Here is a 115,343-nt window from a genome sequence, read left to right as displayed (position 1 = left end):
GCCGCACTGGCCGGTCGCGAACTGCTGGCGCGTCTTGGCTTTGTCGTCGTTGGACAGGCCGCTCGTCATCGGACCGGCCGGCACGAAGATGGTCGGCAGATGGCCGAATTGCAGCGCGCCGATCAGCAGGCCCGGCACGATCTTGTCGCAAATGCCGAGGCACAGCGCGGCGTCGAACATGTTGTGGGTGAGCGCGACGGCCGTGCTCATCGCGATCACTTCGCGCGAGAACAGCGACAGCTCCATGCCCGCGTTGCCCTGCGTGATGCCGTCGCACATCGCCGGCACGCCGCCCGCGAATTGCGCGACGCCGCCGTTTTCGCGCGCGGCCTGTTTGATGATGTCCGGGTAGTTTTTGTACGGCGCGTGCGCCGACAGCATCTCGTTGTACGACGACACGATGCCGATGTTCGGCTCGCGGATCTGCTTGATCACGAGCTTGTCGTTGCCTTCGAGACCGGCGAAACCGTGGGCGAGGTTCGCGCACGACAACGCGCCGCGTGCCGGAAAGCGCCCCTGCGCATGCTGGATGCGGGCCAGATACGCTTCACGCGTGGGCTTGCTGCGCTCGATCACGCGTTGCGTGACCTTCAACAATTGCGAATGCGGGGAAACCATCGGAGCTCCTTCGTCGCTGGCGGCAGGCGCACGCATGACACCAGGCGGTATCGCGGGGTTGTGATATCGAACCACGCCATATTAGTAGAAAAACTACATGATCGCAAATACGACCGCTGTTGCGGTGCCGCATCGCGAGAATCGCCGAGTCGCCCAATTGGCGGCGTCTCGGCGCTTTGCAGCCGAAACCCAGGGAATACACTTACGCGCCGATATGTAGTTTTTGTACATAGCTTTTGTGCGCCAACGACCAATCGGATATAGTCCACACGTTCTTCAGCATAGTGCGAGTTTTCCGATGATGCTGTCCCAGGTGGAAGAGATGCGTGATCAGCTGCGCCCGTCCGAGCGCAAGCTGGCCGATTATGTGATCGAGGCACCGCGCGAGGTGCTCGATCTGTCGATGACCGAGGTCGCCGCGCGCGCCGGCGTGAGTCAGCCGACGATCGCGCGCTTCTGTCACGCGCTCGGTTTTTCCGGCTTTCGCGAATTCAAGATCCGGCTTGCGCAAGGCATCGCCAGCGAAGTGCCCGCCGTCTATCGCGACGTGCGGCCCGACGAGCCGACGCCGGGCGTCGCCGCGAAAGTGCTCGACCGGACCATCGGCGCGCTGATTCAGGTGCGCAACAATCTGTCGTCGGATAGCGTCGCGGCGGCGATCGACATGCTCGCGCAGGCGAAGCGCATCGAGTTCTATGGCGCGGGCGGCTCGGGCATCGCCGCGCTCGACGTGCAGCACAAGTTCTTCCGGCTCGGCATGCCGAGCGTCGCGTATTCGGACCCGCATACGTTTCTAATGTCGGCCGCGCTGCTCGGGCCGGGGGACGTGGTCGTCGCGATTTCCAACACGGGCCGCACGCGCGACATCATCGATGCCGCGAGGGCCGCGCTGAACACGGGCGCGAAGGTGATCGCGATCACGCACGGCAACTCGCCGCTCGCCCGGCTCGCGACCGTGGGACTCTTCGCGAACGTCGACGAAGACACCGACATCTTTTCGCCGATGACCTCGCGCGTGTCGCATCTGGCGATCGGCGACATTCTGGCGGTCGGCGTCGCGCTGAGCCGCGGGCCCGAACTGGTGGAGAAGCTCGCGCAGACGAAGGAAGTGATACACCGGCGGCGGGTGAACTCACAGGGGTAATCCGCTCCGATAAGAGTGGAACGACGGGCATAACGAAAAAGGGCGGTGTGCCATTCAACCGGCACACCGCCCTTTTGTCTTTTCCAGCGCCCAGCTTAACGCCGTCAGCCGCTCAGAACGGCTTGATCACCACCAGCGCGACCGCCGCGAGCATACCGAGCACCGGCAGCTCGTTGAACATCCGATACCACTTGTCCGAGCGGCGATTTTCGCCGCGCTCGAACCTGCGCAGCAGCACGCCGCAATACGCGTGATAGATGACGAGCAGCACGACCACGCCGACCTTCGCGTGAATCCAGCCCTGCCCGCTGCCGATGCCGATCACGAGCCACAACCACAAGCCGCACGCGATCGCGGGCACCGCGATGAAGCTCATGAAGCGGAACAGCTTGCGCGCCATCAGCAGAAGACGCGCCGTCGCGGCGGGTTCCGTTTCCATCGCCAGATTGACGAAGATGCGCGGCAGATAGAACAGGCCGGCAAACCAGGAGGCAATCAACACGATGTGAAACGTCTTTACCCAAAGCATCGGCGGGGGTCCTTGTGGTTCTTGTTGTTGTGTTCGTTGTGGCGGTGCTTCGCTGCGCGCTTATTGACGACCTTCGCCGTGCCCGAGCACGATGTACTTCAGCGAAGTCAGCCCTTCCAGTCCGACCGGGCCGCGCGCGTGCAGCTTGTCGTTCGAGATGCCGATCTCGGCGCCGAGACCGAACTCGAAGCCGTCCGCGAAACGCGTCGACGCGTTGACCATCACGCTCGCCGAATCGACTTCGCGCAGGAAGCGCATCGCGCGGTCGTGGTCTTCGGTAACGATCGCATCGGTGTGCTGCGAGCTATAAGTGTTGATGTGCTCGATCGCCGCGTCGATGCCGTCGACCACCTTGATCGCGAGCACCGGCGCCAGATATTCGGTGCGCCAGTCTTCCTCGGTCGCGTCGACCAGCGGGCCGACGCCCGCATCGGCCAGCACCGCGCGCGCCGCCGCATCGACGCGCAGCTCGACGTCCTTGCCTCGATACAATTGCCCAAGCGGCGGCAGCACTTCGGCCGCGACGCCGCGCGCGACCAGCAGCGTTTCCATCGTGTTGCAGGTGCCGTAGCGGTGCGTCTTCGCGTTGTCGCAGACGTTGAGCGCCTTCGCCAGGTCCGCGCGATCGTCGACATAGACGTGGCAGATGCCGTCGAGGTGCTTGATCATCGGCACGCGCGCTTCGTTCATCAGACGCTCGATCAAACTCTTGCCGCCGCGCGGCACGATCACGTCGACGTATTCGGTCATCGTGATCAGCTTGCCGACCGCCGCGCGGTCCGGCGTCGCGACCACCTGCACCGCGTCCTGCGGCAGACCGGCTGCTTCGAGCCCTTCGCCGATCAGCCTGGCGAGCGCGGTATTGCATTCGAGCGCTTCCGAGCCGCCGCGCAGAATGGTCGCGTTGCCCGACTTCAGGCACAGAGCGGCCGCGTCGATCGTCACGTTCGGGCGCGATTCGTAGATGATGCCGATCACGCCGAGCGGCACACGCATCTGGCCGACCTGGATGCCGCTCGGTCGATACTTCAGATTGCTGATTTCGCCGATCGGATCGGCCAGCGCCGCGACCTGGCGCAGGCCTTCGACCATCGTCTTCAGCGCCTTGTCGGACAGCGTCAGACGGTCGATGAATGCGGCGTCGTGGCCCTTGCCGCGGGCGCGTTCGAGGTCGCGCGCGTTGGCGGCCTTCAGCAGATCGGCATCACGTTCGATCGCCTCGGCAACGGCTGCAAGCGCGGCATTCTTCGCGGCGGTCGACGCCCGCGCCATCGCGCGCGAAGCCTGGCGAGCGCGTTGGCCGAGGTCGGTCATGTACTGGTCGATATCCATGGTCATTCTCGTGATGCCCCGCACGTTGGCGTACGGTGGTCGGGCAAGATTAGCGAAAGATCAAACGATTGTAAGTCGGGTACCGGGGCTTTGCTCGCGAGGGGGCAGCGGGTGCGCTGTGCTGTCGCGGGGTTTGCCGTTGCGTTGTGTTGAGCCCGTGGCATGGGAAACACGGCGGTCTGCATGTGACGCGATTGACGGTTGCTGTGCGATTGCAATCGCCGCTGGAACTCTCCCGCGCCTGGCTGTTTAGATTGGCCGCCGCGCTGGCGCCGCAGTCGGCGCCCGAGCTCGCGGCGGCACTGGCGACGCCGCCGACGGTTTTGGCGCGGCCACCGTCATTGCGAGTTCGAACAGGCCGTCCCACGGATCGGGCGGCGGATCGTTGCGATGATTGCCCGGCGTGCCGCCCGACAAGCCCTTGACCTGCCGGTCGAGCCGCGCCGCCAGCGCGAGCGCCTTCTCGAGCGCCGCTTCGCTGACACGCGACAGCGCCGGTCCGATCAGCCGTTCGCGCGGACCCCACACGCGGTTCTCGCGGGTGAGCATCGCGAGCGGCTTGCCGGCCGCGACGCCGCGCTTGATCCGCAACAGCGTGCGCACTTCCTCGACGACGGCCCACAGCACGAGCACCGCAGCCTCGCCTTCACCGCGCAGGCCGTCGAGCATGCGCGCGAGACGGCCGACGTCGCCCGCGAGCATCGCCTCATTGAGCTTGAACACGTCGTAACGCGCGACGTTGAGCACCGCGTCCTGCACCTGATCGAAGCTCAGCGAGCCGCTCGGATACAGCAGCCCGAGCTTCTGGATTTCCTGATGCGCAGCAAGCAGATTGCCCTCGACGCGCTCGGCGATGAACGCGAGCGCGCGCCGCCCTTCCTCGCCGGCTGCAACGCGCTGACCCTGGGCCGCGAGCCGCTGTCCGACCCAGTTCGGCAGCTGCGCGCGCTCGACCGGATCGATCTTCAGCGCGACGCCCGCATCGGCGAGCGCGGTGAACCATGCCGACTTCTGCGTGGCCGCATCGAGACGCGGCAGCGTGATCATCGTTAGCACGTCGTCGTTGACGGTGGATGCCAGGGCCTTCAGCGCGTCGGCGCCTTCCTTGCCCGGCTTGCCCGATGGAATGCGCAATTCGACCAGTTGACGGTCGCCGAACAGCGACATCGACTGGCTCGCGCCGAGCAGCGAGCTCCAGTCGAAATAGCGCTCGGCCGTGAACACCGAGCGGTCGGTGAAGCCTGCCGCGCGCGCCGCCGCGCGGATGCGGTCGCACGCTTCCTGCGCGAGCAGATGCTCGTCGCCGTACACGACGTACAGTCCGGCGAGGCCTTTGGCGAGATGCGCTTCGAGCGCGTCAGGTCGCAGTTGCATGGCTGGCGGTTGACGGGATGGATGAGATTCGACGACTCACGAACGGCGCGATGCTCACAGCGGCGGCGGCGGCAGCGGCGCGCGCGGCACGATGCCCGGCACGGCCTCGGCCGGCGTCGGATGCAGCGAGCGCACCACGCCGAGACGGCGGATCAGCTGATCGACCGCGTCGTTTTCCATGTCGGCGAACAGGATGTCGGACTCGGCGGCCTTCGCTTGCGAGAACTGGTCGCTATAGGTCATCGCGCGGTTCAGCGCGATAACGCTGCCCGGAATCAGCACGGTGCCGTCCTTGCCGGTCAGCGTGTAGGTCATCTGCAGATTCAGCTGATACTCGGCGACGACGCCCAGCGAATTCAGCGTCAGCGTGCTGAGGTTGCGGTTCTGCGTGATTTGCAGGATCGCGTCGGCATTGGCGACCGAGTTGACCACCACGGTGTCGCTGCCGCCCTGCACGATGCGCGTGAAGCGCGCGATGGCCGCGGGCGAGCCGCCCGACACATAGAGGCGCTTGAACGCGTAGTCCTGCTGGCCGCGCAACTGGAAGCCGCAGGCCGACAACATCATTACGCTGCAAGCGAGCGTCAAAAACGATCTGCGAGTCACATTCGCTCCCGGTTCGCAGTGGATTCGCAATGCCGAGGAACGCCGCCGGACGGGCGGCGCTCCATCTGCCGGATGAGGGCTCGGAACGTCAAACGACCACGTTCACGAGACGGCCCGGCACCACGATGATCTTCTTCGGCGCCTTGCCTTCGCTGAACTTCGCGACCATTTCGTGCGCGGCCGCTTGCTGCTCGATCGCGTCGCGCGATGCGTCCTTCCCTACCGTGATCGCGCCGCGTACCTTGCCGTTCACCTGCAGCACGAGTTCGATCTCGGCCTGTTCGAGCGCCTTCTCGTCGACCTTCGGCCACGGCGCGTCGAGCAGCGGGCCGAATTCCTCGGCATAGCCGAGCTCCTGCCACAGCTGGAACGTCAGGTGCGGCACGACCGGATACAGTACACGCAGCATCACGCCGTAAGTTTCACGCAGCACTGCCGTCTGCGCGCCCTTCGCGCCATCGAGCGCGTTGAGCATCTTCATCGCGGCCGATACCACCGTGTTGTACTGCAGACGCTGATAGTCGAAATCGGCCTGCTTCAGCACGCTATAGATCTCACGACGCAGCGCCTTGTCGGCGTCGTTGAATTGTGCGGCGTCCAACTGGCCGCCCGTGCGCAGCGCGGCTTCGTTCGTGTAGCCGAAGTTCCACACGCGACGCAGAAAGCGGCTCGCGCCTTCGACGCCCGAACCCGACCACTCGAGCTGCTGCTCGGGCGGAGCCGCGAACATCACGAACAGACGCGCGGTGTCCGCGCCGTGCTGATCGATCAGCATCTGCGGGGCGACGCCGTTGTTCTTCGACTTCGACATTTTCTCGACGCCGCCAAGCACGACCGGCTCACCGTCGGCGTTCAGCACCGCGCCGACCGGGCGGCCCTTGTCGTCGAACGAGACGGTGACGTCCGCCGGGTTGTACCAGGTCTTCTTGCCCGCTTCGTTTTCGCGGTAGTAGGTTTCGTTGAGCACCATGCCCTGCGTGAGCAGGTTCTTGGCCGGTTCGCCGAACTTCACGAGGCCGAGGTCGCGCATCACCTTCGCCCAGAAACGCGAGTACAACAGGTGCAGGATCGCGTGTTCGATACCGCCGATGTACTGATCCATCGGCGCCCAGTAATCGGTGCGCTCGTCGACCATCGTCTTCGCATCCGGCGACGCGTAGCGATAGAAGTACCACGACGAATCGACGAAGGTGTCCATTGTGTCGGTTTCGCGCTTCGCCGCGCCGCCGCAGCTCGGGCACGTGCAGTTCAGGAACGCTTCGGACTTCGCGAGCGGATTGCCTGTGCCGTCCGGCACGAGGTCTTCCGGCAGCACGACCGGCAGGTCTTTTTCCGGCACCGGCACGTCGCCGCATTTCGGGCAGTGGATGATCGGAATCGGCGTGCCCCAGTAACGCTGGCGCGACACGCCCCAGTCACGCAGACGCCACGTGATCTGCTTGTCGCCGAGGCCGAGTTCCTTAAGATCGGCGGCGATGCGGTCCACCGCTTCGTCGTACGCGAGGCCGTCGTACTTGCCGCTGTTGACCAGCGTGCCGGCCTTCTCGCCGTACCACTCCGCCCAGGCTTCAGTCGAAAACTCCTTGCCCTCGACCGCGACCACCTGCTTCACCGGCAGACCGTACTTCTTCACGAAAGCGAAGTCGCGCTCGTCGTGCGCCGGCACGCCCATCACCGCACCTTCGCCGTAAGTCATCAGCACGTAGTTGCCGATCCACACCTCGACCTGCTCGTGCGTCAGCGGATGCGTGACGTAGAAGCCGGTGGCCATGCCCTTCTTTTCCATCGTCGCGACGTCGGCTTCGGCGACGCCGCCGCGCTTGCATTCGTCGATGAACGCCTGCAGTTCCGGCTTGTCCTGCGCGAGACGCGTGGCGAGCGGATGCTCGGCGGCGATCGCGCAGAACGTGACGCCCATGATCGTGTCGGCGCGCGTCGTGAACACGCGCAGCAGCTTCTGCTCACCGTCGATTTCATAAGGGAAGCCGAAGTTCACGCCGAAGCTCTTGCCGATCCAGTTCTGCTGCATGATCTTCACGCGCTCGGGCCAGCCGAGGCCGTCGAGATCGTTCAGCAGTTCATCGGCGTACTGCGTGATGCGCATGTAGTACATCGGGATTTCGCGCTTTTCGACGAGCGCACCCGAGCGCCAGCCGCGCCCGTCGATCACCTGCTCGTTCGCGAGCACGGTCTGGTCGACCGGGTCCCAGTTCACGGTGCCGGTTTTCTTGTACGCGATGCCCTTTTCGAGCATCTTCAGGAACAGCCACTGGTTCCACTTGTAGTAGTCGGGGCTGCAGGTCGCGACTTCGCGCGACCAGTCGATCGCGAGACCCATCGACTGCATCTGCTTCTTCATGTAAGCGATGTTGTCGTAGGTCCACTGCGCGGGCGGCACGTTGTTGGCCATCGCGGCGTTTTCCGCCGGCATGCCGAACGCGTCCCAACCCATCGGCATCAGCACGTTGTAGCCGTTCATCCGCAGATAGCGGTACATCACGTCGTTGATCGTGTAGTTGCGCACGTGCCCCATGTGCAGCTTGCCCGACGGATACGGCAGCATCGAGACGCAGTAGAACTTGGGCTTGTCGGTGGTTTCCGTCGTCTTGTAGGCGTCGATGGCGCGCCATTGCCCTTGCGCGGCGGCTTCGACGTCGGAGGGAACGTATTTTTCGTGCATGGTGTGATGGGATCGCTAGGTTCGGTGCTTTCGCACCGGCCCGGTGCTCTGCAGAATGTCGTTGCGTCGTTTCCCCTTCGGCGGGGAAAGGGCTGATTATACCGTTCGCGGACGGGTGCGCCGCTACGCGCGGCATGGTGCGGGGCGGGGTGTGCCGGATTCGTCAACGCGCTGCGCGCCCGCCAGCGCCCGGTGATGCTCAGTGCTGCGCGGCGGGCGGCGGCGGGTCCGTCACGAAGCCGATCCGCTCGAGCCCCGCCTGCTGCGCGGCGCCCATCACCTGCGCGATTACTTCGTAGCGCGTCGAACGCTCCGCGCGCAGTTGGATGTCCGGCTGGTCCGCCTGCTTGCCGGCCTCGGCGAACTGCACGCGCATCTGCGCGAGCGTGATCGGCTTGCCGTTCCAGTAGAGCTTGCCGGCGCCGTCGATCGACAGGGAGATGGTTTGGGGGGTCTGGCGCGCGGGCGCCGCCGCGACCTTCGGCAGATCGAGCCGGATCGCGTGCGAGAACAGCGGCGCGGTAATGATGAAAATCACCAGCAGCACCAGCATCACGTCGATCAGCGGCGTCATGTTGATCTCGGCCATCGGCGCGGCCGTCTGCTTCTTCTCGAGTCCGCCGAATGCCATGTCGCCTCCTTGCGTCTGAGCTTGGCCCTGCCCGCCGCACGCCAAGCGTCAGCGGTGCGCCTCGTGCGCCGCCTGCTGCGCGCGGGGCGGCGTCGGCGCATGCTCGGGGGAGCACACGTACGCGTGCAAATCGTGCGCGAAACCGTCCAGCTCCTCGGTTAATTGCCGCACGAGGCGGCCCAGCACGTTGTACCCGAGCACCGCCGGAATCGCGACCACCAGACCGAACGCGGTCATGATCAGCGCCTCGCCGACCGGTCCCGCGACGTTCTCGATCTGCGCCTGCCCGCTCGCCGCGATGCTGCCGAGCGCGTGATAGATGCCCCATACGGTGCCGAGCAGACCGACGAACGGCGCGGTGCTGCCCACCGACGCCAGCAGCACCTGACCGAACTCGAGCCGCCGCTGCGACGCGGCGAGCGCCTGGCGCAGCGCGCGCAGCACCCGTTCGCTGCGCTCGACGCGCGCGAGCAGCGCGCCCGGAATGTCGACCTCGGCCGCATGGAGCGCCGCTTCGGCGAGCGGCGCGAACACGCGCTCACGGTCGGTGCGGCGCAGGATGGCGACGCCTTCGGCGAGCGTCGGCGCTTGCCAGAAGCGCGCGATCGCCCGCGAGGACTGGCGTTTCGCGCGCGCCAGAATCCAGCTCTTGACGATCAGAAAACACCAGCTCGCAATCGACATGGCCAGCAGCACGTAGGCGACGGCATGCGTGATCGCGTCGCTCGTTTGCAGGTAATGGATGATGCCGCTGCTGCCTGCCATCTGACCTCGCGTTAGGAAAGTGACTTCGGGAGGGCGCGCTCGGGATGCGCTGCCCCGCCTATGCGCAACGAACTTCGCTCAACGCAGGCCGAGCACGTCCTGCATGTCGAAGAAGCCGTTGTCGCGGCCTTCGAGGAAGCGTACAGCACGAAGCGCGCCTTGTGCATATGACAGGCGGCTCGCCGATTTGTGCGTGATCTCGATGCGCTCGCCGATGCCTGCGAACAGCACCGTATGATCGCCGACGATATCGCCGCCGCGAATCGCCGAGAAGCCGATCGTCGACGGATCGCGTTCGCCGGTCACGCCTTCGCGGCCGTAGACCGCGCAGTCGTCGAGATTGCGGCCGAGCGCGCCCGCGATCACTTCGCCCATCGTCAGCGCGGTGCCGGACGGCGCATCGACCTTGTGGCGATGATGCGCCTCGATGATCTCGATGTCGTAGCCGGTCGAGAAGTGCCGCGCCGCGTATTCGAGCAGTTTCAGCGTAACGTTCACGCCGACGCTCATGTTCGACGCGAACACCACGCCGATCTTCTGCGCCGCCGCTCGCAGCTGCGCTTTTTGCGCGTTGTCGAAGCCGGTCGTGCCGATCACCATTTTCACGCCATGGCGCTGCGCGGCTTCGAGATGCGCGAGCGTCGCGTCCGGGCGCGTGAAGTCGATCAGGTAGTCGGATTCGGCAAACACGCGCTCGATATCGTCGGACAGCAGCACGCCCGTCTCTTTGCCGAGGAACGCGCCGGCGTCCTGGCCAACCTGCGCCGCGCCCGTGCGGCAGAGCGCGCCGGACAGCGTCGTGTCGGCGTCGTTGAGGACGGTTTCGATCAGCATGCGGCCCATACGGCCCGATGCGCCTGCAATGGCAATTTTCATGACGATGAGGATTCGAAAAGAGTCAACCGGGATGGAGCCCGGCAAACGCGGCCCGGCGAATGCACCGACCAGTGTGCCGGGGAATGCGCCCGGTCGATATAGGGACAAGCGGCGACAGGCGACACGATCTTGCGACAAGGCCGGGCGGCTCGCTGCTGAAGCCAACGCCCGGGGCCAACCGGGACGGCTCGCTCCGGTGACTGACTGATACCGCCCGCTGCGGCGAGCCACTGCCGCGGCGCACTGCGGCAACAGGTTCATGCGGCCCAAGCGGCGCATTTCCGGCCTCGCCTGACACCGGACGAACACACATCTGGCGGGCGCCGCACATGCTGCGCGCAGCCCGCCTCACAACACCGACAAGCGGATCAGTTGCTCGTTCCGGACGTTGACGGCGAAGCGCTCGGCGTCGAGCTGTCGCCGCTTTGCGAGCCCGTCGGGCCGACCGGGTTGCTCTCGTTTTCCGGCGCCGGCGGCGGCGGGCGTTTGAACTGGAACTGCGGCTGACCACCGGCCGTCGGGCCTTGCGTCGGGATCCCGCCAGCGCCCGCTCTCGGCACGGCCGGACGCACGGACGGCGCGCCGCTCGGCGTAGACACCGCGCTGGTCGCGCGATTGGCCGCCTGGGCAGCTTCCGCGTTGGCGTCCATGGACGGCGTGGCGGCTTCCTGGGCGCCTTCGACCGACGGCGAGCGCGTCGTGTCCACCGTGACCGGCGCCGCGGCGGCAGCCCCGCTTGCGGCGGCTGCGGCGCTGGCGGCCTCGGCCGCGCTCGCCGGCGTAGCGTTCGAGCGACGGCCACTGCGGTCGCCGTCGATTTCGGCCAGCAATTCGAGATTGGTCGGCAGATCCTCGCCACCCGTCCAGTGGGTCACGGTGTCGCCCGAGAAGAACACGACGAAGTCGCGTTGCTGAACGATCGAGGTGTTGCCACGCTTGAAATAGAACGTGTAGTCCCAGCGATCCGCGTGGAACATGTCGGTCAACAGCGGCGTGCCGAGCACCTGACGCACCTGTGCGCGCGTCATGCCGACCTTCATCTGGCCGGCCATTTCCTGCGACACGAAGTTACCTTGCACGACCGTAATCCGATACGGCGTAATGCTTTGGGCAACGCGCTGGGTCAGGCTGTCGTACGTGGAACATCCGGCAAGAACCGCGACAGTCGCAACCGCGATCAAGGTACCCCGCATGCGGCTCCCCCGGTAGATCAATTGAGATTTAGAAATCATTTCACTCACCGTGCGGGCCCGCTTGCGGGCCGCGCTCATTCCATCGAAAATGACCAGAACGGCAAAACACATTACTATGAGAGCCCAGCATTGTACTCTAGGGATCCCTTGTCATGACCAATCCAACCGATCTCAAGAATATCGGGCTCAAGGCGACCCTTCCGCGCCTCAAAATCCTTGAGATTTTCCAACACAGCCCGGTACGTCATCTAACCGCCGAAGACGTATATCGCAACCTCCTGCACGAGGAACTCGATATCGGTCTCGCCACCGTGTATCGCGTGCTGACGCAATTCGAGCAGGCCGGCCTGCTCTCGCGCAGCAATTTCGAGTCGGGCAAGGCGGTGTTCGAACTGAACGAGGGGACGCACCACGATCACCTCGTGTGCCTCGATTGCGGGCTCGTGGAAGAGTTTTTCGACCCCGAAATCGAAAGTCGTCAGCAGTCCATCGCCAAGGCACGCGGCTTCAAGCTGCAGGAGCATGCGCTGGCACTGTATGGGGCGTGCACGAAGGAAAATTGCCCGCATCGTAAGCACTGATGCATCGCTGGCCGCGTGCGAATACGCGGCCTGGCAAGTCAGAAGAAAGACCCGGCCGATGAGAATCGGTCGGGTTTTTTTGTTCAGGCGACGGACGGCGAATACGGCTATCCGACCGGTTCCACGCTCGGCTCGAAGGCGAGCCGCCACGGCTCGGCCAACTGCAATTCGTCGCAATTCGGCGCGTCGCCGCCACGATCGACGACGATGAAGTCGCTGACCTGATCCAGCGCGAGCAGCGGATGGTGCCAGACCCCTTTCGCGTAATTGACACCCTGCCACGCGTCGGTCCAGAACGCGCGCATCCGCGTGGCGTCGAACTCGCCGGCCGGCGCGACCACCACCAGATAGCGGCCCGCGCGTAAGGGAATGAAAGCCTGGCTCCCGAGCGGATGCCGCTCCATCATCGTGATCTCGACGGGGAGCGCGCGCGGCTGCGCGCGAAACAGATTGACGAGCGGCCGGCCGCCCTGCTCCGCCACGTCGACGCGCGCTAGGTCGTGATAGCGCTCGGTGGTGCCGCCATTGATCGGAAAATGACGCGCGCCGTCGAGTTCGATCACGTCGCCGAACGGCGCGAAGGCCGTGCGCGTCAGGCGTTCCATCTGCAGGATCTTCATGCGTGCCGCTCCCTGATGTTGCGTGCGTTAAGCGATCTCGCCCCACAGACGCAGGCGCGACACACCGCCGTCCGGGAAGATGTTGAAGCGCACGTGCGTGACCGGCCCGAGCGCGGCGAGGTCGTCCGTGAACGTGTGCACGTGGTCCATCTGCAGCTGCTGTTCGCCGAGCAGCACCGGCCAGAACATCGCCTGCGTGACGAGGGAATCGTCGGTGCCGCCCGTCACCGATGCCGCCTGCAGCGAGCAGCGGTCCGGGAAGTTGCCCTTGAAGTGCGCCGTATCCACTTCGATCTTGCGGATCACGCCGGGCCGCGCGAGCGCGACGATCGCCCAGTCGTTGCCCGGCTCGCGACGCCGCCGGGTTTCCCAGCCGTCGCCCATGTTCACGCCGCGGCCTGGCATCAGCATCTGCGAGGCCGGCCCGAAATGCTGGTTGTTCGCGGCGACGAGGTACGCGCCGTTTTCGATCGCGGCGAGATCGAGCAGCGTGCCGCGCTCGACGCGGCTCCAGTCCCGCTGCGGCTGGCCGTACACGCGCAGTCGGGCGAGCCCGCCGTCCGGATAGAGATTCACCCGCAGATGGGTGACCGGGCGCGCGTCTTTCACTTCAACATAGTGATGCTGGTTGCCCTGTAGCGTCGTCGCCGGCACCAGCGGCTGCCAGTCGGCGTGCTCGGGCGGCACGTCAGCGTCGCTGTGACAGGCATCGATCGACGCCGCCGGCGGGAAATTGCCGGTGAAGTGGCTAGTATCGAGATCGACGCCATGCACGACGCCCGGCCGCGCGAGACGGATCACGCAATGGTCGTGGCCGGTCGTACGCTTGCGACGCGTCTCCCAGCCGTCCATCCACTTGCCGTGGTCGTCGTATTTGCCGGGGATGAACACCGCCGGCTGCGGCTCGAGCATGCGCTCTTTCGGCGCGAAGAATTCGTCGCTCGCGAACAGCGCCTTTGCGCCGAGGCGCGGATCGGCGAGGTTCATGTAGCGGCGCGTGAAGACGGGGGCGTTCGGGTCGAGGATCGGGTTGGCCATGATGTCGGTCAGTGTGGAAGAGGTCAGAAACGGCCGGCGGCGCCACGGCAGCCGCCGGTTTGCGAAAAAACTCCGTCTGAAGACGATGCCGGTTAGTCTGGTCAGACCAGAGCCGGCGCGCCGCCGTCAGACTGCCGGCGCGTGTTCGCCCGCACCCGGCTCGGCGAGCGTGTCGTCGACAGCGGGCACATAGCGCAGCGCCGCGTCGCGATTCAGCACGCGGTGCGCGCGCGCCTTGTCGATATCGTTTTCCCACACGGCGACCACCACCGTCGCGACGCAGTTGCCGATCAGGTTGGTCAGCGCGCGGGCGATGCCGACGAACCAGTCGACCGGCAGAATCAGCACGAGACCGAGCACCGGAATCGCGGGAATCGCGGAGAGCGTCGCAGCCAGAATCACGATCGCCGAGCCGGGTATGCCGTGCGCGCCCTTCGACGTCACCAGCGACACCAGCACGACGACGATCAGGTCATGAATAGACAGCGGGGTGTTGGTCGCCTGCGCGATGAACAGCACCGCAAGCGTCAGATAGATCGAGAAGCCGTCGAGGTTGAACGAGTAGCCGGTCGGAATCACGAGACCGACCGTCGAATCCTTGACGCCCATCCATTCGAGCTTGCGCATGATCTGCGGCAGCACGGCGTCGGACGACGCGGTGCCGAGCACGATCGACAGTTCTTCGCGCAGATAGCGGATCAGCTTGAAGATGCTGAAGCCGGCGAGCCGCATCACGGCGCCGAGCACGAGCACGACGAACACCACGCAGCTCGCGTAGAACACCAGCACGAGCATGCCGAGTTGCTTCAGCGACTCGACGCCGTAGGTGCCGGTCGTAAACGCGATCGCGCCGAGCACGCCGAGCGGCGCGAGCTTGATGATGAAGCCCATCACGCGGAAGAACACCTGTGACAGCTCATCGATCAACCCGCTCACGCGTTGCGCGCGCTTGCCGAGCAGCGACAGCGCCGAGCCGAACAGTACCGAGAACACGAGGATCTGCAGGATGTCGCCGGTCGCGAACGCGTTGATCGCCGTGTCGGGGATGATCTTCAGCAGAAAGCCGGCGGTGTCCTTCAGGCTCTTCGCGTGCTCGGTATAGGTCGTGAGCGACGCCGCATCGAGCGAACTCAGGTTCACGTTCATGCCGGCGCCCGGACGCGTCGCGTAAGCGAGCACCGCGCCGATCACGAGCGCGATCGTCGTCATCGCCTCGAAGTAGATCACCGACTTCAAACCGACGCGGCCGACCTTGCGCAGATCGCCCGCATGCGCCATACCGCTCACCACCACGCAGAACACGATCGGCCCGATCACCATCTTGATCAGCTTCAGAAAACCGTCGCCAAGCGGCCGCAAGGACTGCGCGAAATGCGGAAACACGGCACCGAGCACGATGCCGACCACGAGCGCGATCACGACCCGGCCAAATAGCGAATTGAAGAATTTCAACACGGCTTCCTCCTGCGGATGGTTGTCTCGGTCACTTCTGTTCAGACTGGTCCGACCAGAACTGTTATGGCGAATAGTAGGAAGCCGATATAGTCCCGTCAAGGATTGATCGAACAGTGTTTACCCGTTGTTTTTTCGGCGTTTTCGAGTCGGATTCGGGATTTCAGACGGCCGGAAGCGCGCCTTCTTTCTCGTAAGGATTAGAATTGCGGTCAGACCACGCCACCAAGTGAGCTTTTATGAAAAGCGTCCCGCACACCGTCACCGACGCGGCCATCGCGACCATCCGCGAACGCATCGAAGCGGGCGTCTATCCGGTGGGCAGCCTGCTGCCGGCGCAGCGCCAGCTATCCGATGAACTGTCGATCAGCCGCGCGTCACTGCGCGAAGCGCTCTCCACGCTTGAAGCGCTCGGCCTGCTGGTAATCCGGCCGGGCAAGGGCGTGTACGTGGAAAGCGCGCAGGCGAAAGCCGCTCAGGCGTGGCGTTTCGCCGAGCAGTCGTCGCTGCCCGACACGTATCAGATGCGCTACGCGCTCGAAGGCTTCGTTGCGCGCATGGCGGTGCTCGCGGTCACCAACGACGACCTCGCGTGGCTCGAGGAAAACGTCACCGCGATGCAAAGCGCGCTCGCCTGCGAGGAACTCGACGAAGCGGCGCGGCTCGACTACGCGTTCCATATGCGCATCGTAAGCATCGCAGGCAATGCCGCGATCGAGTCGATCCTGCGCAGCAGCGCCGAGATCATGAAGGAAAGCCAGCGCATGCCGTTCTACCGGCGCGAGCGGGTGCTGTCCACCTACACCGAGCATCGCGCGATTCTCGACGCGCTGAAGGCCCGCGATTCGCTCGCGGCCGGCAAGGCGATCGAGACGCACATCGCGAACGCCGCGCAGCGCGCGGGCGTCTATTTCCCGACGCCGTAGCCGTCGCGCCGATACCGCAGACGAAAAAAAGCCGCTCCGAGGAGCGGCTTTCATGCAGCGTGAAACCCGAAACTTACTTCGCGTTCGCGAGCGCCACAGCCGTGTCCAGCATGCGGTTCGAGAAGCCCCACTCGTTGTCGTACCAGCTCGACACCTTCACGAGACGGCCCGACACCTTGGTCAGCGTCGAGTCGAACGTCGACGAAGCCGGGTTGTGGTTGTAGTCGATCGACACGAGCGGTGCGTCGTTGTAACCGAGAACGCCCTTCAGTGCGCCTTCCGACGCTTCCTTCATGATCGCGTTGACTTCCTCGACCGTCGTGTCGCGCGCGGCGATGAACGACAGGTCGACGACCGACACGTTGATGGTCGGGACGCGGATTGCGTAGCCGTCCAGCTTGCCGTTCAGTTCCGGCAGCACGAGGCCGACCGCCGATGCCGCACCGGTCTTGGTCGGGATCTGGCTATGCGTGGCCGAACGCGCGCGGCGCAGGTCTTCGTGGTACACGTCGGTCAGAACCTGGTCGTTCGTGTACGCGTGGATCGTCGTCATCAGGCCGTTCACGAGGCCGATCTTGTCGTTCAGCGGCTTGACCAGCGGCGCGAGGCAGTTGGTCGTGCACGATGCGTTCGAGATGACCGTGTCCGATGCCTTCAGCACGTTGTGGTTCACGCCGTAGACGACGGTCGCGTCGACATCCTTGCCGCCCGGCGCCGAGATGATGACCTTCTTCGCTCCGCCCTTGATGTGCGCGCTGGCCTTTTCCTTGGTCGTGAAAAAGCCCGTGCACTCCATCACGACGTCGACGCCCAGCTCGCCCCACGGCAGTTCGGCCGGGTTGCGGTTCGCCAGCACGCGGATCTTGTCGCCGTTCACGACGAGGTAGTCGCCGTCCACCGACACCTGGCCCGGGAACTTGCCGTGCGCGGTGTCGTACTGCGTCAGGTGGGCGTTGGTCTTCGCATCGCCCAGATCGTTGATGGCGACGATTTCGATATCGTGCTTATTGCCGTTTTCATAGAAGGCGCGCAGGGTATTGCGGCCGATCCGGCCGTAGCCGTTGATTGCGACGCGAATCGTCATGATGTATCTCCTGATGGCTAAAAAATCCGTTTATGTTCGCCTGGTCGGACATCCGGTTCGGTGCGTTGCCCCGCGCAACCACGAGGGGCGCGACGGCAACGCGACGCAACCATCAGCCGAGAGCGGCCTTGACCGTCGCCACCACGTGCTCGACGGTGAAACCGAAATGCTTGAACAGCACACCTGCCGGGGCCGATTCGCCGAACGTGTCAATGCCGACCACGCCGCCTTCCAGACCCACGTACTTGCGCCAGAAATCCGACACGCCCGCTTCGATCGCGACGCGGCGCACGCCGTGCGGCAGCACGCGTTCGCGGTACTCGGCGTCCTGCTTGTCGAACACGGTCGTCGACGGAATCGACACGACGCGTGCGGCGATGCCTTCGCGCGCGAGCGGCTCGACGGCCTTCATCGCCAGTTCGACTTCGGAGCCCGTCGCGATCAGGATGATCTTACGCGCGACGATCTCTTCGTCCCAGTCGCGCAGCACGTAGCCGCCCTTCTCGATGTTGGCGATCTGCGCGTCGGTGCGCTCGTTGAACTGCAGGTTCTGACGGCTGAAGATCAGGCACGACGGACCTTCATGTTCGATCGCATGGGTCCAGGCCACCGCGGTTTCGACCGTATCAGCCGGACGCCATGTTTGTAGATTCGGGATCAGGCGCAGGCTCGCGACGTGTTCGATCGACTGGTGGGTCGGGCCGTCTTCGCCGAGACCGATCGAGTCGTGCGTGAACACGAAGATCGACTGCGACTTCATCAGCGCGGCGACGCGCAGCGCGTTGCGGCTGTAGTCCGAGAACGTCAGGAACGTGCCGCCGAATGCCTTATAGCCGCCATGCAGCGCGACGCCGTTGATCGCGGCGCTCATGCCGAATTCGCGCACACCGTAGTTCACGTAGTTGCCGGCGGCACGGCCTTCGGCGTTCACGCGCACCGGCTTCGCGGCCTTCCAGTTGGTCAGGTTCGAGCCGGTCAGGTCGGCGGAACCGCCGAGCAGTTCGGGCAGCACGGCCGACAGGCCTTCGATGGCCTGCTGCGACGCCTTACGCGTCGCGACGGTCTCGGCGCGTTCGTTCGCGCCGGCGATGATCGCCTTTGCCTTGTCCTTCCAGTCGGCCGGCAGCTGCTTCGCGCTGCGGCGCTTGAACTCCGCCGCTTCCTGCGGATACTTGGCCGCGTAGGCGGCGAACGCCTTGTCCCATTCGGATTCGAGGCGCCCGCCCGCATCCTTCGCATCCCATGCCGCGTAGACTTCCTGCGGAATCACGAACGGCTCCCACTTCCAGCCGATCGCTTCGCGCGTTGCCGCGATTTCCTTGTCGCCGAGCGGCGCGCCGTGCGAGTCGTGCGAGCCCGCCTTGGTCGGCGCGCCTTCACCGATCACGGTCTTGCAGCAGATCAGCGTCGGCTTGTCCGACAGCTTCGCTTGCTTGATCGCCGCGTCGACCGCGTCGACGTCATGGCCGACCACGTTCGGGATCACGTTCCAGCCGTACGCGTCGAAGCGCTTCGGCGTGTCGTCGTGGAACCAGTGCACCACTTCGCCGTCGATCGAGATGCCGTTGTCGTCGTAGAACGCGATCAGCTTGTTCAGCTTCAGCACGCCTGCGAGCGAGCACGCTTCGTGCGAGATACCTTCCATCAGGCAGCCGTCGCCGACGAACACGTACGTGTGGTGGTCGACGATCTTCGCGTCGGGCTTGTTGAATTCGGTGGCGAGCAGCGACTCGGCGAGCGCCATGCCGACCGCATTCGCGAGGCCCTGGCCGAGCGGACCGGTGGTCGTCTCGACGCCCGGCGTGATGCCGTATTCCGGGTGACCCGGCGTCTTCGAATGGAGCTGGCGGAAGTTTTTCAGCTCTTCCATCGGCAGGTCGTAGCCGGTCAGATGCAGCAGCGAGTACAGCAGCATCGAGCCGTGACCGTTCGACAGCACGAAGCGGTCGCGATCGGCCCATTGCGGGTTCTTCGGGTTATGGCGCAGATGACGCGACCACAGGGCAACGCCGATTTCGGCCATGCCCATCGGCATGCCGGGGTGGCCGGAGTTCGCCTTTTGAACGGCGTCCATGGACAACGCGCGGATCGCGTTGGCCATCAGGGAAGTGGGTGCGGGAGACGGGGTCGTCATGTCGAGTCCGGAGACAGAGTCAGAAAGCGGGGCGCGCTTGAGGCCCGGAAGCTCGGCGGCCAGTTCGCTACGGCGCACGATGCGGCGCCAGGAGACGCGAAACGGGCAGAGCAAGCGGACAAGGCTGAAAGCGTCACATTCTAGCAGAAGGTTAACCCCTAGCCGGCCGGAAAGCCGCCCGGCCGCGCGGTTCAACGCACTACGCCCGGCGGCGGCATTCACGATTCGAGCAGCTGATTTGCCCACGCTGCCGATCGAGCCCGCCCGCCGTGAACGCCCCGCTATTGTTCCAGCCTTGTGCCGACGCCGTCTACGGATTTCCTCATGCACGCCTCGATCCGCTCGATGCCCGGATGCCTATCGAGTTCCGCGACGACTCGCCCGATTCACCCGCTCGTCGAACGTCTCGCCGCGCGCGGCATCGATTCGCTGCGTCATGACGAACCGGCCCTGCACGCGGGGCTACTCTCGGCAGCGCGAACGGCGCGCGATAAACTGAGTCCGACGACGAAACCATCCATTTGAAGCGTGGGCACCTGGAGCGAACCAGTTCGAGCGAAGCCGGCATGCCGCGCCCGAGCGAAACCCGCAACAGTCGCACGCTGCCCGACGAAATCCGGAGAACTCCATGACCGCCCCCCGCCCCGCCGGTGTGCCCTGGCTGACCCCCTATCTGACGGTGCGCGATGCGCGCGCGTCCACGGCGTTTTTTTCGGCGGCGTTCGGCTTCGACGTGCGCGACAGCGTGCAAGACGACGGCGTCGTCATGCACGTCGAGATGACCTACCAAGGCCAGTTGATCGTGATGTTCGCACCCGAAGGCGCGTTCGGCTCGACCGCGAAGACGCCGAAAAGCGCGGGCACGATTGCGCCGCAATCGTTCTATGTCTATGTCGAGGACGTCGATGCCGTGTATGCTCGCGCGCTCGCGGCTGGCGCGAAGTCGCTGAGCGAACCGCAGGACCAGTTCTGGGGCGACCGCTTCGCGCAGGTCGAAGATATCGACGGCTATCGCTGGGCGCTCGCCCGCCACCTTTCCTGAATCCGAGAGTCATTCGTCGATGCCCCGTTTTTTTATTGACGCGCTGCTTTACCCCGACGACGTGATCGCATTGCCCGACGACGTCGTCCGCCACGTGGCCGTGCTTCGTCTGCAGCCTGGCGATTCGCTCGTGCTGTTCAACGGCCAGGGCGGCGAATACGGCGCCGAACTCGTCGAGGTCGAGCGCCGTTCGGCTCGCGTGAAAATTGGCGAATTTCGCGCGGTCGAGGTCGAGCCGCCGTATCGGCTGACGCTCGCCCAAGGCATCGCCGGCGGCGACAAGATGGACTGGCTGATCGAGAAGGCGGTCGAACTCGGCGCCTCTGGCTTCGTGCCGCTCGCGACCGCACGCAGCGTCGTGCGGCTGACCGGCGAGCGCGCGCAACGGCGGCAGCAGCACTGGCAAGGTGTGGTGCGGGCGTCGTGCGAACAGTGCGGGCGTAATCGGCTGCCGGACGTCATGCCGGTGTGTGAGATTGGCGCTTGGCTCGATACCCTGTCGCGCGAACCGGCACCCGACGAGTTGCGCCTGCTGCTGTCGCCACGCGCGAGCATCGGTTTCACGGCGCTGCCGGACGCGCCGCCGCCTGGCGGCGTGACGCTGCTGATCGGCCCCGAAGGCGGCCTTTCCGCCGACGAGGAAGCCGCCGCCGTTGAACAGGGCTTTGCCGCGGTGGGCTTGGGACCGCGTGTGCTGCGCACCGAGACCGCAGGGATCGCGGTGCTTGCTGCGCTTGCGGCGCGCTGGGGCGGTTGGTAAGCGGGAGCTATGCGCCAAACACCGCCACGAAAGCAAAGGCCCGCCAATTAGCGGGCCTTTAGCGTCTGTAGCGCGACGTTCGCCGTCACAGCCAATCAACTACGCCTGAACAGGTGAAACATCCTACGAGCCTCAGGCGAACGAGTAAAACACCCGGAACGCGACCTTGCGCTCGGCCCAGAATTCGGCCGCTTCGCGGAACACGTCGAGCAGCGTCTCGCGCCCTTCCTTGTCGAATTTCTGCGCGATCGGCAGGTGTTCGAGCACGATCACGAAGCCGGGCTGCGCGCCGGCCTTGTGCACGAGGTCGGTCAGGCAGTCGTAGAGCGCGTCGTAGTTCTTGCCGAAATGCTTGGGAAACAGGAACGACGTCGCGATCGTCTCGAGCACTTCCTGCTTCGACGCGGCGTTCGCGCAGTATGCATACAGAAAGTGCTGGCCAAGGTGGTTGGCCTCGTCGGCTAGATCCTGCACGCGGAACGCGCGGATCGACTGCACGATGTTCGGCCGCACCGTCCTGAAAAGGCTCATGGGCTCTTCGTTCGATGAAACCACCGTGCCAGCCTCGCTTTGGTTGTCGCGACCCTGCTCGTCGGCGCGCATCTTCATGACGCGTTGGAACAAATTGCCGTCGCCGGCCGCGAAAAGATCCGTCGCGACTCCGGAATCGTGCGCGTAGATGTTGTCGCTCATGCCGTTCATCCCAATGTCATTCAACAATACGGTTAAAACTGGTGTAATGGTCGTCCGAGTAATAACAATTGTCGGTTCGCTGTAGCGGACCTCCGCAGACGATGCGGCGCGCCCCGCGATTGCGCGCGTGAGGCGTGGGGACGGTGTATTCGTGGTAATAGCCGCGCCGATGAGCGGGCAGCACCCGTTCGTAGTTGCCGAATACGATGCCATCCTTCTGATACGGGTAAGGCCCGCCGGTAGCAATGAGGTTCAACGTATCGACCGCTTCGCGCGGCAATTGCGCCAGCGCGATGGTGCCTACCTGCGCTTCCGCCGCAGCTGGCGCCGAGTTGTCTCGCGCCAGCGCCTCGGGCGCCGAACTTGACAACGCGCAGAGCGCGGCAGCACCGATCAGCACGCCTTTCATGCGCAACCAGTTGCGTGCCATGTATCAGGTTTCCCCGCTGTCAGACCACGAGTTTGACGACCATGAAAGTCGTAAGGGTATCGCTAATAGCCTTTGGAATCAACGTTCGACGGCCGGACGACACCCCGCCTCACGGCGCGCAAAGCCGGCCAATCGGGGCTTTGACGACTTTTGACAGAATATTTAGCTCGATCAGGCTAAACTGAGCTCAACCGCGATCGAGCGCAGCGCAAGCGATGCAAGCGGCCGGTGGCCGAGGCGCTCGCTCGCGGTTGTCAAAGCCTGGAACCATTCAGCCGAAAGGCTGTGTCATTGCCATTTTTCGGGGTGGCGATCCCCAGCTTGCCCCGAGGGCGTGCCCATTGCGGGCACGCCTTTTTTTTCAGGGCGCGCCGGTCGGAGAACCGGCGCCGGGCCTGTCGCGGCCCGGTCACGATGCGCGCTTAGCGGGTTGCGCTGACGTCCGCAACCAGCAGCGCCGCCATGTTGACGATCCGGCGTACGGTCGCCGACGGCGTCAGCACGTGCACCGGCTTGGCCGCGCCGAGCAGGATGGGGCCAATCGCGATGTTGTTGCCGGCCGCCGTCTTCAGCAGGTTGTACGCGATATTGGCCGCATCGATGTTCGGCAGCACCAGCAGGTTCGCGTCGCCTTCGAGCGTCGAATCGGGCAGCACTTCGCGGCGCAGATTGGAGTCGAGCGCGACATCGCCGTGCATTTCGCCGTCAATTTGCAGCTCCGGCGCGCGTTCACGCAGGATCTCGAGCGTATCGCGCATCTTCTGTGCGCTCGGCGCGTTGCTCGAACCGAAGTTCGAATGCGACACCAGCGCGACTTTCGGCTCGATACCGAAACGACGCACTTCCTCGGCCGCCATGATCGTGATCTCGGCCAGCTCCTCCGGCGTCGGATCGACATTCACGTGCGTATCGACGAGGAAAATCTGCCGATTCGGCAACACCAGCCCATTCATCGCCGCATACACCTTCGCGCCCGGCTTCTTGCCAATCACCTGGTCGATGAAATGGATATGGCGGTGGGTCGTGCTGACCGTGCCGCAGATCATGCCGTCCGCCTCGCCCTTCCTGACCATCATCGAGCCGATCAGCGTGGTGCGGCGGCGCATCTCGAGCTTGGCCATCTGCGTGGTGATGCCCTTGCGCGACATCATCTTCGCGTATTCCTGCCAGAACTCACGGTAACGTTCGTCATGATCCGTGTTGACGACCGTGTAATCCTGCCCGGCGACGAGCCGCAGGCCATAACGCGCGATCCGCTGTTCGATCACGGCAGGCCGGCCGATCAGGATGGGTTTGGCGAGCTTTTCGTCGACGACGATCTGGATCGCGCGAAGCACACGTTCCTCTTCGCCTTCCGCGAACACGATGCGCTTCTTCTCCGGCTCGACGCTGCGGGCGAGCTGGAAGATCGGCTTCATCGTCGTGCCGCTGTGGTAGACGAATTGCTGCAGATGCTGCGCGTACGCGTCCATATCCTCGATCGGACGCTCGGCGACGCCGCAGTCCATCGCGGCCTTCGCCACCGCGGGCGCGACCTTCACGATCAGACGCGGATCGAACGGCTTCGGAATCAGATACTCCGGTCCGAACGACAGATCCTGGATGCCATACGCGGTCGCGACGATGTCGCTCTGCTCCTGGCGCGCCAGTTCGGCGATCGCGTTGACGGCGGCGATTTCCATTTCGCGCGTGACCGTCGTCGCGCCGGCGTCCAGCGCGCCGCGGAACAGGAACGGGAACACCAGCACGTTGTTGACCTGGTTCGGGTAGTCGGTGCGGCCCGTGCACAGCACCGCGTCCGGACGCACTTCGAGCGCGAGTTCCGGCAGGATTTCCGGCGTCGGGTTCGCGAGCGCGAGGATCAGCGGCTTGGCGGCCATCTTCTTGACCATGTCCTGCTTGAGCACGCCGCCAGCCGACAGCCCGAGGAACACGTCCGCGCCGTCGATCACCTCGGCGAGCGCGCGCGCGCTGGTTTCACGCGCGAAACGCTCCTTGTCCGGGTCCATCAGTTCGGTACGGCCCTTGTAGACGACCCCCGCGAGGTCGGTCACGGTGATGTTTTCGAGCGGCAGGCCGAGGTCGACCAGCAGGTCCAGACAGGCGAGCGCCGCCGCGCCCGCGCCCGAGGAAACCAGCTTGACTTCCTTGATGTCCTTGCCAACGACCTTCAGACCGTTGGTGACTGCCGCCGCGACGACGATCGCGGTGCCGTGCTGGTCGTCATGGAAGACCGGAATCTTCATGCGCTTGCGGCATTCGCGTTCGACGATGAAGCAGTCCGGCGCCTTGATGTCTTCGAGGTTGATGCCGCCGAAGGTCGGTTCGAGCGCGGCGATCACGTCGACCAGCTTGTGCGGATCGGTCTCGTTGATCTCGATATCGAACACGTCGATGCCGGCGAACTTCTTGAACAGGACGGCCTTGCCTTCCATGACCGGCTTGGACGCGAGCGGGCCGATGTTGCCGAGACCCAGCACCGCGGTACCGTTCGTGACGACGCCGACGAGGTTGCTGCGCGCGGTGAAGCGCGCGGCGTTCAGCGGGCTCTCGACGATTTCCTCGCACGCAAATGCGACGCCAGGCGAATACGCCAGCGCGAGGTCGCGCTGGTTGATCATCTGCTTGGTCGGGGCGATCGCGATTTTGCCGGGAGTCGGAAACTCGTGGTAATCGAGGGCTGCTTCGCGGAGTTTGGTATTGACGGGATTCGACATAAGGCGGGCTTCGGAGTGCAGATTAGAATAGACGTTCGACGGCATTGTAGCCCCAATTGCCTACGCAATTCCTTCAATACGGGTACAACTGCCGCGACTGAAACAGCGTGAAAGCGCGTTGCCCGTCGCACGGGGTGGTCCGGTGCTTGCGAAGGGGGCATTACGCTCGAACCTGGTCACCTACGCTATTTCTACGATCCTTCTCCGCTCATCGTCCGCCATCATGCTTTCCGAGTTTTCGCTGATCGACCGCTTCTTCGCCCGCCGCGCCGCCCACGCGCGGCCCTCTGCTACCGAAGACGGCACGCTCGGCATCGGCGACGACTGCGCGTTGCTGGCCCCGCCTGCCGGCGAAATGCTCGCGATATCGACGGACATGCTGGTCGAAGGCCGTCACTTCTTCGCCGATATCGATCCCGAAGCGCTCGGTCACAAGGCGCTCGCGGTCAACCTGTCGGACCTCGCCGCGATGGGCGCGCAGCCGCAGGCGTTCACGCTCGCCTTCTCGCTGCCGCAAGCCGACGAAGCCTGGCTATCGGGGTTCAGCGAAGGCCTGTTCGCGCTGGCCGAGCGCTACGGTTGCGAGCTGATCGGCGGCGATACGACGGGCGGACCGCTCAATCTGTGCATCACGGTGTTCGGCAGCGTGCCGCCGCAAACGGCATTGCGCCGCGATGCCGCGCAACCCGGCGACGACATCTGGATTTCCGGCACGCTCGGCGACGCGCGCGCCGGCCTCGGCGTGCAGCGCGGCGAATGGGCCGCCGATCCGAACGACGCCGCGGCGTTCCGCCAGGCACTCGAACGCCCCGAGCCGCGCATCGCGCTCGGCCTCGCGCTGCGCGGCGTCGCACACGCGGCGCTCGACCTGTCGGACGGACTCGCCGGCGATCTGCTGCATATCCTCGAGCGCTCGTCGGTAAGTGCGAGCGTCGACGTCGACGCGGTGCCGCGCTCGGCCGCGCTGCGCCGCCTGCCGCCCGAGGTCCAGCAGCGCTGCACGCTCGCCGGCGGCGACGATTACGAGCTGTGCTTCACCGCGCCCGGCGCCGCGCGCGCCGCGGTCGAGGCCGCCGCGCACAAGGCCACTGTGCCGGTCACTCGCATCGGTACAATAAGCGCACTGGAGGCGGCCACCGACCGCCCGGCCATCGCGTGGCGCAACGCCACCGGCGTGCCGCTCACTTTGACCTTGCAAGGTTTCGATCACTTTCATGCAGAATGACCCCCCGCTCGGCCCCGCCGACGACTTCCTCGGCAGCGAGCCGCCGCAAGTACCAGGACCGCGCGCGCCGAAGCCCGCTAAGCCACGCCGCGCGACCGCGCGCTTCATGCTGTCGCACCCAGTCCACATCCTGTCGCTCGGCTTCGGCAGCGGGCTGTCGCCCGTCGCGCCGGGCACGATCGGCACCCTGTTCGGTTGGGCGTCCTTCGTGGTACTGAGCCGCTATCTGACCGTTATCGAATGGGGCGTGCTGATCGGCGTCGGCTTTCTCGCCGGCATCGCGCTGTGTGGCTTTACGGCGAAGCGGCTTGGCGTCGAGGATCCGTCGGCGGTCGTGTGGGACGAAATCGTCGCGTTCTGGCTCGTGCTGCTGATGGTCACGCCTGCCACGCTCGCCGCTCAGATGTGGGCGTTCGTGATCTTCCGCTTCTTCGACATGGTGAAGCCGCCACCGATCGGCTACTTCGACCGCCGGCTGAAAGGCGGCTTTGGCATCATGTTCGATGACCTGATCGCCGCGTTCTTCACGTTACTCGTGATTGCGCTGTGGCGAATGTCGGTTTGAGCGCTGCCCGACCGCGATCTGAGTACCGTTCGACTCTTTCGGTCGCCACCCGGCCCCTGCCGTTCGCCGCGCCTCACGGCCGGCTTCGTTTTCCGGATTGACTGACGCCATGCCTACCGATTCCGTCGTTCACCAGCTTGCGATCCGCGTGAGCAACCGTCTGCGCGACGAGCGCCTGATGCTCGTGACCGCCGAGTCTTGCACAGGCGGCATGGTCGCGACCGCGATCACCGACATCTCCGGCAGCAGTGGCTGGTTCGAACGCGGCTTCGTCACGTATTCGAACCAGGCGAAGAGTGAAATGATCGGCGTGCCGGCCGACCTGATCGAAAAGCACGGCGCGGTCAGCGAACCGGTCGCGCGAGCGATGGCCGAAGGCGCGCTGCGCAACAGCCGCGCGCAAGTGTCGCTGTCGATAACCGGCGTCGCTGGGCCCGGTGGCGGCACCGAAACCAAGCCGGTCGGCATGGTGTCGTTCGGCTGGACCAACCGGCTGCATACGTCGGTGGAAACGAAGATTTTCAAGGGCGATCGCGAGCAGATCCGCGTGCAGGCGGCAGCGCACGCGCTGCGCGGTCTGCTGGCGCTACTCGACGAACGCGAGCATTGAGCGGCGCCTGACTATTACTGGAGAGGCGGACAATGCCGGATTCGCGCACCATCGCTGATGACCTGATCCGTCGCTTCGACCTGAAGCCACATCCTGAAGGCGGCTTTTTCGCGGAGACTTATCGCTCGGCCGCGCGCGTGCTGCGCGCCGGCGAAGCGAGCGAGACTGAGAACACCCGTGCGGCGTCGACCGCGATCTATTACATGCTGTGCGATCGCGCGCATTCGGCGTGGCATCGGATCCGATCCGACGAGGTCTGGCATTTCTACGCCGGCGAGCCGCTGCTGGTTCACGTGCTCGATGAAAGCGATGCCGGCGGTGCGCTCGTTACGCACCGGCTCGGCAATCCGCTCACGCATCCCGACACGGTGTATCAGGCCGTCGTGCCGGCCGGCATGTGGTTCGCGGCTGAGTGCGCCGATCCGGCGTCGTTCGCGCTGGTCGGCTGCACGGTCGCGCCGGGTTTCGAATTCAGCGAGTTCGAACTCGCGGAGGTCGATGCGCTGAAGGCGCGGCATCCGCGCCATGCGGAGTTGATCGGGCGGCTCGGACCGGCGCGCTGACGCGCCGCACGGCCCGGCGCGGGACCGTCCGCCGAATCAACGAAACGCGTTGATCCGGTCGCGGGTGTCCTTCGCGGCCTGCGCGGCCGCTTGCGCGAAGTCGTCGCCCTTGCCCGCGTAGATGATCGCGCGCGAAGAGTTGATCAGCATGCCGGTGCCGTTCGCGGTGCGTCCGGCGCTCACGGTGGCCTGCACGTCGCCGCCTTGCGCGCCGATGCCCGGAATCAGCAGCGGCATGTCGCCGACGATCCCGCGCACCACTTCGATTTCCTTCGGAAACGTCGCGCCGACCACGAGCCCCAGCTGGCCGCTCGCATTCCACTTCTGCGCGGCCAGTTGAGCGACGACCTGGTACAGCGGCCGGCCGCCCGTCTCGAGAAACTGCAAGTCCGAGCCGCCCGCGTTCGACGTGCGGCACAACACGATCACGCCCTTGCCCGCGTGCTCGAGATACGGTTCGATCGAATCGAAACCCATGTACGGATTGACCGTCACCGCGTCCGCCTGGTAGCGCTCGAACGCCTCGCGCGCGTACTGCTCGGCGGTGCTGCCAATATCGCCGCGCTTGGCGTCGAGAATCACCGGCAGGCCCGGATGGTTCGCGTGAATGTGGGCGATCAGCTGCTCGAGCTGGTCTTCCGCGCGATGCGCGGCGAAGTAGGCGATCTGCGGCTTGAACGACGACGCGTACGGCGCGGTTGCATCGACGATCGTGCGGCAGAACTCGAAGATCGCATCGGCGCGGCCCGCGAGCGCGCCCGGAAATTTGCTGGGCTCGGGATCGAGCCCAACGCACAGCAGCGAGTTCGTGCGCTGCCAGGCGTCGTTGAGTGTCTGGATGAAGTTGGACATGGTGAGTCTCGCGGCGAGCCTGTATTCGGGGGAGGCGCGTATTTTACCCGTCCCACGATCGCCATCCGTCGATGGCGGTCACCGCGCGGCCCGCACCTCATTGGCGGTAGCAGCGCCAGCCGCCCTTCCGGCGGCCCGGCGGCTGCGGCGACAACTACTGCCTGCGCCGCGCGCCACGCCCGCCCGGCATCGAGCGCAGCCCAGTCCGCTCGACGGTGAAGCGGAAAGTGCGCGTCAACCGCTCGCCGCGCTTGAGCAGCGTCATGCCGTTTTCGCTCGCGCCGCCGGCCAGGTTCATCGCATTGATCGGATGATCGACCGGCTCGAAGCAGAAGAAGTCTTCGCCGGGCGGCGTGTACAGCACGTAGTAGTCGGTATCGGCGGCGATGTTCAGCGACAGCCGGCGCTTCGGCCACACCACCGCCGCCTGGCCGCTCCAGCCGGTGAACGCGTGATTGACGATCGTCTCCGGCAGCGGATACGCGACGCCGAACTGCCACGCGGGCGGCGCCGGCACGTGGCGCACCGGCAGCCAGTCGTCGCCCGACAGCCACAGGCCGCCAGCCGCCGCCGATAGCTCGGTGTCCGCGTCGCGCACAAAGAATGGATGCACGCCGAGCCCGAACGGCAGCGTCTCACGGCCGGCGTTTTCGATTTCGAGCGCGATGACGAGCGTCGGGCCGTCGAGCGTGTAGGTTTGCGTCGCGCGGAACGCGTACGGCTTGCCTTCGCTGCGCTCGAGCGCGAGGCGCACGTGCTCGCGGCCCGCGTCGAGCACCTCCCATTGCGCGAGCCAGCCGTCGCCGTGAATCGGCAGGGGTTCCTCGGCGCGGTTGCGCGGCACCTCGACGCGCCGCCCGCCCACGCTGAAATGACCGCCGCCGATGCGGTTCGAGTACGGCAACAGCGGATAGCAGGCAAGCTGGTTCGGTTCCGTATCGACGCCGACTTGACTGCAGCGCCGGAAGATCGGCGTCAGTGCGCCGTCGTCGCGCCAGTCGAAGCGGGTCACGCCGCCGCCGAGCGTCGGTGCGACATCGAGACGCAATTGCGAGTTGGCGAGCGTGATGCACGCGACATCGCCGGCACTGCCTTCGCCGAGCGCCACCGCCGACGTGCTCGGGCCCGCCAGCACGGGATTGGCCGCTGCGGCAAGTCGCGAGCGTCGCGTTTGAGAGGTTGGGGATGAGGCTGAAACGAGATTCGCAACAGTCATATCTGGCTCCATCGAGAGGCGTGGGACGTTGCCGTCAGGGTCGACGGGAGTTGCGGGCGATTTTTTATGACCAATTCGCCTCGAGTCCGAACTGCATGCTGCCGATTCGTTGCCGGCCGGTCGCGGGCGTATCGCTCGCGGACCGAAACTGCCACATCGACTTCTGCTTCACCTTCAGGATCGCGGCCCCGGCGCGCGGCCGGGGCTGCGTCATTCTGCGCTAGATAGGCGCGCCCTGGAACAGCGGTTCCGCAACACCACGCCGTGAAAGCGTCGCGACGAACAGGTCGCCCGCGAGCGTATCGGCCGCGCGCGCCGTTGCATCGAGTTCGGCGTAGGCGCTCGTGATGTACAGCGTGTCGAGCGCCGTCTCGCCCCGGGCGCTGCCCGGGGCCTCGCCGAGCGCGGCACCGCCGATCGCGACGCAACTAGGCTGCGTGGTCGGCACGTCGATGCGCTCGGTTTCCACACCGTCGGGACCGTAGCGCACCACGCGCGCGCCGCCCCACTGCGCGTTCCACAGGCCGCCGTCGCTGTCGACGGTCGAGCCGTCGGGGATGCCGTTCGCATCGGTTAGACGCGTGAACAGGCGATCGTTCGCGATGCTGCCATCGGCGCGATAGTCGCACGCGCGGATTTCACGCGTCGGCGAATCGCAGTAGTACATCGTCGCGCCGTCGGGACTGAATGCGATGCTGTTCGAAATTGCCGGCGCTGGCAACGGTAAGCGTTCGAGCGATAGATCGTGATTCAACCGATAGAAGCCGGCGACCGTCTGCCGTTGCCCGCTTTCGTCCTTGGTGCCGAACACGAAGCGCCCTTGCCGATCGCAGCGCCCATCGTTCACGCGCGTGTTCATGCCGGGCTCGACGTCGACGATGTGCTGCGTGCTGCCCTTCTCCAGATCGAAAAACGCGAGATGCGATGCGAGCCCGAGCAGCACGTAGCGCGGGTTTTCGCACAGCGCGAAGGTGGCGAGCCGCTCGGGCATGTCGAACGAATCGCTGCGGCCGTCGGCCGGATCGTAGCGCCACAGCCGCGCGCCTTCGATGTCGGTCCAGTAGAAACGGCCGCTGCGGGCGCACCAGGTCGCGCCTTCGCCGAGTTCGCACTGCGCGTCGAGCAGCAGCGTGGCCCGTTGCACGCGCGGGCTGCCGCTCACGCCCAGCCTCCGTCGACGACGATGTCCTGCGCGGTGATCATGCGGCTGTCGTCGGCGGCGAGGAATAGCGCCATGCGCGCGAGGTCGGCCGGCATCAGCTCGGCGTCGATGCATTGGCCTTCCTTGATCTGCCGGCGGCCGTTGTCGTCGAGCCACAGGCGCAGCTGCTTCTCGGTCATCACCCAGCCCGGCACCAGCGTGTTGACGCGGATATTGAAGTGGCCGAGGTCGCGCGCGAGCCCGCGCGTGAGCCCCTGCACCGCCGACTTCGACATCACGTACACCGGATAGCCGCCGTTCTTCAGCATCCAGCTGATCGAGCCGAGGTTGATGATCGAGCCGCTACGCGCGGCCTTCATGTCTTCCATCACGGCCTGCGCCGCGAAGAACTGGTGGCGGATGTTCACGGCGATGCCGGCGTCGAACGACTCGCGCGTCACGTCGGCGATCTGATGGCGCTTGTCGTTCGCCGCATTGTTGATCAGCACCTGGATCGGACCCAGCGCCGCCTTCACGTCGGCGATCGCTTTTTGCAGCGCGTCGACATCGGTCAGATCGCACGGGAGAAAGAGCGGCTTGTGCTTCGAATCGCCGAGCTGGTCGGCGAGGGCTTCGCCGGCGCTCGCATCGATATCGAAGAAAGCGACGCGCGAGCCCTGCGCCGCGAAGTGCTCGACGAACGATGCGCCGATGCCGGTCGCGCCGCCCGTGATCAGCACCGTACGGTCGGCGAGGCTCGGATAGCGCGCGTACGCGGTGTCAGAGAGGCTGGCGTTTGCATTGGCCGGAGACGACATCGTTCGATTCCTTTATGAGCTTGGGATGAGGTGAAAGCGACTCAGTCGCGCGAGCCGCGGTTCTTCAACTGGTCGAGCAACACGGCCGCGAGCAGGATCGCGCCGCGCACCAGGTACTGGTAGAACGCGTCGATGTTCAAGAGGTTCATCACGTTCTCGACCGTGCCCATGATCAGCACGCCGATCACGACACCGGAGATCGTCGCGCGGCCGCCCAGCAGCGACACGCCGCCGAGCACGCACGCGGAGATCACGTTCAGCTCGAAGCCTTCGGCGGCGTTCGGCTGACCCGACGTGATACGCGACGCGAGAATCACGCCGGCGAGCGCGGTGACGGCGCCCTGGATCAGGAAGATGTAGACGCGAGTGCGCTCCACGTTGATACCGGCCAGGCGCGACGCTTCCGGATTACCGCCGATCGCGAGCGTATTGCGGCCGTACACGGTCTGGTTCAGCATCACGCCGAACACGATGAAGCAGATCAGGGTGACCCAGATCGGCAGCGACACGCCGAAGAACGTCAGGCCGCCCAATGCGATGAAGGTATCCGACGATACGCCGACCGCCTGACCATGCGACACGATGAAACCGAGGCCGCGGACGATTTCCATCGTCGCGAGCGTCGTGATCAGCGCATTGATGCGCAGATAAGCGATCACCGCGCCGTTGACGAAGCCGATCACCGCGCCCGCCGCGACCGCCGCGATGATCGCGATGACCGTGCTGTCGGTCGCGTTGAGCACCATCGCGCACAGCACGCCGGCGAACGCGACGGTCGAGCCGACCGACAGGTCGAAGTCGCGCGACGCGAGACAGAACATCATCGTGCACGCGACCATGCCGATCTGCGAGATCGACAGCGCGAGGCCGAGCATGTTCTCGATCGAGAAGAAATGATCGACGGTCAGCGACATCGTGACGAACATCACGATGAAGATCACGATCAGGCTGTACTCGGTGATCTGCTGCCACCACTTGGCCTTGTCGGTAGGCTGCGGAATCAGCGCGTCGGCCGCGCTCTTGGCGGCCTGCTGCGCGAGGTTTTCTCTGGCTTGCATGTTCAATACTCCTCCCCGTCCCCACGGGTTGCGGACTCTCGTCCGGATAAGGTTCAGGCCGCGCGCGAGCCGCTCTGGTTGGCCGCGTTCGCGTTCGTGTTCGACTCACCAGGTAGCGCGGTCGAGCTCTGCGGCAATGCGAGGCTCAGCACCGACTGCTCGGTCGCGTCCTTGCGCGCGAGCTCCCCGGAAATGCGGCCCTGGCGCATCACGACGATCCGGTCGGACACGCCGAGCACTTCCGGCAATTCCGACGAAATCATCACGATCGCGCAGCCGCGCTCGGCGAGCTGATAGATCACGTTATAGATCTCGTGCTTCGCGCCGACGTCGATGCCGCGCGTCGGTTCGTCGAGAATCACGACTTTCAGATCAGGCTCGGCGAGCCAGCGCGACAGAATCGCCTTCTGCTGATTACCGCCCGACAGGAAGCGGATCTTCTGCCGGCGATGCGGCGTCTTGATCTTCAGCAGCTTGATGAAACGGTCCGCCGTCTGCGCCTCTTTCTTGCGATCGAGAAACACGCCCGCGCGCAGATAGTGACGGCGGCAGCTGATGTTGATGTTCTCCGCGACGCTCGCCATCGCGACGATGCCCTCTTCCTTGCGATCCTCGGGGCACAGCACGATGCCGTGTTTGATCGCCTCGCCCGCGCTGCGCACCTTGATCGGCTTGCCGTCGAGCACGAGTTCGCCGCCCTTGCGATGCTCGGCGCCGTACACCAGATGCATCAGCTCGCTGCGGCCCGCGCCGACGAGTCCGAAGAAGCCGACGATCTCGCCGCGCCGCACCTCGAAGCTGGCCGGCTGCGCGAGCGGATGACCTTCGATCGCCTTCGCCGCGAAACGCACTTCGCCGAGCGGCCGCGCCGTATAGCTATAGATGTCCGAAATTTCGCGCCCGACCATCTCACTGACGATCGTGTCGCGCGACACGCCTTCGAGCGTCGGATGCGACGCGACCTTGCGGCCGTCGCGGAAGATCGTGCACGCGTCGCACAGCTCGTAGATCTCGTCCATCCGATGCGAGATGTAGATCATCGCGCGATTGTCGGCGCGCAGATCGCGCACCAGCTTGAACAGCACCTCGGTCTCGCGATGCGACAGCGAGCTGGTCGGCTCGTCGAGCGCGATCACACGCGCGTTGCGCATCAGCGCCTTGCAGATTTCGACCATCTGCCGCTGCGCGATCGACAGCTTGCGCAGTTTCGCGTTCGGATCGAGCGCGACGCCCATCGCTTCGAGCCGCTCGCGCACGAAGCGCTTCGCCTCGCGCTTGTTGACCCAGCCGAGAGAATTGGGCAGCTGGCCGAGCAGCAGGTTCTCCGCGACCGTGAGGTCGGGCACGTACTGAAGTTCCTGGTGAATCACCGCGATGCCGGCACCGATCGAGGCGGCCGCGCTCGGAAAGCGCACCTCGTTGCCGTCGATCATCATGCGGCCCGAATCGGGCTGATACTCGCCGCCGAGAATTTTCAGCAGCGTCGATTTTCCCGCGCCGTTTTCGCCCATCAGGCCGTGCACCTGGCCGACGTTGACGTCGAAGGACACACCGTCGAGCGCACGCACGCCTGGAAAAACCTTGCCGATATTGTCAAAACGTAGCGTCGCTGACACTTCGCCTCCTCATCCCTCATGTAGACCGTACGCGCGCCGCCCTCCGCAACTGGCAGAGAAAGCGGCGCGCCGGCGGTGTACTTCATGTCACCGCAAGACCCGCGATTACTTCGACGCGAGGCCCATCTTCTCGCGCACTTCGCCGACGTTGTCGCGCGTCGCCAGCATGCCGGTCGTGAGCGTCAGCAGCGGCGGCTCCTTGCCCTGGGTGATCCACGAGTACATCAGTTCCGAGGTTTCCTCGCCGTGGCGCTTCGGGCTGATGATCACGGTGCCGAAGAAACCCGTCGGCTGCGGCTTCTTGAACTCGTTCAGCGCGGAGTCCGAGCCGCCGATGCCGATACCGATCATGTTGTCGGCCTTGAAGCCACGGCCTTCCGCCGCGCGCACCGCGCCGAGCACGCCTTCGTCGTTCAGCGCGTAAGCGACCCAGTGCTTGAACTGCGGGTTCTTCGTCAACGCGATGTTGGCGGCGTTGAAAGCGTTTTCGGTGTCGGTCTTCGCTTGCGGCGCGGTGACGATGTTCGCTTTCGGAAAGCCCGCGGCGACGAGGGCGTCGGTCGCGCCGGTGGTGCGGTCATGCGCGGTCGGCAGCTGCTCATAGGTCACGTCGATCGCGCCGACGTCCTTCATGTCCCAGCCGCGCTTCTTGATTTCAGCCGCGATGCCGTCGCCGACCTGCTTGCCGATGTTATACGCCGAGATGCCCATATGCGGCACCGCTTCGATCGGCTTGCCCGCGCCGTCGACGAGGCGGTCGTCGACCGTCATCATCTTCAGGCCGTCGGCCTTCGCCTTCGCGACGATACCCGGCCCGAGCTTGACGTCGGGCGTGCAGATCACGAAGCCCTGCGCCTTCTGCGCGGCGAGGTTATCGATTGCGCTCATCACCTTCTCGCCCGACGGCGCGCCGATTTTCACGAGCGTGAAGCCCTTGTCCTTGGCGGCGATCTCGGCGAACTTCCATTCGTCCTGGAACCACGGCTCTTCCGGTTGCTTCACGACGAAGCCGATCTTGACCGTATCGGCTGCCTGTGCGACCGGCGCATTGAAGAGCACACCCGTCGCCGCCGCTGCCAGCGTGAGGAAAATTCTACGTTTCATGATGCGTGTCTCCTGACTAATTGATAACGAGAAGGTAATCGGCCGCGTCTTCTTATACCGGTCCTGACACACGCGGCCAGCGCGTCGTCCGGTGTTCTGTGCGTCTCTTCGCGATGCGAATTCAGTCGTGATACAGCGCCGAGCGGCCGCCATCGACGGTGATGCAGCTCGCGTTGATGAACGGCGCCTCGTCCGACGCGAGGAACACCGCGGTCATCGCCACCTCCTCCGGGCGGCCGATGCGCTTCATCGGTTGCAGATCGAGCGTCGCCTGCTGCGCGGCGGCCGGATCGGGCTGCTCGTTCCACCAGTCGTGCGTCAGCTGCGTCTCGATGTAGCCCGGCGCGATCGCGTTCACGCGCACGTTGCACGGCGCGTACTCGATGCCGAGCGCGCGCGTGAGGCCGATCACGCCATGCTTCGCGACCGGGTACGGAAAGCAGCCCGGAATGATCTTGAACGCGTGGGTCGACGCGATGTTCACGATGCTGCCCGCGCCGCGTTCGACCATCCCCGGCAGTACCGCGCGACAGCCATTCCACACGCCGTCGAGATCGACCGCGAAGCAGCGCCGCCAGTCGGCGTCGGTCATCGTCAGCGGATCGCAAAACACGTTGATGCCCGCGTTGTTGACGAGGATGTCGAGCACACCGAACGCGCGCTCGCCTTCGCTCACCGCATGCCGCAGCGACGGGGGTTGGGTCACGTCGGTCTGCACGGCGAGCACGCGCGCGCCGGCGCCGAGTTCCGCCTCGATCCGCGCGGCCGTGCGCTGCGCCGTGTCGAGATCGAGTTCCGCCAGCACGACCGCCGCGCCCTCGCGCGCGAACGCGAGCGCGATCGCCGCGCCGATGCCGCGCCCGGCGCCGGTCACGAGAGCGGCTTTGCCGGCGAGCCGGTTCATTTCTTCGCTCCTGCGCGAGCGATCCGCAGACCGTTGATGAACGCCTTCGCATGCGACGCGGTCACCGCCGCGCTCTGGCCCGGCTTGTACAGCGCCGAGCCGAGGCCGAAACCGTTGGCGCCGGCGCTCAGGAACGGGCCCATGTTGTCCGGGTTGATGCCGCCGACCGGCACGAGCGGCACCTGCGCGGCGATCACCGCGCGCCATGCCTTGACGACCTGGCAGCCGAGCTGCTCGGCGGGGAACATCTTCAGCACGTCGGCGCCGTTCTTCAGCGCGATGAACGCTTCGGTCGGCGTCGCGACGCCGGGCGCGCAGGCAAGGCCGCGCGCCTTCGCGGCGATCACGACTTCCGGGTCGCTGTGCGGCATCACGACGAGCTCGCCGCCCGCCGACTTCACTTCGTCGACGTAGAGCGGATGCAGCACGGTGCCCGCGCCGACGATCGCGTCGGCCGGCAGCACCTTGCGGATCGCGGAGATGCTGTCGAAAGGCTGCGGCGAATTGAGCGGTACTTCGACGATGCGGAAACCCGCTTCGTACAGCGCTTGACCGTGATCGGCCGCGTCGGCGGGCGTGACGCCGCGCATGATCGCGATCAGCGGACAGACTTCGAACGCGGCGATCAGACCCGCGTGCGGCATGTACGGTCCGGGCAGATTGATATGTGGTTGCATGTCGGTTCCTTGTTTCGTGAGCGTCGTAAAGGGCTCTACCGCCGGTCAGCCCGCGCGCGCCGCCTGCGCGGACGGCTGCACGAGCCCCGCTGCTACGGCAACGCGCCACAGGCCGCGTTCGGTCGCGTGCCTGACCGGCTCCGCGCGCAGACAGCCGAATTGCGCGAGCGCGAGGCGGTAGCGCTCGCACAGCGCGTCGTTGCCGATCAGCCGCAGACTCTGCTGAGCGAGCGAGCTGCCTTGCTGCGCGAGTACCGCTTCGAGGCCGGCGAGTTCGTGTCCGATCAGCAGGCCCGACAGATAGTCGGGCTGTGCCTCGCTCGACAGCGCGCCGGTCAAGCCGAGCGTGCGCGTGCTGAACACGGTCGCGAGCACGCCCGCCTGACCTTTCTCGCGCGCGATGTTCACGCCGCGCAAAAATGCTCCGGTATCCGGCCGATCGGGCGTGACCATCGTGCGGCCGAGAATGGTGTGCTCGCGCAGCGCGGCGAATACCTCGCCGGTCATGAAGGTATGAAAACGCTCGATGCGCTCCGCTTGCACGACCGCCCATTTCGCGTGCGTGCCAGGCAGGCCGATCAGTGAACGGGCGTTGCTGTCGACCGCGCTCGCGTCTTGCGCGCCGTTCGCGTCCGCGCTGAGCGCGCCGAAAATCTGTGTCTCCTCACCGCGCATCACGTTCGGCAACTCGCCGCGTTGCAGCACGCCCGGCACGATGTGCAGCGTCGCGCCGCGCGCGGTCGGCACGCGGACGATGCCGGCCACCAGCGCATCGGCGTTGGCGGGCGTCTCGACATACGGCGCTTCGAGCCAGCCTTGCGCGCTGCCCACCATCCCCGCCGCGATCACCGGCACGCCGCGCGCGTGCTCGAGCCACGCGCCGCAGGCGTCGTCGAACGCCGCGTCGAAGCCGCTCTCGGCCGCGCTGCGCGGCAGATTCATGATGCCGGCCGTCGATGCGCGCGTCGCCAGCACGCGACCGTGCGCGTCGAACAGATAGGCGCGCAGCGACGTCGTGCCCCAGTCGAGCGCGATCAGCGCGGCATGCGTGAAATCGACGGCGGCGGTATCTGTGCCATCGGTCGCGTCCGGCTCCCCGCCCGAGGTGGGCGCGGCGGGCGCCTGGTGGTTCGCCAGCGTGGCGGTGCCCGCTTGTTTCATCGCTTGATCCTGCGCGTGGCCGGTTGCGGTGCGCGCCAACCAAGTTCTTCCGAAATCGCGCGCGCCTCGCGCTGCACGACCGGAATCAGTTCGTCCATCCGTTCGAGCGGCATATACGGAATCGTGCTCGCCACCGACAACGCCGCGACGATCGCGCCCGACGCATCGCGCACTGGCGCCGCGACGCAACGGATCGACGCTTCGTTCTCTTCGAGATCGAACGTGTAGCCGCCGGCCGCGTAGTTCGTCATGCGCTGCAGGAAGGTCGGCGCGTCGGGGCGGTTGTCGGGCTTGAAGCTGACCCCCGCGAGCGCGCGGCGCGACGCGTCGAACAGCGACTGCCATGCGTCCGGCGCGAGGTCGAGCATCATCGCCTTGCCGATGCCGGTCGACGCGAGCGGCATCCGATGGCCGACGCGCGAGCGCATTTCGAGGCCGCGCGTGCCAGGGATCTTGTCGATGTACAGCACGTCGTCGCCATCGCGCACGCCGAGGTGGATCGTGTCGAGCGTCTGCTCGGCCAGCGACTGCAGATGCGGACGCGCGACGGCCGTCAGCGGCATCTGTTCGAGCGCGATCGTGCCGAGCTCGATCAGCTTCGGCCCGAGCAGATAGCCGCCCTGCACCTGACGCAGATAGCGCGCCTGCACGAGGCTGCTAACGAGTCGATGCGTGGTGCTGCGGGTGGTGCCGAGCGCGGCGCCGAAGCTGCGCAGATCGCGCACGCCGGCCGCCGCCGCCTCGAGAATCGCGAGGCCGCGCAACAGTGTCTGTGTGCCGGCCTGCTGCGGCGTGATTTCCAGCAATGTGACCGGCAGCCCGAGTCCGTCGACGGTTGCCGCGCGCTGCACCGGGCGCGACGCCCTCGCGGTAGCGGACGCACTGGCGGCGACATTGGCGGTGACGGCTGAAGCCTCGCGCGGCGCGGGATTCGCGGCACTGTCCGGCCCGCCGTTCGACCCCGGCGCCGCCTCGGCCGGGCTAGCCCCGTGAGTAGGCATCGCTTTGTTCATGGCGATTCGCTTTCCGATGGTTTCTGCGCTTAGCGCGCGGGGCCGGAGCACAGGGCGGGAATGCGTGCGGCGCCGCGCTCGCGCGGCTGCTGTGGTTGGCTGCCAGACATGTTGGCCTCGTCTCCGGTTTTTCTGTCGCAGTTCGCTGTTTCGGCGCGCTGGAGCGTCTACTTGCGATGCATGTTGGCTTGGATTGTAGGGCGACTTTTGAGAATCACCAATATGTGAATGTTGAGTCCAGATACTGAGATTTTAGTTGGCGATCAACCGTTTAGCGAGACGCCATGCCCCTGCGAAAAGACACAAAAAAACCCGCGCGAGGCGGGCTTCGGAACCGAAAACCAGGAGATCGACGGCGCTTTTCAATCCGGCAATTCGGCCGCGCCCATCCGCCGCGCGATGACTCGCGCGCGTTGTGCGAGATACGCCGAATTCCGGTGTTCATCGAAATATTTGGGGCGCGGCAGCATCACCGCGAGCCGCGCGGACTGCGCGGCCGTGAGTTTGCTCGCCGAGGTCTTGAAATAGTACTGCGCGGCCGCCTCGGCGCCGTACACGCCGTTGCCCCATTCGACCGAGTTCAGATAGATCTCGAAGATGCGCTGCTTGTCCATCAGCGTTTCGAGCATCCACGTGATGATCAGCTCCTGGCCCTTGCGGATATAGCTTTTCTCGCGCGACAGGAACAGATTGCGCGCGAGTTGCTGCGAGATCGTCGAGCCGCCGCGCACGATCCGGCCTTGCGCCTTGTTGCGCTCCCATGCCTGCAACATCGCGTCGGTTTCGTAGCCCTTGTTGTTGACGAAGTTCGCGTCCTCGGACGCGATGATCGCGCGCTTCAGGTTGCGGGAAATCTGCTCGTACGGCACCCACGTGCGCTGCACCGACAGATCCGGCCGGTCCTGCGACAGACGCCACGCGTCCGAGCGCATGAACGCGGTCGAGCGCGGATTGACGACGTTCCAGATCGCGATCTGCGCGAAGTAGTACGCCTGCGTCGCGAGCCAGGCGATGGCCACGACCGCGATCAGCCAGGCGAGCCAGCGCAGCGGGCCGGCCTGGCCGCGCGAACCGCTGGCGCGCCGCGTCGCTGTCATGGTGCGTGCTGTCCGCGCGCTGACGTTATGCGGGCGACGGCGCCGTCAGCAGCGCCCGCAATTCGGCGAGCACCGGCGCGCCATCGGGGCGCACACCGCGCCACACATAGAACGATTCGGCCGCCTGCTCGACCAGCATGCCGAGACCGTCGGCGCCGCGCGCGCCGAGCTTCGCCGCGTGCTGCATGAAGACAGTTGGATGCGCGCTGTACATCATGTCGTAAGCGAGCGTGCCGTTGCCGAACGCGCGGTCGTCGCACTCGGGCAGCGACGCATCGAGGCTGCCCGCGGTCGCGTTGACGATCACGTCGTACTGGCCCGCTTCGATCGCGCGGGCGCTGCCGCCGCTCAGCCGGCAGCGCGCGTCGCCGGCTGCCTGCGCGAACTGATCGACCAGCGCCTCGGCCTTCTGCGCCGTGCGGTTGACGATCGTCAGCGTATGCGGCGCGCGGTCGAGCATCGGCAGCACGACACCGCGCGCGGCCCCGCCCGCGCCGAGCAGCAGGATGCGCGCGCCTTTCAGCGACACCCCGAGATTCACCTCGATGTCGCGCACGAGGCCGAAGCCATCCGTGTTGTCGCCGTAGATGCCGTCGGCGTCGACCCTCAGCGTGTTTACCGCGCCGGCCGCCGCCGCGCGCGGCGACAGCGTGTTCGCGAACGCATGCGCGTCGAGCTTGAACGGCACCGTCACGTTCAGGCCGCGCCCGCCCGCTTCGATGAACGCGCGCACGTGCGGCACGAACGCGTCGACCGGCGCGAGCAGATGACCGTACTCGATCGGCTCGCCGGTTTGCGCGGCGAAGCGGCCGTGGATGAACGGCGACTTGCTATGCCCGACCGGGTTGCCGATGACCGCGTAGCGATCGCGCGTTGGGTTGCCGTTCATCGTCCCGGCTCCGTGATGTGTTGGTCGTTGTCGGCGGTGTTCGATGCGTCGTTGCCGTTGCCGCTGCCGTTGCCGTTGCCGCTTGCCGCGGATTCGTCGGCGCCGGGGTTGTCGTTCGGATTACCGCCGTCGGCTTCCGCTTGCGCCTCCGCTTCGCTTTCGGCGCTGTCGTCCGCTGCGTCGAGCAACTCTTCGTCGCCCTCGTCCTCGCCTTCTTCGGCTTCGGCGCCGCTCGTCACGGTCGGCGCATCGAGCACGTGCAACAGACGCACAGACGCTTCGATCGTCAGTTCGTCGATCGACATCACTTCCAGCTGCAAACGCGTGCCGCGCGCATGCACGCCGAGACCCGGCACGTGCAGCAGCAGCGGAATTTCCTCGAGACGCACGAGATCGCCCTTCACAACCGATGCGACTACCTGCTTGCGGTTTTCCTGCCTGAGCCAGCGCAGACACCAGAAGTACTCCATGCGGCGCTGGTAGTCGGCATATGCGGTGTAGGTGTCGTCGAAGCCCTGCACGACCGCGAACAGATCGGCGTCCTTCGGCTTGAACGGCGCGGCGAGCTTGGCAGTCACACCATGCTGCACGCACGCGATCAGCTGCCACTGGTTCACGAGGTCGACGTAGCGGCGCAGCGGCGACGTGCTCCAAGCGTATTGCGAGACGCCGAGCCCTTCGTGCGGCGCGGCGTTGGTCTGCATGCGCGTGCGCTTCGGGCCGCTTGGCGCGCCGAACGCGCGCTGCGTGCGATAGATGCCCGGCACGCCGTGATCGTGCAGGAACGCGCCCCACGACGAGTTCGCGAGAATCGCCAGCTCGGCGACGATCGTGTCGAGCGGCGAGCCGCGCCGGCGCGGCGTAATCGTGATGTGCTCGCCGTCGACGTAGAAATTGAAATCGGTATTGCGCTGCACTTCGCGACGCAGGCCGTAGCCGGCGCGCGCGGTCTGGCGCTTTTCGAACAGCGCCTGCGCGAACGGCCACAGCACGGCGATATCGTCCTTGTGCGGATACTCGCCGGTGCCCTCGGCGAGCGCCTCCTCGGTGACGACTTCGTCGAGCGTGTTGTGGCGCAGGTTGCTCTTGACGAACACGCGCTCGGCGCGCGTTTCGCTCGCGACGATCTCCTGCGTCTCGCGATTGACGATCACGTACAGCGATAGCGCTGGCCGATAGTCGCCCTCGCCGAGCGTGAAGGTGTCGACGACGCTGTCGGGCAGCATCGTGATCTTGTCGCCGGGCATGTAGACCGTCGACAAACGCGCACGCGCGATCGCATCGACGTCGTCGCCGCGCTGGATGCCGAGCGCCGGCGCGGCGATGTGCACGCCGATCCGCACACGGCCGTCGGCCAGATGCTCGACCGAGAATGCGTCGTCGATTTCCGTCGTGGTGATGTCGTCGATCGAGAACGCTTCGACGTCGGCCTGCGGCAGATCGTCGGGCACGTTCGCGGCCGCAACGGACGGGAAGCCGGTGCCATGCGGGAAGTACTCGGACAGGAATTTCGCTTCGTGCAGCGCGCGCGGCGACGCGATCGCGCCGCATTCGAGCATCAGCCGCGCCTGCGAGATGCCGCGCGCGGCCGCGGCGTTTTCGAGCGCCTTGTACTCGATCGTGTTCTTGTCGGGCTTAGTCAGGAGCGCGAGGCCCTTGCCGCCCGCGAACGCTTCCGGTAGACGGCCTGCCTTCAGCTCTTCTTCGTACTGCGCCTGCACGAGCGCCTGCTGGCGCTTGCGCTCGAGACCCGCGAGCGCCATCTTCAGCTGCTCTTGCGGCGCGCGCTGGTACATGCCGCGGCCCTTGCGCCGGAAGTACACCGGCGAGCCGTGCATGCGCAGCACCAGCGCCGCGCGCTCGACCGCGCCGAAGCTCGCGCCGAAGTACTCGGCGCCCAGCGTCGCGAACGGGAATTCATCGTCCGGCGCGCATTCCCACAGGAAGTCCAGATCGATCTCCTGCGCCAACGTGTCGGCCTGCTGCATCAGTTCGGCCGCAGTGGGTTTCTCGAACTCGATCAGCACATCCTTCGCGCGCACCTTCGCGCGCCGGCCGCCCGGCAACTCGACCTGAAACGCGTCACCCTGACGCGACAGCACGCTGCCGGCCTTGAAACTGCCCGATTCCTCGAAGAAAACGTTCACTCAATACTCTCGTTCTGACTTGCATCTGCCGGCGCGCCCGACGCCCTGTGGCGATCGATCACTGCATGCGCGGCACGGCAACCTGTTCGTGATAGTGAATCCGCGGCGCGCACTGCGCGTGCCAGCGGGTTGAATCTTGCGACCAGCGGTTGCGGTCGGTGTGTCTTTACGGCTGATGTCCTTGCAGGCATCGGTGCCGCCGCCCTGGCGCGCCGTCAGGCCGCCGCGCGCGGCGCCGGCGGCTCGACGTCTTCGCCGTCGCAGAAGGCCAGCACGTCGTCGAGGTACTGCGCGAACTCGCTGATCGCATGGTCACTGCCCTCGATCAGCGTGGTGCGCGCGCCCGGATAGTGCGCGAGCATTTCGCGGTAGTCGAGCACTTCGTCGCCGGTGGCTGCCATCAAATAATAGCGTTCGGGCCGCGTGATCGACGCGACGCCGAGCGCGCGCAATTCGTCCAGATGATGCGGCTCGACGACGATGCTGCCGCCGCCATGCCACAACGGCTGCTCGCCGAGATACGCGCTCAGGTCGCGCTGCGGCACGACCGCCGGGTTCAGCAGCACGGCCGGCCAGCCGTGCTTCTCGGCCAGGTGCGTGGCGAAGTAGCCGCCCAGCGAACTGCCGATCACGGTCACTTGTCGTGCATCGCCCTTCGCGCGTGCGTCGGCGACCAGCGATTCGGCGAGCACCACGGTTTCGAACGGCGACACCGGCAGCATCGGGCAGCACCACTCGTCGGCGCGGCCCAGTTCGGCAAGACGCGCCGCGAGCAGACGCGCCTTGAACGAATTCGGCGACGAACGGAAACCGTGCAGATAGAGAATCACGACGCGCCTCGCGTCGAAAGACCGTCGAGCAGCTTCTGATGCACGCCGCCGAAGCCGCCATTGCTCATCACCAGAATCTGATCGCCGGGGCGCGCCGCGTGGACCACCGCTTTCACGAGCGCGTCGAGGTTGTCGAACGCCTGGGCCTTGCCGTCGAGCGGCGCGAGCGCTTCGCCGAGGTTCCAGCCGAGCGCGTCGCGCCCGCTCGGCGCACCGTAGCCGAACACGAGGTCGGCGTCGGCGAGGCTTGCCGGCAGTTGCGCTTTCATCACGCCGAGCTTCATCGTGTTCGAGCGCGGTTCGAGCACCGCGAGAATTCGCGTGTTGTCGCGACCGACGCGCGCACGCAGCCCGGCCACCGTCGTCTCGATCGCGGTGGGGTGATGCGCGAAGTCGTCGTATACGGTCACGCCGTCGACGCTGCCCCGCACTTCCATGCGGCGCTTCACGTTGCGGAAGCTCGACAGCGATTTCGCGGCCTGCGCGGGCGGCACGCCGACGTGGCGGGCGGCGGCAATCGCGGCGAGCGCGTTCATGCGGTTATGTTCGCCCTGCACCTGCCAGTCGACCACGCCGACGCGCTCGCCGTTGTGATAGACGGCAAACCGTTCGTCAACGGGCACGCCCTGCTCCGCCGGCTGGATCTCCCAGCCACCCTGGACGCCAAAGCGCTCGACCTCGCTCCAGCAGCCGCGCGTCAGCACGCGCTCGAGCGCGTCCTCGCGGCCGTTCGTGACGACCCGGCCGAGGCGCGGCACCGTGCGGATCAGATGATGGAACTGGGTTTCGATCGCGGCGAGGTCGGGGAAGATGTCGGCGTGATCGAATTCGAGGTTGTTCAGCACCGCCGTTTTCGGGCGGTAATGGACGAACTTCGAACGTTTATCGAAGAATGCGGTGTCGTATTCGTCGGCTTCGATCACGAAGAAGCTCGAATCGGTGAGCCGCGCCGACACGCCGAAATTCAGCGGCACACCGCCGATCAGAAAGCCCGGATTCAGGCCTGCGTCTTCGAGCAGCCAGGTCAGCATCGAGCTCGTGGTGGTCTTGCCGTGCGTGCCGGCCACGGCCAGCACCCATTTGCCGTTCAGCACGTGCTCGCCGAGCCACTGCGGACCGGACACGTACGGCAGGCCGCGGTCCAGAATCGCTTCCATTAGCGGGTTGCCGCGCGTGACCACGTTGCCGATCACGAATAGATCCGCGTTCAGGCCGTTCAGCTGTTCCGCGTCGTAACCCTCGATCAGGCGGATGCCTTGCGCCTCGAGCTGCGTGCTCATCGGCGGATAGACGCCGGCGTCGCAGCCGGTCACCGTGTGGCCCGCATTGCGCGCGAGCACCGCGAGTCCGCCCATGAAGGTGCCGCAGATGCCGAGGATGTGGATATGCATAAGCCTGTCGTGCCGTGGGGGCGTTTTTTGCGAGGGATGGGAGGCCGCAGGACGGCCGGAACGACCGTCTGCAAAGGACGCCTATTGTAACCGACACGGCGCGCGCCGCCCCTGCGGGCCACGCCCGGCGCCGCCCCGTCCGGGCCGCCCGAGCGCGTCACCCGACCGCGTCGCCAGGCCCGATCTAGTATGATGCAGGGATGGTCCGCAAATCACATTTCGATCCGCAACGCGTGCGCGAGGAAATCGCGATCGCGGCTGCGCGCCTGATTGCCGAAGACGGTCTGGACTACGCCAGCGCGAAGCGCAAGGCGGCCCGGCAGGTCGTCGGCGAGACCCGTGTCGCCGGCGAATGGCTGCCGGACAACGACCAGATCGAAGAAGAAATCCGCGAATATCAGTCGCTGTTCCAGGGCGACAGCCAGCCGGCGCTTTTGCGGCGGCTGCGTGTGATCGCGGTCGAATGGATGGAGCGGCTCGCGCCGTTCAATCCGTATCTGACGGGCGCGGTGCTCGGCGGCACGGCCGGCGAGCATTCGGACGTCCATCTGCAGGTGTTTTGCGACAACCCGAAGGAAGTCGCGATCTATATGCTGAACGCGAACATCCAGTACGACGTGTCGGAAACGCGCCATTTCGCGGGACGCGGCTATGTGGAGACGCTGAGCTTTCTGTGGCGCCCGGCAGACGATCGCAACGCCGAGCCGGTCGGCATCCACGTCGCGCTGTATGAAACCGACGACCTGCGCGGCGCGGTGCGCGCCGACGCGCGCGGCCGCACGGCGCGGGCGAATTTGCCGGCGGTGCAGGCGCTGCTCGACGGCGACCAGGTGCCGTCCTTCACCAATTGACCAGACAGAACGGAGCACGATGAACACAAGACGTATGCTGGCGGGCGCGGCCGTCGCGCTGGTCGCCGCGGGCGGCGGCGTGCTGGCCAATCACTGGCTCAATCGCGGTACCGACGTCGCGTACGCGGCGCAGGGCGGATCACAGCCTGACACCCATGCGAGCCCCGTCCAGCAGCTGTGGAGCGCGCCGGTCACGAATGTCGACGGCAAGCCGCAGTCGCTGAGCATGCTCAAGGGCCACCCGATCGTCGTCAACTTCTGGGCGTCGTGGTGTGGCCCGTGCGTCCAGGAAATGCCTGAGCTGTCGCAGATCCAGCGCGAATACGCGAAGAAAGGCATCCAGTTCGTCGGTCTCGGCGTCGACTCGGAAAAGAACATCCAGACCTTCCTGCAGAAGGTCAAGGTCGCGTACCCGATCTACGTGACCGGCTTCGGCGGCGCCGACCTCGCGCGCGCGTTCGGCAACAATGCGGGAGGTTTGCCGTTTACCGTCGTGATCGACGCAAAAGGCAACATCCGCTCGACAAAATTGGGCCAGATCGACCCCACGGCCCTGCGCCAGACGCTCGACACGCTGTAAATTTCCCCGATTTCTGACGCTGCGCTTTTGGCACCCGCTTGCGTGCAGAACGAGCGAAAATGCGCGGATAATCCCCGAATTTGAGTGAAGTTCGGCTCACGGCTGGGCGGCGGGCCGCCCCGGCCGTCGCCGCGTACGCGCACGAAACTAGACAAGTTTCTCTAATCAGCGCTAAAGTGCGCGCAATTCCACGGAAAAAGAAGCGACCATGACGCGCCTGCTGGTACTGCACGGACCCAACCTCAACCTTCTCGGTACCCGGGAACCCGAGGTCTACGGTCGCGTGACCCTGCCGCAGATCGATCAGGCGCTAGCGGACCGTGCAGCCGATGCAGGCGTCGAGCTTGCGTCGTTCCAGAGCAATCACGAAGGCGCGCTGGTCGACCGCATTCAGGCGGCCCGCACCGAGCAAACCGATTTCATCCTGATCAATCCCGCCGCGTACACGCATACCAGCGTGGCAATTCGGGACGCACTAGCGGGGGTTGGCATCCCGTTCGTCGAGATTCATCTGTCGAACGTGCATCGCCGGGAACCGTTCAGGCATCACTCGTATTTCTCCGACCAGGCAGAGGGCGTAATTTGCGGCCTCGGCTGGAAGGGGTACCTGTACGCGCTCGAATTCGCGCTCGACCGGCTCACCGCCGGCACGTCGCGCGGCTGAATCCAAACACGTCCAATTTGAGCCGGCTACTGCACGTTTGCACGCGCCGGCACACTACGCATTGAAAGGGGCACCCTGATGGATCTACGTAAACTCAAAACTCTGATCGACCTCGTCTCGGAGTCCGGTATTTCCGAACTCGAAGTGACCGAGGGCGAAGGCAAGGTCCGCATCGTCAAGAATGCGCCGCCGGTTTACGTCCAACCGTCCGCCTCGTACGCTGCACCGCAATTCCAGCAAGCCGCGCCGGCAGCAGTCGAAGCGCCGGCCGCCGCGAACGCTCCCGCTACGCCGGCAGCCGCCGCGCCGCAGGGTCACGTCGTCACCTCGCCGATGGTCGGCACGTTCTACCGCGCGCCGTCGCCGGGTGCCGATCCGTTCGTGCAGGTCGGCGACACGGTCAAGGAAGGCCAGACCATCTGCATCATCGAAGCGATGAAGCTGCTCAACGAGATCGAGGCGGACAAGTCGGGCGTGGTCAAGGAAATCCTCGTCGAAAACGGCCAGGCGGTCGAGTACGGCCAACCGCTGTTCGTGGTCGGCTAACGCGGCACGCACCATTCGCCGCCCGCGCGCCGCTCATCCCGAGGCGCGCGACCGGTCCTCTGCGGCAGCCGGCGTCTTGACCGACCCGGCGCCCATTGATGAGTCGAAAACCCGCTATGTTTGAAAAAATCCTCATTGCCAATCGTGGCGAGATCGCGCTTCGTATCCAGCGCGCCTGCCGCGAGCTCGGCGTCAAGACGGTCGTCGTCTACTCGGAAGCCGACAAGGAAGCCAAGTACGTGAAGCTCGCCGACGAGGCGGTCTGCATCGGCCCGGCCCCGTCGAATCTGAGCTATCTGAACATGCCCGCGCTGATCAGCGCGGCCGAAGTCACCGACGCGGAAGCGATCCACCCCGGCTACGGCTTCCTGTCGGAGAACGCCGACTTCGCCGAGCGCGTCGAGCAGTCCGGCTTCACCTTCATCGGCCCGCGTCCGGAAACGATCCGCATGATGGGCGACAAGGTCACCGCCAAGCAGACCATGATCAAGACCGGCGTGCCCTGCGTGCCGGGTTCGGAAGGCGCGCTGCCGGACGATCCGAAGGAGATCGTGAAGATTGCCCGCCAGATCGGCTACCCGGTCATCATCAAGGCGGCGGGCGGCGGCGGCGGCCGCGGCATGCGCGTGGTCCACACGGAAGCGGCGCTCGTCAACGCGGTCAACATGACCCGCGAGGAAGCCGGCCGCGCGTTCGGCAACCCGCAGGTCTACATGGAGAAATTCCTCGAGAACCCGCGGCATATCGAAATCCAGGTGCTGGCCGACTCGTTCAAGAACGCCGTGTGGCTCGGCGAGCGCGACTGCTCGATGCAACGCCGTCACCAGAAAGTGATCGAGGAAGCGCCGGCGCCGGGCATCGCGCGCCGTCTGATCGACCGCATCGGCGATCGTTGCGCGGATGCGTGCAAGAAAATGGGCTATCTCGGCGCGGGCACATTCGAGTTCCTGTACGAAAACGGCGAGTTCTACTTCATCGAGATGAACACGCGCGTGCAGGTCGAGCATCCGGTGACCGAACTGATCACAGGTGTCGACATCGTGCAGGAACAGATCCGCATCGCGGCCGGCGAGAAGCTCGCGTTCCGTCAGCGCGACATCCAGTTCCGCGGCCATGCGATCGAATGCCGGATCAACGCCGAAGATCCGTTCAAGTTCACGCCGTCGCCGGGACGCCTGACGTCGTGGCATATGCCGGGCGGTCCCGGCATCCGCGTCGATTCGCACGCCTACAATGGTTATTTCGTGCCGCCGAACTATGATTCGATGATCGGCAAGCTGATCGCTTACGGCGCCACGCGCGAACAGGCGATCAGCCGGATGCGCATCGCGTTGTCGGAAATGGTGGTCGAAGGCATTCAGACCAACATCCCGCTGCACCGCGAGCTGATGCTCGACGCGAAGTTCGTCGAAGGCGGCACCAGCATCCACTACCTCGAAAACCGGCTGGCCGCGCGTCAGCAGGTCGCGGAAGAAGCGTAAGTCATGAGTTATCGGGAACTGGTCGCCGAACTGGCGCGCGAGCACGCGGAGGAGTTGTCCGACGCGCTGCTCGAGCTGGGCGCGCTGTCCGTGTCGGTCGAAGACGCCGACGCCGACACGCCCGACGAGCAGCCGCTGTTCGGCGAGCCCGGTCTCACGCCGGATCGCACGGCGTGGCAGCATTCGCGCGTGATCGCGCTGCTCGCGCCGGAGCACGATCCGGCCGTGCTGCTAACCGCCGCGACCAACGAAATCGGACTCGATTCCGCGCCGGCCTATACCGTGCGCGAGGTCGAGGAGCAGGACTGGGTGCGGCTCACGCAGTCGCAGTTCGATCCGATCCAGATCGGCGAGCGCATCTGGGTCGTGCCGTCGTGGCACGATGCGCCGGACCCCGACGCGCTCGTGCTCGAACTCGATCCGGGCCTCGCGTTCGGCACCGGCAGCCACCCCACCACGCGTCTGTGCATGGAGTGGATCGAGCAGTCGGTGAAGCCCGGCCAGTCCGTGCTCGACTACGGCTGCGGCTCCGGCATTCTCGCGATTCTCGCGAAGAAGTGCGGCGCCGATCCGGTGATCGGCATCGACATCGATCCGCAGGCCGTCGAATCGGCGCGTCACAATAGCGAGCGCAATCACGCCGAAGTCACCTATGGCCTGCCCGATGCCTGCCCGGCCGGCGAATTCGACGTGGTGGTCGCGAACATTCTGTCGAATCCGCTGAAGCTGATGGCGTCGATGCTGTCGTCGAAAGTGAAGCCGGGCGGTCGCATCGCGCTGTCGGGCATCCTTGCGCGCCAGGCCGACGAAGTCGCGCAGGTCTACGCGCGCTGGATCGATATCAGCGTGTGGCGCGAACATGAAGGTTGGGTGTGCCTCGCCGGAACGCGCCGCGAAAGCAATTAGAATAAGGCGTATTGTCAACCTAACGGCCTCTGGCTCAACGGCTCGATATGCACCTGGCGACGCGTTGCCCCTTCTGCGAAACTGTTTTCCGTCTGCAACCGGCGCAGCTTGCTCAGCGCCGCGGCCTCGTGCGGTGCGGGCACTGTCAGGAAGTCTTCGACGCGTCGAGCAGTCTGTTCGACGTCCCGGAAGGCGGCGATTTTTCCACGGCCAAACCGGTTGCCGCCGCGGCGGCGATCGAAGCGCTGTCGGGAGTGCGGCAACCAGGCCCGGACTTTAGTGGTGACGCATGGGCCTCGGGAGCACCGGCTCCGGAACAGGACTCCACCAGCATTTCACGCAGCACGCTCGACTCCCGTTTGCGCGACCACGCGAGCAGCGTGCCGCTCGCGCCGCTGCCGCTTGGCGGCACCGGGCACGCAACCGTCAAGTCGGGCACGCCGCGCCAGGCCACCGAACCTGAACTGCGCGCTGGCGCTTTCTCGGCACCGCTACCCGCGGACGATGAGCCGACGCTGGCCGACGCGCCGCTCGAACCGTTCGCCTATCCCGCCGACGAAGCGGTCGATGAACCGCCTGTCGCCCCGCCCTCCGCGCCTGCTGCCCCACCGCGAGTCGAAGACGAAGCGCCGCGCGTCTGGCGCAAGGTCGAACGCCCCGAACCGTCCACGCTCGACGAACCCGCGCGGCGCGAGCCAGCAGGCCTGCATGACATGCGCGACAACGAACCGCATTTCGGTGCGGCCGGCTTGGGTGCGGCCGGCTTAGGTACGGCCGGTTTCGGCGCGGCCGCGGGCGCTTCCGGCGCCGGCGGCCCTGGCGGCCCGCGCCCGCCGGGAGGTCCGGCGCCCACCCCATCGAGCGGCGAGCCGTTCTCGGTCAATCCGCCGATCAGCGCTGGCGACGATCCGTTCCCGGTGATGCGCGAAACCCGCCCGGTGGACGCCGGGCGCGTCGGCTGGATCGTCGCCGGCGTGGTGCTCGCCGCGCTGCTGGTCATTGCGCTGCTCGCGCAACTCGCGTGGTGGCAACGCGAGACCATCATGGTCAACGTGCCGCGCTCGCAGATCCTGTATGCGCAGGCCTGCGCGCATCTCGGCTGCCAGCTGACGCCGCCGCACGACATCGAAGGCTTGCTGGTCGAGCCCTCCGATCTGCGGCAGATCGACGGTCCGCACAAGCTCGAGCTGAAGATGCCGCTGCACAACCGCCTGAACATCGCGCTCGCCTATCCCGCGATCGAACTCACGCTGCTCGACGATCAGAACAACGTCGCAGTGCGGCGCGTGCTATGGCCGCAGGATTACGTGCCACCCGGCACCGTGATCGCGGCCGGCCTCCCCGCGCACGCGACGCAGACGATGATCGTGCACCTCGACACCGGCACCGCGATCGCCTCCAATTTTCGCGTACAGATTTTTTATCCGTAACGCACCCTCGCGCGCCCGCTCCCGAGCGGGCGCATCATTGTCGTCACTGACGCCCTTTTCGGAGCACAACACATGAGTCAAGTCACGCTGGGTGGCAACCCGATCGAAGTAAGCGGCACGTTCCCGTCGGTCGGCCAGCAGGCCGCCGCATTCTCGCTGGTCGGCCGCGACCTGAAGCCGCTGACGCTCGCCGACTTCGCCGGCAAGCGCAAGGTGCTCAACATCGTCCCGAGTCTCGACACGCCGACCTGCGCGACGTCGACGCGCAAATTCAACGAAGCCGCCGCGAAGCTCAGCAACACGGCCGTGATCGTGGTGTCGGGCGACCTGCCGTTCGCGGCGTCGCGCTTTTGCACGACCGAGGGCATCGAGAACGTGGTCACCGCGTCGACGTTCCGCGGCCGCGAGTTCGCGCAGGCGTACGGCGTCGACGTGACGAGCGGTCCGCTGACCGGCCTGACCGCGCGCGCGGTCGTCGTGCTCGACGAGAACGACAAGGTCGTGCACGCCGAGCTGGTCGGCGAGATCAAGAACGAGCCGAATTACGACGCAGCGCTCGCCGCGCTGAAGTAAGCCCTCTCGCGCGCGAACGACGGCGCCGCGCCTCGCGCGGCGCCGCCGGCGCGGCGCGTCTGTCTTCCCATCCCACCGTTTTCATACAGGAACGCTCGCCTTGGCTACGCTCATCTGCGGCTCGCTCGCGTACGACAACATCATGACCTTCGAAGGCCGCTTTCGGGAGCACATCCTGCCGGAGCAGGTCCACATCCTGAATGTAAGCTTTCTCGTGCCGACCATGCGTCGCGAGTTCGGCGGCTGCGCGGGCAACATTGCGTATGCGCTGAATCTGCTCGGCGGCGACGCGCGCATCATGGGCGCGATCGGCGCCGTCGACGCGCAGCTCTATCTGGACCGGCTCGCAGAGCTCGGCCTGTCGACGGAAAACGTGCTCGTCGTGCCCGACACCTACTCGGCGCAGGCGATGATCACGACCGACCTCGAGAACAACCAGATCACCGCGTTCCATCCGGGCGCGATGATGCAGTCGCATCAGAACCGCGCCGACGAGGTGAAGGGCCTGACGCTCGGCATCGTTGCGCCGGACGGCTATGACGGCATGGTTCAACACTCCGAGCAGCTGGCCGCCGCAGGCGTGCCGTTCATCTTCGATCCGGGCCAGGGCTTGCCGCTGTTCGACGGCGAGACGCTGCGGCGCGTCATTGAACTTGCTACCTATGTAGCGGTCAACGATTACGAAGCCGCGCTGGTGAGCAACAAGACCGGCTGGTCGATCGAGCAGATCGCGAGCAAGGTCGATGCGCTGATCATCACGCTCGGCGAGAAGGGTGCTCAGATCCATCACGGCGGCGGTATCGAAGAGATCCCGGCGGTCACGGCCAGGCGGGTACTCGATCCCACCGGTTGCGGCGACGCGTTTCGCGGCGGCTTGCTCTACGGTATCGAGAAGGGCCTCGGTTGGGCCACCACCGGCCGTCTCGCCAGCCTGATGGGCGCACTGAAGATCGAGCATCAAGGCCCGCAAAACTACGCGCCCAGCCGGGCGGAAATCAACGAGCGGTTCAAGCAGGCCTTCGGATACGACCTGCACTGATATCGCGTGCTATGGGAGTTTGGGAATGAGAACCTCGAGTCGCCTGATCGTCGCCACCGTGATCGCCGGTTCGCTGGCCATGTCGGGATGTGCGGTCAACAGCAGCTCTCCCGACGTTTTCACCGCTTCGCAGGCGCAGCGCGAACAGACGGTTCGCATGGCCACGGTGGAGAGCGTACGCGCGGTGCGCATCAGCACGAACGAAGGTCAGCCGATCGGCATCGGCGCACTCGGCGGCGCTGCGCTCGGCGCGCTCGCCGGCACTGCGTTCGGCGGCGGACGTGGCCAGGTCGCGACGGGTATCGTCGGCGGCATCGGCGGTGCGGTCGCCGGCAATGCGATCGAAAACCGTGTGGCGATGCGCGACGGCATTGAAATCACCGTGCGGCTCGACAACGGCGACATGCGCGCCATCACCCAGACTGCCACCGGCGAAATCTTCCGCGCCGGCGATCGCGTGAGGCTGCTGTCGAGCGGCGGCGTCACGCGCGTCACGCACTAAGCGCAGTTCCCCCTCCCGCGCGGCCGCGCGTAGTTCAGCGCCGCGACGACGACATCACACGCATGCGCCCTCACGGGTCCATGCGTGTTTTTCTTTCAGGTGAGGGCAAAAAAAAACCCGCCACCGGCACACCGGTAACGGGACATTGACCGGGTGGCGCTCGCAACAGCTCGAGCACGACCCGGTCATCCGACACATCGTGCGATGAGTCGACGTACTGCTACAGCTACCGCTTACGGACGGCTGCCCGTCGGGAACGGCCATGCCGCTGCCGGGTTCAGCGCGGTCTTCACCGTCGCCGCCGGTGCGCTCGAGACAGCAGGCGCAGCAGCGGGAGCAGGCGCGGCCTTCTTGGCGACAGCCTTCTTCGCAGGTGCAGCCTTCTTCGCAGGCGCAGCGGCCTTCTTCGCGGCAGCCTTCTTGGCAGGTGCAGCTTTCTTGGCTGCAGCCTTTTTCGCAGGCGCGGCCTTCTTGGCAGCGGTCTTCTTCGCCGTGGCCTTCTTCGCCGGTGCTGCCTTCTTCGCTGCGGCCTTCTTCGCCGGTGCCGCCTTCTTCGCTGCGACCTTCTTTGCTGCGACCTTCTTCACCGCGGCTTTCTTCGCCGGTGCTGCCTTCTTCGCCGCGACCTTCTTGGCTGCGACCTTCTTCGCCGCGACCTTCTTCACTGCGGCTTTCTTCGCCGGTGCTGCCTTCTTTGCCGCGACCTTCTTCGCTGCAACCTTCTTCGCTGCGACCTTCTTCACTGCGACCTTCTTCGCGGCGACCTTCTTGGCCGGAGCAGCCTTCTTAGCCGGAGCAGCCTTCTTGGCTGCGGTCTTCTTTGCTGCGGTCTTCTTGGCCGCGGCTTTCTTTGCAGTTGCCATCATTTTCTCCTTCAGGTTTTCAGATGAGGTCAGTTCAAACTACACCCTTCGTCAAAACCCGCTTCCCGCGGACGCTTCTCAGGGCGCGCGCTACGAAGCGGGCTATTCATCGGCGTACGCAGGTGCAACGCGCTTACGCTAATGAATGCGGTAAGGCGCGCCGTGCCCCAAGGCACCGCGCGCCAAATCTGGTCGGCGTCGCGACGCGACGCCGGCAATTGCTTGATCGGGCCGCCGGCAACGACGCCAGCGGCTTTTTCCGGGGGGAAGTTTGCCCATCCCACTGAAGGGTCCGCAAAGTGCCTGTCATGTTTGTGGGCCGTCAAGGCACCGGGCACGCTTTGCATCAGGCCGTTCTGCTCCTAACCCGGGGCGCCGCGGCCACAGGCGGCGGCATCCCCATCAATGAAACCATCCGCGACGCGAATCCCGGCTCACTCCCAGGAAAGCGCACCGCCAGTCTGATATTCGATCACTCGCGTCTCGAAGAAATTGCGTTCTTTCTTCAGGTCGATCATCTCGCTCATCCACGGGAACGGGTTTTCCTCGTTCGGGTACAGCGGATCGAGACCGATCTGCTGGCAACGGCGGTTGCAGATAAAGCGCAGATAGCTCTTGAACATCGACGCGTTGAGGCCGAGCACGCCGCGCGGCATCGTGTCTTCGGCGTAGCGGTATTCGAGCTCGACCGCCTGCTGGAAGATCGCGCGAATTTCGGCGCGGAACTCAGCCGTCCACAGGTGCGGGTTTTCGAGTTTGATCTGGTTGATCAGGTCGATGCCGAAGTTGCAGTGCATCGACTCGTCGCGCAGGATGTACTGGTACTGCTCCGCCGCGCCGGTCATCTTGTTCTGGCGGCCGAGCGCCAGGATTTGCGTAAAGCCGACGTAGAAGAACAGGCCTTCCATCACACAGGCGAACACGATCAGCGAGCGCAGCAGCGTCTGGTCTGCTTCGAGCGTACCGGTCTTGAAGGCCGGGTCGGTCAGCACGTGGATGTACGGAATCAGGAATTCGTCTTTCGCGCGGATCGACGGGACCTCGTGATACGCGTTGAAAATTTCGCCCTCGTCGAGACCGAGCGACTCGACGATGTACTGGTAAGCGTGCGTGTGGATCGCCTCTTCGAACGCCTGGCGCAGCAGGAACTGGCGGCATTCGGGCGCCGTGATGTGGCGGTAGGTGCCCAGCACGATGTTGTTGGCGGCGAGCGAGTCGGCCGTCACGAAGAAGCCCAGGTTGCGCTTGACGATGCGGCGCTCGTCTTCGGTCAGCCCGTTCGGGTCTTTCCACAGGGCGATGTCGCGCGACATGTTCACTTCCTGCGGCATCCAGTGGTTGGCGCAACCCGCCAGATACTTTTCCCAGGCCCACTTGTACTTGAACGGCACCAGCTGATTGACGTCAGTCTGGCCGTTGATGATGCGCTTGTCGGCGACATTGACGCGCGCTTCGGAAGCGGCCGCCGCGTTGGCAGCATGAGCGACGGGAGCGACAGCGATGTCGTTCGCGAAGACTTCTTGAGCGGATGGAGCATGAGGAGCGGAACGCGTTCCGATTTGCGAACCCACAACCGACCCCGCAGCGTTGCGCAACACGTTCGGTTGCGTCGCGCTCGAGGGAGTTACGGCAGTGATCTCGTCATCCCAGTTGAGCATAAATGTCACCATCAATTTAGAACGGTTTGTACCATCTTTTCACGAGCGATAAAAGAGCTCACTCGCGAAAATTCCTGTTTTCGATTCGCGTTGCTACGTTCATACAACACTTTGTTCGACATGCTGCGTGTGACTCATGCAGTCACGCATCGAGTGACGCGTGATGATCGCGTGTTGAACATGTGTTGCCGAGGTCCTTTGCGAACTCGAAGAGCAACGTTTCGAGACGACGTTTCGTTGCTCTATCTATATGTATTGCGCAGCGTGTTCGCGGCATCCGCCGACTGCTCGATGGACCGGTCGATGCCGCGCGAATCGCTCATCGCGAGAGTCGGCGGTGAGCCGCGTCGAGCGTGTTGCGTCAGCGTTGGCGGTTGAGGTGCGATGCCATGTCGAGCGATCGTCTGGTGTTGCCAACTGCTGTGTTGCTTCGCTGCATCGACGAGCGGTGAGACTTCGATACTGCTCACCGCTCATCGACCTGCTTCTACTTCATCAACGGGGCGCGTCGCTCGCCGCCTGCGGGTCATCACCTACGACCCTCGTGTGCAGTTAGCAAGCATCGCTCCCGCTGCTTGCCTCTAGTTACTGGCAAGCCTCGCACTCGTCGAAGCCAGGATCGCCCGGACGCATCATGCAGACCGGACCATCCGCTTCGGGTGCCGCTTCGACTGCGACCGCGGCAGTCGCTGCCGCTGCCTGGAAGCCGCCGCTCACGCCACCCGCCACACCACCCGTCGCGCCGCCCACGCCGAAGCCGCCTGCCGCGCCGCCTGCGCCACCCGAGCCGTCATGACCCGAGCTCACCGCGTTCAGCGCGCCGTGCGCGACCGTCGACTTCTCGACGTGCGTCGCCGCCATCGTGCGCAGGTAGTAGGTGGTCTTCAGACCGCGCAGCCATGCGAGCTTGTAGATCTCGTCGAGCTTCTTGCCCGATGCGCCCGCCATGTAAATGTTCAGCGACTGCGCCTGGTCGATCCACTTCTGACGACGCGAGGCCGACTCGACGAGCCACACCGGATCGACTTCGAACGCGGTCGCGTAGATCGCGCGCAGGTCGGCCGGGATGCGGTCGATGCGCGACAGCGTGCCGTCGAAGTACTTCAGGTCGGCGACCATCACTTCGTCCCACAGACCGCGCGCCTTCAGGTCGCGCACCAGGTAGTCGTTGACCACCGTAAACTCGCCCGACAGGTTCGATTTCACGTACAGGTTCTGATAGGTCGGCTCGATGCACGCCGACACGCCGATGATGTTCGAGATCGTCGCGGTCGGCGCGATCGCCACGCAGTTCGAGTTGCGCATGCCGTAGGTCGCGATGCGCGAGCGCAGCGCCGGCCAGTCCATCGACTCGCTCGAATCGACCTCGACATAACCGCCGCGCGCTTCGGCGAGCAGCGCCACCGAATCCTGCGGGAGGATGCCGCGATCCCACAGCGAGCCGCGGTAGCTCGAGTAGCGGCCGCGCTCTTCGGCGAGCTCGGTCGACGCGTAGTACGCGTAGTAGCAAACCGCTTCCATCGAGCGATCGGCGAACTCGACCGCTTCCTGCGACGCGTACGGCGTGCGCAGCACGTGCAGGCAGTCCTGGAAGCCCATGATGCCGAGGCCGACCGGACGGTGCTTCAGGTTCGAGTTACGCGCCTTGGCGACCGCGTAGTAGTTGATGTCGATCACGTTGTCGAGCATGCGCATCGCGACGCTGATCGTGCGCTTGAGCTTGTCGTGGTCGAGCGCCACCGTGCCGTCGGCCTGCTCCTTCAGGTGCGCGACGAGGTTCACCGAGCCGAGGTTACAGACGGCGATTTCGGCGTCGCTGGTGTTCAGCGTGATTTCCGTGCACAGGTTCGACGAGTGAACGACGCCGACGTGCTGCTGCGGCGAGCGCACATTGCACGGGTCCTTGAACGTGATCCACGGATGGCCGGTTTCGAACAGCATGCCGAGCATCTTGCGCCACAGTTGCGCCGCCGGAAGCTTCTTGAACAGCTTGATCTCGCCGCGCGCGACCTTGTCTTCGTAAGCCGTGTAAGCCGCTTCGAATTCGGCGCCGAACTTGTCGTGCAGATCCGGGCAGGTGGACGGCGAGAACAGCGTCCAGTCGCCGCCTTCCATCACGCGCTTCATGAACAGGTCGGGAATCCAGTTCGCGGTGTTCATGTCGTGCGTGCGACGACGGTCGTCGCCGGTGTTCTTGCGCAGCTCGAGGAACTCCTCGATGTCGAGGTGCCACGACTCGAGATACGCGCACACCGCGCCCTTGCGCTTGCCGCCCTGGTTCACCGCGACCGCCGTGTCGTTGACGACCTTCAGGAACGGCACCACGCCCTGCGACTTGCCGTTGGTGCCCTTGATGTGCGAGCCGAGCGCGCGCACCCGCGTCCAGTCGTTGCCGAGACCGCCGGCGAACTTCGACAGCAGCGCGTTTTCCTTGAGTGCTTCGTAGATGCCGTCGAGGTCGTCGTCGACCGTGGTGAGGTAGCACGACGACAGCTGCGAGCGGCGCGTGCCAGAGTTGAACAGCGTCGGCGTCGAGCTCATGAAGTCGAAGCTCGACAGCACGTTGTAGAACTCGATCGCGCGCGCTTCGCGGTCGATCTCGTTCAGCGACAGACCCATCGCGACACGCATAAAGAATGCCTGCGGCATTTCGATACGCACGTTGTCGTGATGCAGGAAGTAGCGGTCGTAGAGCGTCTGCAGACCGAGGTAGCCGAACTGCAGGTCACGGTTCGCGTCGAGCGCGGCGCCCAGACGCTTCAGGTCGAACTGCAGCAGCTTGTCGTCGAGCAGCTCGGCTTGCACGCCGCGCTTGATGAACTGCGGGAAGTACTCGGCGTAGCGCTCGCCCATTTCGGCTTGCGTGACTTCTTCTTCGAGGATCTCGCGGCGGATCGTGTGCAGCAGGATGCGCGCGGTGACCTGGCTGTAAGCCGGGTCCTTTTCGATCATCGTGCGGGCAGCGAGGATGGCCGAGTCGTACACCTGGCTCATCGGCACGCCGTCGTACAGGTTCTTCACCGTTTCCGCGACGATCGGCTCGGCGCTCACCGCGTCGCCGAGGTTCGCGCATGCGGACTCGATGATGCCGCGCAGCGCGGCCATGTCCAGCGGACGCGTGATGCCGTTGTCGGTCACGTTCAGGCCCGGCGTGCTCGCGGCATCTGCATGGTCGTCATGTGCGCGCGCCTGGTTGCGCTTCTCGCGATACAGCACGTAAGCACGCGCGACGTTGTGCTCACCGCCGCGCATCAGCGCGAGTTCGACCTGATCCTGAATGTCTTCGATATGGAACGTGCCGCCGTTCGGACGGCTGCGCAGCAGCGCGCGCACCACGTTCTGCGTGAGTTGCTCGACCAGTTCGCGCACCCGTGCCGACGCCGCGCCCTGACCACCGTTGACGGCGAGGAACGCCTTCGTCACGGCGATCGCGATTTTCGACGGCTCGAACGACACCACGGTGCCGTTGCGGCGGATCACCTTGTAGTCGGCGTAGCTCGCTTGCGGCGCGAGCGACTGTGCGCCGTGAGTCTGGCCGAAAGCCTGGCCAGTCGGTGAGCCCTCGTACCGGGTCGTCACGTTGTCGGTGGTTTGCATGTGCAAAGCTCCTGGTCTTGGAAATGGCGGCGGGTGCCGCGGATTAAATCGAACGCCGCGCCGTCGCGTGCGCGAGCGATGAGGTGCAGGAAGGCCGGCTACGCCGGTTGGCGGGATGCAACTGCGAGGAAGCCTGGTTCGATTTGATGACGGTCTTCATCGGGTCGGTCGCGATCACTGGCTGGTCCTTTCCTGAATGCTTCTGGATGCGGCCGGAGATCCCCCAACGGCTGCGCCCCAGGAATTTTTTTCGCTGCCTGGAATGCTTGCGGCGCCGTGCTCGGGGAGCGGGGCGCCGCAGACTTATCCACTCTTATTCACTCGGTTATGCACATGGTTATTCACAGCACAACACAAGATATAGTGCGAAACTCAGTTGTCGGCACCAAGTATAGTGGAGATTCGAGACAGGTCAAACCGTTTTATTTGCGTTCGAAGTCTTGACTTTTGCGTCGCGCGACGCGCATAAGCTCCCCGGAGAAGCAGGCTGCGCCTCGTTCTCTGCGGATCACGCAAGATCGTGCGAAGGGGGATTACCGCGTTTCGGAAAACTTGAGATAGGGGAAATACCGACCGTCGAGCAACGTGTCGCGTTGCAGCCGCGGCCACTCGAAATGTGGACCGGGATCGGTCTTGCGACCGGGCGCGATGTCGGAGTGACCAGCAAGCGCGTCGATCGGATAGCGCGCCTTCAGTGCGCTCACTAGCGCGGCGAGCGTGCGGTATTGCGCCGCTTCGAAGGCGGTGGTGTCGCTGCCTTCAAGCTCGATGCCGATCGAGAAATCATTGCAGCGCTCGCGGCCGAAAAAATTCGACGGTCCCGCGTGCCACGCGCGCTCGTTGCACGACACGAACTGCTCGAGCGCGCCGTCGCGATGAATCACGAAATGCGCGGACACACGCACGCCGCGCAGATGCGAGTCGTAGTACGGGTGAGCGTCACAGTCGAGCGTGTTCTGGAACAGCTCGGCAATCGCGGTGCCGCCGAACTCGTTCGGCGGCAGGCTGATGTTGTGAACGACGATCAGGGTCGGCACCGCGCCTTGCGGCCGCGCTTCGAAGTTCGGCGAGGGGAGCTTGCGTGCGGCGGGAACCCAGCCGTCGGCATCGACGGTGAAGACGTCGCTCATCGGGCGTCGCGGCCGCTCGGACGCGCGCCGTGACGCTGCGCGTGCGCGGCGCAACAGAACGCCTGCCCCGCGACGCTGACCGAATCGCTCTTCGGTGCGTGCACGCCGCACTCGACGCAGCGAATCATCGGTTCGGCAAGCTGCGGCTGTTGTCCATTCGAAGAACGCGCGCCGCCATTCGCGGCGCCGGCACCGTTGGCGCCGCGCGCGCCGGTGCGTTGCGTGTCGTGGCGGCGCAGTGCCTTCACGAGCCACTGTCCGACGATGAACAGCAGAATCAGCAAAAAGATTTGTCGCATGGGGACGCTCACACTACAGGCCGGTGCAACAGCACCTCTAAAACGAAACGGCTGCCGACGTACGCGAGCAACAGCGCGACGAACGAGGCCAGCACCCAGCGCAATGCCGCACGGCCGCGCCAGCCGGACACCTTGCGCGCCGTCAGCAGCGCGCCGAACATCACCCACGAAAGAATCGCGAACACAGTTTTGTGATCGAGCCGCAACGCGCGGTCGAGCAGTTGCTCGCTGAACAGGATGCCCGACAGCAGCGTCAGCGTAAGCAGCACGAAGCCGGCGCCGATCAGACGGAACAGCAGCTTCTCGAGTGTGAGCAGCGGCGGCAGCGTGTCGAGCCAGCTCGACCACCAGCCGTTGCCCGACGCCGCGTGTCGCTGCGCGAGAGCGCCGCGCATCGAATGCAAACGCCGCTCGACCGCCAGCATCAGCACCGCGTGCAGCGCGGCGATCGCGAACAGACCGTACGCTATGTTCGCGATCAGGAAGTGCAGCTTGAACATCGGCGCGGCCGCATACGGCAGCACGCGCACGCCGCCGAACGCGAGCGGCAGCAGCGATGCGGCGCACGCGAGCGGCAACACCAGCAGGCGCAGTCCGTCGAGCGGGAAGAAGAAGCTTTCGATCCAGTAGATGCCGGCGCCGAGCCAGAACATCGCCGACAGCGCGAACGCGAAGCCGAACACCATCGCGTTCTGCGGGAAGATCGTGGTATGCAGCAGTACGCCGTGAGCGAGCAGCGCGACGAATAACAGCGCGCGCCCGGGCGCGCTCATGCCAGAGGCCACCAGAGCGCCCGCGTGCACGGCTTGATCGGGCAGCGGCGGCACGCTCTCGAGCAGCGGACGCACGGCCGCGTGCCGGTGCGAGCGCCAGCCGGCCACGGCAAGACCGCCGTAGAGAAGCGCGGTGAGGGCATACAGTACAATATCCATATTCGAAGTTTACACTAGGGCCCTTCCCCGCGACGCCTTCTGCTTCGCGCGCTGCGCGGGCCCCACCGTTCATCGCTCCCCATGCTCGACAATCTGACTCAACGGATGGCGCGCGTCGTCAAGACGCTGCGCGGCGAAGCCCGGCTCACCGAGGCGAACACCCAGGAAATGCTGCGCGAGGTGCGTCTCGCACTGCTCGAGGCCGACGTGGCGCTGCCCGTCGTGCGCGAGTTCATCGCGAAGGTCAAGGAGAAGGCGCTCGGCGAGGAAGTGATCGCCAGCCTGTCGCCGGGTCAGGCGCTCGTCGGCGTGGTGCAGCGCGAGCTGACCGCGGTGATCGGCGGCGATTACGAGGGCAAGGCCTCCGAACTCAATCTCGCCGTCACGCCGCCTGCGATCATCCTGATGGCGGGTCTGCAGGGCGCCGGTAAAACGACCACGGTCGGCAAGCTCGCGAAGCTGCTGCGCGAGAAGTACAAGAAGAAGGTGCTGACGGTTTCGTGCGACGTCTATCGTCCCGCCGCTATCGCGCAGCTGAAAACGGTGACCGAGCAGGTCGGCGCGGACTTCTTCCCATCGGAGCCGAACCAGAAGCCGGTCGACATCGCGCGCGCCGCGGTCGACTGGGCCAAGCGCCACTATCACGACGTGCTGCTCGTCGACACGGCCGGACGTCTCGGTATCGACGAAGCGATGATGCAGGAAATCGCCGCGCTGCACGCCGAGCTGAAGCCGGCGGAAACGCTGTTCGTCGTCGACGCGATGCTCGGTCAGGACGCGGTCAACACCGCGAAGGCGTTCAGCGATGCGCTGCCGCTCACCGGCGTCGTGCTCACCAAGCTCGACGGTGATTCGCGCGGCGGCGCGGCGCTGTCGGTGCGTCACGTGACGGGCAAGCCGGTCAAGTTCGTGGGCGTCGCCGAAAAGCTCGACGGCCTCGAAGTATTCCACCCCGACCGCATGGCGAGCCGGATTCTCGGCATGGGCGATATTCTCGCGCTCGTCGAGGAAGCGCAGCGCGGCGTCGACGTGCAGGCCGCGCAGAAGCTCGCCGACAAGGTCAAGAAAGGCGGCGACTTCGACCTCAACGATTTCCGCGCGCAGCTCTCGCAAATGAAGGGCATGGGCGGCTTGTCGTCGCTGATGGACAAGCTGCCCGCGCAGTTCCAGCAGGCCGCCGCCGGCGCCGACATGAGCCAGGCCGAGAAGCAGATGCGCCGCATGGAAGGCATCATCAACTCGATGACGCCGGCCGAGCGCGCCAAACCCGAACTGATCAAGGCGACCCGCAAGCGCCGCATCGCCGCGGGCGCGGGCGTGCAGGTGCAGGAAGTCAACCGCATGCTGAACCAGTACGAACAGATGCGCACGATGATGAAGAAGCTCAAGGGCGGCAACCTGCAGAAGATGATGCGCGGCATGAAGGGCATGATGCCCGGCATGCGCTAAGCTTGATGGGACCGGCGCGCGCTCGCGCCGATGCGCGGCGTGGCTGACTTCGGCATCGTGCGGGTTTATTCTGTAGCGCATCGCGTCGTCCCTCGCGGGAACGTCCCTCGGGATGTTGCCACTCACACTACGTATACAGTTATCGGCCGTCAGACGTCATGAACCGCGAAGAAGCCCTGCAGATTTTTCAACATTCCGAAGAGATCGTTTCGGCCTCGGACGTCACTGCGTCAATCACCCGCATGGCGGCCGCCATCCGCGACGAGATGAGCGAGGACTTCCCGCTCGTGCTGTCGGTGATGGGCGGCGCCGCGGTGTTCACCGGCATGCTGCTGCCGCACCTCGATTTCCCGCTCGAGTTCGACTACATCCATCTGACGCGCTACCGCAATACGACGAAGGGCAGCAACGAGATGCAATGGCGCGTCGCGCCGGCCGAGTCGGTCAAGGATCGCGTGGTGCTCGTGCTCGACGACATCCTCGACGAAGGCGAGACGATGGCCGCGATCCGCGACCGCATTCTCGCGATGGGCGCGAAGCGCTTCCTGTCCGCGGTGCTGTGCGAGAAGATCATTCCGAAGGCGAAGCCGCTGCGCCCTGATTACTGCGGCTTCGAAGTGCCGGACCGGTACGTGTTCGGCTGCGGGATGGATGCGAAGGGCTACTGGCGCAATCTGCCGACCATTCGGGCGTTGACCGAGGGGGCGTGAGCGGCGCATCCGCGTACCGGCGAAAAAAAGCAGCCTGCCCGGCTGCTTTTTTTATGGCTGCGACGGTGGCGGCTCGCGCACCGGCTCCCGCCTTACAACTTGTGCACGAAAGAGCGGATCCCGCCGAGCATCATCTCGACTGAAATCGCGACGAGCACCAGCCCCATCAGCCGCTCGAACGCCGCCATCACCCGTTCACCGAGCCACGCCTGAATGCGCTCGGCGAGCATCAGCACGATCGCGCAGATGATCATCGTGACGGTCAGCGCGCCGACCCATTCGAACGTCTTGCCCGGCGCCTGCGAGGTCAGCAGCATGACGGTCGCCAACGCCGACGGACCTGCGAGCGCCGGAATCGCGAGCGGCACGATCAGCGGCTCGCCGCCGCGCGCGTCGCCGCCGAATGGACCGTCCGGATGCGGAAACACCATGCGCAGCGCGATCAGAAACAGCACGATGCCGCCGCCGATCCGCAGCGACTGGTCACTCAGGCTCATCATGCGCAGAAAGCTCTGCCCGAGCACCATGAACACCAGCAGGATCGCAAACGCGATCGCGACCTCGCGCAGGATCACCACCGTGCGGCGCTCCGGCGACACCCCACGCAGACAGCTAATGAAGATCGGGATGTTGCCGAGCGGATCGGTGATCAGGATCAGCAGCACCGTCGCGGACAGGAAGGTGTACTCCACTGCCCGCCCCGCTTAGTTCGCGAGCGCCGCGCGCACTTTGTCGATCACGGTCTGCGCGGCGTCCGCGACTGGCAGCAGCGTCGCTTCGGCGTCGCGACGGCCCTGATACTCGATCTTGCCGTCCTTCAGCCCGCGGTCGCCGATCACCAGCCGATGCGGCACGCCGATCAGTTCCCAGTCGGCGAACATCACGCCCGGACGCTCGCCGCGATCGTCGAGGATCACGTCGATGCCGGCCGCGACGAGTTCCGCGTACAGCTTGTCGGCCTGCTCACGTACCGCGTCGCTGCGGTCGTAGCCCATCGGGCACAGCACGACTTCGAACGGCGCGATCGACTCCGGCCAGATGATGCCTTTGTCGTCGAAATTCTGTTCGATCGCGGCGCCGAGAATACGCGTGACGCCGATACCGTAACAGCCCATTTCCATCGGCCGCGGCTTGCCGGTTTCGTCGAGACAGGTCGCGTTCATCGCTTCGGAGTACTTCGTGCCGAGCTGGAACACGTGGCCCACTTCGATGCCGCGGCAGATGTCGAGCACGCCCTTGCCGTCCGGCGACGGATCGCCCTTCTTCACGTTGCGGATGTCGGCGACGACCGGCTCCGGCAGGTCGCGGCCCCAGTTCACGCCGGTGGTGTGATAGTCGACCTCGTTCGAGCCGACCACGAAGTCGCTCATGTTCGCGACCGTGCTGTCGGCGATCACCTTGACCGGCTTCTTCGTGTTGATCGGACCGAGATAACCCGGCGGCGTGCCGAACGTCTCGATGATCTCGGCTTCGGTCGCCATGCGGAAGTCGGCGAGGCCGGGCAGCTTGCCGACCTTGATCTCGTTCAGGTCGTGGTCGCCGCGCAGCATCAGCAGCCAGATGGTCGGCTCGGCGCCTTCGTTTTCGGTGGCGAGAATGACCGACTTGATCGTGCGCTCGAGCGGAATGTTCAGCAGTTCGGCGACCGCCTCGCACTTCGCCTTGCCGGGCGTCGCGGTCTTTTTCATGTCCTCGGCCGGCGCGGCGCGTTGCGCGATCAGCGGCAGCGCGTCGGCGGCCTCGACGTTCGCGGCGAAATCGGAACTCGGGCAATAGGCGATCGCGTCTTCGCCGGTGTCGGCGATCACGTGGAACTCATGCGAGCCGCTGCCGCCAATCGAGCCGTTGTCCGCCGCGACCGCGCGGAACTCGAGGCCGAGGCGCGTGAAGATGCGCACGTAAGCGTCGTACATCTTGCGATACGACTCGCGCAGACCTTCCGCGTCCTTGTCGAACGAGTACGCGTCTTTCATGATGAATTCGCGGCCGCGCATCACGCCGAAACGCGGACGGATCTCATCGCGGAACTTCGTCTGTATCTGATAGAAGTTGACCGGCAACTGGCGATAGCTCTTGATCTGGTTGCGCGCGATGTCGGTCACGACTTCCTCGTGCGTCGGGCCCATCACGAAATCGGCCTGCTTGCGGTCCTTGAAGCGCAACAGCTCGGGACCATACTTTTCCCAGCGGCCCGATTCCTGCCACAGTTCGGCCGGCTGCACGGCCGGCATCAACAGCTCGATGGCGCCTGCCCGGTTCATTTCCTCGCGCACGATCGCTTCCACCTTGCGGATCGAACGCAGGCCGACCGGCAGGTAGTTGTAGATACCGCCCGCGACGCGGCGGATCATGCCCGCGCGCACCATGAGCTTGTGGCTGATGATTTCGGCGTCGGCGGGCGCTTCTTTGAGGGTGCCGATAAAGAAACGGGAAGCTTTCATTCAAGGTGTCCAAAAGCGGCGGCTTCCGGTGGGACCGCCAGAAAAGGTGAAAACATGGGGAAAATCGACACAGATCAGCGGCGAAGCCAGCGGGGTTCGCGCGACTGGCGGCACCCTGCCCCCGTGCGGCGCCGAAACCGCCGCGCAAAGCCTCTCGCAAGGGATCGGGCACGCAAAACCGACAGGCTACCGCAAACACGGGCTGTTGCGGCGAATCGCGGCAATCTCATGCGATTCGGTGCGTAGGGTCCGTTATCTGTTTATAATCAAAGCAATTTTAAAGGATTCGAAGGTGGTTGTATGCTGGATCGTGAAGGCTTTCGCCCGAACGTCGGCATCATCCTCTTGAACGCGCACAACGAGGTGTTTTGGGGCAAACGGCTCCGTGAACATTCCTGGCAGTTTCCGCAAGGGGGCATCAAATATGGCGAGACCCCCGTGCAAGCGATGTATCGGGAGTTACACGAAGAGACCGGACTGCTTCCTGAGCACGTCAAGGTGATCGGTCGCACGCGCGACTGGTTGCGTTATGAGGTGCCTGACAAGTTCATCAAGCGCGAAGTACGCGGTCATTACCGCGGCCAGAAACAAATCTGGTTTTTGCTCCGGATGGTAGGACGCGACTGCGACATCTGTCTGCGCGCCACCGACCACCCTGAGTTCGATGCGTGGCGTTGGAACGAGTATTGGGTACCGCTCGACTGTGTGATCGAGTTCAAGCGGGATGTGTATCAGTTGGCGCTGACGGAGTTGTCCCGTTTCATGCGCCGGCCTGCGCCGCGTGCGGAAAAACCTGGCGGGCATCATGGGTCGCGTTATCCTCGGATAGCGTCGTCGATGCAAAGCCCGCCGGATTCCGCGGTAAGCACGGTGGTCACCACCGTCACTACCGTAAGTTCGGTCAGTGTCGAAACTTCGACGCGCGTGCTGGTCGTGCCGGATTGCGGCCCCGGCTCACCGGATGCAAACATTGCACCGGAGCATGAGCACGAAACGGCCGAAGCCGACGAGGTCGGCGCCCCGTCAGTCCGACGAGGGGTGCGCGATTAACCATTCCAAGGCGGCGGCTCACGCCGCCTCTCTCTGGCGCGGCCTTCGGGCCGCGTCCGTCTTTCGAGGGAATCAGATTGAAAGCATTTGCACTCGCCGTGGCATGCGTCGCCACCGGCGCCCTGCTGGCAGGCTGTTCGAGCGCCGGCAAACCGACCAATAAAGACGACAGCGAGTTCGTCTATCTGCTGGATCGTAAGAGCAACTGGGTTGAAAACAAGGTCGACACGTTGCCGCCGCTGCCCACCGACACGAACCTGCTGCCGTTCGAGGTCTCCGGCAATACGCCGCTGCAATTCGCAATCGACCCGAAATCGGTCAGCGTCGGCGACGACGGTGTCGTGCGTTACACGGTGGTCGTCACGAGCCCGGGCGGCGCGCGCAACGTCAATTACGAGGGCATCCGCTGCGATACGTATGAATGGCGTCAGTACGCGGGCCTCAACGCCGATCACGACGGCTGGGACACGACGGTCGCGAACCAGTTTTCGCGCATCGAAAACGGTGCGCTGAACGCGTACCAGGCCGCGCTGTATCAGGACTATATGTGCGCGAACAAGATTCCGACCGGCAACGCGCAGCGCATCGTCGAGAACATTCGTTACAAGCGCACGCAGACGTCGCAGATTCATTGAGGCCGTTTGTGCGGCACACCTGATTCAGGCGCCGTTGCCTACACATGACGACAAAAAGCCGTTCCAGCCTGCGCTGGAACGGCTTTTTTGTCGGCGCTTTGTGCGCTCGCATCCTGAAAGATCAAATCAGCACGAGATTGTCGCGGTGAATCAGCTCGGGCTCCAGCATATAGCCCAGCACCGACTCGATTTCGCCGCTCGGACGACGCTGGATCAGCTTGGTTTCCGCGCTGCTGTAGTTCGTCAAACCACGTGCGACTTCACGGCCCGACGCGCTCAGACACGCGATCACCTCGCCGCGCGCGAAAGCGCCCTGCACGCCGACGATGCCGATCGGCAGCAGGCTCTTGCCGTCGGCGGTCAATTTTTCGACCGCGCCGTCATCGATCACGACGTGGCCGCGCACCTGCAGGTGATCGGCCATCCATTGCTTGCGCGCCGCCATGCGCGCGGTGCGCGCGATCAGCTGCGTGCCGATCGCCTCGCCGGCCGCCAGTCTCAGCAGCACGTCCGCTTCGCGCCCACTCGCGATCACCGTATTGGCGCCGCTATGGGCTGCGCGCTTCGCGGCAAGAATTTTGGTCAGCATGCCGCCGCGGCCGAGGCTTGAGCCCGCGCCGCCCGCCATCGCCTCGAGATCGGGCGCGCCGGCGTCGGCTTGCTGGACGAGCGTCGCGTTCGGGTTCTTGCGCGGATCGGCGGTGAAGAGGCCTTGCTGGTCCGTCAGAATGATCAGCGCGTCGCCCTCGATCAGATTGGCGACCAACGCGCCGAGCGTGTCGTTGTCGCCGAACTTGATTTCGTCGGTGACGACCGTGTCGTTCTCGTTGATGATCGGTACAACACCGAGCCGCAGCAGCGTGAGCAGCGTGGAGCGCGCATTCAGATAGCGCTCGCGGTCGGCGAGGTCGGCGTGAGTGAGCAGGATCTGCGCAGTCTGGATGGTATGCTCGGCAAAGCGGCTTTCGTACACTTGCGCGAGGCCCATCTGGCCGACCGCCGCGGCCGCCTGCAATTCATCGATTTCACGCGGCCGCTTGGTCCAGCCGAGCCGCTGCATGCCCTCGGCGATCGCGCCCGAACTGACCAGCACGACTTCCTTGCCCTGCGCGCGCAGTGCGGCAATTTGCGCGGCCCAGCGGCCAATGGCCGCATGATCGAGGCCGCGCCCGTCGTTCGTGACGAGGCTCGAACCGACTTTGACGACCAATCGCCGTGAATCTGCGATGACGGAACGCATTGTGCGCTGTCTCCCAAGATGACGCATGATGCATGCCGACACCCGCCGCAGGCGCCGGCGCTCGAGTTGTTATTCCTGCGGATCGGTGCCGGCTTCGCGGGTCGCGGCCGGTACTTGCGTCCCCTCTCGGAAACGCACGTCGGAGGCGAGGTCTTCGGCTTCGGCCGCGCGTTGCGCGTCCGAGTGCTCGGCGAGGTAGTCGAACACGGCATAGCAAAGATTTTCACAGCCCTGGCCAGTCAGCGCCGAGATCTCGAACACCGGACCGTCCCAGCCGAAACCTTCGAGAAAAGCCGCCACGCGCGCTTCGCGATCGTCCTCAGGCACCATGTCAAGCTTGTTCAGCACAAGCCAGCGCGGCTTCTGATAGAGCTCTTCGTCGTACTTGCGCAGTTCGTTGACGATCGCCTTCGCTTCCGCGACCGGATCGATCGATTCATCGAACGGTGCGATGTCGACGATATGCAGCAGCAGCCCGGTACGTTGCAGGTGACGCAAGAATTGATGGCCGAGGCCGGCGCCTTCCGCCGCGCCTTCGATCAGCCCCGGAATGTCCGCAATCACAAAGCTGCGGCTCGGCCCGACGCGCACGACGCCGAGGTTCGGCGCGAGTGTGGTGAACGGGTAATCGGCAATTTTAGGCTTCGCGTTCGACACCGACGAGATGAACGTCGACTTGCCTGCATTGGGCATGCCGAGCAGACCGACGTCGGCCAACACTTTCAGTTCGAGGCGGACCATGCGGCGCTCGCCCGGCTTGCCGTCGGTCTTTTGACGCGGCGCGCGGTTCGTGCTGGACTTGAAATGGAGGTTGCCGAGACCGCCGGCGCCGCCTTGCGCGATTTGCACGCTCTGGTTGTGCTCGGTCAGATCGGCGATTAGCTCGCCGGTTTCCATGTCCGTGATGGTCGTGCCAACCGGCATGCGCAGCGTGATGTCGTCGCCGCCCTTGCCATAGCAATCTGAACCACGGCCGTTTTCGCCGTTGCGCGCCAGATGTTTTTTCGCGTAGCGGTAGTCGATCAGCGTGTTGATGTTGCGGTCAGCAACCGCGATCACGCTGCCGCCCCGGCCGCCATCACCGCCATCGGGACCGCCGAACGGGACGAACTTCTCGCGGCGCATCGACGCGCTGCCATCCCCTCCGTCGCCGGCGATGACTTCAATCCTCGCTTCGTCAATGAACTTCATGCGTTACTCCGTCCCGTGGTGTACTGCCCGATTCGATGCAGGGGCGTTACTGATTGGATACTTGCTATTTTGCCGCGCGCGCCGCGCGTTGATCAATCGACCGAACGGCATAGTCGCCGGCGATGAACTGCCGGCTGCGCGGCTTCGGCGCCACACGAAAGAGACGCCGCAATAAAAAAGGCCCCGCGAACTTCGCGGGGCCTTTTCCGGTCCTGAAGCCCGTGCCTGATTAAACTCAGGCTGCCGGGACGACGGAAACGGTGTGCTTCTTCGCCGCGCCCTTCGTCGAGAACTGGACGTGGCCGTCCTTCAGCGCGAACAGGGTGTGATCCTTGCCCATGCCGACGTTCTCGCCAGCGTGCATACGCGTACCACGCTGACGCACGATGATGCCACCAGCGTTGATAGCCTGGCCGCCGTAAACCTTAACGCCGAGGCGCTTCGATTCGGAGTCGCGGCCGTTCCGGGACGATCCGCCTGCCTTTTTGTGTGCCATTTGATGTGCTCCTTAACCGGTGCGCTTACGCGTTGATCGCGTCGATGCGCAGTTCGGTATAGTTCTGGCGGTGGCCGCCATGCTTCTGGTAGTGCTTCCGGCGACGCATCTTGAAGATCGTCACTTTGGCGTGACGCCCTTGCGACACGACGGTAGCCTTGACGGAAGCCCCACTGACCAGCGGCGTACCGAACTTAATCGATTCGCCTTCGCCCACTGCGAGAACCTGGTCGAGCGTGATTTCAGCGTCAATGTCTGCCGGTATCTGTTCTACTTTAAGTTTTTCGCCGACGGCAACCTTGTACTGCTTGCCACCGGTTTTTATGACCGCGTACATTGAAAACCTCACTCTGTATTCATTTTTCCCACGCACCGCGCGCGGAAACTCTCAATTATACATAGAGTTAGCTGCTCGGTCAAAACCTGCTTACCAAACCGCCTACCGTTCGGGCTCACCCTCTCTCTCGCAGGCGCTCGCAGAGACTAAACCAGCGACGCGCGGCGGCCCGCAGACGCCCTTGGCGAGCGGCCCTCCCGCCATGCGGAAAGCATCAGCACCGCAGCCGACGACCCGGAAGCGCCCCGATCGCCTTATAATTCGCGGCACTACCCAATTCAGCCATCATGTCGTCGACTGCCACCACCTCCCCCAACGTCGCCAGCCTGCTTGCTCCGATCGCCGAAGACATGCAGCAGGTCAATCGCGTCATCCGGCAACGTCTTGCGTCGGACGTGATGCTGATCAACCAGATTTCCGAGTACATCATCAGCGCCGGCGGCAAGCGGCTGCGGCCCGCGCTGCTGTTGCTGGTGGCGGGCGCGCTGGGCGACACGACGGGACACCGGCACGAGCTTGCCGCGGTCGTCGAATTCATTCACACGGCCACGCTACTGCATGACGACGTGGTCGACGAGTCCGACCTGCGGCGCGGCCGCCAGACCGCCAACGCGCTGTTCGGCAACGCCGCGAGCGTGCTGGTCGGTGATTTCCTGTATTCGCGCTCGTTCCAGATGATGGTCGGCGTGGGCAAGATGCGCGTGATGGAAATTCTGTCGGAGGCGACCAACATCATCTCCGAAGGCGAAGTGCTGCAGTTGTTGAACATGCACGATGCCGACGTCGACGAAGCCCGCTACATGCAGGTGATCCGCTACAAAACCGCAAAGTTGTTCGAGGCGGCCGCCCAACTCGGCGCGGTGCTCGCCGGCGCGGACGCGAAAACCGAAGCCGCCGCCGCCGAATATGGCCGCCGCATCGGCACCGCGTTCCAGATCATGGACGACTGGCTCGACTACACGGGCACGGCCGAGTCGATGGGCAAGAATGCCGGCGACGATCTGCGCGAAGGCAAACCGACGCTGCCGCTCATCTATCTGATCGAACGCGGCACGCCCGAGCAATCGGCGCTCGCGCGTGAAGCCATCGAGCAAGGTGGCACCGACCGTTTCGATACGATTTTCGACGCGATCACGCGATCGGGCGCGCTCGACCACACGCTCGAGTGCGCAAAACAGGAAGCGCAAGCAGCCGCGGCAGCAATATCTTCATTTCCCCATTCCATTTTCAAAGAGAGCCTGCTAGAATTATGTTCTTACTCGACGGCAAGACAGTCTTGAACGAGACTGAAACGCCGAATTAGTCCGAGTCGAGTCAGCAGTACCAAATCGGGGTGTAGCTTAGCCTGGTAGAGCGCTACGTTCGGGACGTAGAGGCCGGAGGTTCGAATCCTCTCACCCCGACCAGATTTCCCCTTGTTAGCTCAAGGTTCAAAAACCGCCGCAGCATTGCTCGGCGGTTTTTTGTTTTGCGCGGTACCTTTTTGCCGCTGTCGTGCTGCCTTTCGCCGCATTCTTTTCCTCCGGCAAGGTAGGCACAGCGCGCACGTCGCGACGTTGTCGTTCGAGCGGCGCCAGCCGCCGTTCACGGCGGAGCGCATGGCCCCCTCTGCTATATTCTCTCCATCCTTTCCCTTATTTTTCACGACGCGTGGAACAACTTCCCTTATGGGCGCAGATCGGCGCCGTCCTTCTGCTGCTTGTCTGCTCCGCCTTCTTTTCCATTTCCGAGACAGCGATGATGGCGCTGAACCGTCATCGGCTCAAACATCTCGCCAGCAAAAACACCCTCGGCGCGAAAACTACCCAGGGACTGCTAGCGAAAACCGATCAGTTGCTGAGCGTGATCCTGATCGGCAACAACCTGTTCAACACGATCATTCCGGTACTGACTACATCGCTCGCGTTGCATACATTCGGCCGCAATAGCCTCGTGCTGTCGATCGCGACCGGTATCGTCGCCTTCCTAATCATCGTGTTCGCAGAAATCACGCCGAAGATCGTCGGCGCAACCTTTCCCGAGAAAATCGCGCTGCCCGCGAGCCTGCTGATCGCGCCATTGATGCGCATCGGGAAACCGGTGATCTGGTTCGTCAATCTGTTCGCCACCGGCATCCTGCGCGTGCTGCACATTAATACAAAGGGCGCGCGCGATCAGCGACTGTCCACCGAAGAACTGCGCACCATCGTGCTCGAGTCGGGCAGCTTCATGCCGACCAAACACCGCAGCATCCTGCTGAATCTGTTCGACCTCGAAAACATCTCGGTCGATGACGTGATGATCCCGCGTCGCCGCATCGAAGCGCTCGACTTCGATGCACCGTTCGAACAGATCCTGCATCAACTGGAGACCTGCTATCACAACAAGCTGATCGTCTACCAGGGCGACATCGACCGAGTGCTCGGTGTGCTGCACGTGCGCAAGACCCTGTCAGCGCTGCACAACCAGGAGCTCGAACGCGATACCTTGCGCGAGCTGCTCGCCGAGCCGTACTTCGTGCCAAGCGGCACGCCGGTGTTCCAGCAGTTGCAATACTTCCAGGAGAGCCGGCACCGCATCGCGCTCGTCGTCAACGAATACGGCGAACTGCAAGGCCTCGTCACGCCGGAAGACATCATCGAGGAGCTGATCGGTGAATTCACCACGTCAATTCCGCGTGGCGCCAGTTCGCGCGGCGGCTGGAACGAAGCGGGCGAATGCATCGTCGCGGGCAGCATGCCGTTGCGCGAGCTGAACCGCTGGCTGCAACTCGCGCTGCCCACCGATGGCCCCAAAACGCTCAACGGCCTGATTCTCGAAATTCTCGAAGACATTCCCGACGGCGACGTCTGCGTGCGCATCGGCGACACCAAGCTCGAAGTGATGCGCAGCGACGATCAGGCAATCCGCACCGTCAAGCTGTTCAAACCGCCGTCGCGCACCAAGGCCGGAAAAGCAAGGTCAGGCTGAAACCAGGGCCGTCGCTCGCTAATTCATGGTCAGCATTGCACAGGCTCACGACGCGCGCCATTAGCCGAATGGCCGAATGGCATTCGGACGCCCGCATCCGGAAGATGAAGCCGTCATGTTCTACAGGCGGCTCATTACCGGTCTCTCATGCAAACACCCTTTGCCACCGCTGCGGCATTGCCGCGCCCACTCGCTGCCGACGGCGAATCCAGCGCAACCAATCTAAACGATCCGGACAACGCCCCGGCCGTGCGTCTGTTGACCGACACGTTGCACGAAGCGACGCGGCGCAATGCGTCCGATATCCACATCGAGCCGGCCGAGCACGGCTGGCGTGTGCGGCTGCGCATCGACGGCGTACTGCATGAAATCCCGCGGCCGCCCGCGCATCTACGCGATGCCTTCGTCACGCGGGTGAAGGTGCTCGCGCGCATGGACATCGCCGAGCGACGCGTGCCGCAAGACGGCCGGCTACGCCTCGCGACGTCGCCCGGGCGACTCGAGGATTACCGCGTTAATTCACTGCCGACGCTGTTCGGCGAAAAGCTCGTGCTACGACGGCTCGACGCGCTGCCCGCTGATCTTTCGCTCGATTCGCTCGGCCTCGATCCGCGGCAGCGCGAAGCCGTGGACGCCGCGATCCGCGCGCCGCACGGTCTGATGCTCGTCACCGGACCAACGGGCAGTGGCAAGACGCTGTCGCTGTACTGCTTCCTGAATCTGCTGAACGGCGAGGCACGCAACCTCTGCTCAGTGGAAGATCCGGCCGAGATCCAGCTGGCCGGTATCAACCAGGTCAGCGTGCGCGAAAAAGCCGGGCTAACGTTCGCGGTCGCACTGCGCGCGTTCCTGCGTCAGGACCCGGACGTGATCATGGTCGGCGAAATCCGCGACAACGAAACCGCCGACGTCGCCGTGAAGGCCGCGCAAACCGGCCACCTCGTGCTGTCCACGCTGCATACGAACGACGCGCCCGCGGCCATCGCGCGGCTCATCGATATCGGTGTCGAGCCGTACAACCTTGCAGCCGCGCTGCGGATGGTGACCGCGCAGCGGCTGGTGCGGCGACTATGCGTCGCGTGCCGCGCACCCGCGCCGCATTCGGCGACGGCGCTCCACGCCGCTGGCTTCGGCGAACAGGAGCTCGACGGCTGGCAACCGTATGCGGCGACCGGCTGTGCGGCTTGCCATGGCATCGGCTATAGGGGGCGCGTCGGCATCCATCAGGTGATGCCCGTTTCCGACGCGATGCGCGAGCTGATCGTCGCAAGCGCGGGTGCGCACGAGCTGGCCCGCCTCGCGCAGACCGAACAGGTCGCGACATTACGCGACGCGGCGCTAGCGCGCGTACGCGACGGCACCACCAGTCTCGCCGAAGCGCTCGCCGCCACGGAGGTCGCATGAGTACCGCCGCGCAGTCACCGACACGGCCCGTCTCAGCCGACCTGCGCTTCAGATGGCGCGGCGTCGACGCGGACGGCAAGCGCCATAGCGGCACGCTGATCGCGCCCGACGCGAGTGCCGCGCGCACGCTGCTCAAACGCGACAGCCTCTTTATCGTCGAAGTCGCAACGCAAGGCCCGGCGCCACGCCCGAAGACCAGCGCGGCCGATGTCACGCTGTTCACGCGGCAACTTTCCAGTCTCCTGCGTGCCGGCTTGCCGCTCGCGCCCGCGCTCGAACTGCTCGCACAGACGCCGGCGTCGGGGCAGCGGCAAGGCATGCCGCGCATCGTCGGCACGGTCGCGCGCGACATCACCGCCGGCCTGCGGTTTTCGGCGGCCTTGCAGCGGCACCCGGCGCAGTTCAATGCGCTGTATTGCCAACTCGTCGAAGTGGGCGAAGCGGCGGGCGCGCTCGTCACCGTGCTCGCCCGCCTCGCCGACGATCGCGAACGCGCCGCCGCACAGCGTGCAAAGGTGCGCGCGGCTCTCACCTATCCAGTCGCGATCCTGCTGCTCGCGATCGCGATTACCGCCGCGTTGCTGGTGTGGGTCGTGCCGACGTTCAAGCAGATCTTCGATGGCTTCGGCGCCAAGCTGCCCGCGCCGACGCAGTTCGTGCTGGCGCTCTCGGCGGGTGCCGCGCGCTGGAGTGTGCCGCTGTTCGTGCTGATACTCGCAATGAGCTCGGCCATCACATTCGTGCTGCGTCGATCGATAAGCGCGCGCATCCGCTTCGCTCGCCTGTCGCTCAACCTGCCAGTGGCCGGCCCGCTGCTGCGCACGCTGTGCGCAGCGCGATGGAGTCGCGCGCTCGGCACCCTGCTGTCCGCCGGCACACCGCTCGCCGACGCGTTCGATTCGCTCACGCAGGCAACCGGCAATGCCTTCTTCGATCGCGCGACCGCGAGCATCGCCATCAGACTGCGGCGCGGCGAAAGGCTCGCCGCGGCGATGCGCGCGGCCCGCTGCTTTCCTGCCGAGGTCGTGCAGCCCGTTGCGGTCGCCGAGGAATCCGGCGCGCTCGACAGCATGCTGCTCGATGTCGCGTCACTTGCGGATCGCCAGGTCGACGACAGGATCGGCACGCTATCGAGCCTGTGCGAACCGCTCATGATCGTCGTGCTCGGCACGCTGGTCGGCGGCCTCGTAATCGCGATGTATCTTCCCATTATTCAACTCGGCAACGTGGTGTAGCATCGCAGCCGAATCCAATTCATACAGGCTCCTCCACCGCTCGTGCCACAAACTTCCTCCAGCCTGCTCGCGGGCTTACTGCCAGGCCGCTTTGCAGGCGATATCGGCCTCGCGCTCGCGAGTCTGCCCGCCGGGGTGCAGATCGCGTTCGCGATCGTGCTCGGCCTCGTGATTGGCAGCTTCCTGAACGTGGTCGTGCATCGGCTGCCGATCATGCTCGAGCGTGCGTGGCGCGCCGAAATCAGCGAGGCCACCGACGCGCCGCAGCCCAGCGACGGACTGCCCGAGCGCTACAACCTGTGGGTGCCGCGTAGCGCGTGCCCGCATTGCGGCCACGTGCTGAGTGCGTGGGAAAACTTGCCGGTGCTGAGCTACCTGCTATTACGCGGCCGCTGTTCCGCATGCGGCACGCACATCAGCGCACGCTATCCGCTGCTCGAAACCGCGAGCGCAGCTTTCGCCGCGGGCGCACTGATGGCCTTCGGCCCGACGCTGATGGCACTTGCCGCGTTCGGCCTGTGCGCGACGTTGCTTGCGATGAGCGCGATCGATATCGACACGCATCTGCTGCCCGATTCCTTGACCTTGCCGCTGTTGTGGGCCGGCCTGATCGTCAATTTCAACGGCATGTTCACGAACCTGCATGATGCGGTGCTCGGGGCTATCTTCGGATATCTGGTGTTATGGGCCGTGCATTGGGCGTTCAGGCTCGTGCGCGGTATCGAAGGCATGGGCTATGGCGACTTCAAACTGCTCGCGGCGCTCGGCGCGTGGCTCGGCTGGCCAGCGCTGCCGCAAATCGTGCTGGTCGCCGCGGTGGCCGGTGCCGTGATCGGCCTCGCGGCGACGTGGCGGGGCCGTATGCGCTTCGAGGAGCCGCTGCCGTTCGGGCCATTTCTTGCGGCGGGCGGTGCGCTCACGCTATTTGCCGGCACGCCGCTTTACCTTGCTTTGGGAGGCTGAAGCATGTTCGTTGTGGGACTCACCGGCGGCATCGGTAGCGGCAAGTCGACGGTTGCCAATCTGTTCGCCGCGCGCGGCGTGCCGCTCGTCGATACCGACGTGATCGCGCATCGCATCACCGCGCCGCATGGCCTGGCGATGCCGCACATCGCCGCCGAATTCGGCACCGAGTTCGTCGCCGCCGACGGCTCGCTCGATCGCGCGCGCATGCGCACGCTCGTGTTCAGCGACGACACCGCGCGCAAACGTCTCGAAGCCATCACGCATCCGCTGATTCGCGCGGAAACCGAGCGCGAAGAGCGCGAAGCGAAAGGACCCTATGTGATCGTCGTGGTGCCGTTGCTGGTCGAGTCCGGGACCTGGAAGAACCGTGTGAATCGCGTGCTCACCGTCGATTGCAGCATCGACACGCAAGTCGCGCGGGTGATGAGCCGCAACGGCTTCAGCCGTGAGCAGGTGCTCGCGATCATCGCGCGCCAGGCCACGCGCGAAGCGCGGCTCGCCGCCGCCGACGACGTGATCGTCAATGACAACGCGCCGCCCCTGAAGCTCGAAGCGCAGGTGGACGCTCACCATCAAGCGTATCTGTCGCTCGCGAAGGGTGAGGCCGCGTCATAGCGCGCGGAGGCCCCAGGTCGGCCTCGCTGCAAGCATCAAGCGCACGATGCCCTGTGAAGGCAGATACGCATCTTCGGCACGCGTCGTCACCGACACAATTGAACTTTGCGCGCATGCGAGAGCCGAAGCGCTCATAACACCGGGAACTGACAAAAAAGTTGCGAAAGCACGCGGAAAGCGTGCGTGATTGCCTGGGTAGTCCCACGGCATTAGAATGTTTTGCATTCCTGTCACCGACCACGCCCGAGGCGAGCCCGCTTGATCCTTTACGAGTACCCCTTCAATGAGCGAATTCGGACGCTGTTGCGACTCGAAGATCTGTTCGAGCGCTTCACGTTCTTTCTGACTCAGGAAGACGCGCGGGAACATCACGTCGCACTGACAACGCTGTTCGAAATCTCCGAAGTAGCTGGCCGCGCGGATCTGAAGTCGGATCTGATGAAAGAACTCGAACGCCAGCGGCAAACGCTCGCGCCGTTTCGCGGCAATCCGGGCATCGAGCAGAACGCGCTCGAAGCGGTACTCGGCGAAATCGAGCAGACCCTTGCGGGGCTCACGCAGATGCAAGGCAAAACCGGCCAGCATCTTGCAGACAACGAATGGCTTGCAAGCATTCGCAGCCGCGCGATCATCCCCGGTGGCACCTGCAAATTCGACCTGCCCTCGTATTACGCGTGGCAACAGTTGCATCCCGATCAGCGTCGCCAGGACATCGCCAAGTGGGTCACGCCGCTTTTGCCGCTGCGCGACGCGGCCACCATCGTACTGCGGCTCGCGCGCGAGTCGGGCCAGGCGTCGAAGGTGATGGCGATGCAAGGCAGCTATCAGCAAATGCTGTCGGGCCGCTCGTATCAATTGATGCAGGTTCGTGTCGCGCCCGAATTGCGCGTGATTCCCGAAGCGAGCGCCAACAAGTACATGCTGTGGGTGCGCTTCACGGTGCAGGACGGCGATCTGCGGCCGCGCGCGGTCGACGTCGACGTGCCGTTCCAGCTCACGCTCTGCAGCCTGTAACCGCCTGACAATCGCCGCGCACACCGGATTTGACCGAACGCGCCTTTGAAGCGGCGCGAAATAGCCCTATATTCGTTACTTGTTCCGTTTGCGATTGACCGTCCGACCGTATGCCTACCGTCGTCAAATGTCCTACTTGCGGTAAAGATGTCCGCTGGACCTCCGAGAGCCGCTTCCGTCCTTTCTGCTCCGAGCGCTGCAAGCAGATCGATCTCGGCGCATGGGCCGCCGAAAAATACCGGATTGGCGGCAACGAACAGGAAGGGTCTTCGTCCGAAGAGGAAACGCCGCGCGGCGACTACAACCCGCACTGAGCGAGCCAGTAAAAGCCACGCGAACCGCGACGCTGCCGAGACAGCGCCCGCTATCGCGTGGCTTTTTCAGTCGCTCTGTTTCAACCAATCACCTGTTCTCGGCCGCGAGCCACTCCAGCACCGGGATTGTGGCCGGCAGCAATGGCGAGACGTCCGCAGGCAAGCTCTGCCACACGAAGGCCTGGCCTTCACGCCCGTGCGGCTCGCCCGACCATTGCGTCACCTTGCAGAAGAAGAGGCGCACATAGGCGTGCGGATAATCGTGTTCGAGCGTATGCCACAGATGGCTCGCCTCGACCTCGATTCCCAGCTCCTCGTGCAGCTCGCGCGCAAGCGCGGCCTCGATCGATTCGCCCGCTTCCAGCTTGCCCCCCGGAAACTCCCAGTAGCCCTCGTACGGCTTGCCCGCCGGACGCTGCGCGAGCAGATAGCGGCCATCCGGCTGCACCAGCACGCCGACCGCGACTTCGGTGACGGGACGGCCGGCGCCGTTGGTGCCGGCACTATTGCCCACGTTTTTGCTAGCGTCACTCATGCCGGCGTCTTACGGCCGGACCAGTCGCGCGCAAACTGCCACGCGACCCGCCCCGAGCGCGAACCGCGTTCGAGCGCCCACACGAGCGCATCGCCGCGCGCCGATTCGATCTCGCCGTCGTCGCAACCGAAATGACGCAGCCAGTGCGCGATGATCGTCAGATAGTCGTCCTGCTTGAACGGATAGAAGCTGACCCACAGCCCGAAACGCTCCGACAGCGAAATCTTCTCTTCGACCAGTTCACCCGGATGAATCTCGCCGTCCGACGTGTGCTTGTAAGTCTCGTTGTCGCTCATGTACTCGGGCAGCAGATGGCGGCGGTTCGACGTCGCGTAGATCACCACGTTGTCGGACTGCGCGGCGACCGAGCCGTCGAGCGCGACCTTCAGCGCCTTGTAGCCCGACTCGCCTTCTTCGAACGACAGGTCGTCGCAGAACACGATGAAGCGCTCCGGGCGCTTCGCGATCAGATCGACGATGTCGCCGAGGTCGTGCAGATCGTCCTTGTCCACTTCGATCAGACGCAGGCCGTCTTTCGCGTACGCGTTCAGACACGCCTTGATCAGCGACGACTTGCCGGTGCCCCGCGCGCCCGTCAGCAGCACGTTGTTGGCCGGCTGGCTGCGCACGAACTGGCGCGTGTTCTGTTCGATCAGCCCTTTCTGGCGATCGATGTTCTGCAGGTCGTCGAGCGTGATCGATGAAATGGCGGGCACCGGCTGCAGGTAGCCGCGCCCCTGGCGCTTGCGCCAGCGAAAAGCGACCGCGGCCGACCAGTCGATGTCCGGCGCGGCGGGCGGAAGCATCGCTTCCAGGCGGCCGAGCACGGCTTCGGCCCGGGTCAGAAACTGTTCGAGTTTGTCCATGGTAAGTGGGCGGCCAGCGGCCGCGCTTTGAACCTGATTACGAGCGGTAGTCGGCGTTGATGCTCACGTAGTCGTGCGACAGGTCGCAGGTCCAGATCGTGGCTTGCGCATTGCCGCGACCGAGCACGACGCGAATCCCGATCTCGCTCTTTTTCATCACGCGCTGGCCGTCTTCTTCGCGGTAGGCCGGGTTGCGGCCGCCGGCAGTCGCGACCAGCACGTCGTCTAGATACAGATCGATCTTGCCGACGTCGAGATCATCCACGCCGGCATAGCCGATGGCCGCGAGAATGCGGCCGAGGTTGGGGTCCGATGCGTAGAAGGCCGTCTTGACGAGCGGCGAGTGGCCGATCGCGTAGGCGATCTGGCGGCATTCGCCGACGCTCGAGCCGCCCTCGACATGCACGGTCATGAACTTGGTCGCGCCTTCACCATCGCGCACGATCAGCTGCGCGAGGCTCTGCGCGACCTCGGTCACCGCGTCGCGCAGCGCTGCATAAGCGGGCGAATCGGTGGACGTGATCGCGGGCAGGCTCGATTTGCCCGATGCGATCAGGATGAACGAATCGTTGGTCGACGTATCGCCATCGATCGTAATGCAGTTGAACGAGCGGTCCGCGACGTGCTTCACGAGCTCGTCGAGCACGGGCTGCGCGACGGCCGCGTCGAACGCGAGGAAGCCGAGCATGGTCGCCATATTCGGCTTGATCATGCCGGCGCCCTTGCTGATGCCGGTCAGTGTGACCGTGTGGCCGTCGATCGTGACCTGGCGCGAGCTCGCCTTCGGCAGCGTGTCGGTCGTCATGATCGACTGGGCCGCGTCGTACCAGTTCGCTTCCTTGCGGTTCGCGAGCGCGGCCGGCAAACCGGCCTTCAGACGATCGACCGGCAGCGGTTCGAGAATCACGCCCGTCGAGAACGGCAGCACCTGCTCGGGCGCGATGTCGGCGAGACGCGCGAGTTCCGCGCAGGTTTCGCGCGTCGCCGCGAGGCCCTGCTCACCGGTGCCCGCGTTCGCGTTGCCGGTGTTGATCACCAGCGCGCGAATCGGCTTGCCGCCCGCGCGCACGCGCTGCAGGTTCTCCCGGCAGACCGTGACGGGCGCCGCGCAGAAGCGGTTCTGCGTGAACACGCCGCCGACCGTCGCGCCTTCGTCGACGGAAATGACGAGCACGTCCTTGCGGTTCGGCTTGCGGATATGCGCTTCCGCCCAGCCTAGCGTGACGCCGGCGACGGGGTGGAGTTGAGCGGGATCGATCGAGGGAAAGTTGACAGCCATGGTCGCGACCTGTCGAAGAAAATGCCGGCGGACGCCGGCATCGGGGAAACGGAACTGATGACCCGGGCGTGTTGCCGGGTCACCCGCGAAATCAAAATGGCCAAGCGGCACTCAAAAACGACGCGGCGCGCCCTGAAGCGCGCCGCGTCGGCAATTATGCGATCTTGCCGTGGCACTGCTTGTACTTCTTGCCGCTACCGCACGGGCACGGGTCGTTGCGGCCGACCTTCGGCACGTTATCGGTATGCATATGCACGGCCGCCTGCGGCGCTGCGCCGTGGCCATGGCTCATCGCGTCGCCGATCATCGCGGCGGTGGCCGCTTCGGCTGCAACCGGCGCGGCGGCGCCGGCTTCCGCGAACTCCGCATGACGGAACTCGACATTCTCCAGATGACCGCCCTGCTCTTCCATTTGCTCCGCGGCCGCTTCGAGCTGCTCCGGCGACTGGATCTGCACGTTCATCACGATGCGCGTAACTTCGAGCTTCACCGCGTCGAGCATCGCGGCGAACAGTTCGAACGCCTCGCGCTTGTATTCCTGCTTCGGGTTCTTCTGCGCATAGCCGCGCAGATGGATGCCCTGACGCAGATGGTCGAGCGCGGCCAGATGCTCGCGCCAGGCGCGGTCGAGCGTCTGCAGCATGATCGAGCGCTCGAACGCGCTGAACGATTCGCGGCCCACCAGCTGGACCTTCGCCTCGTACCCCTCGTCCGCGGCGGCTTCAACCGCTTCGAGAATCTCGTCCGGGCTGATCGAGTTCGACTCGTTGATCATTTCCTGGATCGCGAGATCGAGCTGCCATTCGTTGCGCAGCACTTCTTCGAGCTCGGGCACGTCCCACTGTTCTTCGATGCTGCCCACCGGCACGAACTGATGCACGATGTCGCCGATCACGCCGTGACGCATCGCGGTGATGGTCTCGGTGATGTCGTTCGCTTCGAGCAATTCGTTGCGCTGCTGGTAGATCACCTTGCGCTGGTCGTTCGACACGTCGTCGTATTCGAGCAATTGCTTACGAATATCGAAGTTGCGCGCCTCGACCTTGCGTTGCGCCGATTCGATCGAACGCGAGACGATGCCTGCTTCGATCGCCTCGCCTTCCGGCATCTTCAGGCGGTCCATGATCGCGCGCACGCGGTCGCCCGCGAAAATGCGCAGCAGCGGATCTTCCAGCGACAGATAGAAGCGCGACGAACCCGGGTCACCCTGACGGCCAGCACGGCCGCGCAGTTGGTTGTCGATCCGGCGCGACTCATGACGCTCGGTGCCGATGATGTGTAGACCGCCCGCGGCCTTCACCTGATCGTGCAGCGTCTGCCATTCGTCATGCAGCTTCTGGATGCGGCGTTGCTTTTCGTCGTCGGAGAGCGTTTCGTCCTGCTCGATGAACGACGCCTGCTTCTCCGCGTTGCCGCCGAGCACGATGTCCGTGCCACGGCCGGCCATGTTGGTTGCGATCGTGATGCGTTGCGGCCGGCCCGCTTCGGCGACGATCGCCGCTTCGCGCGCGTGCTGCTTCGCGTTCAGCACTTCGTGCGGCAAGCCGGCCTGCTTCAGCAGATGCGACAGCAGCTCCGAGTTCTCGATCGACGTCGTGCCGACCAGCACCGGCTGCCCGCGCTCGTAGCACTCGCGGATGTCGCGGATCACCGCGTCGTAGCGTTCCTTCGCGGTCTTGTAGATCTGATCCTGCTTGTCGATCCGCTTGGGCGGACGGTTGGTCGGGATCACGACCGTTTCGAGACCGTAGATCTCGTTGAATTCGTACGCTTCGGTGTCGGCCGTGCCGGTCATGCCGGCCAGCTTCGCGTACATGCGGAAGTAGTTCTGGAACGTGATCGACGCGAGGGTCTGGTTCTCGCTCTGGATCTTCACGTGCTCCTTCGCCTCGACCGCCTGGTGCAGACCGTCCGACCAGCGGCGGCCGGCCATCAGACGGCCGGTGAATTCGTCGACGATGATCACTTCGCCGTTCTGCACGACGTAGTGCTGGTCCTTGAAGAACAGCGTGTGCGCGCGCAGCGCCGCGTACACGTGATGCATCAGCGTGATGTTCTGCGGCGCGTACAGGCTTTCGCCCTCGCCGATCAGGCCCCACTCGGAGAGCAGCCGCTCCGCCTTTTCGTGGCCAGACTCGGTCAGGAACACCTGACGGCCTTTTTCGTCCAGCGTGTAGTCGCCCGGCTTCTCGACGCCGGTGCCGTCCGCCTTCTCTTCGCCGATCTGGCGCTCGAGCAGCGGCGGCAGCGCGTTCATGCGCACGTAGAGTTCGGTGTGATCTTCGGCCTGGCCGGAGATGATCAGCGGCGTACGCGCTTCGTCGATCAGGATCGAGTCCACCTCGTCGACGACCGCGAAGTTCAGGCTACGCTGCACGCGCGCGTCGGTCTCGTAGACCATGTTGTCGCGCAGATAGTCGAAGCCGAATTCGTTGTTGGTGCCGTAGGTGATGTCGGCGGCGTACGCTTGCTGCTTCGCCGTGTGCTCCATCTGCGACAGGTTGATACCGACCGACAGACCGAGGAAGTTATAGAGACGCGCCATCCATTCGGCGTCGCGCTGCGCGAGGTAGTCGTTGACCGTGACCACGTGGACGCCGCGCCCCGACAGCGCGTTCAGGTAGACCGGCAGCGTCGCGACGAGCGTCTTGCCTTCGCCGGTGCGCATTTCGCTGATCTTGCCGTAGTGCAGCGCCATACCGCCGATCAGCTGCACGTCGAAGTGGCGCATCTTCAGCACCCGCTTGCTGGCCTCGCGGCAGACCGCGAACGCCTCCGGCAGGATCTTGTCGAGCGATTCGCCGCTCGCGACGCGCTGGCGGAACTCACCCGTTTTGGCGCGCAGTTGGTCATCCGTCAATTGCTCGATCTGCGGCTCGAGCGCATTGATCGCCGCGACGGTCTTTTGATATTGCTTGACAAGCCGCTGATTACGGCTGCCAAAAATCTTCTGTAGAAAACCGGTGGTCATCGGATCGGTGTCTGCGTCGCGGCTTCGGCTGGCTCGCGGTGTGCGCTACACGCATACCGCGCCTGGGTCGGAAAGTCCTCGGCGGCTTAGTCCAAGAGTGAATTCGAATCGGGCATTTTAGCACGCGCCTCCGGCTGCGCTCGTGTCGTAGCCGTGACGGCGCCGGCTCTGGCCGGCCCTGTCGGGCAACCTTCGGCGCGGCGCGGACCGGCATCGCAAGCTGCCCGCGCGGTACAATCGCGGCGTGAGCGCGCATGGGGCGAGCTCACGTGTCAATGCCAAACATGAGCCGTTTTTCGTCCTTTTCAAGGCCGCCGAAGCAGTTCGATCTGCGCCGCCCGCAACCGCTCGCCGAGGTTCTCGGCCGCACGGACGCGTTCGCGGCGCTGCGCGCGGGCGTCGAACAGATCGCCGCGCTCGAGAAGGACCTGCGCGAGCTTTTGCCCGATTATCTGGCGACGAGTGTCGAGCCCGGCTTCATCAAGGAGGGCGTGCTGGCCCTATTCGCCGCGCACAACGCGCTTGCGGCGCGTCTGCGGCATCTGGAGCCGCGGCTGCTGGTGGATTTGCAGCAGCGCGGCTGGCCCGTGCAGTCGCTGAAAATTCGCGTGCGGCCGCAGCCGCTGAAAGAACCGCCGCCCGTCAAACAGGCGCGCATGACGCCGGCCGGCGCCGCCGCGCTGCAGGCGTTGAGCGAATCGCTCGAGCCGTCGCCGTTGCAGGAAGCGCTTGCGCGCATGGCCGCGCGGCATCGGCGCAATCGCTGAACGCTGAACGAAAAAAACGGCCCCGAGGGGCCGTTTTTCATTTGCCTGCCTGTCACGCTGGCTTTATGCGAACGCCGTCTGCGTTTCGTACGCGAAGCCGCGCGGGGCTTTCTGCGTGTCTTCGAAGGTGACGATTTCGTACGAGTCTTCGTGCGCGAGCAGCTCGCGTAGCAGCGCGTTGTTCAGGCCGTGGCCCGACTTGTACGCGGTGTACGACGCGAGCAGCGGGTGACCGACCACGTACAGGTCGCCGATTGCGTCGAGCATCTTGTGCTTGACGAACTCGTCGTCGTAACGCAGACCGTCGTTGTTCAGGATGCGGTACTCGTCGAGCACGATCGCGTTGTCCATGCTGCCGCCGCGCGCGAGGCCGAGCTCACGCATCATTTCCACTTCATGCGCGAAGCCGAACGTGCGGGCGCGCGCAATTTCGCGCACGTACGACGTGTTGGCGAAATCCACTTCCAGCGCCTGACCGGTTTTGTCGACGGCGGGGTGACGGAAGTCGATCGTGAACTTGAGCTTGAAGCCGAAATACGGATCGAGGCGCGCGAACTTATCGCCGTCGCGGATTTCGACCGGCTTCGTGACCTTGATGAATTTCTTGGGCGCGTTCTGCTCTTCGATACCCGCCGACTGGATCAGGAACACGAACGAACCCGCGCTGCCGTCCATGATCGGGATTTCTTCGGCGGTGACGTCGACGTAAAGGTTGTCGATGCCAAGACCGGCGCAGGCGGACATCAGATGCTCGATGGTCGACACGCGCGCGCCGTCTTTCTGCAACACGGAAGCCAGACGCGTATCGCCAATCGCCATCGCCGACGCAGGAATGTCCACCGGCGTGGGCAAATCCACGCGCGAAAACACGATGCCAGTGTCCGGCCCCGCCGGACGGAGCGTCAGATTGACTTTACGGCCGGAGTGCAACCCGATGCCGACCGTCTTGACGATCGATTTGATTGTGCGCTGCTTCAACATGGTGGTCTTCTGTTCGATTGAAAATCCTAATCAGGATTTTTTATTCCATAGCCGCAATTATACTCCAATCCCCAGACCAGCGTCTTTGCGGGGAACGTGACAATCTGTTTCGCTGCATTACCCATTGGGCTTAGCGACGGAAAGCGTGACGGGCCGATGCCCCGGAACGGAGGCGTTTCCGGTCATCGGCCCGCGTAACGGCCTGTCACAAAAGCGTCGTAATCACCGTTGCCCTAACGCCACGCGGCATAAGCACGCGGGCCGCGGCGAAGGTGCGACGTCAGCAACTAGCTCAACGTGGCGAGGATACTCGCTGCATCGCTGACTTCGAATTTGCCGGCAGCCTCGACGTTCAGCGTCTTGACCACGCCGTCGTCGACCACCATCGCGTAGCGCAGGGAACGAATCCCCATGCCGCGCGCCGACAGATCCTGCTCCAGACCAAGCGCCCGTGTAAAAGCCGCACTACCGTCCGCCATCATGCGCACCTTGCCCGAGGTGTGCTGATCGCGTCCCCACGCGCCCATCACGAACGCGTCGTTGACGGACACGCACCAGATTTCGTCGATGCCGGCAGCGCGCAACTGCACGGCATGCTCGACATAGCCCGGTACATGTTTGGCCGAACAGGTCGGCGTGAACGCGCCGGGCAATCCGAAGATCACCACGCGTTTGCCCGCCGTCTGCTCGCGCACGTCGAAACTGTTCGGTCCGATCGTGCAGCCCGCCCGGTCGTCTTCGACATACTCGAAGAGCGTCGCGTCGGGCAGCTTTTCACCTTCCTTGATCATGCTCAGTCCTTTGCATCGATGCGAAGCACGCTCGCACGTCATCGTGTCGCAGTGAATATCGGTTCGGCCCTTTCAACTATAAGCCAGACCGTGCGGCGACAGTCACTCCGTCCGCTTCGCGAATCCGCAGAGGGCAGTTGCCCCCGCCGCGAACCAGACGATACGCGACCTGCTTGCCGTTCACCCGCCACGCTCGTGCATTCGTCCGCCAGCGCTGCACCTGCGATGCGACTCGCAGCGCGGCAACGAAGCCTGCCCGCGCGCTCAGTCCGCCTGCTTGCGCAGGAATGCCGGAATGTCGTACGTATCGACGCCCTTTTCCTGCAGCGCCTGCACGTGCGAGGCCGCCGTATCGCGCGACGTGCGCCACACCGCCGGCGTGTCGAGCGCGCCGTAGTCGGCCGTGCTGGCATGGCCTGCCGCCGGTGCGTACGCTGCGTGCGCCATCGCGCCGACCGGCTGGTTGTCGGTGCCGGTGCGCAGCAGCGTCATCGGTGCCGATTGCTGCTTCTTCGCCGCACGGCCGAGACCCGTTGCCACGACCGTCACGCGCAGCGCGTCGCCCATCGCATCGTCGTACACGGCGCCGAAGATCACCGTGGCATCTTCCGCGGCATAGCTCTTGATCGTGTTCATCACTTCGCGCGTTTCCGACAGACGCAGCGAACGGCTCGACGTGATGTTGACCAGCACGCCACGCGCGCCCGACAGATCGACACCTTCCAGCAGCGGGCTCGCGACGGCCTGCTCGGCCGCGAGACGCGCGCGATCGACACCGGCGACCGTCGCCGTGCCCATCATCGCCTTGCCCTGCTCGCCCATCACGGTCTTCACGTCTTCGAAGTCGACGTTCACAAGACCGTCGACGTTGATGATTTCCGCAATGCCCGCGACCGCGTTGTTCAGAACGTCGTCAGCGCACTGGAAGCACTTGTCCATCTCGGCGTCGTCGCCCATCACCTCGAACAGCTTGTCGTTCAGCACGACGATCAGCGAGTCGACGTGATCCTCCAGTTGCTGCGAACCGGCTTCCGCCACGCGCATGCGCTTGCCGCCTTCGAATTCGAACGGCTTGCTGACGACGCCGACGGTCAGAATACCCATTTCCTTCGCGATCTGCGCGACGACCGGTGCCGCGCCCGTGCCCGTGCCGCCACCCATGCCGGCGGTGATGAACACCATGTGCGCGCCGCGCAGTGCGTCGGCGATACGCTCGCGTGCTTCTTCAGCGGCGGCGCGGCCCATTTCCGGCTTGGCTCCTGCGCCCAGCCCCGTGTTGCCGAGCTGGATCACCGCGGTGGCGCGCGAGCGCGACAGAGCCTGCGCGTCCGTGTTCATCACGATGAAGTCGACGCCTTGCACGCCTTTGTTGATCATGTGCTGAACGGCATTGCCGCCAGCGCCACCGACTCCGACGACCTTGATGATGGTGCCGCTCGTTTCGGTTTCCAGCATCTGGAATTCCATGTTGCCTCCGTCAAGATAAAAAGTTACTGCCACTCGGCGTTATCCGGCAGGAGATCGGGCAACCTCCTGTCGCGCACCGGCCGCCGGCACCAGCGCGAATTTCTCGAAACCCTTGCTCAGAAGTTGCCGAGGAACCAGTCCTTCATGCGCGAGAACACCTGTCCCATCGACCCCGACTGCACCGCAACCTTGCGCCCGCGCATCCGCTGCGAGCGCCCTTCGACGAGCAGGCCCATCGCCGTCGAATAGCGCGGATTGCGCACGACGTCGGCGAGACCGCCCGCGTACTCCGGCACGCCAATGCGCACCGGCTTCAGGAAAATGTCCTCACCGAGCTCGACCATGCCGATCATCATCGACGCGCCGCCCGTCAATACGACGCCTGAGCTCAGCAGTTCTTCGTAACCCGACTCGCGCACCACCTGCTGCACGAGCGAAAACAGTTCTTCGACGCGCGGCTCGATCACGGCCGCCAGCGCCTGGCGCGACAGCGTGCGCGGACCGCGCTCGCCGAGACCCGGCACCTCGATCATCTCGTCCGGATCGGCGAGCGCCTGCTTGGCGATGCCGTAATCGACCTTGATGTCTTCGGCATCCGGCGTCGGCGTGCGCAGCGCCATCGCGATGTCGCTGGTGATCTGATCGCCGGCGATCGGAATCACGGCCGTGTGGCGGATCGCGCCTTCGCTGAAGATCGCGATGTCCGTCGTGCCGCCGCCGATGTCGACCAGCACCACGCCCAGTTCCTTTTCGTCTTCCGTCAGCACCGCGAGCGACGACGCGAGCGGCTGCAGGATCAGGTCGTTCACTTCGAGGCCGCAGCGGCGCACGCACTTGACGATGTTCTGCGCCGCGCTGACCGCGCCGGTGACGATATGCACCTTCACTTCGAGGCGGATGCCGCTCATGCCGATCGGCTCGCGCACATCTTCCTGACCGTCGATGATGAATTCCTGCGTGAGGATATGCAGCACCTGCTGATCGGTCGGGATGTTGATTGCCTTGGCCGTTTCGATCACGCGCGCGACGTCGGCCTGCGTGACTTCCTTCTCCTTGATCGCGACCATGCCGCTCGAATTGAAGCTGCGGATATGGCTGCCGGCGATCCCGGTGAACACGTTCGTGATCTTGCAGTCGGCCATCAGCTCGGCTTCCTCGAGCGCGCGCTGAATCGACTGCACGGTGGCTTCGATATTCACCACCACGCCCTTCTTGAGCCCCTTCGATTCGCTCTGGCCGAGACCGATCACCTCGTAGTGACCCTCGCCCTTCAACTCGGCGACGATGGCCACTACCTTCGACGTCCCGATGTCGAGGGCGACCAGCAGATCCTTATAGTCTTTACTCATAGCGTGCTCAGTGCGTGTGATGTCCGTTTACTTCTTGCCCTTGTCGGGTTCGCTGATGAAGCGCATGCCAGCGGCACGAATCGCGAAACCGTTCGGATAGCGCAAGTCCGCATTCTCGATATCCTTTCCCCAACGTTGCGTCACCGCGCCCCATGCCGCGGTCAGGCGTTTGCTGCGATCGGCCAGCGTGTCCTGATTGCGTTCGCGGCCCAGCTCCACCCGCGTGCCGTTCGACAGCTTCACCGTCCACGCATAGCGCGGCGACAGCGTCACTTCCTCGGGCGTCGCGTTGATCGCCGCGAACCACTTCTGGAAGTCGTGATACCGCGCGACGACTTCCTTCGCCGTACCGTCCGGGCCGTCGAACGCGGGCAGTTCTTCGTCGAGCTCGCCCTGGTTCGCGGTGAACAGCTCGCCGTCCACACTCACCAGCTGATCGCTGCCCCACGTCCCTAGCGGCTTGTACTCCTCGAGCGTGACAGCCAGTGCATTCGGCCACACGCGCCGCACGCTCGCGTGACGCACCCACGGCATCTGTTCGAACGCCTGCCGCGCGGCGTCGAGATCGACCGTGAAGTAGTTGCCCTTCAGGCGCCCCACCACGCCGGCGCGCACCGTCGGCGAATTGATGTGCTCGGTGTCGCCGTCGATCTGGATCTCGCGCAGCGCGAAATTCGGGCGCTGGATCAGCCAGTAACCGCCCGCCGCCAGCAGCACGAGCACCAGCAACGCGTGCAGCGCGTTGGTGGCGAGATTGAGCTGGCGAACGTTGTTCCACATGGTGTTGCTTGCGTTACCTTGGTTAATCCTGCAGCGTCAGCGCCAACACGCCGACCACGAGTTCCTGATAGCTGATGCCGACCGCGCGCGCCGCTTTCGGCGGCAGCGAGTGATCGGTCATGCCAGGCGCCGTGTTCACTTCGAGGAAGTACGGCTTGCCTTCGCCATCGAGCATGAAGTCCGCGCGGCCCCAGTCGGTGCAGCCGAGCACGTCGAACGCGCGGCGTGCGAGCACTTTCAGGCGCGCTTCCTCTGCGGCGCCCAGACCGCACGGAATCAGATACTGCGTGTCGTTGGCGATGTACTTCGCGTGATAGTCGTAGAACTCGCCGGCCGGCACGATGCGGATCACCGGCAGATCCAGATTGCCGGCGATGCACGCGGTGTACTCGCCGCCGCCTTCGATGCTCTTCTCGACCACGACGATACGGTCGTACTTCACGGCCTCGATCAGCGCGGCCGGCAGCGCGTCCGCGCTCTTCACCTTGATCACGGCGACGCTCGAACCTTCGCTCGCCGGCTTCACGAACAGCGGCAGACCGAGCTTCGCGACGATTTCTTTCGCGCGCGCTTCGTAGTCGTCACCGCGCAGCACCGCTTCGAACGGCGGCGTCGGAATGCCGAGCTGCTGCCACACGAGCTTGGTGCGGAACTTGTCGAGACCGAGCGCGGAGCCGAGCACGCCGCTACCGGTGTAGCGGATGCCGTAAAAATCGAGCGCGCCCTGGATCTGCCCGTTTTCGCCGTAGCCGCCATGCAGCGCGTTGAACGCGCGCACGAAGCCCTCTTCCTTCAATGCCGACAACGGACGCTCGGCCGGATCGAACGGATGCGCGTCGACGCCGGCGTCGCGCAGACCTTGCAACACGAGGCGTCCGGAATTGAGCGACACTTCGCGCTCGGCGGAATTACCACCGAGCAGCACGGCCACCTTGCCGAATTGTTTGGCGAGTTGATCCTGATTAATACTGCTCATCTCACACCTTCAGTTCCTGAGCGAGGCGACCCGGCACACCGCCGATCGAACCCGCGCCCATCGTAATCACCACATCACCGTCGCGCACCACCGTAGAGAGCGCGTCCGGCACTTCATCGACCGTATCGACGAACACCGGCTCGACCTTGCCCGCGACACGCAGCGCGCGCGCCAATGCGCGGCCGTCCGCGGCGACGATCGGCGCTTCGCCGGCCGCATAGACTTCGGTCAGCACGAGCGCGTCGACGGTCGACAGCACTTTCACGAAATCCTCGAAGCAATCACGCGTACGCGTGAAGCGGTGCGGCTGGAACGCCAGCACCAGGCGCCGGCCCGGAAATGCGCCGCGCGCCGCCGCCACCGTGGCGGCCATTTCGACCGGGTGGTGACCGTAGTCGTCCACCAGCGTGTAGGAGCCCGCGGCCTCACCGTCACTGACGACCGGCACTTCGCCGTAACGCTGGAAGCGTCGGCCGACGCCGTTGAAATCCGCGAGCGCTCGCTGGATATCGGCATCTTTCACTTCAAGTTCAGTCGCAATTGCAATGGCGGCCAACGCGTTCTGCACGTTGTGCTCGCCCGGCAGGTTCAACGTGACGTCGAGCGGCGCCGCGTCTTCGCGCATCACGGTGAAATGCATGCGGCCTTCGCGCGCTTCGACGTTGACCGCGCGTACCTGCGCCTCGGCAGCGAAACCGTAGCGGATGATCGGCTTCGACACGAACGGCAGGATCTCCTTCACGTTCGGATCGTCGACGCACAGCACCGCGATGCCATAGAACGGCAGACGGTGCGTGAATTCGATGAACGCCTGCTTCAGACGCGCGAAGTCGTGACCATAGGTATCCATATGATCGGCGTCGATGTTCGTGATGACTTCGATGACCGGAAACAGGTTCAGGAACGACGCGTCCGATTCGTCCGCCTCGGCGACGATGAAGTCGCCGGTGCCCAGACGCGCATTCGCGCCTGCACTGATCAGCCGGCCGCCGATCACGAAGGTCGGATCGAGCCCGCCCGCGGCGAGCACGCTCGCGACCAGCGACGTGGTCGTGGTCTTGCCGTGCGTGCCGGCGATCGCGATACCCTGCTTGAGTCGCATGAGTTCCGCGAGCATCACCGCGCGCGGCACGATCGGAATGCGGCGATGACGCGCGGCCAGCACTTCCGGGTTGTCGCTGCGCACCGCGGTAGACACCACCACCGCGTTCGCGCCTTCGATGTTCTCCGCCGCGTGCCCGATCGAAATGCGCGCGCCGAGCCCGGCGAGGCGCTCGGTGACCGCGTTGCCCGACAGGTCCGAGCCGCTCACCTGATAGCCGAGATTGACGAGCACTTCGGCGATGCCGCTCATGCCGACGCCGCCGATGCCGACGAAATGAATGTGTTTGACGATGTGTTTCATTGCTTTCCTTCTGGGCTCACGCCCGCCATCGAACCCGCACCTGCCACCGTCGCGCAGATCTGCGCGACCTGTTCGGTGGCATCCGGTTTCGCGAGCGAGCGCGAACGCTCCGCCATTTCCGCGAGACTTTCCCGCGTCTGGCTGCGCAACCAGTCGGCGAGCTTTTCCGCCGACAGGTCGCGTTGTTGCACGACCAGCGCCGCGCCGTTGTCGGCGAGAAACGCTGCATTAGTGGTCTGGTGATCGTCGACCGCGTACGGGAACGGCACGAACAGCGCCGCGACGCCGACCGCCGATATCTCCGACACCGTCATCGCGCCCGAGCGGCAGATCACCAGATCGGCCTGCGCATAGGCGCTCGTCATGTCGTCGATGAACGGCACGAGCGACACGTCCGCGCCTGCCTGCAAGCCTGCGGCCGCGTAGTTCTCGCGCAGCGCGTCGATATGCTTCGCACCCGCCTGATGCACGATGCGCGGTCTTTCATTGGGCGCTAACAGCGCGACCGCACGCGGCACGACTTCGTTCAACGCGGCGGCGCCGAGACTGCCGCCCACGACGAGCACGTTCAGCGGACCGTTACGCTGCGCGTAGCGTGCTTTGGGTGCATTCGCGCGCGCAAGTTCCTCACGAATCGGATTGCCGGTCCATTCGCCGTGCGGCAGCGCATTCGGAAACGCGACCAGAACGCGTTTCGCGAGCTTCGCGAGCACCTTGTTCGCGAGACCGGCGATCGAATTCTGTTCGTGCAGCACGAGCGGGCACCCGCTCAGCGCGGTCATCAGCCCGGCCGGGAACGTGATGTAGCCGCCCATGCCGAGCACGACGTCGGGTTTCACGCGACGCAGCACACTCAGGCTCTGCGTGCACGCGCGCAGCAGGTTGACCGGCAGCATCAGCTTGGTCTTCAGACCTTTGCCGCGCACGCCGCCGAAGCGCACGTACTCCATCGGAATGCCGTGCTTCGGTACCAGCGTCGCTTCCATGCCCGCGGGGTTGCCGAGCCATACGACTTTCCAGCCCCATGCCTGCATCAGATGCGCGACCGCGAGCCCCGGGAACACGTGTCCCCCGGTGCCGCCGGCCATCACCATCAGCGTGCGTTGTGGCAGAGCCGTCATACCTTGCCCCCGCGCATCAACACACGATTCTCGTAATCCACTCGCATCAGCACGGCGATCGCGACACAGTTCAGCAAGATGCCCGACCCGCCGTAGCTGACGAGCGGCAACGTGAGGCCTTTGGTCGGCAAAAGACCGAGGTTCACGCCCATGTTGATGAAGGTCTGCGCACCGAACCAGATGCCGACGCCCTTCGCGACCAGCCCCGCGAACGTGCGATCGAGCGCAAGCGCCTGGCGGCCGATCTCGAACGAGCGGCGCACGATCCAGTAGAACATGAGGATCACGACGAGCACGCCGACGAAACCCAGTTCCTCGCCGATCACCGCGAGAATGAAGTCGGTATGCGCTTCGGGCAGATAGTTGAGCTTCTCGACGCTGCCGCCGAGACCGACGCCAAACCACTCGCCACGCCCGAACGCGATCAGCGAGTGCGTCAGCTGATACGCCTTGCCCTGCGCGTAGCGATCGTCCCACGGATCGAGGTACGCGAAAATCCGCTCACGACGCCAAGGCGACGCCCACACCAGCAACGTGAACGTGCCCACCGCGGTCGCGACGAGACCGCCGAACAGCTTGCCGTTCACGCCGCCGAGGAACAGCACGCCCATCGCGATCGCCGCGATCACCATGAACGCGCCCATGTCCGGCTCGAGCAGCAGCAGCGCGCCGACCAGGCCGACCGCGACCGCCATCGGCAGAAAGCCCTTGGCGAAGCTGTGCATGTATTCCTGCTTGCGTACCGTGTAGTTCGCCGCGTAGATCGTCACCGCGAGCTTCATGATTTCCGACGGCTGCATGTTCGTGATGCCGAGCGGAATCCAGCGGCGCGCACCGTTCACGCCCTTGCCGACGTGCGGGATCAACACGATCACGAGCGCGACGAGCGAGATCAGGAAGAGCTTCGGCGCGTACTTGTCCCACGTCGAAATCGGAATGCGGAACGATACGATGCCGACCGCCGAGCCCATCAGCACGAAGACGATCTGGCGCACGAGGAACGCCCAGTCGCGGTACGACGCGTACTTCGGCGAATCGGGCATCGCGATCGACGCCGAGTACACCATCACGATGCCGAGTCCGAGCAGCGCGACGACGACCCACAGCAGCGAGTGGTCGTAGTCGAGCATGCGCGAGCGCAGCGGCCGCACGCCGTTGACCGCGCTCGCGAGACCGCTGCCGCCCGTGCGGGTGGTCGTGCGGGTAGACGTACCTGCGGCGGCGCCGTTGCCGCCGGTGGCTTCGCGCGAGCCGAAACGTTCCGACCAGCTCATATCATCGTCCCCCGTTCGGCCGCGATATCTTCGACCGTGCTGCGGAATACCGCCGCACGATGTGCATATCCCTTGAACATGTCGAAGCTCGCGCACGCGGGCGACAACAGCACCGCGTCGCCGGGCTGCGCGACGGCGGCGGCCGCGCGCGTCGCTTCTTCGAGCGTCGCGTGATCGGTCATCGCGACGCCGCAATGTTCGAGCGCCTCGCGAATCTGCGGCGCGTCACGGCCGATCAGCATCACCGCGCGGCACCAACGCATCACCGGCGCGGCGAGCGGCTCGAATTCCTGGCCCTTGCCGTCGCCGCCCGCGATCAGCACGACGCGCTGCGCGAGACCATCGAGCGCGGCGACCGTCGCGCCGACGTTGGTGCCCTTGCTGTCGTCCACGTAGTCGATGCCGTCGATCGACGCGATCAGTTCCACGCGATGCGGTTCGCCGCGGTATTCGCGCAGGCCGTGCAGCAGCGGCGCGCCGGGCAGACCGATCGCACGCGCGAGCGCGTACGCGGCTAATGCGTTGGCGGCGTTGTGCAGGCCGCGGATGCGCAGCGCGTCGGCGGGCATCAGACGCTTCAGCGCGATGTCGGGCGTTGCGGCTGCTTCGTTCTTGCGACGGCGCTTCGGCGTGGACGCCCCGAAGGAAGTCCCCTTGGGGGATTCGTCGGTCGCATCACGATCTTGTGCTTCGACGAGCCACACCATGCCGTTGTCGCGCAACAGGCCGTAGTCACCGTCGTTCTTCGGCTCGGTCACGCCGAACGTGATGACCTCCGCCTCGCCGCTGGTGGGCGCAAGCGACATCACACGGGCGTCGTCGCGATTCAGCACGCGCACCGTTCGTGTACCGAAGATGCGGCCCTTCGCGGCCGCGTACGCATCGAGTCCGCCGTGCCAGTCCAGATGATCCTGCGTGATGTTCAGCACGACCGCCGCGTCCGGCGTAAAGGTATGCGAGGTCTCCAGCTGGAAGCTCGACAGTTCGAGCACCCACACGTCGGGCAGCGCGGTCTGATCGATCGCTTCGGACAGCTTGTCGAGCAGCGACGGGCTGATGTTGCCCGCCACCGCGACCTTCTTGCCCGCGCGTTCGCAAAGCAGGCCGGTCAGGCTCGTGGTCGTGGTCTTGCCGTTCGTACCGGTGATCGCGATCACCTTCGGCGCGTAGCCGGACTCACCGAGCGTGCGCAGCGCCTGCGAAAACAGTTCGAGTTCGCCCCACACCGGAATGCCCCGCTCGCGCGCCGCCGTGATCAGCGGCAGCAAATCGGCGGAGAGCGGCGACAGCCCCGGGCTGATCGCGACCAGTTCGACACCTTCGAGCAGCACCGGCGAAAACGGACCGCCGACGAAATCGGCATCGACACCATGCGCTTCGAGCGCGGACAGGTTCGGCGGCACTTCGCGCGTATCTGCCACGCGCAGCCGACAGCCGTGCCTGGCGCACCAGCGCGCCATCGCGAGACCGGATTCACCCAGTCCCAGCACGAGCACCATCGGCTTTTGCCGATCCCGAAACTTCTCGCCGAACATCGCCTGCTTCCTTAAATACTGCTGCTTAACGCAATTTGAGAGTGGACAAACCGAATAGGCACAACATCAACGTGATGATCCAGAACCGCACGACCACCTGTGTTTCCTTCCAGCCCGACAATTCGAAATGATGATGCAGCGGCGCCATCTTGAAGAACCGCCGCCCTTCGCCGTAACGGCGCTTCGTGTATTTGAACCACGTGACCTGCAACATCACCGACAGCGTCTCCGCAACGAAAATGCCGCCCATGATGAACAGCACGATTTCCTGACGCACGATCACCGCGACCGTGCCGAGCGCGCCGCCGAGTGCGAGCGCGCCGACGTCGCCCATGAACATCTGCGCCGGGTGCGTGTTGAACCACAGGAACGCAAGCCCCGCGCCACCCATCGCCGAACAGAAGATCAGCAATTCGCCCGCGCCGGGAATGTGCGGAAACAGCAGGTATTTCGAGTAGACCGAACTGCCCATCACGTACGCGAACACACCGAGCGACCCGCCGACCAGCACGACCGGCATGATCACGAGGCCGTCGAGGCCGTCGGTCAGATTCACCGCGTTGCTCGCGCCGACGATCACCAGATACGTCAACACGATGAAGCCCCACACGCCGAGCGGATACGTGATCGACTTGAAGAACGGCAGCAACAGGTCGGCGCGCGCGGGCAGGCCCATCGACAGGCCACTGCGCACCCACGCCATGAACAGGTCGAACACGCGCACGTTGCTCGCCTCGGACACGCTGAATGCGAGATACACCGCCGCGAACAGGCCGATCACCGATTGCCAGAAATACTTCTCGCGCGATGACATGCCGCGCGGGTCCTTGTAGACGACCTTACGGTAATCGTCGACCCAGCCGATCACGCCGAAGCCGAACGTGACGAGCATCACGATCCAGATGAAGCGGTTGGTCAGATCGGCCCACAGCAGCGTGGCCACGCCGATGCCGAGCAGGATCAGCACGCCGCCCATCGTCGGCGTGCCCGATTTGACGAGATGAGTTTGCGGGCCGTCCTTGCGAACGGCCTGGCCGACCTTCATCGCGGTCAGCTTGCGAATAACCGCCGGGCCGCAGACGAGCCCGATCAACAACGCGGTGATGGTCGCCATCACCGCGCGAAACGTCAGATAACTGAACACGCGCAAGAAGCTTGCGTCATTCTGCAGCCATTGCGCCAGCGCCAGTAGCATGCCTGGATCCTTCTTTTAATGTGCGGCGGGCGTCGAGCCCGCGGCGTTGGGTTGTGGACTCGTAACGGCGTCCACCACGCGCTCCATTTGCATGAAACGCGAGCCTTTCACGAGAAGCGTTGCGGCAGCGCCGAAACCGGCCTGCTGCAGTTGCGCGACCAGCGCGCCGACATCGGCGACGTGGTGCGCGCCCGCGCCGTACGCGGTGCAGGCGTCGCGCGAGGCGTCGCCCATCGCGTACAGCGCGTCGATACCGCGCTCTTTCGCATACGCGCCGATTTCGCGGTGAAACGCCGGGCCGTTGTCGCCGACTTCGCCCATGTCGCCCATCACGAGCACACGCGGCGATTCACGCGACGCGAGCACGTCGATCGCGGCGCGCATCGAATCGGGATTCGCGTTGTAGGTGTCGTCGATCACGGTTGCGCCCGCGAGCGAGCCGAGCGCGGCCTGCTTGACCTGCAGACGGCCCTTCACCGGGCCGAACGATTCGAGTCCGCGCTGGATCGCGTCGAGCGACACACCCGCGGCCAACGCGCCCGAGGTCGCCGCGAGCGCGTTGTGCGCGTTGTGATCGCCGAGCACCTGCAGCGTCACGTCGAGACGGCCTTGCGGCGTGTCTATGCTCAAACGCTTGCCGTCGAAGGTGCCCTGCACCGCGGCTTCGGTCGTGCGCTCCGCGCTGTTCAGCGCAAAGTCGATGATGCGGTTGCCGGTAGCGGCGACGCGCCAGATGCTCGCGTACGCGTCGTCGGCGGGGAACACTGCCGTGCCTTCGGGCGACAGCGCGTGAATCACGCTCGCGTGTTCGAGCGCGACCGCTTCGACGGTCGCCATGAATTCCTGGTGCTCGCGCTGCGCGTTGTTGACGACGGCGACCGTCGGCTCGGCGAGCTTCGCGAGCAGTTCGGTTTCGCCCGGATGATTCATGCCGAGCTCGACCACCGCGAGCCGATGCGCGGCATGCAGACGGAACAGCGTGAGCGGCAGGCCGATGTCGTTGTTGAAATTGCCAGCGGTCGCGAGACGCGCGTCCGTGCCGACCGCGGCCGCGAAGATCGACGCGATCATTTCCTTGACCGTGGTTTTGCCGTTGCTGCCCGTGACCGCAACGAGCGGCAGGTCGAACTGACGACGCCAGCCGCGCGCGAGCGCGCCGAGCGCTGCGCGCGTATCAGCGACGCGGATCGCCGGCACGCTCCAGTTCTCCGGCGTGCGCGCGACCAGCACGGCCGCGACGTTGCGCTCAGCGACTTGCGGCAGGAAGTCGTGCGCGTCGAATCGATCGCCCTTGATCGCGATGAACAGATCGCCGGGGCCGGCGCTGCGGCTGTCGGTCGACACGCGTTCGAACCGCACGCTGTCGTCGCCGGTGACGCTCGCGCCGGGAATCTGCGCGGCGGCTGCGCGTAGCGAGAACATCGTCATTCGCCACCTCCGCGAGTTTGCGTGGCCCGCGCGGCGAGCGCGAGGCGGGCGTGGTCCTGATCGGAGAAAGCGCGTTTCTTGCCCATGATTTCCTGTGTGGCTTCGTGCCCCTTGCCGGCCAGCACGATCACGTCTTCACGCGCGGCGCCGCGGATAGCCTGCAGGATCGCGCTCGCGCGGTCCTCGACGCGGCGCGCCTGCGACGCATCCTGCATGCCCGCCGCAATTTGCTCGATGATCGCGAGCGGATCTTCGCTGCGCGGGTTGTCGCTCGTCACGACGACGTTGTCCGCCAGCCGCTCGGCGATCGCGCCCATCAGCGGACGCTTGGTCGCATCGCGGTCGCCGCCGCAGCCGAACATGCAGACGAGTTCGCCGCCGCGCGCGGTCGCGATCGGGCGCAGGGCCTCGAGCGTTTTTTCGAGCGCGTCGGGTGTGTGCGCGTAATCGATCACGACGAGCGGCTCGTCGTTTTGCAGTCGGCCGCCCAAACGCTGCATGCGGCCGTTCACCGGCTCCAGCTTGGCGAGTTCGGCGAGCGCCGCGTCGAACGGCACTTCGGCGGCGAGCAGCACGCCGAGCACCGCGAGCAGATTGCTCACGTTGAAGAGGCCGAGCGTTTGCACTTCGACGTCGGCGTTGCCCCAGTCCGACGTGCTCAGATGAAACGCGGTGCCGGTCGCAGTCGCACGCACGTTCGATGCGGTCAGCCACGCGTCCGCTTCTGGCGCATTCGTGGCGCCGGCGTCGCCGTGCTCGCCCTCGATGCCATAAGCGATGGTGCGAGCGTGACCACGCGTGCTCGCGAGCAAACGCCGGCCGGCGGCATCGTCGCGATTGATCACGGCCGCGCGCAGCTCTGGCCATGCGAACAGGCGCGCCTTGGCGGCTTCATAGGCCTCGAACGTGCCGTGATAATCGAGATGGTCCTGCGTCAGATTCGTGAACACCGCGATGTCGAAAGCGGTGCCGTTCACGCGCCCCTGATGCAGCGCATGCGACGACACTTCCATCGCCACCGCCTGCGCGCCCGCGTCACGCAATTGCGCGAGGCTGCGCTGCAATTGCGGCGCGTCGGGCGTCGTGAAGCCGGTGTGCACGAGTTGGCCAACGAGGCCGGTGCCGAGCGTGCCGACGATCGCACAGCGCGTGCCGCGCGCGGACAGCGCCGCGGCGACCCATTGGCTGCACGAGGTCTTGCCGTTCGTGCCGGTGATGCCGACCGCGAGCATCGCGTCGCTCGGATCGCGATACCACGCGCTCGCGATCGTGCCGGCGAGTTCGTTCAATGCCGGTACCGCATGCGCGACGGACGCGTCGAGCGTGCCGGCGAAGCCTTCTGGTTGCACGAGCACGGCGGCCGCGCCGCGCTCGATCGCCGCGTCGATGAACGCGCGATTGTCCGCGCCATCGACCGCGTACGCGAAGAACGCGTCGCCGGCCGCGAGCGAGCGCGTGTCGGCGTGCAGATGCGCGCCTGGCTGCACGTGCGCGTGCAGCCAGGCGAGGGCGTCGGCGATCTGCCGGTGCGCTGGATGTTGCTCGCGCAGCGCGCTCATCGCTCGACTCCTGGATGGGTTTTCGGGTTGGCGGAAATGGTCATCTTCTTCACGCCGGGGTTCGTCGCCAGCTTCTTCGCCCCGGCCGGCGCGGACGGCGCGCCGGGCGCGGGCGGCGCCGAATCGTCGGACACCACCATCTGCTTGACGGGCATGTCGGGCGGCACGTTCAGCGCGCGCAGCGTATCGCCGACGATGCCCGAGAACACCGGGCCCGACACCTGGCCGCCAAAGTGGCTACCCGCCGTCGGCTCGTCGACCGACACGGCGACGACGATGCGCGGATTCGGCATCGGCGCCATGCCGACGAACGACGCGCGATATTTGGAGTGGTCGTAGCCGTGCGGCCCGTGCTTGTACGCGGTACCGCTCTTGCCGCCGACGCGATAGCCGGGCACTGCCGCATCCGGCGACGTGCCCTGCGCGGACACGACGGTTTCGAGCATCGCGCGCACTTCGCGCGCGGTGGTAGGCGAAAAGATCTGCGGACCGGTGGCCGGCTGGTCGCCCGGCGCATGGAAAATCGTCACCGGCATGATCTGGCCGTCGTGCGCGATCGCGGTGTACGCGCGGCCGAGCTGGAACAGCGACACCGACAGGCCGTAGCCGTACGACATCGTCGCCTGCTCGATGCGGCGCCAGCTCTTCCACGGACGCAGGCGGCCCGCCGCCGCGCCAGGAAAACCGACCTTCGGCGCCTGGCCGAGACCGATGCTGGTATACATATTCCACATTTCTTCGGGCCGCAGCTGCATCGCGATCTTGGTCGCGCCGATGTTGCTCGACTTCTGGATCACGCCGCCGACCGTCAGCACGCCGAAGCCGCTGTCGTCGGTAATCGGCGCGCCGTCGAGTACGAAGTGACCGTTGCCCGTATCTACCAGTGTAGTCGGCGTCACCCGGTGCAGATCGAGCGCGAGCGACACCGTGAACGGCTTCATGATCGAGCCCGGCTCGAAGGTGTCGGTCAGGATGCGGTTGCGCAGCTGTTCGCCCGTCAGGTGCGAGCGGTCGTTCGGGTTGTACGTCGGGTAGTTGACGAGTGCGAGCACTTCGCCGGTGCGCACGTCGATCACCATTGCCGCGCCGGCCTTCGCCTTGAATTTCTCGACGGCCGCTTTCAGGTTCGTATAGGCGATGTACTGGATCTTGCTGTCGATCGATAGGTCGACGTCCTTGCCATTGTGCGGCACGACCTGCTCGTCGACATCCTCGATGATGTGACCAATCCGGTCCTTGATCACGCGACGGCTGCCCGATGTGCCCGCGAGCAGCTTCTGGTCGCCGAGCTCGACGCCTTCCTGGCCCTCGTCCTCGACGTTGGTGAAGCCGATCAGGTGAGCGGTGATCTCGCCTTCCGGGTAGAAGCGCTTGTACTCGGCGCGCGAGTAAATGCCGGGGATGTCGAGCGCCGCGACTTTGTCGGCGACGTCGACGGGCACCTGGCGCTTCACGTAGACGAAGGTCTTGTCTTCCGACAGCTTCGAGCGCAATTCCTTCGCGGTCATGCCGAGCAGTTTGCCGAGCGCGTCGAGCTTGTCGGCGCCGAGGTCGTCCGGCACCGATTCGGGAATCGCCCAGATTGCGCGCACCGGCAGACTCGTGGCGAGCACGAGGCCGTTGCGGTCGAGAATCTTGCCGCGCGTGGCCGGCATGTCGATGCGGCGCTGATAGCGGATTTCGCCCTGCTTCAGATAGAACGCGTTGCCCGGCCCCTGAATCCAGAACGCGCGCGCGGCGAGCGCGACGAACGCCATGAACAGCAGGAACACGACGAGCTTCGAGCGCCACATCGGCAGGCGCACCGACAGAATCGGGTTGGCCGAAAACGCAACGCTCTTGTGCGCCGACGATTTTTTCATCGCGTGGCTCCGCGACGGGTCGCGACCGGCGCCGAGGCGGGCGCGGAGGTCGGAATGGGAGCGTCGATCGCCGTTGCGGCACCCGGGGCGAGCGTCAGGTACTGCGTGCGGCCCGTGGTGGCCGACTGCATCTTCAGCGAGGCGGTGGCGAGTTGCTCGATGCGCGACGTTTTGGACAGCGCGCTCTGCTGATATTGAAGCTGCGAATAGTCCTGCTGCAGCTGACGCTCCTGCGACTGCGCGCGCTGCAGCTGGATAAAGATCTGACGCTGCTGATTGGTCGCGTTGACGACCGACAAGGCACAGCCCATCACGATGATCAGCAGGAAGATATTGAGGCGGTTCATGGCGCGATCCGCTCCGCCACGCGCATCACGGCAGAACGGGCGCGCGGGTTGTCGGCGACTTCTGCGTCGCTCGCAAAGACGCGGCCGATGATCTTGAGCGGAGGGCTCGGCAGGTCGACCGCGCGGATCGGCAGGCGGCGGTCGACCGCCGGCGTACTTGCGTGCGCCTGCATGAATCGCTTGACGATACGGTCCTCGAGCGAATGAAAGCTGATGACCACCAGCCGCCCCCCTTGCTCCAACAACGACAACGCTGCTTCTAGAACGACTTGCAGCTCCGCAAGCTCTTGATTGACGTGAATCCGTATAGCCTGAAAGGTGCGGGTTGCCGGGTCCTTGCCCTTCTCACGGGTTTTGACGACGTTAGCCACGATTTGGGCAAGCTCGCCCGTGCTGACGAGAGGCCCAAGACGGTCGGACTCTGCCCGGCGAGCAACAAGCGCCTTTGCAATCTGAAAAGCAAACCGTTCTTCCCCATAATCTCGTATCACCTCCGTCAGTTCCTGCACCGTAGCCCGCGCGAGCCAGTCAGCCGCGGATTCGCCGCGCGTCGGGTCCATCCGCATGTCGAGCGGGCCGTCGGCGCGGAAGCTGAAGCCCCGCTCCGGATCGTCGACTTGCGGCGACGACACGCCCAGATCCAGCAACACCCCCGACACACGCCCTACCCCGCGCTCCGCCATCGCGGCGCGCAGTGAAGCAAAACTCTCGTGGACGATGGCAAAGCGCGGATCGGCGATCTTCTGCGCCGTCGCGATCGCGAGCGGATCTTTATCGAACGCGATCAATCGCCCCGCTTCGCCGAGCCGCTCCAGCACGAGGCGGCTATGGCCGCCACGGCCGAACGTGCCGTCCACATACGTGCCGTCGGCGCGCGTGACCAGCGCATCGACCGCTTCGTTCAACAGCACCGTGCGATGCTGCAATTCGTTTCTCATCGCAGAAGCCATATAAATAAGCCGCGATCAGAACGTGAAGTCTTTCAACGCGTCGGGCATGCCCTCGGCGATCGCCGCCTGTTCCTTCGCCGCGTAAATCTGTGCATCCCACAGCTCGAAGTGACGGCCCATGCCGAGCAGCGTCACCTCTTTCTCCAGCGAGCCAGCCGCGCGCAACTCGGGCGACACGAGCACACGGCCTGCGCCGTCCATATCCACATCCATTGCATTGCCGAGAAAAATGCGTTTCCACCAGGCTGCGTTCATGGGCAGCTTGTCGACCTTGTCACGGAAGATTTCCCATTCGGGGCGCGGAAAGAGCAACAGGCAGCCGTCCGGATGCTTGGTGATCGTCACCCGGCCCTCTGCCTGTGTTTGCAGCGCATCCCGATAACGAGAGGGAATCGACATCCGCCCTTTCGCATCGAGCGTCAGCGCCGACGCCCCTTGGAACACTTCGCTCTCCCCTATTGCGGTGCTGTTTGCGCCACCCGCCCGGTCCGTGAAAATCTACCTGAAAGTGATGCCGAGAACACACAAAAATACACTTTCTCACACTGTCTCCCACTTTAGAGGAACGCTAAACACGGGTCAAGGGAGCGGCCCGCTTTTCGGGCGGATTTTGTTTGTTAGAACAAGGACTTAGCGCGACTCCCTCAGGTCCCGTATAAAACGGAAAACCGTTATAAATGAATGGGCTAGTGCAACTTGTGAAGGTGATACGTGAACAGTGCGAGGAAACAGCGCGGATTGAAAGAGATCGTTAAGGGAATCTGAAAGGAAAAAGGCGGCGCTGCGGGGACGGTTGACGAACGGCGTGCGCGGCGCCGTCCCACTTGCGAATAATGCGTTCAGCGATGGTCGACGCGATACGCGCGGTGCTCCGGTCGGCGAAGCAAAGCAGGCGAAACGCTCATATGTAATAGGCGGTGCGCGTCATCACCTTCGACATCGCGCGCATCAACGCGCGCGCCGGAAACGGCAACTCAATGCCGCCCGCGTCCATCGCTGCCTTGCCGTGCTGCGCTTCATCGGCACGCATCTGCTCGACGATCGCGCGCGATTCATGGTCCGCGGCCGGCAGCTGATCTAAATGACTGTCGAGATGCTGCTCGACCTGGCGCTCCGTTTCGGCCATGAAGCCGAGACTCACGCGATTGCCGAGACGTCCCGCGGCGAGCCCGATCGCGAGTGCGCCGGTATACCACAGCGGATTGAGCAGACTCGGACGCGAGTCGAGCGCCTCCAGGCGTTTGGCGGTCCACGCCAGATGATCCTCTTCTTCCGACGCTGCGTGATCGAACATGGCGCGCAATGAAGGCGAGTCGGTAGCGAGTTTCTGCGCCTGGTAAAGCGCCTGCGCGCACACTTCGCCGACGTGGTTCACCCGCATCAAACCAGCCGCATGCACGCGCTCCGCGGGCGAGAGTTCGGGAGCCTCGGCCGTCGCCGGGCAAGCCTGCGGAAGCGGCAGCGGACGGCTCATCCGCGAGACCCCCGTCAGTGAGCGTAAACCCCGATCAAACTCGCCAATCAACTCGTCCAGCAACATAAAGCGCTCCCTGATTCGACAACCGCCGCATCGTTCCGGAAGGTCCGTGCGACAAGGCCTTGCGACGCGAAACCCGCGGTCCGACAGGCATCAATCCGCATGAAATGGGCGGTTAATTTCGGATTCTAGACCATGTTGCGTAAACGAAACAGCGGCCGTCCGGAGCGCCTCCTTTTTCTTTGTCGCATGTATGCCTTTTGTTACATTACGTGGCAACTTCTCGCGAAGTTGGATAAGCAAGGCCTCAGCACTTACTAAATATTTCGCCTTGAACAAAAGATTCGTAATCCTTGGAGATCATTCGATGAAAAAGTCGCTTCTCGCTCTCGCAGCACTGGGCGCATTCGCAGGCGTCGCTCATGCGCAGAGCAGCGTGACCCTGTACGGCATTGTTGACGTTGGTATCAACATGAATACCAACGCTGGTGGCTTTCACAAGTACGACATGTCTAGCGGCGTCCTGCAAGGCTCGCGTTTCGGCCTGCGTGGCACGGAAGATCTGGGCGGTGGTCTGAAGGCGCTGTTCGTTCTGGAAAACGGCTTTGATGTGACCAACGGCAAGCTCGGCCAAGGCGGCCTGATGTTCGGTCGTCAGGCATATGTCGGTCTGTCGAGCACCTTCGGCACGGTCACGCTGGGTCGTCAGTACGACTCCGTCGTCGACTACGTGGGTCCGTTCGAATCGGGCGATCAGTGGGGCGGCTACATCGCCGCTCACCCGGGCGATATCGACAACTTCAACAACGCGTATCGCACCAACAACACGATCAAGTACACGAGCGCGAACTACAACGGCCTGACGTTCGGCGGCACGTATAGCTTCGGCGGCGTCGCTGGTGACTTCACGCACAACCAGATCTGGTCGTTGGGTGCTGGCTATAACAATGGCCCGCTGGCATTGGGCGTTGGTTACCTGAACGCACGTACGCCTGCAGCATCGGGTGGTCTGTTCAACAACGGCGGCACGATCGCAACGAACACACCGGCAGTGGGTACTACTCCGGCTAGCTTCGCAGTCACGAGCCCGATTTACGCTGGCTTCGCATCGGCTAACACGTATCAGGTCGTCGGCGCAGGCGGTGCGTACACGTTCGGCGCGGCAACTATCGGCCTGACGTATTCGAACATCCAGTTCGGCAACCTGGGCAAGACCTTCACGTCGCCGTTCACTGGCCAGAAGGCTACGTTCAACAACGGCGAAATCAACTTCAAGTACCAGTTGACCCCGGCACTGCTGGTCGGCGCAGCGTATGACTACACGCGCGGCACGCAGATCGAAGGCAACTCGCGTGCTCAGTACCATCAGGGCGCACTGGGCGTGGATTACTTCCTGTCCAAGCGTACCGACGTGTACCTGGTCGGCGTGTATCAGCACGCTCTGGGCGACACGGTCAACGCAACGGGCCAGGTGGTCGCAGCAACGGCAGGCATCAACGGCCTGACCGGTTCGTCGACCAACAACCAGTTCACGGCTCGTGTTGGTATCCGCCACAAGTTCTAATAAGTCGTAAAAAAGCAGTTTGCCTCAAAGGCGCCTTCGGGCGCCTTTTTTTATGCGCGGGTTTTGATGGCGCAACGAAAAAGCCCGGCGCACTTTCGTGCGCCGGGCTTCTGTTCTTTGCTCGCTTAAGCCCTGCCGTCGCGCAACTCGCGCCGCAGGATCTTGCCGACGTTGCTCTTCGGCAGCTCGGTGCGGAATTCGACGATCTTGGGCCGCTTGTAGCCGGTCAGTTGCGTTTTGCAGTACGCGAAGATCTGTTCGTCGGTCAGCGACGGGTCCTTCTTCACGACGAATAGCTTCACGGCCTCGCCCGAATGCTGATCGGGCACGCCGACCGCCGCGACTTCGAACACGCCCGGCAGCTTTGCGACGACGTCCTCGACTTCGTTCGGATATACGTTGAAGCCGGACACCAGAATCATGTCCTTCTTGCGATCGACGATCTTCACGAAGCCGTCCGCGCTCATGATGCCAACGTCACCGGATTTAAAGAAGCCGTCGGCCGTCATCACCTTGGCGGTTTCGTCGGGCCGGTTCCAGTAGCCCGCCATCAGCTGCGGGCCGCGGATGCAGATCTCGCCTGCCTGGCCGGCCGGCACTTCGTTGCCTGCGTCGTCGCGAATCGAGATCTCGGTCGACGGCAGCGGCAGGCCGATCGTGCCGCTGTATTCGGTGGCGGTGACAGGGTTGCAGGTCACGCACGGCGACGTTTCCGACAGCCCATAGCCTTCGACGATCGGCGTGCGCGTCCGCTCGAACCAGCGCTTCGCGACCGCCTCCTGCACCGCCATGCCGCCGGCGTTCGCGGTCAGCAGCTTCGAGAAGTCGAGCTTGTGGAAGTCGGGGCTGTTCAGCATCGCGTTGTACAGCGTGTTGACGGCGGGAATCGTCGTGATGGCATAACCCTCGAGCGACTTGATCATGCCGGGGATATCGCGCGGATTCGGGATCAGCACGCCGAGACCGCCAGTGCGGATCGTCAGCAGCCCGCACACGGTCAGCGCGAACACGTGATACAGCGGCAGCGCGACGACCGTGATGAACTGGTCGATATCGGTGCGGTTCGCGCGCACCGGATTGAGCCAGACCTCCGACTGCAGCACGTTCGCGATCAGGTTCCGGTGCAGCAGCGTCGCGCCCTTGGCCACGCCGGTGGTGCCGCCCGTGTATTGCAGAAACGCGATATCGTCAGGTCCCTGCTGGACCGGCTTGAACGTCAGGCGCGCGCCCTCCGAGACCGCGTCGTTGAACTTGACGTGCCCGGGCAGGCTCCACGCCGGCACCATCTTCTTGACCTTGCGCACCACGAAGTTCACGAGCGGGCCTTTGATGCCCATCAGGTCGCCCATCGTCGCGACGACCACATGCTTGACCGGCGTATTGCGCACGATTGCCTGCAAGGTCCCCGCGAAATTCTCGAGCAGGATGATCGCCTCAGCGCCGCTGTCCTTCAGTTGGTGTTCGAGTTCGCGCGGCGTATACAGTGGATTCACATTCACGACCACATAGCCCGCGCGCAGAATCGCGGCAATTGCGACCGGATACTGCAGCACGTTCGGCATCATGATCGCGACACGCGCGCCGCGCGCGAGCCCTTTCGACTGCAGCCACGCCGCAAGATCGCGCGAGAGCTCGTCGAGTTCACCATAGCTGATCTGCTTGCCCATGCACACGAATGCCGGCTTCGTGCGGTGTTCGCGAAAGGCTTCCTCGAGTAACTCGGCCACCGACGAATAGCGAGTCGGGTCGATCTCTGCGGGAACGCCGGGCGGATAAGACTTCAGCCAGATTTTCTCCATGCAGCGTCTCCTGAATTATTTTCGAATGATCGTGCTAAAAACGCATCGTAGCATGGGCATATTGCGGCCAATGGCCAAACCGATGGGGTTAGACGGCAGCCTCGAACTTGCGAGGCTCGCCGTCGGCTTCAAGGTGCGGTGCGGCTTTCAGGCCCGCTCGACTTCGACGAGGCAGTCGTAAAACGTCGCGGAACCGCCGAGATCGGTCAGTGCCTGGCTCGTCAACTGGTTGGCGTTGCGGCCGTCCGGCGCGAGCTTCTTCCACCAGATCGACAACCCGACGACGAGACCTTCGCGCGCGCGGTCCGTCACGCGGGCCCGCGCCTGCATCGAGCCGCGGTCGTTGAAGATGCGCACCTGATCGCCGTCGCCGATGCCGCGCGCGTGCGCGTCGGCAGGGTGGATGTCCAGATGCGGCTCGCCTTCCGTCGCGCGCAGACTCTCGATGTTCACGAAGGTGCTGTTCAGGAAGTTGCGCGCGGGAGGCGAAATCATCGCGAGCGGATAGCGGGCCGCCAGTTCGGGCGCGCCGTCGGCCGATTCGTAGGGTGGCAGATAGTCCGGCAGCGGGTCGAGGCCCTGTTGCGCAAGGCGCTCGCTGTAGAACTCGCACTTGCCGGATGGCGTGCGAAAACCGCCGTCGGCAAATGGCGCGTCGGGCAGATCGAGACGGGCCCAGCCGGCTTGCTTCAGCATCGGCCAGTCGACACCGCCCAGTGTCTTGTCTTCCCATCGAAATGCGGCTTGCGCGACGGCTTCGTCGCTGTCGAAGAGCGACGGTTCCGTCAGGCCCATGTGGCGCGCGAGGCCGCGAAAGATCTCGGTATTCGGGCGTGCGTCGCCAAACGGCGCGATGGCGGGCAGGTTGACCATCACGTGCGTGTGGCCGTATGACTTGTGCACGTCGAGATGCTCGAGCTGCGTCGTGGCGGGCAGCAGCAGGTCGGCGTAATCCGCGGTGTCGGTCTGGAAATGCTCGAGCACGATCGTGAACAGATCCTCGCGCGCAAAGCCAGCCGCGACGCGTTCGGAGTCCGGCGCGACCGCGACCGGATTCGAGTTGTAGACGACGATCGCCTCGACCTTGGGACCGAACGTCGCGTCGCCCAGATGCAGCAGCGCATCGCCGATCGCATTCATATTGATCACGCGGCTCGGCTTCGACGGCCAGCCCGGCATCAGATCGGGACGCTGCAACGCGTGCGAGTCGACCGGAGCCCAACCGCTCGACGACAACAGCGCCCCGCCCGCGCGCTCGCGCCATGCGCCGGTCAGCGAAGGCAAACACGCGATCGCGCGCACTGCATTGCCGCCGCCGCGCACCCGCTGCAGACCGTAGTTCAAGCGGATCGCGGCTTTCTTCGTGCTGGCGTAAAGTCGCGCAAGCTCGGCGATTTCCTCCTCTTTAACGCCACAAATTTCGCTAACGCGTGACAGTGGATAGCTGAGCGCGCGCAGCTTCAAGGCAGCGAAGCCCAGCGTGTGCGCGGCGATGTACTCGTGGTCGAGCAGATCCTCGGTGATCAGCACGTTCATGATGCCTAGCGCGAGAGCCGCGTCGGTTCCGGGCTTCAGCGCGATGTGCTGATGGCATTTCTCCGCGGTCAGCGAGCGATACGGATCGATTGCGATCAGCCGTGCGCCGCGACGCTTGGCTTCCTGCGCGCGCGTCCAGAAATGCAGATTCGATGCGATCGGATTGGCGCCCCAGATCAGGATCACTTCGCTTTCGGCGAAAAACTCGGTGTGCATACCGACGCCGGCGCCATACGTGTATTTGAGGCCAGCTGCGCCGGCAGCCGCACAAATCGTTCGATCCAACTGCGATGCGCCGAGCTTGTGGAAGAAGCGTTGCGCGATGCTGTCGCCCTGCACCAAGCCCATCGTGCCAGCGTAGCTGTAAGGCAGAATCGCTTCCGGCGCGCGACGGGCAATTTCGCCGAGGCGGTTTGCGGCAAAGTCCAATGCTTCGTCCCAGCTGACCGGCGCGAAGCGGCCCTCGCCCTTGCGGCCGACACGCTTCATTGGCGTCGTCAATCGGTTCGGATGGTATACACGCTCTGCGTACCGGCTGACCTTCGTGCACAGCACGCCCTGAGTCGGCGGATGGTCGGGATCTCCGGCGACCTTGATCGCGCGTCCGTTGTCGACGGTCACGCGCATCGCGCAGGTGTCGGGGCAATCGTGCGGGCACACGGCGCGCGCGAGTTCGGTCGGGGCGTTCATCGGCAAGGTGTCCTGGCGAGCAGTAAGCGATCGGGCAAAATGGGATTTTATTACGTCAATACGCCGTCGACCCGGGTCGTGCCGCCAAAAATGCCTTCGGCGTAGAATGAATTATCCGCAGTGCCCGGGCCCACGCGGTCCGCGGCGATCTCATGCTCGTCGAGCACAAACGCATAATCACTCCATCATGAAACTCATCCCCGAAATTCAGGCCGCTCGCGGTGAAATCCAGACCCTTCGACGAACCATCCATGCCCACCCGGAACTGCGCTACGAAGAGACGGCGACCGCTGATCTCGTCGCGCGTTCGCTTGAGTCCTGGGGCATCGAGACCCACCGTGGTTTGGGCAAGACGGGCGTGGTCGGCGTATTGAAGCGCGGGAACGGCTCGCGCGCGATTGGTATGCGCGCCGACATGGATGCGCTGCCGATCCAGGAGCTCAACAGCTTCGATCATCGTTCGACGAACGACGGCAAGATGCACGCGTGCGGGCATGACGGACATACTGCGATGCTGCTCGGTGCCGCGCACTACCTGGCCAAACATGGTGATTTCGACGGCACGATCGTGTTCATTTTCCAGCCGGCCGAAGAGGGAGGCGCGGGCGCGAAGGCGATGATCGACGACGGCCTGTTCACCCAATTCCCCGTGGACGCCGTGTTCGGCATTCACAACTGGCCGGGCATGCCGGCGGGCCACTTCGGCGTGACCGAAGGCCCCATCATGGCGTCGAGCAATGAATTCCGCATCGAAATCAAGGGCGTCGGCTCGCATGCGGCACTACCGCACAATGGCCGCGACCCGGTGTTTACGGCAGTGCAAATTGCCAGCGGACTGCAAAGCATCATCACGCGAAACAAAAAGCCGCTGGATACCGCGGTACTGTCGATTACGCAAATACATGCCGGCGATGCGGTCAATGTCGTGCCGAACGACGCCTGGATCGCGGGAACGGTGCGGACCTTCACTACAGAAACGCTCGACCTGATCGAGTCACGCATGCGCAAGATCGCGCAGAGTACAGCCGAAGCATACGATTGCTCCGTTCAGATCCAGTTCCACCGGAACTATCCGCCGACGATCAACAGCAGCGAGGAAGCGCGTTTTGCGGCGTCGATCATGAAAGAGATCGTTGGCGCGGAAAATGTCGATGACGCAGTTGAACCGACGATGGGCGCCGAGGATTTCTCGTTCATGCTGCTGGCGAAACCGGGCTGCTATGCGTTTTTGGGCAACGGCGATGGCGGACACCGCGAAGCCGGCCACGGCGCGGGCCCTTGCATGCTGCACAACGCGAGTTATGACTTTAACGACGAGCTATTGCCGGTGGGGTCGACGTATTGGGTTCGACTGGCGCAAAAGTTTCTGGCTCAGGGTAAGTAGAGGGTTGAGACGCATTGAGGCGGGTGGAGGGTTTCGCTTACTTCAATGCTGTTTGTTAATTTCGACGCGTAAACGCAAAAACCCCACCGCTGCGGGTGGGGTTTCTGGCTTTGGGGGAGCCTGACGATTACCTACTTTCACACGGGCAATCCGCACTATCATCGGCGTGGAGTCGTTTCACGGTCCTGTTCGGGATGGGAAGGGGTGGGACCGACTCGCTATGGTCATCAGGCATGACGGGTTGCTGCGTCGCTGT

105 protein-coding genes, 1 tRNA gene and 1 rRNA gene (1 of these 107 running past the window's edge) are annotated in these 115,343 nt (G+C 64.7%); 35 read left to right on the top strand and 72 right to left on the bottom strand.

The features are described 5' to 3' along the window. On the bottom strand, positions 1-618 hold the start of the coding sequence (gene edd, locus G5S42_RS00535; protein WP_176105067.1) for a phosphogluconate dehydratase. 1,347 nt of this gene lie to the left of the window's left edge; only the first 618 of its 1,965 coding nucleotides appear in the window; its start codon is at positions 616-618; its stop codon lies off the left edge, out of view. A 298-nt stretch (positions 619-916) separates the two neighbouring features. Between edd and G5S42_RS00530 the strand changes: the two genes are divergently transcribed. Continuing rightward, on the top strand, positions 917-1,762 hold the full coding sequence (locus tag G5S42_RS00530) for a MurR/RpiR family transcriptional regulator (RefSeq protein WP_176105066.1): 846 nt from the start codon (positions 917-919) through the stop codon (positions 1,760-1,762). Between the two features lie 112 nt (positions 1,763-1,874). Here the strand turns inward: G5S42_RS00530 and G5S42_RS00525 are convergent, their stop codons facing one another. The 9 genes from G5S42_RS00525 to G5S42_RS00485 form a co-directional block, all read right to left on the bottom strand. Then, a complete protein-coding gene (locus G5S42_RS00525) occupies positions 1,875-2,291 on the bottom strand; it encodes a CopD family protein (RefSeq protein ID WP_018421800.1) in 417 nt (138 codons plus the stop codon). Positions 2,292-2,351: 60 nt separating this feature from the next. After that, positions 2,352-3,623: a glutamate-5-semialdehyde dehydrogenase gene (locus tag G5S42_RS00520; protein ID WP_176105065.1), complete on the bottom strand. Its 1,272-nt coding sequence runs from the start codon at positions 3,621-3,623 to the stop codon at positions 2,352-2,354. A gap of 249 nt (positions 3,624-3,872) precedes the next feature. Then, entirely contained in the window at positions 3,873-4,997 is a 1,125-nt protein-coding gene (gene holA / locus G5S42_RS00515; RefSeq protein ID WP_176105064.1) for a DNA polymerase III subunit delta, read from the bottom strand. Positions 4,998-5,051: 54 nt separating this feature from the next. Further along, complete coding sequence (locus G5S42_RS00510) at positions 5,052-5,603, bottom strand: LPS-assembly lipoprotein LptE (protein ID WP_176105063.1); 552 nt, start codon at positions 5,601-5,603, stop codon at positions 5,052-5,054. Between the two features lie 88 nt (positions 5,604-5,691). Then, the gene (gene leuS / locus G5S42_RS00505; RefSeq protein WP_176105062.1) at positions 5,692-8,283 is read right to left on the bottom strand and encodes a leucine--tRNA ligase; all 2,592 of its coding nucleotides are present in this window, start codon (positions 8,281-8,283) and stop codon (positions 5,692-5,694) included. 199 nt (positions 8,284-8,482) lie between these two features. Next, positions 8,483-8,914, bottom strand: a complete 432-nt coding sequence (locus tag G5S42_RS00500; RefSeq protein ID WP_176105061.1) for an ExbD/TolR family protein — start codon at positions 8,912-8,914, stop codon at positions 8,483-8,485. 48 nt (positions 8,915-8,962) lie between these two features. After that, a complete protein-coding gene (locus tag G5S42_RS00495) occupies positions 8,963-9,679 on the bottom strand; it encodes a MotA/TolQ/ExbB proton channel family protein (protein WP_176105060.1) in 717 nt (238 codons plus the stop codon). Between the two features lie 78 nt (positions 9,680-9,757). Beyond that, positions 9,758-10,555: a 4-hydroxy-tetrahydrodipicolinate reductase gene (gene dapB, locus G5S42_RS00490; RefSeq protein WP_176105059.1), complete on the bottom strand. Its 798-nt coding sequence runs from the start codon at positions 10,553-10,555 to the stop codon at positions 9,758-9,760. A gap of 368 nt (positions 10,556-10,923) precedes the next feature. Beyond that, positions 10,924-11,748, bottom strand: a complete 825-nt coding sequence (locus tag G5S42_RS00485) for an outer membrane protein assembly factor BamE (RefSeq protein ID WP_176105057.1) — start codon at positions 11,746-11,748, stop codon at positions 10,924-10,926. A 152-nt stretch (positions 11,749-11,900) separates the two neighbouring features. Between G5S42_RS00485 and fur the strand changes: the two genes are divergently transcribed. Then, positions 11,901-12,329, top strand: coding sequence for a ferric iron uptake transcriptional regulator (gene fur / locus G5S42_RS00480; RefSeq protein WP_027198845.1), 429 nt, complete (start codon positions 11,901-11,903; stop codon positions 12,327-12,329). A gap of 107 nt (positions 12,330-12,436) precedes the next feature. Here fur and G5S42_RS00475 read toward each other — a convergent pair whose 3' ends face one another. The 3 genes from G5S42_RS00475 to G5S42_RS00465 form a co-directional block, all read right to left on the bottom strand. After that, positions 12,437-12,949 (bottom strand): ureidoglycolate lyase, encoded by a 513-nt coding sequence (locus G5S42_RS00475; protein ID WP_176105055.1) that lies wholly within the window; start codon positions 12,947-12,949, stop codon positions 12,437-12,439. A 27-nt stretch (positions 12,950-12,976) separates the two neighbouring features. Then, positions 12,977-13,987, bottom strand: a complete 1,011-nt coding sequence (gene alc / locus G5S42_RS00470) for an allantoicase (protein ID WP_176105054.1) — start codon at positions 13,985-13,987, stop codon at positions 12,977-12,979. A gap of 126 nt (positions 13,988-14,113) precedes the next feature. After that, positions 14,114-15,442 (bottom strand): C4-dicarboxylate transporter DctA, encoded by a 1,329-nt coding sequence (locus G5S42_RS00465; protein WP_176105053.1) that lies wholly within the window; start codon positions 15,440-15,442, stop codon positions 14,114-14,116. A 236-nt stretch (positions 15,443-15,678) separates the two neighbouring features. Between G5S42_RS00465 and G5S42_RS00460 the strand changes: the two genes are divergently transcribed. Further along, the gene (locus G5S42_RS00460) at positions 15,679-16,365 is read left to right on the top strand and encodes a FadR/GntR family transcriptional regulator (protein WP_176105052.1); all 687 of its coding nucleotides are present in this window, start codon (positions 15,679-15,681) and stop codon (positions 16,363-16,365) included. Between the two features lie 73 nt (positions 16,366-16,438). Here the strand turns inward: G5S42_RS00460 and gap are convergent, their stop codons facing one another. Together gap and tkt are read right to left on the bottom strand one after the other, a co-directional pair. Beyond that, positions 16,439-17,449 (bottom strand): type I glyceraldehyde-3-phosphate dehydrogenase, encoded by a 1,011-nt coding sequence (gap, locus tag G5S42_RS00455; RefSeq protein WP_176105051.1) that lies wholly within the window; start codon positions 17,447-17,449, stop codon positions 16,439-16,441. Positions 17,450-17,561: 112 nt separating this feature from the next. Further along, positions 17,562-19,583 carry a transketolase gene (gene tkt, locus G5S42_RS00450; RefSeq protein ID WP_176105049.1) on the bottom strand — a complete coding sequence of 674 codons (2,022 nt, stop codon included), beginning with the start codon at positions 19,581-19,583 and terminating at the stop codon, positions 17,562-17,564. Between the two features lie 628 nt (positions 19,584-20,211). Between tkt and G5S42_RS00445 the strand changes: the two genes are divergently transcribed. Together G5S42_RS00445 and G5S42_RS00440 are read left to right on the top strand one after the other, a co-directional pair. After that, a complete protein-coding gene (locus G5S42_RS00445; RefSeq protein WP_008923880.1) occupies positions 20,212-20,625 on the top strand; it encodes a VOC family protein in 414 nt (137 codons plus the stop codon). Between the two features lie 19 nt (positions 20,626-20,644). Then, positions 20,645-21,385, top strand: a complete 741-nt coding sequence (locus G5S42_RS00440; RefSeq protein ID WP_176105048.1) for a 16S rRNA (uracil(1498)-N(3))-methyltransferase — start codon at positions 20,645-20,647, stop codon at positions 21,383-21,385. A gap of 132 nt (positions 21,386-21,517) precedes the next feature. Here the strand turns inward: G5S42_RS00440 and G5S42_RS00435 are convergent, their stop codons facing one another. The 3 genes from G5S42_RS00435 to G5S42_RS00425 all read right to left on the bottom strand — a co-directional run bounded on the left by G5S42_RS00435 (position 21,518) and on the right by G5S42_RS00425 (position 25,270). Then, positions 21,518-22,078: a barstar family protein gene (locus tag G5S42_RS00435; protein ID WP_013090542.1), complete on the bottom strand. Its 561-nt coding sequence runs from the start codon at positions 22,076-22,078 to the stop codon at positions 21,518-21,520. 16 nt (positions 22,079-22,094) lie between these two features. After that, a complete protein-coding gene (locus tag G5S42_RS00430; RefSeq protein WP_176105047.1) occupies positions 22,095-22,508 on the bottom strand; it encodes a ribonuclease in 414 nt (137 codons plus the stop codon). A gap of 422 nt (positions 22,509-22,930) precedes the next feature. Next, on the bottom strand, positions 22,931-25,270 hold the full coding sequence (locus G5S42_RS00425; protein ID WP_176105045.1) for an NADP-dependent malic enzyme: 2,340 nt from the start codon (positions 25,268-25,270) through the stop codon (positions 22,931-22,933). 178 nt (positions 25,271-25,448) lie between these two features. Here G5S42_RS00425 and thiL point away from each other — a divergent pair, with 178 nt between their 5' ends. The 4 genes from thiL to G5S42_RS00405 all read left to right on the top strand — a co-directional run bounded on the left by thiL (position 25,449) and on the right by G5S42_RS00405 (position 28,188). Next, positions 25,449-26,450, top strand: a complete 1,002-nt coding sequence (gene thiL / locus G5S42_RS00420; protein ID WP_176105044.1) for a thiamine-phosphate kinase — start codon at positions 25,449-25,451, stop codon at positions 26,448-26,450. Then, positions 26,440-27,015, top strand: coding sequence for a phosphatidylglycerophosphatase A family protein (locus tag G5S42_RS00415; RefSeq protein WP_176105043.1), 576 nt, complete (start codon positions 26,440-26,442; stop codon positions 27,013-27,015). Before thiL ends, G5S42_RS00415 begins: the two co-directional genes overlap by 11 nt. A gap of 109 nt (positions 27,016-27,124) precedes the next feature. Further along, the gene (locus G5S42_RS00410) at positions 27,125-27,625 is read left to right on the top strand and encodes a CinA family protein (protein WP_013090547.1); all 501 of its coding nucleotides are present in this window, start codon (positions 27,125-27,127) and stop codon (positions 27,623-27,625) included. A 32-nt stretch (positions 27,626-27,657) separates the two neighbouring features. Then, a complete protein-coding gene (locus tag G5S42_RS00405; RefSeq protein WP_176105042.1) occupies positions 27,658-28,188 on the top strand; it encodes a cupin domain-containing protein in 531 nt (176 codons plus the stop codon). Positions 28,189-28,224: 36 nt separating this feature from the next. Here the strand turns inward: G5S42_RS00405 and pyrF are convergent, their stop codons facing one another. From pyrF to mpl, 16 genes are all read right to left on the bottom strand, one after another. Further along, a complete protein-coding gene (gene pyrF, locus G5S42_RS00400; RefSeq protein WP_062124713.1) occupies positions 28,225-29,040 on the bottom strand; it encodes an orotidine-5'-phosphate decarboxylase in 816 nt (271 codons plus the stop codon). 154 nt (positions 29,041-29,194) lie between these two features. Next, the gene (locus G5S42_RS00395) at positions 29,195-30,256 is read right to left on the bottom strand and encodes an aldose 1-epimerase (RefSeq protein WP_176105041.1); all 1,062 of its coding nucleotides are present in this window, start codon (positions 30,254-30,256) and stop codon (positions 29,195-29,197) included. 220 nt (positions 30,257-30,476) lie between these two features. Further along, positions 30,477-31,418: an SMP-30/gluconolactonase/LRE family protein gene (locus G5S42_RS00390; protein ID WP_176105040.1), complete on the bottom strand. Its 942-nt coding sequence runs from the start codon at positions 31,416-31,418 to the stop codon at positions 30,477-30,479. Then, positions 31,415-32,215 carry an SDR family NAD(P)-dependent oxidoreductase gene (locus G5S42_RS00385; protein ID WP_176105038.1) on the bottom strand — a complete coding sequence of 267 codons (801 nt, stop codon included), beginning with the start codon at positions 32,213-32,215 and terminating at the stop codon, positions 31,415-31,417. Before G5S42_RS00385 ends, G5S42_RS00390 begins: the two co-directional genes overlap by 4 nt. Positions 32,216-32,256: 41 nt before the next feature. Next, positions 32,257-33,273 (bottom strand): L-arabinose ABC transporter permease AraH, encoded by a 1,017-nt coding sequence (gene araH, locus G5S42_RS00380; RefSeq protein WP_176105037.1) that lies wholly within the window; start codon positions 33,271-33,273, stop codon positions 32,257-32,259. A 53-nt stretch (positions 33,274-33,326) separates the two neighbouring features. After that, on the bottom strand, positions 33,327-34,889 hold the full coding sequence (gene araG, locus G5S42_RS00375) for an L-arabinose ABC transporter ATP-binding protein AraG (RefSeq protein WP_176105036.1): 1,563 nt from the start codon (positions 34,887-34,889) through the stop codon (positions 33,327-33,329). 105 nt (positions 34,890-34,994) lie between these two features. After that, positions 34,995-35,993, bottom strand: coding sequence for an arabinose ABC transporter substrate-binding protein (locus tag G5S42_RS00370; protein WP_176105035.1), 999 nt, complete (start codon positions 35,991-35,993; stop codon positions 34,995-34,997). A 121-nt stretch (positions 35,994-36,114) separates the two neighbouring features. Next, entirely contained in the window at positions 36,115-36,897 is a 783-nt protein-coding gene (locus tag G5S42_RS00365; RefSeq protein WP_176105034.1) for an SDR family oxidoreductase, read from the bottom strand. After that, positions 36,894-37,574, bottom strand: coding sequence for a 2-dehydro-3-deoxy-6-phosphogalactonate aldolase (locus G5S42_RS00360; RefSeq protein WP_176105033.1), 681 nt, complete (start codon positions 37,572-37,574; stop codon positions 36,894-36,896). Before G5S42_RS00360 ends, G5S42_RS00365 begins: the two co-directional genes overlap by 4 nt. A gap of 45 nt (positions 37,575-37,619) precedes the next feature. After that, positions 37,620-38,735 carry a 2-dehydro-3-deoxygalactonokinase gene (locus tag G5S42_RS00355; RefSeq protein WP_176105031.1) on the bottom strand — a complete coding sequence of 372 codons (1,116 nt, stop codon included), beginning with the start codon at positions 38,733-38,735 and terminating at the stop codon, positions 37,620-37,622. Next, entirely contained in the window at positions 38,732-39,748 is a 1,017-nt protein-coding gene (locus G5S42_RS00350) for an IclR family transcriptional regulator (protein ID WP_176105030.1), read from the bottom strand. The genes G5S42_RS00355 and G5S42_RS00350 overlap by 4 nt, the downstream gene beginning before the upstream one ends. Before the next feature lie 362 nt (positions 39,749-40,110). Further along, positions 40,111-40,845 (bottom strand): monofunctional biosynthetic peptidoglycan transglycosylase, encoded by a 735-nt coding sequence (mtgA, locus tag G5S42_RS00345; RefSeq protein ID WP_176105029.1) that lies wholly within the window; start codon positions 40,843-40,845, stop codon positions 40,111-40,113. Positions 40,846-40,870: 25 nt separating this feature from the next. After that, positions 40,871-41,734, bottom strand: coding sequence for a shikimate dehydrogenase (aroE, locus tag G5S42_RS00340; protein ID WP_176105028.1), 864 nt, complete (start codon positions 41,732-41,734; stop codon positions 40,871-40,873). Next, positions 41,731-43,881, bottom strand: a complete 2,151-nt coding sequence (locus G5S42_RS00335; protein WP_176105026.1) for a ribonuclease catalytic domain-containing protein — start codon at positions 43,879-43,881, stop codon at positions 41,731-41,733. Before G5S42_RS00335 ends, aroE begins: the two co-directional genes overlap by 4 nt. 215 nt (positions 43,882-44,096) lie before the next feature. Next, positions 44,097-44,711: a YqiA/YcfP family alpha/beta fold hydrolase gene (locus G5S42_RS00330; RefSeq protein ID WP_176105024.1), complete on the bottom strand. Its 615-nt coding sequence runs from the start codon at positions 44,709-44,711 to the stop codon at positions 44,097-44,099. Then, the gene (mpl, locus tag G5S42_RS00325) at positions 44,708-46,102 is read right to left on the bottom strand and encodes a UDP-N-acetylmuramate:L-alanyl-gamma-D-glutamyl-meso-diaminopimelate ligase (RefSeq protein ID WP_176105023.1); all 1,395 of its coding nucleotides are present in this window, start codon (positions 46,100-46,102) and stop codon (positions 44,708-44,710) included. Before mpl ends, G5S42_RS00330 begins: the two co-directional genes overlap by 4 nt. A 200-nt stretch (positions 46,103-46,302) precedes the next feature. On the opposite strand from mpl, the gene G5S42_RS00320 reads away from it, so the two are divergent. The 10 genes from G5S42_RS00320 (at position 46,303) to G5S42_RS00275 (ending at position 54,674) form a co-directional block, all read left to right on the top strand. Beyond that, entirely contained in the window at positions 46,303-46,953 is a 651-nt protein-coding gene (locus G5S42_RS00320; protein ID WP_176105021.1) for a UDP-N-acetylmuramate--alanine ligase, read from the top strand. Positions 46,954-46,972: 19 nt separating this feature from the next. Next, positions 46,973-47,533: a TlpA family protein disulfide reductase gene (locus tag G5S42_RS00315; RefSeq protein WP_176105020.1), complete on the top strand. Its 561-nt coding sequence runs from the start codon at positions 46,973-46,975 to the stop codon at positions 47,531-47,533. Positions 47,534-47,741: 208 nt separating this feature from the next. Then, on the top strand, positions 47,742-48,197 hold the full coding sequence (gene aroQ, locus G5S42_RS00310; RefSeq protein ID WP_176105019.1) for a type II 3-dehydroquinate dehydratase: 456 nt from the start codon (positions 47,742-47,744) through the stop codon (positions 48,195-48,197). A gap of 78 nt (positions 48,198-48,275) precedes the next feature. Further along, positions 48,276-48,743, top strand: coding sequence for an acetyl-CoA carboxylase biotin carboxyl carrier protein (gene accB / locus G5S42_RS00305; RefSeq protein ID WP_176105018.1), 468 nt, complete (start codon positions 48,276-48,278; stop codon positions 48,741-48,743). 116 nt (positions 48,744-48,859) lie between these two features. Continuing rightward, positions 48,860-50,224, top strand: coding sequence for an acetyl-CoA carboxylase biotin carboxylase subunit (gene accC / locus G5S42_RS00300; RefSeq protein ID WP_013090569.1), 1,365 nt, complete (start codon positions 48,860-48,862; stop codon positions 50,222-50,224). Positions 50,225-50,227: 3 nt separating this feature from the next. After that, positions 50,228-51,130, top strand: a complete 903-nt coding sequence (gene prmA, locus G5S42_RS00295) for a 50S ribosomal protein L11 methyltransferase (RefSeq protein ID WP_176105016.1) — start codon at positions 50,228-50,230, stop codon at positions 51,128-51,130. Positions 51,131-51,177: 47 nt separating this feature from the next. After that, complete coding sequence (locus G5S42_RS00290) at positions 51,178-52,560, top strand: zinc-ribbon and DUF3426 domain-containing protein (RefSeq protein ID WP_176105015.1); 1,383 nt, start codon at positions 51,178-51,180, stop codon at positions 52,558-52,560. A gap of 72 nt (positions 52,561-52,632) precedes the next feature. Further along, positions 52,633-53,133 (top strand): thiol peroxidase, encoded by a 501-nt coding sequence (gene tpx / locus G5S42_RS00285; RefSeq protein ID WP_176105014.1) that lies wholly within the window; start codon positions 52,633-52,635, stop codon positions 53,131-53,133. Positions 53,134-53,233: 100 nt separating this feature from the next. Further along, the gene (locus G5S42_RS00280; protein ID WP_018437645.1) at positions 53,234-54,172 is read left to right on the top strand and encodes a carbohydrate kinase family protein; all 939 of its coding nucleotides are present in this window, start codon (positions 53,234-53,236) and stop codon (positions 54,170-54,172) included. 25 nt (positions 54,173-54,197) lie between these two features. Continuing rightward, positions 54,198-54,674: an outer membrane lipoprotein gene (locus G5S42_RS00275; protein WP_176105013.1), complete on the top strand. Its 477-nt coding sequence runs from the start codon at positions 54,198-54,200 to the stop codon at positions 54,672-54,674. A 233-nt stretch (positions 54,675-54,907) separates the two neighbouring features. On the opposite strand, the gene G5S42_RS00270 is transcribed toward G5S42_RS00275, so the two are convergent. From G5S42_RS00270 to G5S42_RS00240, 7 genes are all read right to left on the bottom strand, one after another. Then, positions 54,908-55,537, bottom strand: coding sequence for a histone H1-like DNA-binding protein (locus G5S42_RS00270; protein ID WP_176105012.1), 630 nt, complete (start codon positions 55,535-55,537; stop codon positions 54,908-54,910). A gap of 29 nt (positions 55,538-55,566) precedes the next feature. After that, a complete protein-coding gene (locus G5S42_RS00265) occupies positions 55,567-55,884 on the bottom strand; it encodes a hypothetical protein (protein ID WP_176105011.1) in 318 nt (105 codons plus the stop codon). An 87-nt stretch (positions 55,885-55,971) separates the two neighbouring features. Then, a complete protein-coding gene (locus tag G5S42_RS00260) occupies positions 55,972-57,195 on the bottom strand; it encodes a ribonucleotide-diphosphate reductase subunit beta (RefSeq protein ID WP_176105010.1) in 1,224 nt (407 codons plus the stop codon). Between the two features lie 585 nt (positions 57,196-57,780). Continuing rightward, complete coding sequence (locus G5S42_RS00255) at positions 57,781-60,792, bottom strand: ribonucleoside-diphosphate reductase subunit alpha (protein ID WP_176105009.1); 3,012 nt, start codon at positions 60,790-60,792, stop codon at positions 57,781-57,783. A gap of 533 nt (positions 60,793-61,325) precedes the next feature. Next, positions 61,326-61,922, bottom strand: a complete 597-nt coding sequence (ampD, locus tag G5S42_RS00250) for a 1,6-anhydro-N-acetylmuramyl-L-alanine amidase AmpD (RefSeq protein ID WP_176105008.1) — start codon at positions 61,920-61,922, stop codon at positions 61,326-61,328. Beyond that, on the bottom strand, positions 61,919-62,221 hold the full coding sequence (locus G5S42_RS00245; protein ID WP_176105007.1) for a PP0621 family protein: 303 nt from the start codon (positions 62,219-62,221) through the stop codon (positions 61,919-61,921). Before G5S42_RS00245 ends, ampD begins: the two co-directional genes overlap by 4 nt. A gap of 8 nt (positions 62,222-62,229) precedes the next feature. Then, entirely contained in the window at positions 62,230-63,153 is a 924-nt protein-coding gene (locus tag G5S42_RS00240; RefSeq protein ID WP_176105006.1) for a cytochrome C assembly family protein, read from the bottom strand. An 81-nt stretch (positions 63,154-63,234) separates the two neighbouring features. On the opposite strand from G5S42_RS00240, the gene ffh reads away from it, so the two are divergent. Next, positions 63,235-64,602 (top strand): signal recognition particle protein, encoded by a 1,368-nt coding sequence (gene ffh, locus G5S42_RS00235; RefSeq protein ID WP_176105005.1) that lies wholly within the window; start codon positions 63,235-63,237, stop codon positions 64,600-64,602. A gap of 158 nt (positions 64,603-64,760) precedes the next feature. Next, the gene (locus tag G5S42_RS00230) at positions 64,761-65,312 is read left to right on the top strand and encodes a hypoxanthine-guanine phosphoribosyltransferase (RefSeq protein ID WP_176105004.1); all 552 of its coding nucleotides are present in this window, start codon (positions 64,761-64,763) and stop codon (positions 65,310-65,312) included. 92 nt (positions 65,313-65,404) lie between these two features. On the opposite strand, the gene G5S42_RS00225 is transcribed toward G5S42_RS00230, so the two are convergent. Further along, on the bottom strand, positions 65,405-66,004 hold the full coding sequence (locus tag G5S42_RS00225) for a MarC family protein (RefSeq protein WP_176105003.1): 600 nt from the start codon (positions 66,002-66,004) through the stop codon (positions 65,405-65,407). A gap of 12 nt (positions 66,005-66,016) precedes the next feature. Then, positions 66,017-67,753 carry a proline--tRNA ligase gene (locus G5S42_RS00220; RefSeq protein ID WP_176105002.1) on the bottom strand — a complete coding sequence of 579 codons (1,737 nt, stop codon included), beginning with the start codon at positions 67,751-67,753 and terminating at the stop codon, positions 66,017-66,019. 300 nt (positions 67,754-68,053) lie between these two features. Here G5S42_RS00220 and G5S42_RS00215 point away from each other — a divergent pair, with 300 nt between their 5' ends. Together G5S42_RS00215 and G5S42_RS00210 are read left to right on the top strand one after the other, a co-directional pair. Continuing rightward, the gene (locus G5S42_RS00215) at positions 68,054-68,803 is read left to right on the top strand and encodes an RNA pyrophosphohydrolase (RefSeq protein WP_176105001.1); all 750 of its coding nucleotides are present in this window, start codon (positions 68,054-68,056) and stop codon (positions 68,801-68,803) included. Between the two features lie 77 nt (positions 68,804-68,880). Beyond that, positions 68,881-69,438, top strand: coding sequence for a CNP1-like family protein (locus G5S42_RS00210; RefSeq protein WP_176105000.1), 558 nt, complete (start codon positions 68,881-68,883; stop codon positions 69,436-69,438). 121 nt (positions 69,439-69,559) lie between these two features. Here the strand turns inward: G5S42_RS00210 and proB are convergent, their stop codons facing one another. From proB to rplU, 4 genes are all read right to left on the bottom strand, one after another. Continuing rightward, positions 69,560-70,678 (bottom strand): glutamate 5-kinase, encoded by a 1,119-nt coding sequence (gene proB, locus G5S42_RS00205; protein WP_176104999.1) that lies wholly within the window; start codon positions 70,676-70,678, stop codon positions 69,560-69,562. A 69-nt stretch (positions 70,679-70,747) separates the two neighbouring features. Continuing rightward, complete coding sequence (cgtA, locus tag G5S42_RS00200) at positions 70,748-71,869, bottom strand: Obg family GTPase CgtA (protein ID WP_176104998.1); 1,122 nt, start codon at positions 71,867-71,869, stop codon at positions 70,748-70,750. A 235-nt stretch (positions 71,870-72,104) separates the two neighbouring features. Continuing rightward, positions 72,105-72,365: a 50S ribosomal protein L27 gene (rpmA, locus tag G5S42_RS00195; protein WP_008923994.1), complete on the bottom strand. Its 261-nt coding sequence runs from the start codon at positions 72,363-72,365 to the stop codon at positions 72,105-72,107. 25 nt (positions 72,366-72,390) lie between these two features. Further along, positions 72,391-72,702 carry a 50S ribosomal protein L21 gene (rplU, locus tag G5S42_RS00190; protein ID WP_007180329.1) on the bottom strand — a complete coding sequence of 104 codons (312 nt, stop codon included), beginning with the start codon at positions 72,700-72,702 and terminating at the stop codon, positions 72,391-72,393. 287 nt (positions 72,703-72,989) lie between these two features. Between rplU and G5S42_RS00185 the strand changes: the two genes are divergently transcribed. The 9 genes from G5S42_RS00185 to yacG all read left to right on the top strand — a co-directional run bounded on the left by G5S42_RS00185 (position 72,990) and on the right by yacG (position 81,199). Next, positions 72,990-73,982 (top strand): polyprenyl synthetase family protein, encoded by a 993-nt coding sequence (locus G5S42_RS00185; protein WP_026229109.1) that lies wholly within the window; start codon positions 72,990-72,992, stop codon positions 73,980-73,982. Positions 73,983-74,031: 49 nt separating this feature from the next. Then, positions 74,032-74,108: transfer RNA gene (locus G5S42_RS00180), tRNA-Pro, on the top strand. 244 nt (positions 74,109-74,352) lie between these two features. Continuing rightward, a complete protein-coding gene (locus G5S42_RS00175) occupies positions 74,353-75,651 on the top strand; it encodes an HlyC/CorC family transporter (RefSeq protein WP_176104997.1) in 1,299 nt (432 codons plus the stop codon). Positions 75,652-75,798: 147 nt separating this feature from the next. Further along, positions 75,799-77,055: a GspE/PulE family protein gene (locus tag G5S42_RS00170; protein ID WP_176104996.1), complete on the top strand. Its 1,257-nt coding sequence runs from the start codon at positions 75,799-75,801 to the stop codon at positions 77,053-77,055. Further along, complete coding sequence (locus tag G5S42_RS00165) at positions 77,052-78,290, top strand: type II secretion system F family protein (RefSeq protein ID WP_176104995.1); 1,239 nt, start codon at positions 77,052-77,054, stop codon at positions 78,288-78,290. Before G5S42_RS00170 ends, G5S42_RS00165 begins: the two co-directional genes overlap by 4 nt. 21 nt (positions 78,291-78,311) lie before the next feature. Then, the gene (locus tag G5S42_RS00160) at positions 78,312-79,253 is read left to right on the top strand and encodes a prepilin peptidase (RefSeq protein WP_176110246.1); all 942 of its coding nucleotides are present in this window, start codon (positions 78,312-78,314) and stop codon (positions 79,251-79,253) included. A gap of 3 nt (positions 79,254-79,256) precedes the next feature. Continuing rightward, positions 79,257-79,871 carry a dephospho-CoA kinase gene (gene coaE, locus G5S42_RS00155; protein WP_176104994.1) on the top strand — a complete coding sequence of 205 codons (615 nt, stop codon included), beginning with the start codon at positions 79,257-79,259 and terminating at the stop codon, positions 79,869-79,871. A gap of 258 nt (positions 79,872-80,129) precedes the next feature. After that, complete coding sequence (zapD, locus tag G5S42_RS00150; protein WP_008921182.1) at positions 80,130-80,885, top strand: cell division protein ZapD; 756 nt, start codon at positions 80,130-80,132, stop codon at positions 80,883-80,885. Positions 80,886-80,995: 110 nt separating this feature from the next. Then, entirely contained in the window at positions 80,996-81,199 is a 204-nt protein-coding gene (gene yacG, locus G5S42_RS00145; protein ID WP_090801947.1) for a DNA gyrase inhibitor YacG, read from the top strand. An 88-nt stretch (positions 81,200-81,287) separates the two neighbouring features. On the opposite strand, the gene G5S42_RS00140 is transcribed toward yacG, so the two are convergent. The 4 genes from G5S42_RS00140 to secA all read right to left on the bottom strand — a co-directional run bounded on the left by G5S42_RS00140 (position 81,288) and on the right by secA (position 86,850). Continuing rightward, positions 81,288-81,734, bottom strand: a complete 447-nt coding sequence (locus G5S42_RS00140; RefSeq protein WP_176104993.1) for an NUDIX domain-containing protein — start codon at positions 81,732-81,734, stop codon at positions 81,288-81,290. Then, a complete protein-coding gene (locus G5S42_RS00135) occupies positions 81,731-82,600 on the bottom strand; it encodes an ATP-binding protein (protein ID WP_176104992.1) in 870 nt (289 codons plus the stop codon). The genes G5S42_RS00140 and G5S42_RS00135 overlap by 4 nt, the downstream gene beginning before the upstream one ends. Before the next feature lie 37 nt (positions 82,601-82,637). Beyond that, positions 82,638-83,879, bottom strand: a complete 1,242-nt coding sequence (gene argJ / locus G5S42_RS00130; RefSeq protein WP_176104991.1) for a bifunctional glutamate N-acetyltransferase/amino-acid acetyltransferase ArgJ — start codon at positions 83,877-83,879, stop codon at positions 82,638-82,640. A 154-nt stretch (positions 83,880-84,033) separates the two neighbouring features. Then, the gene (gene secA / locus G5S42_RS00125; RefSeq protein WP_176104990.1) at positions 84,034-86,850 is read right to left on the bottom strand and encodes a preprotein translocase subunit SecA; all 2,817 of its coding nucleotides are present in this window, start codon (positions 86,848-86,850) and stop codon (positions 84,034-84,036) included. 284 nt (positions 86,851-87,134) lie between these two features. On the opposite strand from secA, the gene G5S42_RS00120 reads away from it, so the two are divergent. Next, positions 87,135-87,617: a DciA family protein gene (locus tag G5S42_RS00120; protein WP_176104989.1), complete on the top strand. Its 483-nt coding sequence runs from the start codon at positions 87,135-87,137 to the stop codon at positions 87,615-87,617. Positions 87,618-87,680: 63 nt separating this feature from the next. On the opposite strand, the gene lpxC is transcribed toward G5S42_RS00120, so the two are convergent. From lpxC to coq7, 18 genes are all read right to left on the bottom strand, one after another. Next, complete coding sequence (lpxC, locus tag G5S42_RS00115; RefSeq protein WP_176104988.1) at positions 87,681-88,598, bottom strand: UDP-3-O-acyl-N-acetylglucosamine deacetylase; 918 nt, start codon at positions 88,596-88,598, stop codon at positions 87,681-87,683. Between the two features lie 287 nt (positions 88,599-88,885). Then, positions 88,886-89,389, bottom strand: coding sequence for a peroxiredoxin (locus tag G5S42_RS00110; protein ID WP_176104987.1), 504 nt, complete (start codon positions 89,387-89,389; stop codon positions 88,886-88,888). Positions 89,390-89,653: 264 nt separating this feature from the next. Further along, positions 89,654-90,856 (bottom strand): cell division protein FtsZ, encoded by a 1,203-nt coding sequence (gene ftsZ, locus G5S42_RS00105; RefSeq protein WP_013090606.1) that lies wholly within the window; start codon positions 90,854-90,856, stop codon positions 89,654-89,656. Between the two features lie 116 nt (positions 90,857-90,972). After that, a complete protein-coding gene (gene ftsA, locus G5S42_RS00100) occupies positions 90,973-92,205 on the bottom strand; it encodes a cell division protein FtsA (RefSeq protein ID WP_008921172.1) in 1,233 nt (410 codons plus the stop codon). 27 nt (positions 92,206-92,232) lie between these two features. Further along, on the bottom strand, positions 92,233-92,985 hold the full coding sequence (locus G5S42_RS00095; protein WP_176104986.1) for a cell division protein FtsQ/DivIB: 753 nt from the start codon (positions 92,983-92,985) through the stop codon (positions 92,233-92,235). 22 nt (positions 92,986-93,007) lie between these two features. Continuing rightward, on the bottom strand, positions 93,008-93,961 hold the full coding sequence (locus G5S42_RS00090; RefSeq protein WP_176104985.1) for a D-alanine--D-alanine ligase: 954 nt from the start codon (positions 93,959-93,961) through the stop codon (positions 93,008-93,010). Between the two features lies 1 nt (position 93,962). Continuing rightward, positions 93,963-95,366 carry a UDP-N-acetylmuramate--L-alanine ligase gene (gene murC, locus G5S42_RS00085; protein ID WP_176104984.1) on the bottom strand — a complete coding sequence of 468 codons (1,404 nt, stop codon included), beginning with the start codon at positions 95,364-95,366 and terminating at the stop codon, positions 93,963-93,965. Further along, on the bottom strand, positions 95,363-96,487 hold the full coding sequence (gene murG, locus G5S42_RS00080; protein ID WP_176104983.1) for an undecaprenyldiphospho-muramoylpentapeptide beta-N-acetylglucosaminyltransferase: 1,125 nt from the start codon (positions 96,485-96,487) through the stop codon (positions 95,363-95,365). Before murG ends, murC begins: the two co-directional genes overlap by 4 nt. Then, entirely contained in the window at positions 96,484-97,761 is a 1,278-nt protein-coding gene (gene ftsW, locus G5S42_RS00075; protein ID WP_176104982.1) for a putative lipid II flippase FtsW, read from the bottom strand. Before ftsW ends, murG begins: the two co-directional genes overlap by 4 nt. After that, a complete protein-coding gene (gene murD / locus G5S42_RS00070; RefSeq protein WP_176104981.1) occupies positions 97,758-99,296 on the bottom strand; it encodes a UDP-N-acetylmuramoyl-L-alanine--D-glutamate ligase in 1,539 nt (512 codons plus the stop codon). The genes ftsW and murD overlap by 4 nt, the downstream gene beginning before the upstream one ends. 25 nt (positions 99,297-99,321) lie before the next feature. Continuing rightward, a complete protein-coding gene (gene mraY, locus G5S42_RS00065) occupies positions 99,322-100,491 on the bottom strand; it encodes a phospho-N-acetylmuramoyl-pentapeptide-transferase (RefSeq protein ID WP_176104980.1) in 1,170 nt (389 codons plus the stop codon). 15 nt (positions 100,492-100,506) lie between these two features. Beyond that, a complete protein-coding gene (locus tag G5S42_RS00060; protein ID WP_176104979.1) occupies positions 100,507-101,919 on the bottom strand; it encodes a UDP-N-acetylmuramoyl-tripeptide--D-alanyl-D-alanine ligase in 1,413 nt (470 codons plus the stop codon). Then, positions 101,916-103,478 (bottom strand): UDP-N-acetylmuramoyl-L-alanyl-D-glutamate--2,6-diaminopimelate ligase, encoded by a 1,563-nt coding sequence (locus G5S42_RS00055; protein WP_176104978.1) that lies wholly within the window; start codon positions 103,476-103,478, stop codon positions 101,916-101,918. The genes G5S42_RS00060 and G5S42_RS00055 overlap by 4 nt, the downstream gene beginning before the upstream one ends. Beyond that, complete coding sequence (locus G5S42_RS00050; protein WP_176104977.1) at positions 103,475-105,340, bottom strand: peptidoglycan D,D-transpeptidase FtsI family protein; 1,866 nt, start codon at positions 105,338-105,340, stop codon at positions 103,475-103,477. Before G5S42_RS00050 ends, G5S42_RS00055 begins: the two co-directional genes overlap by 4 nt. Next, entirely contained in the window at positions 105,337-105,687 is a 351-nt protein-coding gene (ftsL, locus tag G5S42_RS00045; RefSeq protein ID WP_176104976.1) for a cell division protein FtsL, read from the bottom strand. Before ftsL ends, G5S42_RS00050 begins: the two co-directional genes overlap by 4 nt. Continuing rightward, complete coding sequence (rsmH, locus tag G5S42_RS00040; protein WP_176104975.1) at positions 105,684-106,637, bottom strand: 16S rRNA (cytosine(1402)-N(4))-methyltransferase RsmH; 954 nt, start codon at positions 106,635-106,637, stop codon at positions 105,684-105,686. The genes ftsL and rsmH overlap by 4 nt, the downstream gene beginning before the upstream one ends. Positions 106,638-106,652: 15 nt before the next feature. Then, positions 106,653-107,081, bottom strand: coding sequence for a division/cell wall cluster transcriptional repressor MraZ (mraZ, locus tag G5S42_RS00035; RefSeq protein WP_013090620.1), 429 nt, complete (start codon positions 107,079-107,081; stop codon positions 106,653-106,655). Positions 107,082-107,538: 457 nt separating this feature from the next. Beyond that, on the bottom strand, positions 107,539-108,177 hold the full coding sequence (gene coq7, locus G5S42_RS00030) for a 2-polyprenyl-3-methyl-6-methoxy-1,4-benzoquinone monooxygenase (RefSeq protein ID WP_176104974.1): 639 nt from the start codon (positions 108,175-108,177) through the stop codon (positions 107,539-107,541). Positions 108,178-108,481: 304 nt separating this feature from the next. On the opposite strand from coq7, the gene G5S42_RS00025 reads away from it, so the two are divergent. Beyond that, a complete protein-coding gene (locus G5S42_RS00025; RefSeq protein ID WP_176104973.1) occupies positions 108,482-109,678 on the top strand; it encodes a porin in 1,197 nt (398 codons plus the stop codon). Between the two features lie 125 nt (positions 109,679-109,803). Here the strand turns inward: G5S42_RS00025 and G5S42_RS00020 are convergent, their stop codons facing one another. Together G5S42_RS00020 and G5S42_RS00015 are read right to left on the bottom strand one after the other, a co-directional pair. Continuing rightward, complete coding sequence (locus tag G5S42_RS00020; RefSeq protein ID WP_176104972.1) at positions 109,804-111,477, bottom strand: long-chain fatty acid--CoA ligase; 1,674 nt, start codon at positions 111,475-111,477, stop codon at positions 109,804-109,806. Positions 111,478-111,624: 147 nt separating this feature from the next. Beyond that, a complete protein-coding gene (locus G5S42_RS00015; RefSeq protein WP_176104971.1) occupies positions 111,625-113,703 on the bottom strand; it encodes a molybdopterin-containing oxidoreductase family protein in 2,079 nt (692 codons plus the stop codon). Between the two features lie 187 nt (positions 113,704-113,890). Between G5S42_RS00015 and G5S42_RS00010 the strand changes: the two genes are divergently transcribed. Further along, a complete protein-coding gene (locus G5S42_RS00010) occupies positions 113,891-115,087 on the top strand; it encodes a M20 aminoacylase family protein (RefSeq protein WP_176110244.1) in 1,197 nt (398 codons plus the stop codon). A 118-nt stretch (positions 115,088-115,205) separates the two neighbouring features. Here G5S42_RS00010 and rrf read toward each other — a convergent pair. Continuing rightward, positions 115,206-115,319, bottom strand: a 5S ribosomal RNA gene (rrf, locus tag G5S42_RS00005). Positions 115,320-115,343: the final 24 nt, after the last annotated feature.

Source organism: Paraburkholderia youngii, assembly GCF_013366925.1.
Taxonomy (GTDB): domain Bacteria; phylum Pseudomonadota; class Gammaproteobacteria; order Burkholderiales; family Burkholderiaceae; genus Paraburkholderia; species Paraburkholderia youngii.
Note: the sequence above shows the minus strand (reverse complement) of the source record. Positions and strands in the feature narration are given on the sequence as shown.

Coding starts and splice junctions, on each gene's coding strand:
- G5S42_RS00445 (WP_008923880.1), top strand. CDS start 20,212: ATGACCGCCCCCCGCCCCGCCGGTGTGCCCTGGCTGACCCCCTATCTG.
- gap (WP_176105051.1), bottom strand. CDS start 17,449: ATGACGATTCGCGTCGCAATCAACGGCTACGGCCGGATCGGCCGCAAT.
- G5S42_RS00060 (WP_176104979.1), bottom strand. CDS start 101,919: ATGACGATGTTCTCGCTACGCGCAGCCGCCGCGCAGATTCCCGGCGCG.
- G5S42_RS00215 (WP_176105001.1), top strand. CDS start 68,054: ATGCTGGATCGTGAAGGCTTTCGCCCGAACGTCGGCATCATCCTCTTG.
- rplU (WP_007180329.1), bottom strand. CDS start 72,702: ATGTACGCGGTCATAAAAACCGGTGGCAAGCAGTACAAGGTTGCCGTC.
- G5S42_RS00275 (WP_176105013.1), top strand. CDS start 54,198: ATGAGAACCTCGAGTCGCCTGATCGTCGCCACCGTGATCGCCGGTTCG.
- G5S42_RS00055 (WP_176104978.1), bottom strand. CDS start 103,478: ATGAGCGCGCTGCGCGAGCAACATCCAGCGCACCGGCAGATCGCCGAC.
- G5S42_RS00430 (WP_176105047.1), bottom strand. CDS start 22,508: ATGGCACGCAACTGGTTGCGCATGAAAGGCGTGCTGATCGGTGCTGCC.
- G5S42_RS00290 (WP_176105015.1), top strand. CDS start 51,178: ATGCACCTGGCGACGCGTTGCCCCTTCTGCGAAACTGTTTTCCGTCTG.
- G5S42_RS00425 (WP_176105045.1), bottom strand. CDS start 25,270: ATGCCGTCGAACGTCTATTCTAATCTGCACTCCGAAGCCCGCCTTATG.
- G5S42_RS00255 (WP_176105009.1), bottom strand. CDS start 60,792: ATGCAAACCACCGACAACGTGACGACCCGGTACGAGGGCTCACCGACT.
- accB (WP_176105018.1), top strand. CDS start 48,276: ATGGATCTACGTAAACTCAAAACTCTGATCGACCTCGTCTCGGAGTCC.
- G5S42_RS00350 (WP_176105030.1), bottom strand. CDS start 39,748: ATGAACAAAGCGATGCCTACTCACGGGGCTAGCCCGGCCGAGGCGGCG.
- pyrF (WP_062124713.1), bottom strand. CDS start 29,040: ATGTCCAACTTCATCCAGACACTCAACGACGCCTGGCAGCGCACGAAC.
- coaE (WP_176104994.1), top strand. CDS start 79,257: ATGTTCGTTGTGGGACTCACCGGCGGCATCGGTAGCGGCAAGTCGACG.
- G5S42_RS00025 (WP_176104973.1), top strand. CDS start 108,482: ATGAAAAAGTCGCTTCTCGCTCTCGCAGCACTGGGCGCATTCGCAGGC.
- G5S42_RS00360 (WP_176105033.1), bottom strand. CDS start 37,574: ATGCAACCACATATCAATCTGCCCGGACCGTACATGCCGCACGCGGGT.
- prmA (WP_176105016.1), top strand. CDS start 50,228: ATGAGTTATCGGGAACTGGTCGCCGAACTGGCGCGCGAGCACGCGGAG.
- leuS (WP_176105062.1), bottom strand. CDS start 8,283: ATGCACGAAAAATACGTTCCCTCCGACGTCGAAGCCGCCGCGCAAGGG.
- ftsL (WP_176104976.1), bottom strand. CDS start 105,687: ATGAACCGCCTCAATATCTTCCTGCTGATCATCGTGATGGGCTGTGCC.
- murC (WP_176104984.1), bottom strand. CDS start 95,366: ATGAAACACATCGTCAAACACATTCATTTCGTCGGCATCGGCGGCGTC.
- G5S42_RS00495 (WP_176105060.1), bottom strand. CDS start 9,679: ATGGCAGGCAGCAGCGGCATCATCCATTACCTGCAAACGAGCGACGCG.
- G5S42_RS00410 (WP_013090547.1), top strand. CDS start 27,125: ATGCCTACCGATTCCGTCGTTCACCAGCTTGCGATCCGCGTGAGCAAC.
- G5S42_RS00090 (WP_176104985.1), bottom strand. CDS start 93,961: ATGAGCAGTATTAATCAGGATCAACTCGCCAAACAATTCGGCAAGGTG.
- mraY (WP_176104980.1), bottom strand. CDS start 100,491: ATGCTACTGGCGCTGGCGCAATGGCTGCAGAATGACGCAAGCTTCTTG.
- G5S42_RS00270 (WP_176105012.1), bottom strand. CDS start 55,537: ATGGCAACTGCAAAGAAAGCCGCGGCCAAGAAGACCGCAGCAAAGAAG.
- G5S42_RS00050 (WP_176104977.1), bottom strand. CDS start 105,340: ATGAAAAAATCGTCGGCGCACAAGAGCGTTGCGTTTTCGGCCAACCCG.
- tkt (WP_176105049.1), bottom strand. CDS start 19,583: ATGACGACCCCGTCTCCCGCACCCACTTCCCTGATGGCCAACGCGATC.
- G5S42_RS00015 (WP_176104971.1), bottom strand. CDS start 113,703: ATGAACGCCCCGACCGAACTCGCGCGCGCCGTGTGCCCGCACGATTGC.
- cgtA (WP_176104998.1), bottom strand. CDS start 71,869: ATGAAGTTCATTGACGAAGCGAGGATTGAAGTCATCGCCGGCGACGGA.
- G5S42_RS00165 (WP_176104995.1), top strand. CDS start 77,052: ATGAGTACCGCCGCGCAGTCACCGACACGGCCCGTCTCAGCCGACCTG.
- G5S42_RS00020 (WP_176104972.1), bottom strand. CDS start 111,477: ATGGAGAAAATCTGGCTGAAGTCTTATCCGCCCGGCGTTCCCGCAGAG.
- accC (WP_013090569.1), top strand. CDS start 48,860: ATGTTTGAAAAAATCCTCATTGCCAATCGTGGCGAGATCGCGCTTCGT.
- aroE (WP_176105028.1), bottom strand. CDS start 41,734: ATGAACGGCAACCCAACGCGCGATCGCTACGCGGTCATCGGCAACCCG.
- yacG (WP_090801947.1), top strand. CDS start 80,996: ATGCCTACCGTCGTCAAATGTCCTACTTGCGGTAAAGATGTCCGCTGG.
- G5S42_RS00355 (WP_176105031.1), bottom strand. CDS start 38,735: ATGAAACAAGCGGGCACCGCCACGCTGGCGAACCACCAGGCGCCCGCC.
- ftsW (WP_176104982.1), bottom strand. CDS start 97,761: ATGAGCTGGTCGGAACGTTTCGGCTCGCGCGAAGCCACCGGCGGCAAC.
- secA (WP_176104990.1), bottom strand. CDS start 86,850: ATGACCACCGGTTTTCTACAGAAGATTTTTGGCAGCCGTAATCAGCGG.
- G5S42_RS00440 (WP_176105048.1), top strand. CDS start 20,645: ATGCCCCGTTTTTTTATTGACGCGCTGCTTTACCCCGACGACGTGATC.
- alc (WP_176105054.1), bottom strand. CDS start 13,987: ATGGCCAACCCGATCCTCGACCCGAACGCCCCCGTCTTCACGCGCCGC.
- argJ (WP_176104991.1), bottom strand. CDS start 83,879: ATGGCTGTCAACTTTCCCTCGATCGATCCCGCTCAACTCCACCCCGTC.
- G5S42_RS00245 (WP_176105007.1), bottom strand. CDS start 62,221: ATGCGACAAATCTTTTTGCTGATTCTGCTGTTCATCGTCGGACAGTGG.
- G5S42_RS00520 (WP_176105065.1), bottom strand. CDS start 3,623: ATGGATATCGACCAGTACATGACCGACCTCGGCCAACGCGCTCGCCAG.
- G5S42_RS00120 (WP_176104989.1), top strand. CDS start 87,135: ATGAGCCGTTTTTCGTCCTTTTCAAGGCCGCCGAAGCAGTTCGATCTG.
- G5S42_RS00110 (WP_176104987.1), bottom strand. CDS start 89,389: ATGATCAAGGAAGGTGAAAAGCTGCCCGACGCGACGCTCTTCGAGTAT.
- murG (WP_176104983.1), bottom strand. CDS start 96,487: ATGACGGCTCTGCCACAACGCACGCTGATGGTGATGGCCGGCGGCACC.
- G5S42_RS00530 (WP_176105066.1), top strand. CDS start 917: ATGATGCTGTCCCAGGTGGAAGAGATGCGTGATCAGCTGCGCCCGTCC.
- G5S42_RS00370 (WP_176105035.1), bottom strand. CDS start 35,993: ATGAAACGTAGAATTTTCCTCACGCTGGCAGCGGCGGCGACGGGTGTG.
- G5S42_RS00265 (WP_176105011.1), bottom strand. CDS start 55,884: ATGCAAAGCGTGCCCGGTGCCTTGACGGCCCACAAACATGACAGGCAC.
- G5S42_RS00010 (WP_176110244.1), top strand. CDS start 113,891: ATGAAACTCATCCCCGAAATTCAGGCCGCTCGCGGTGAAATCCAGACC.
- thiL (WP_176105044.1), top strand. CDS start 25,449: ATGCTTTCCGAGTTTTCGCTGATCGACCGCTTCTTCGCCCGCCGCGCC.
- araH (WP_176105037.1), bottom strand. CDS start 33,273: ATGCAAGCCAGAGAAAACCTCGCGCAGCAGGCCGCCAAGAGCGCGGCC.
- lpxC (WP_176104988.1), bottom strand. CDS start 88,598: ATGTTGAAGCAGCGCACAATCAAATCGATCGTCAAGACGGTCGGCATC.
- G5S42_RS00095 (WP_176104986.1), bottom strand. CDS start 92,985: ATGTGGAACAACGTTCGCCAGCTCAATCTCGCCACCAACGCGCTGCAC.
- G5S42_RS00485 (WP_176105057.1), bottom strand. CDS start 11,748: ATGCGGGGTACCTTGATCGCGGTTGCGACTGTCGCGGTTCTTGCCGGA.
- G5S42_RS00140 (WP_176104993.1), bottom strand. CDS start 81,734: ATGAGTGACGCTAGCAAAAACGTGGGCAATAGTGCCGGCACCAACGGC.
- G5S42_RS00415 (WP_176105043.1), top strand. CDS start 26,440: ATGCAGAATGACCCCCCGCTCGGCCCCGCCGACGACTTCCTCGGCAGC.
- ftsZ (WP_013090606.1), bottom strand. CDS start 90,856: ATGGAATTCCAGATGCTGGAAACCGAAACGAGCGGCACCATCATCAAG.
- dapB (WP_176105059.1), bottom strand. CDS start 10,555: ATGAAAATTGCCATTGCAGGCGCATCGGGCCGTATGGGCCGCATGCTG.
- fur (WP_027198845.1), top strand. CDS start 11,901: ATGACCAATCCAACCGATCTCAAGAATATCGGGCTCAAGGCGACCCTT.
- G5S42_RS00315 (WP_176105020.1), top strand. CDS start 46,973: ATGAACACAAGACGTATGCTGGCGGGCGCGGCCGTCGCGCTGGTCGCC.
- ampD (WP_176105008.1), bottom strand. CDS start 61,922: ATGAGCGACGTCTTCACCGTCGATGCCGACGGCTGGGTTCCCGCCGCA.
- G5S42_RS00385 (WP_176105038.1), bottom strand. CDS start 32,215: ATGTCGTCTCCGGCCAATGCAAACGCCAGCCTCTCTGACACCGCGTAC.
- G5S42_RS00320 (WP_176105021.1), top strand. CDS start 46,303: ATGGTCCGCAAATCACATTTCGATCCGCAACGCGTGCGCGAGGAAATC.
- G5S42_RS00260 (WP_176105010.1), bottom strand. CDS start 57,195: ATGCTCAACTGGGATGACGAGATCACTGCCGTAACTCCCTCGAGCGCG.
- G5S42_RS00405 (WP_176105042.1), top strand. CDS start 27,658: ATGCCGGATTCGCGCACCATCGCTGATGACCTGATCCGTCGCTTCGAC.
- aroQ (WP_176105019.1), top strand. CDS start 47,742: ATGACGCGCCTGCTGGTACTGCACGGACCCAACCTCAACCTTCTCGGT.
- G5S42_RS00395 (WP_176105041.1), bottom strand. CDS start 30,256: ATGACTGTTGCGAATCTCGTTTCAGCCTCATCCCCAACCTCTCAAACG.
- G5S42_RS00220 (WP_176105002.1), bottom strand. CDS start 67,753: ATGAAAGCTTCCCGTTTCTTTATCGGCACCCTCAAAGAAGCGCCCGCC.
- G5S42_RS00435 (WP_013090542.1), bottom strand. CDS start 22,078: ATGAGCGACAACATCTACGCGCACGATTCCGGAGTCGCGACGGATCTT.
- mtgA (WP_176105029.1), bottom strand. CDS start 40,845: ATGACAGCGACGCGGCGCGCCAGCGGTTCGCGCGGCCAGGCCGGCCCG.
- G5S42_RS00135 (WP_176104992.1), bottom strand. CDS start 82,600: ATGGACAAACTCGAACAGTTTCTGACCCGGGCCGAAGCCGTGCTCGGC.
- G5S42_RS00500 (WP_176105061.1), bottom strand. CDS start 8,914: ATGGCATTCGGCGGACTCGAGAAGAAGCAGACGGCCGCGCCGATGGCC.
- proB (WP_176104999.1), bottom strand. CDS start 70,678: ATGCGTTCCGTCATCGCAGATTCACGGCGATTGGTCGTCAAAGTCGGT.
- coq7 (WP_176104974.1), bottom strand. CDS start 108,177: ATGTTGCTGGACGAGTTGATTGGCGAGTTTGATCGGGGTTTACGCTCA.
- G5S42_RS00460 (WP_176105052.1), top strand. CDS start 15,679: ATGAAAAGCGTCCCGCACACCGTCACCGACGCGGCCATCGCGACCATC.
- G5S42_RS00230 (WP_176105004.1), top strand. CDS start 64,761: ATGAACCGCGAAGAAGCCCTGCAGATTTTTCAACATTCCGAAGAGATC.
- ffh (WP_176105005.1), top strand. CDS start 63,235: ATGCTCGACAATCTGACTCAACGGATGGCGCGCGTCGTCAAGACGCTG.
- G5S42_RS00240 (WP_176105006.1), bottom strand. CDS start 63,153: ATGGATATTGTACTGTATGCCCTCACCGCGCTTCTCTACGGCGGTCTT.
- ftsA (WP_008921172.1), bottom strand. CDS start 92,205: ATGAGTAAAGACTATAAGGATCTGCTGGTCGCCCTCGACATCGGGACG.
- holA (WP_176105064.1), bottom strand. CDS start 4,997: ATGCAACTGCGACCTGACGCGCTCGAAGCGCATCTCGCCAAAGGCCTC.
- mpl (WP_176105023.1), bottom strand. CDS start 46,102: ATGCATATCCACATCCTCGGCATCTGCGGCACCTTCATGGGCGGACTC.
- G5S42_RS00525 (WP_018421800.1), bottom strand. CDS start 2,291: ATGCTTTGGGTAAAGACGTTTCACATCGTGTTGATTGCCTCCTGGTTT.
- G5S42_RS00365 (WP_176105034.1), bottom strand. CDS start 36,897: ATGAACCGGCTCGCCGGCAAAGCCGCTCTCGTGACCGGCGCCGGGCGC.
- rpmA (WP_008923994.1), bottom strand. CDS start 72,365: ATGGCACACAAAAAGGCAGGCGGATCGTCCCGGAACGGCCGCGACTCC.
- murD (WP_176104981.1), bottom strand. CDS start 99,296: ATGTTCGGCGAGAAGTTTCGGGATCGGCAAAAGCCGATGGTGCTCGTG.
- G5S42_RS00475 (WP_176105055.1), bottom strand. CDS start 12,949: ATGAAGATCCTGCAGATGGAACGCCTGACGCGCACGGCCTTCGCGCCG.
- G5S42_RS00170 (WP_176104996.1), top strand. CDS start 75,799: ATGCAAACACCCTTTGCCACCGCTGCGGCATTGCCGCGCCCACTCGCT.
- rsmH (WP_176104975.1), bottom strand. CDS start 106,637: ATGGCTTCTGCGATGAGAAACGAATTGCAGCATCGCACGGTGCTGTTG.
- G5S42_RS00185 (WP_026229109.1), top strand. CDS start 72,990: ATGTCGTCGACTGCCACCACCTCCCCCAACGTCGCCAGCCTGCTTGCT.
- tpx (WP_176105014.1), top strand. CDS start 52,633: ATGAGTCAAGTCACGCTGGGTGGCAACCCGATCGAAGTAAGCGGCACG.